Source organism: Klebsiella sp. JN_Kp127 (genome assembly GCF_040062505.1).
In the GTDB taxonomy this organism is placed as follows: Bacteria; Pseudomonadota; Gammaproteobacteria; order Enterobacterales; family Enterobacteriaceae; genus Klebsiella; species Klebsiella quasipneumoniae.
This window is the reverse complement of sequence record NZ_JBEAHS010000042.1, coordinates 1-90,357: the sequence shown is the minus strand read 5'-3', so window position 1 is coordinate 90,357 and position 90,357 is coordinate 1. Positions and strand designations below refer to the sequence as shown.

At 58.0% G+C, this 90,357-nt stretch carries 90 protein-coding genes, 2 tRNA genes, 1 other RNA gene and 1 pseudogene; 47 read left to right on the top strand and 47 right to left on the bottom strand.

The genetic code is table 11. The features are described 5' to 3' along the window. Nucleotides 1-216, top strand: a 216-nt coding sequence (locus ABLV04_RS16365) for a hypothetical protein (protein WP_131033123.1), incomplete at its 5' end; no start/stop codon positions are given. Here ABLV04_RS16365 and ABLV04_RS16360 read toward each other — a convergent pair. Beyond that, a tRNA-Phe gene (locus ABLV04_RS16360) sits at nucleotides 217-292 on the bottom strand. Between the two features lie 105 nt (nucleotides 293-397). Further along, the gene (locus ABLV04_RS16355; RefSeq protein ID WP_023291007.1) at nucleotides 398-1,111 is read right to left on the bottom strand and encodes a DUF554 domain-containing protein; all 714 of its coding nucleotides are present in this window, start codon (nucleotides 1,109-1,111) and stop codon (nucleotides 398-400) included. A 419-nt stretch (nucleotides 1,112-1,530) separates the two neighbouring features. On the opposite strand from ABLV04_RS16355, the gene ABLV04_RS16350 reads away from it, so the two are divergent. Then, a complete protein-coding gene (locus ABLV04_RS16350; RefSeq protein WP_023291006.1) occupies nucleotides 1,531-3,669 on the top strand; it encodes an ornithine decarboxylase in 2,139 nt (712 codons plus the stop codon). Nucleotides 3,670-3,712: 43 nt separating this feature from the next. Here ABLV04_RS16350 and ABLV04_RS16345 read toward each other — a convergent pair whose 3' ends face one another. The 4 genes from ABLV04_RS16345 to mutY all read right to left on the bottom strand — a co-directional run bounded on the left by ABLV04_RS16345 (nucleotide 3,713) and on the right by mutY (nucleotide 7,650). Then, nucleotides 3,713-4,966, bottom strand: a complete 1,254-nt coding sequence (locus tag ABLV04_RS16345) for a nucleoside permease (RefSeq protein WP_023291005.1) — start codon at nucleotides 4,964-4,966, stop codon at nucleotides 3,713-3,715. A gap of 191 nt (nucleotides 4,967-5,157) precedes the next feature. Then, nucleotides 5,158-6,240 (bottom strand): membrane-bound lytic murein transglycosylase MltC, encoded by a 1,083-nt coding sequence (gene mltC / locus ABLV04_RS16340; protein WP_002916629.1) that lies wholly within the window; start codon nucleotides 6,238-6,240, stop codon nucleotides 5,158-5,160. Nucleotides 6,241-6,288: 48 nt separating this feature from the next. After that, entirely contained in the window at nucleotides 6,289-6,564 is a 276-nt protein-coding gene (locus ABLV04_RS16335) for an oxidative damage protection protein (RefSeq protein ID WP_004105744.1), read from the bottom strand. Nucleotides 6,565-6,591: 27 nt separating this feature from the next. Continuing rightward, a complete protein-coding gene (gene mutY, locus ABLV04_RS16330) occupies nucleotides 6,592-7,650 on the bottom strand; it encodes an A/G-specific adenine glycosylase (RefSeq protein ID WP_023291004.1) in 1,059 nt (352 codons plus the stop codon). 136 nt (nucleotides 7,651-7,786) lie between these two features. On the opposite strand from mutY, the gene trmB reads away from it, so the two are divergent. The 4 genes from trmB (at nucleotide 7,787) to ABLV04_RS16310 (ending at nucleotide 10,720) form a co-directional block, all read left to right on the top strand. Further along, nucleotides 7,787-8,506, top strand: coding sequence for a tRNA (guanosine(46)-N7)-methyltransferase TrmB (trmB, locus tag ABLV04_RS16325; RefSeq protein ID WP_004205192.1), 720 nt, complete (start codon nucleotides 7,787-7,789; stop codon nucleotides 8,504-8,506). Then, complete coding sequence (locus ABLV04_RS16320) at nucleotides 8,506-8,832, top strand: YggL family protein (RefSeq protein ID WP_023291003.1); 327 nt, start codon at nucleotides 8,506-8,508, stop codon at nucleotides 8,830-8,832. Before trmB ends, ABLV04_RS16320 begins: the two co-directional genes overlap by 1 nt. Before the next feature lie 50 nt (nucleotides 8,833-8,882). Beyond that, a complete protein-coding gene (locus tag ABLV04_RS16315) occupies nucleotides 8,883-9,602 on the top strand; it encodes a DUF2884 domain-containing protein (protein WP_032428990.1) in 720 nt (239 codons plus the stop codon). A gap of 110 nt (nucleotides 9,603-9,712) precedes the next feature. Further along, on the top strand, nucleotides 9,713-10,720 hold the full coding sequence (locus ABLV04_RS16310) for a DUF1202 family protein (RefSeq protein WP_064158001.1): 1,008 nt from the start codon (nucleotides 9,713-9,715) through the stop codon (nucleotides 10,718-10,720). Nucleotides 10,721-10,908: 188 nt separating this feature from the next. Here ABLV04_RS16310 and ABLV04_RS16305 read toward each other — a convergent pair whose 3' ends face one another. The 8 genes from ABLV04_RS16305 to ABLV04_RS16270 form a co-directional block, all read right to left on the bottom strand. Continuing rightward, nucleotides 10,909-12,210, bottom strand: coding sequence for a TRAP transporter large permease subunit (locus tag ABLV04_RS16305; protein ID WP_050533744.1), 1,302 nt, complete (start codon nucleotides 12,208-12,210; stop codon nucleotides 10,909-10,911). 10 nt (nucleotides 12,211-12,220) lie between these two features. Next, nucleotides 12,221-12,712: a TRAP transporter small permease gene (locus tag ABLV04_RS16300; RefSeq protein WP_044524703.1), complete on the bottom strand. Its 492-nt coding sequence runs from the start codon at nucleotides 12,710-12,712 to the stop codon at nucleotides 12,221-12,223. A 46-nt stretch (nucleotides 12,713-12,758) separates the two neighbouring features. Then, on the bottom strand, nucleotides 12,759-13,745 hold the full coding sequence (locus ABLV04_RS16295; RefSeq protein ID WP_048298270.1) for a TRAP transporter substrate-binding protein: 987 nt from the start codon (nucleotides 13,743-13,745) through the stop codon (nucleotides 12,759-12,761). Between the two features lie 304 nt (nucleotides 13,746-14,049). Beyond that, nucleotides 14,050-15,186 (bottom strand): radical SAM family heme chaperone HemW, encoded by a 1,137-nt coding sequence (gene hemW / locus ABLV04_RS16290; RefSeq protein ID WP_023290996.1) that lies wholly within the window; start codon nucleotides 15,184-15,186, stop codon nucleotides 14,050-14,052. Beyond that, on the bottom strand, nucleotides 15,179-15,772 hold the full coding sequence (locus ABLV04_RS16285) for an XTP/dITP diphosphatase (protein ID WP_023290995.1): 594 nt from the start codon (nucleotides 15,770-15,772) through the stop codon (nucleotides 15,179-15,181). Before ABLV04_RS16285 ends, hemW begins: the two co-directional genes overlap by 8 nt. A 12-nt stretch (nucleotides 15,773-15,784) precedes the next feature. After that, on the bottom strand, nucleotides 15,785-16,075 hold the full coding sequence (gene yggU, locus ABLV04_RS16280; protein WP_004205183.1) for a DUF167 family protein YggU: 291 nt from the start codon (nucleotides 16,073-16,075) through the stop codon (nucleotides 15,785-15,787). Next, nucleotides 16,072-16,638: a YggT family protein gene (locus ABLV04_RS16275; RefSeq protein ID WP_002916613.1), complete on the bottom strand. Its 567-nt coding sequence runs from the start codon at nucleotides 16,636-16,638 to the stop codon at nucleotides 16,072-16,074. Before ABLV04_RS16275 ends, yggU begins: the two co-directional genes overlap by 4 nt. Nucleotides 16,639-16,658: 20 nt before the next feature. Continuing rightward, a complete protein-coding gene (locus ABLV04_RS16270; RefSeq protein ID WP_004205181.1) occupies nucleotides 16,659-17,360 on the bottom strand; it encodes a YggS family pyridoxal phosphate-dependent enzyme in 702 nt (233 codons plus the stop codon). A gap of 16 nt (nucleotides 17,361-17,376) precedes the next feature. Here ABLV04_RS16270 and ABLV04_RS16265 point away from each other — a divergent pair, with 16 nt between their 5' ends. Both ABLV04_RS16265 and ABLV04_RS16260 read left to right on the top strand, forming a co-directional pair. After that, nucleotides 17,377-18,357, top strand: a complete 981-nt coding sequence (locus tag ABLV04_RS16265; RefSeq protein WP_147733517.1) for a type IV pilus twitching motility protein PilT — start codon at nucleotides 17,377-17,379, stop codon at nucleotides 18,355-18,357. A gap of 348 nt (nucleotides 18,358-18,705) precedes the next feature. Then, complete coding sequence (locus ABLV04_RS16260) at nucleotides 18,706-19,359, top strand: LuxR C-terminal-related transcriptional regulator (RefSeq protein ID WP_032454048.1); 654 nt, start codon at nucleotides 18,706-18,708, stop codon at nucleotides 19,357-19,359. 51 nt (nucleotides 19,360-19,410) lie between these two features. Here the strand turns inward: ABLV04_RS16260 and ruvX are convergent, their stop codons facing one another. The 9 genes from ruvX to ABLV04_RS16215 all read right to left on the bottom strand — a co-directional run bounded on the left by ruvX (nucleotide 19,411) and on the right by ABLV04_RS16215 (nucleotide 26,988). Then, nucleotides 19,411-19,827 (bottom strand): Holliday junction resolvase RuvX, encoded by a 417-nt coding sequence (gene ruvX, locus ABLV04_RS16255; RefSeq protein WP_004205178.1) that lies wholly within the window; start codon nucleotides 19,825-19,827, stop codon nucleotides 19,411-19,413. Beyond that, nucleotides 19,827-20,390: a YqgE/AlgH family protein gene (locus tag ABLV04_RS16250; RefSeq protein WP_002916603.1), complete on the bottom strand. Its 564-nt coding sequence runs from the start codon at nucleotides 20,388-20,390 to the stop codon at nucleotides 19,827-19,829. Before ABLV04_RS16250 ends, ruvX begins: the two co-directional genes overlap by 1 nt. A 174-nt stretch (nucleotides 20,391-20,564) precedes the next feature. Further along, nucleotides 20,565-21,515, bottom strand: coding sequence for a glutathione synthase (gshB, locus tag ABLV04_RS16245; RefSeq protein WP_004205176.1), 951 nt, complete (start codon nucleotides 21,513-21,515; stop codon nucleotides 20,565-20,567). Between the two features lie 20 nt (nucleotides 21,516-21,535). Then, the gene (gene rsmE, locus ABLV04_RS16240) at nucleotides 21,536-22,267 is read right to left on the bottom strand and encodes a 16S rRNA (uracil(1498)-N(3))-methyltransferase (protein WP_023290991.1); all 732 of its coding nucleotides are present in this window, start codon (nucleotides 22,265-22,267) and stop codon (nucleotides 21,536-21,538) included. A 91-nt stretch (nucleotides 22,268-22,358) separates the two neighbouring features. Beyond that, nucleotides 22,359-23,066, bottom strand: a complete 708-nt coding sequence (gene endA / locus ABLV04_RS16235) for a deoxyribonuclease I (protein WP_032454045.1) — start codon at nucleotides 23,064-23,066, stop codon at nucleotides 22,359-22,361. A 94-nt stretch (nucleotides 23,067-23,160) separates the two neighbouring features. Then, nucleotides 23,161-23,661: a SprT family zinc-dependent metalloprotease gene (locus ABLV04_RS16230; RefSeq protein WP_072413557.1), complete on the bottom strand. Its 501-nt coding sequence runs from the start codon at nucleotides 23,659-23,661 to the stop codon at nucleotides 23,161-23,163. A 77-nt stretch (nucleotides 23,662-23,738) separates the two neighbouring features. Continuing rightward, nucleotides 23,739-25,133 (bottom strand): sugar porter family MFS transporter, encoded by a 1,395-nt coding sequence (locus ABLV04_RS16225; protein WP_004205171.1) that lies wholly within the window; start codon nucleotides 25,131-25,133, stop codon nucleotides 23,739-23,741. A gap of 382 nt (nucleotides 25,134-25,515) precedes the next feature. Beyond that, nucleotides 25,516-26,670 (bottom strand): methionine adenosyltransferase, encoded by a 1,155-nt coding sequence (gene metK, locus ABLV04_RS16220; RefSeq protein WP_004205170.1) that lies wholly within the window; start codon nucleotides 26,668-26,670, stop codon nucleotides 25,516-25,518. Between the two features lie 159 nt (nucleotides 26,671-26,829). Next, nucleotides 26,830-26,988: a hypothetical protein gene (locus ABLV04_RS16215; RefSeq protein WP_032428987.1), complete on the bottom strand. Its 159-nt coding sequence runs from the start codon at nucleotides 26,986-26,988 to the stop codon at nucleotides 26,830-26,832. A 382-nt stretch (nucleotides 26,989-27,370) separates the two neighbouring features. Here ABLV04_RS16215 and yqgB point away from each other — a divergent pair, with 382 nt between their 5' ends. The 3 genes from yqgB (at nucleotide 27,371) to speB (ending at nucleotide 30,641) form a co-directional block, all read left to right on the top strand. Next, the gene (yqgB, locus tag ABLV04_RS16210; RefSeq protein WP_002916578.1) at nucleotides 27,371-27,502 is read left to right on the top strand and encodes an acid stress response protein YqgB; all 132 of its coding nucleotides are present in this window, start codon (nucleotides 27,371-27,373) and stop codon (nucleotides 27,500-27,502) included. A gap of 8 nt (nucleotides 27,503-27,510) precedes the next feature. Continuing rightward, complete coding sequence (speA, locus tag ABLV04_RS16205; RefSeq protein ID WP_004205167.1) at nucleotides 27,511-29,487, top strand: biosynthetic arginine decarboxylase; 1,977 nt, start codon at nucleotides 27,511-27,513, stop codon at nucleotides 29,485-29,487. Nucleotides 29,488-29,720: 233 nt separating this feature from the next. Continuing rightward, nucleotides 29,721-30,641: an agmatinase gene (gene speB, locus ABLV04_RS16200; RefSeq protein ID WP_004205166.1), complete on the top strand. Its 921-nt coding sequence runs from the start codon at nucleotides 29,721-29,723 to the stop codon at nucleotides 30,639-30,641. A gap of 132 nt (nucleotides 30,642-30,773) precedes the next feature. Here speB and ABLV04_RS16195 read toward each other — a convergent pair whose 3' ends face one another. Together ABLV04_RS16195 and ABLV04_RS16190 are read right to left on the bottom strand one after the other, a co-directional pair. Beyond that, nucleotides 30,774-32,042: an OprD family outer membrane porin gene (locus ABLV04_RS16195; RefSeq protein WP_023290988.1), complete on the bottom strand. Its 1,269-nt coding sequence runs from the start codon at nucleotides 32,040-32,042 to the stop codon at nucleotides 30,774-30,776. A 377-nt stretch (nucleotides 32,043-32,419) separates the two neighbouring features. Continuing rightward, nucleotides 32,420-33,178, bottom strand: a complete 759-nt coding sequence (locus ABLV04_RS16190; protein WP_017899781.1) for a M48 family metallopeptidase — start codon at nucleotides 33,176-33,178, stop codon at nucleotides 32,420-32,422. 279 nt (nucleotides 33,179-33,457) lie between these two features. Between ABLV04_RS16190 and tkt the strand changes: the two genes are divergently transcribed. The 7 genes from tkt to ABLV04_RS16155 all read left to right on the top strand — a co-directional run bounded on the left by tkt (nucleotide 33,458) and on the right by ABLV04_RS16155 (nucleotide 41,926). Continuing rightward, nucleotides 33,458-35,449, top strand: coding sequence for a transketolase (gene tkt / locus ABLV04_RS16185; protein ID WP_044524697.1), 1,992 nt, complete (start codon nucleotides 33,458-33,460; stop codon nucleotides 35,447-35,449). 385 nt (nucleotides 35,450-35,834) lie between these two features. Then, nucleotides 35,835-36,863, top strand: coding sequence for an erythrose-4-phosphate dehydrogenase (epd, locus tag ABLV04_RS16180; protein ID WP_004205289.1), 1,029 nt, complete (start codon nucleotides 35,835-35,837; stop codon nucleotides 36,861-36,863). Between the two features lie 39 nt (nucleotides 36,864-36,902). After that, nucleotides 36,903-38,066 (top strand): phosphoglycerate kinase, encoded by a 1,164-nt coding sequence (gene pgk, locus ABLV04_RS16175; RefSeq protein ID WP_023290986.1) that lies wholly within the window; start codon nucleotides 36,903-36,905, stop codon nucleotides 38,064-38,066. A 97-nt stretch (nucleotides 38,067-38,163) separates the two neighbouring features. Continuing rightward, complete coding sequence (fbaA, locus tag ABLV04_RS16170; protein WP_008806452.1) at nucleotides 38,164-39,243, top strand: class II fructose-bisphosphate aldolase; 1,080 nt, start codon at nucleotides 38,164-38,166, stop codon at nucleotides 39,241-39,243. A 190-nt stretch (nucleotides 39,244-39,433) separates the two neighbouring features. Next, complete coding sequence (locus ABLV04_RS16165) at nucleotides 39,434-40,291, top strand: small-conductance mechanosensitive channel MscS (RefSeq protein ID WP_147733519.1); 858 nt, start codon at nucleotides 39,434-39,436, stop codon at nucleotides 40,289-40,291. A 151-nt stretch (nucleotides 40,292-40,442) separates the two neighbouring features. Beyond that, complete coding sequence (argO, locus tag ABLV04_RS16160; protein ID WP_101991994.1) at nucleotides 40,443-41,078, top strand: arginine exporter ArgO; 636 nt, start codon at nucleotides 40,443-40,445, stop codon at nucleotides 41,076-41,078. A gap of 89 nt (nucleotides 41,079-41,167) precedes the next feature. Further along, nucleotides 41,168-41,926: an oxidative stress defense protein gene (locus ABLV04_RS16155; protein ID WP_023290983.1), complete on the top strand. Its 759-nt coding sequence runs from the start codon at nucleotides 41,168-41,170 to the stop codon at nucleotides 41,924-41,926. A 54-nt stretch (nucleotides 41,927-41,980) separates the two neighbouring features. On the opposite strand, the gene argP is transcribed toward ABLV04_RS16155, so the two are convergent. Then, nucleotides 41,981-42,874 carry a DNA-binding transcriptional regulator ArgP gene (gene argP / locus ABLV04_RS16150; protein ID WP_002916497.1) on the bottom strand — a complete coding sequence of 298 codons (894 nt, stop codon included), beginning with the start codon at nucleotides 42,872-42,874 and terminating at the stop codon, nucleotides 41,981-41,983. A gap of 167 nt (nucleotides 42,875-43,041) precedes the next feature. Between argP and rpiA the strand changes: the two genes are divergently transcribed. Continuing rightward, entirely contained in the window at nucleotides 43,042-43,701 is a 660-nt protein-coding gene (rpiA, locus tag ABLV04_RS16145) for a ribose-5-phosphate isomerase RpiA (RefSeq protein ID WP_002916495.1), read from the top strand. A 269-nt stretch (nucleotides 43,702-43,970) separates the two neighbouring features. Continuing rightward, complete coding sequence (gene serA / locus ABLV04_RS16140; protein WP_008806446.1) at nucleotides 43,971-45,203, top strand: phosphoglycerate dehydrogenase; 1,233 nt, start codon at nucleotides 43,971-43,973, stop codon at nucleotides 45,201-45,203. An 83-nt stretch (nucleotides 45,204-45,286) separates the two neighbouring features. Here serA and ABLV04_RS16135 read toward each other — a convergent pair whose 3' ends face one another. The 3 genes from ABLV04_RS16135 to zapA all read right to left on the bottom strand — a co-directional run bounded on the left by ABLV04_RS16135 (nucleotide 45,287) and on the right by zapA (nucleotide 46,537). Next, nucleotides 45,287-45,883, bottom strand: a complete 597-nt coding sequence (locus ABLV04_RS16135; protein ID WP_072413555.1) for a 5-formyltetrahydrofolate cyclo-ligase — start codon at nucleotides 45,881-45,883, stop codon at nucleotides 45,287-45,289. A gap of 99 nt (nucleotides 45,884-45,982) precedes the next feature. Continuing rightward, a non-coding RNA gene (gene ssrS / locus ABLV04_RS16130) (6S RNA) lies at nucleotides 45,983-46,166 on the bottom strand. Between the two features lie 41 nt (nucleotides 46,167-46,207). Next, nucleotides 46,208-46,537 carry a cell division protein ZapA gene (gene zapA / locus ABLV04_RS16125; RefSeq protein ID WP_004205298.1) on the bottom strand — a complete coding sequence of 110 codons (330 nt, stop codon included), beginning with the start codon at nucleotides 46,535-46,537 and terminating at the stop codon, nucleotides 46,208-46,210. Nucleotides 46,538-46,703: 166 nt separating this feature from the next. Here zapA and ABLV04_RS16120 point away from each other — a divergent pair, with 166 nt between their 5' ends. From ABLV04_RS16120 to ABLV04_RS16085, 8 genes are all read left to right on the top strand, one after another. Next, nucleotides 46,704-47,282 carry a YecA family protein gene (locus ABLV04_RS16120; protein WP_002916486.1) on the top strand — a complete coding sequence of 193 codons (579 nt, stop codon included), beginning with the start codon at nucleotides 46,704-46,706 and terminating at the stop codon, nucleotides 47,280-47,282. A 23-nt stretch (nucleotides 47,283-47,305) separates the two neighbouring features. Further along, nucleotides 47,306-48,622, top strand: coding sequence for a Xaa-Pro aminopeptidase (gene pepP, locus ABLV04_RS16115; protein WP_147733521.1), 1,317 nt, complete (start codon nucleotides 47,306-47,308; stop codon nucleotides 48,620-48,622). Next, nucleotides 48,619-49,797 (top strand): 2-octaprenyl-6-methoxyphenyl hydroxylase, encoded by a 1,179-nt coding sequence (gene ubiH / locus ABLV04_RS16110; RefSeq protein WP_110211603.1) that lies wholly within the window; start codon nucleotides 48,619-48,621, stop codon nucleotides 49,795-49,797. Before pepP ends, ubiH begins: the two co-directional genes overlap by 4 nt. A gap of 10 nt (nucleotides 49,798-49,807) precedes the next feature. Then, entirely contained in the window at nucleotides 49,808-51,010 is a 1,203-nt protein-coding gene (gene ubiI / locus ABLV04_RS16105; RefSeq protein ID WP_032454040.1) for an FAD-dependent 2-octaprenylphenol hydroxylase, read from the top strand. 422 nt (nucleotides 51,011-51,432) lie between these two features. Beyond that, complete coding sequence (gene gcvT, locus ABLV04_RS16100) at nucleotides 51,433-52,527, top strand: glycine cleavage system aminomethyltransferase GcvT (protein WP_180266132.1); 1,095 nt, start codon at nucleotides 51,433-51,435, stop codon at nucleotides 52,525-52,527. Between the two features lie 24 nt (nucleotides 52,528-52,551). Continuing rightward, nucleotides 52,552-52,941, top strand: a complete 390-nt coding sequence (gene gcvH / locus ABLV04_RS16095) for a glycine cleavage system protein GcvH (RefSeq protein ID WP_023290979.1) — start codon at nucleotides 52,552-52,554, stop codon at nucleotides 52,939-52,941. A gap of 145 nt (nucleotides 52,942-53,086) precedes the next feature. Then, complete coding sequence (gene gcvP / locus ABLV04_RS16090; RefSeq protein ID WP_348815909.1) at nucleotides 53,087-55,960, top strand: aminomethyl-transferring glycine dehydrogenase; 2,874 nt, start codon at nucleotides 53,087-53,089, stop codon at nucleotides 55,958-55,960. 61 nt (nucleotides 55,961-56,021) lie between these two features. Beyond that, complete coding sequence (locus ABLV04_RS16085; protein ID WP_023290977.1) at nucleotides 56,022-56,765, top strand: SDR family oxidoreductase; 744 nt, start codon at nucleotides 56,022-56,024, stop codon at nucleotides 56,763-56,765. Nucleotides 56,766-56,881: 116 nt separating this feature from the next. Here the strand turns inward: ABLV04_RS16085 and ABLV04_RS16080 are convergent, their stop codons facing one another. The 6 genes from ABLV04_RS16080 to ABLV04_RS16055 form a co-directional block, all read right to left on the bottom strand. Further along, nucleotides 56,882-57,385 (bottom strand): protein disulfide oxidoreductase, encoded by a 504-nt coding sequence (locus tag ABLV04_RS16080; RefSeq protein ID WP_101995926.1) that lies wholly within the window; start codon nucleotides 57,383-57,385, stop codon nucleotides 56,882-56,884. Further along, a complete protein-coding gene (locus ABLV04_RS16075; protein ID WP_348815907.1) occupies nucleotides 57,375-57,986 on the bottom strand; it encodes a thioredoxin domain-containing protein in 612 nt (203 codons plus the stop codon). Before ABLV04_RS16075 ends, ABLV04_RS16080 begins: the two co-directional genes overlap by 11 nt. Nucleotide 57,987: 1 nt before the next feature. Further along, nucleotides 57,988-59,997, bottom strand: coding sequence for a protein-disulfide reductase DsbD domain-containing protein (locus ABLV04_RS16070; RefSeq protein WP_147733522.1), 2,010 nt, complete (start codon nucleotides 59,995-59,997; stop codon nucleotides 57,988-57,990). Nucleotides 59,998-60,046: 49 nt separating this feature from the next. Next, complete coding sequence (locus ABLV04_RS16065; protein ID WP_147733523.1) at nucleotides 60,047-60,397, bottom strand: copper resistance protein; 351 nt, start codon at nucleotides 60,395-60,397, stop codon at nucleotides 60,047-60,049. 123 nt (nucleotides 60,398-60,520) lie between these two features. Continuing rightward, nucleotides 60,521-61,954 carry a 6-phospho-beta-glucosidase gene (locus ABLV04_RS16060; RefSeq protein ID WP_044524684.1) on the bottom strand — a complete coding sequence of 478 codons (1,434 nt, stop codon included), beginning with the start codon at nucleotides 61,952-61,954 and terminating at the stop codon, nucleotides 60,521-60,523. 118 nt (nucleotides 61,955-62,072) lie between these two features. After that, the gene (locus ABLV04_RS16055) at nucleotides 62,073-62,801 is read right to left on the bottom strand and encodes a MurR/RpiR family transcriptional regulator (protein ID WP_032454033.1); all 729 of its coding nucleotides are present in this window, start codon (nucleotides 62,799-62,801) and stop codon (nucleotides 62,073-62,075) included. Between the two features lie 50 nt (nucleotides 62,802-62,851). Here ABLV04_RS16055 and yqfB point away from each other — a divergent pair, with 50 nt between their 5' ends. Both yqfB and ABLV04_RS16045 read left to right on the top strand, forming a co-directional pair. Next, nucleotides 62,852-63,163: a N(4)-acetylcytidine aminohydrolase gene (gene yqfB, locus ABLV04_RS16050; protein WP_023290970.1), complete on the top strand. Its 312-nt coding sequence runs from the start codon at nucleotides 62,852-62,854 to the stop codon at nucleotides 63,161-63,163. Nucleotides 63,164-63,326: 163 nt separating this feature from the next. Beyond that, entirely contained in the window at nucleotides 63,327-63,986 is a 660-nt protein-coding gene (locus tag ABLV04_RS16045) for a hemolysin III family protein (RefSeq protein ID WP_008806429.1), read from the top strand. Nucleotides 63,987-64,141: 155 nt separating this feature from the next. Here ABLV04_RS16045 and ygfZ read toward each other — a convergent pair whose 3' ends face one another. Then, complete coding sequence (gene ygfZ / locus ABLV04_RS16040) at nucleotides 64,142-65,125, bottom strand: tRNA-modifying protein YgfZ (RefSeq protein WP_147733524.1); 984 nt, start codon at nucleotides 65,123-65,125, stop codon at nucleotides 64,142-64,144. 245 nt (nucleotides 65,126-65,370) lie between these two features. Between ygfZ and sdhE the strand changes: the two genes are divergently transcribed. Together sdhE and ABLV04_RS16030 are read left to right on the top strand one after the other, a co-directional pair. Continuing rightward, nucleotides 65,371-65,637 carry an FAD assembly factor SdhE gene (sdhE, locus tag ABLV04_RS16035; RefSeq protein WP_002916312.1) on the top strand — a complete coding sequence of 89 codons (267 nt, stop codon included), beginning with the start codon at nucleotides 65,371-65,373 and terminating at the stop codon, nucleotides 65,635-65,637. Continuing rightward, complete coding sequence (locus ABLV04_RS16030; RefSeq protein ID WP_023290968.1) at nucleotides 65,618-66,028, top strand: protein YgfX; 411 nt, start codon at nucleotides 65,618-65,620, stop codon at nucleotides 66,026-66,028. Before sdhE ends, ABLV04_RS16030 begins: the two co-directional genes overlap by 20 nt. A 6-nt stretch (nucleotides 66,029-66,034) precedes the next feature. On the opposite strand, the gene fldB is transcribed toward ABLV04_RS16030, so the two are convergent. Then, nucleotides 66,035-66,556, bottom strand: a complete 522-nt coding sequence (fldB, locus tag ABLV04_RS16025; RefSeq protein WP_004205324.1) for a flavodoxin FldB — start codon at nucleotides 66,554-66,556, stop codon at nucleotides 66,035-66,037. A 100-nt stretch (nucleotides 66,557-66,656) separates the two neighbouring features. Between fldB and xerD the strand changes: the two genes are divergently transcribed. The 5 genes from xerD (at nucleotide 66,657) to lysS (ending at nucleotide 72,739) form a co-directional block, all read left to right on the top strand. Continuing rightward, entirely contained in the window at nucleotides 66,657-67,553 is an 897-nt protein-coding gene (gene xerD, locus ABLV04_RS16020) for a site-specific tyrosine recombinase XerD (protein ID WP_004144729.1), read from the top strand. Between the two features lie 22 nt (nucleotides 67,554-67,575). Beyond that, nucleotides 67,576-68,289: a bifunctional protein-disulfide isomerase/oxidoreductase DsbC gene (gene dsbC, locus ABLV04_RS16015; protein WP_002916301.1), complete on the top strand. Its 714-nt coding sequence runs from the start codon at nucleotides 67,576-67,578 to the stop codon at nucleotides 68,287-68,289. Between the two features lie 5 nt (nucleotides 68,290-68,294). Continuing rightward, nucleotides 68,295-70,028, top strand: a complete 1,734-nt coding sequence (recJ, locus tag ABLV04_RS16010) for a single-stranded-DNA-specific exonuclease RecJ (protein ID WP_180266131.1) — start codon at nucleotides 68,295-68,297, stop codon at nucleotides 70,026-70,028. Between the two features lie 85 nt (nucleotides 70,029-70,113). Continuing rightward, nucleotides 70,114-71,212, top strand: a protein-coding gene (gene prfB / locus ABLV04_RS16005; RefSeq protein WP_101862173.1) for a peptide chain release factor 2 whose coding sequence is annotated in 2 segments (ribosomal slippage) — nucleotides 70,114-70,188 and nucleotides 70,190-71,212 — 1,098 coding nt in all. Because the reading frame shifts where the segments join, the coding sequence is not laid out codon by codon here. A gap of 9 nt (nucleotides 71,213-71,221) precedes the next feature. Next, complete coding sequence (gene lysS, locus ABLV04_RS16000; RefSeq protein WP_008806422.1) at nucleotides 71,222-72,739, top strand: lysine--tRNA ligase; 1,518 nt, start codon at nucleotides 71,222-71,224, stop codon at nucleotides 72,737-72,739. A gap of 203 nt (nucleotides 72,740-72,942) precedes the next feature. Here the strand turns inward: lysS and idi are convergent, their stop codons facing one another. Further along, entirely contained in the window at nucleotides 72,943-73,497 is a 555-nt protein-coding gene (gene idi, locus ABLV04_RS15995) for an isopentenyl-diphosphate Delta-isomerase (RefSeq protein ID WP_032454025.1), read from the bottom strand. A gap of 315 nt (nucleotides 73,498-73,812) precedes the next feature. Here idi and actS point away from each other — a divergent pair, with 315 nt between their 5' ends. Together actS and ABLV04_RS15985 are read left to right on the top strand one after the other, a co-directional pair. Then, a complete protein-coding gene (gene actS, locus ABLV04_RS15990; protein WP_023290963.1) occupies nucleotides 73,813-74,526 on the top strand; it encodes an amidase activator ActS in 714 nt (237 codons plus the stop codon). An 80-nt stretch (nucleotides 74,527-74,606) separates the two neighbouring features. Next, nucleotides 74,607-74,680, top strand: a tRNA-Gly gene (locus tag ABLV04_RS15985). 167 nt (nucleotides 74,681-74,847) lie between these two features. Here the strand turns inward: ABLV04_RS15985 and ABLV04_RS15980 are convergent. Further along, nucleotides 74,848-76,236, bottom strand: a complete 1,389-nt coding sequence (locus ABLV04_RS15980; RefSeq protein WP_180266130.1) for an MFS transporter — start codon at nucleotides 76,234-76,236, stop codon at nucleotides 74,848-74,850. A 129-nt stretch (nucleotides 76,237-76,365) separates the two neighbouring features. Here ABLV04_RS15980 and ABLV04_RS15975 point away from each other — a divergent pair, with 129 nt between their 5' ends. Further along, nucleotides 76,366-77,295 carry a LysR family transcriptional regulator gene (locus tag ABLV04_RS15975; RefSeq protein ID WP_065805875.1) on the top strand — a complete coding sequence of 310 codons (930 nt, stop codon included), beginning with the start codon at nucleotides 76,366-76,368 and terminating at the stop codon, nucleotides 77,293-77,295. A gap of 351 nt (nucleotides 77,296-77,646) precedes the next feature. Here ABLV04_RS15975 and ABLV04_RS15970 read toward each other — a convergent pair whose 3' ends face one another. Genes ABLV04_RS15970 through ABLV04_RS15955 form a run of 4 tightly spaced genes read right to left on the bottom strand, consistent with a single transcriptional unit; the run spans nucleotide 77,647 to nucleotide 80,397 of the window. Then, on the bottom strand, nucleotides 77,647-78,450 hold the full coding sequence (locus tag ABLV04_RS15970; protein WP_180266129.1) for a carboxymuconolactone decarboxylase family protein: 804 nt from the start codon (nucleotides 78,448-78,450) through the stop codon (nucleotides 77,647-77,649). A 32-nt stretch (nucleotides 78,451-78,482) separates the two neighbouring features. Next, the gene (locus ABLV04_RS15965) at nucleotides 78,483-79,502 is read right to left on the bottom strand and encodes an aldo/keto reductase (protein WP_180266128.1); all 1,020 of its coding nucleotides are present in this window, start codon (nucleotides 79,500-79,502) and stop codon (nucleotides 78,483-78,485) included. A gap of 20 nt (nucleotides 79,503-79,522) precedes the next feature. Further along, nucleotides 79,523-80,086 carry an NAD(P)H-dependent oxidoreductase gene (locus ABLV04_RS15960; protein ID WP_180266127.1) on the bottom strand — a complete coding sequence of 188 codons (564 nt, stop codon included), beginning with the start codon at nucleotides 80,084-80,086 and terminating at the stop codon, nucleotides 79,523-79,525. A gap of 2 nt (nucleotides 80,087-80,088) precedes the next feature. Next, the gene (locus ABLV04_RS15955; protein WP_180266126.1) at nucleotides 80,089-80,397 is read right to left on the bottom strand and encodes a superoxide dismutase; all 309 of its coding nucleotides are present in this window, start codon (nucleotides 80,395-80,397) and stop codon (nucleotides 80,089-80,091) included. A gap of 138 nt (nucleotides 80,398-80,535) precedes the next feature. Between ABLV04_RS15955 and ABLV04_RS15950 the strand changes: the two genes are divergently transcribed. Then, nucleotides 80,536-81,435: a LysR family transcriptional regulator gene (locus ABLV04_RS15950; protein ID WP_004205338.1), complete on the top strand. Its 900-nt coding sequence runs from the start codon at nucleotides 80,536-80,538 to the stop codon at nucleotides 81,433-81,435. Between the two features lie 160 nt (nucleotides 81,436-81,595). After that, on the top strand, nucleotides 81,596-81,859 hold the full coding sequence (locus ABLV04_RS15945) for a hypothetical protein (RefSeq protein ID WP_044524663.1): 264 nt from the start codon (nucleotides 81,596-81,598) through the stop codon (nucleotides 81,857-81,859). Between the two features lie 3 nt (nucleotides 81,860-81,862). Here the strand turns inward: ABLV04_RS15945 and ABLV04_RS15940 are convergent, their stop codons facing one another. Beyond that, nucleotides 81,863-82,435 (bottom strand): DUF1349 domain-containing protein, encoded by a 573-nt coding sequence (locus ABLV04_RS15940; RefSeq protein WP_180266125.1) that lies wholly within the window; start codon nucleotides 82,433-82,435, stop codon nucleotides 81,863-81,865. Between the two features lie 18 nt (nucleotides 82,436-82,453). Further along, entirely contained in the window at nucleotides 82,454-82,747 is a 294-nt protein-coding gene (locus tag ABLV04_RS15935) for a YciI family protein (protein ID WP_048298243.1), read from the bottom strand. A gap of 216 nt (nucleotides 82,748-82,963) precedes the next feature. Between ABLV04_RS15935 and ABLV04_RS15930 the strand changes: the two genes are divergently transcribed. From ABLV04_RS15930 to ABLV04_RS15910, 5 genes and pseudogenes are all read left to right on the top strand, one after another. Further along, complete coding sequence (locus ABLV04_RS15930) at nucleotides 82,964-83,293, top strand: metalloregulator ArsR/SmtB family transcription factor (protein WP_044524659.1); 330 nt, start codon at nucleotides 82,964-82,966, stop codon at nucleotides 83,291-83,293. A gap of 129 nt (nucleotides 83,294-83,422) precedes the next feature. Further along, nucleotides 83,423-83,776, top strand: a pseudogene (locus tag ABLV04_RS15925) (ArsB/NhaD family transporter); the annotation flags it as partial. 9 nt (nucleotides 83,777-83,785) lie between these two features. Then, on the top strand, nucleotides 83,786-84,208 hold the full coding sequence (gene arsC, locus ABLV04_RS15920) for a glutaredoxin-dependent arsenate reductase (RefSeq protein WP_086074981.1): 423 nt from the start codon (nucleotides 83,786-83,788) through the stop codon (nucleotides 84,206-84,208). A gap of 473 nt (nucleotides 84,209-84,681) precedes the next feature. Further along, nucleotides 84,682-86,235, top strand: a complete 1,554-nt coding sequence (locus ABLV04_RS15915) for a peptide MFS transporter (RefSeq protein ID WP_032454016.1) — start codon at nucleotides 84,682-84,684, stop codon at nucleotides 86,233-86,235. 184 nt (nucleotides 86,236-86,419) lie between these two features. After that, the gene (locus ABLV04_RS15910; RefSeq protein WP_004205347.1) at nucleotides 86,420-86,719 is read left to right on the top strand and encodes a DUF1889 family protein; all 300 of its coding nucleotides are present in this window, start codon (nucleotides 86,420-86,422) and stop codon (nucleotides 86,717-86,719) included. An 814-nt stretch (nucleotides 86,720-87,533) separates the two neighbouring features. Here the strand turns inward: ABLV04_RS15910 and ABLV04_RS15905 are convergent. Beyond that, entirely contained in the window at nucleotides 87,534-88,982 is a 1,449-nt protein-coding gene (locus tag ABLV04_RS15905; RefSeq protein WP_023290948.1) for an MdtP family multidrug efflux transporter outer membrane subunit, read from the bottom strand. After that, a partial coding sequence (locus ABLV04_RS15900; protein ID WP_348815897.1) for an FUSC family protein occupies nucleotides 88,979-90,357 on the bottom strand: 1,379 nt, incomplete at its 5' end. The genes ABLV04_RS15900 and ABLV04_RS15905, both read right to left, overlap by 4 nt.

The following is a 90,357-nucleotide window of genomic DNA, read 5'->3' as shown; positions in this document are numbered from 1 at the left end:
AGTCCGGATGCAGAAAAGCAAAAACCCGCCTTTTGGGCGGGTTCTTTAAATAGTGGTGCCCGGACTCGGACTAACGCCGCAGGCGTTGAACAGCGCGCGTGTCGCGCTGGCCCCGAAGGGGTGAGCCGCTGTGCGGCGAATAATCGAACGGAGTTCGATGAAGAGTCCGGATGCAGAAAAGCAAAAACCCGCCTTTTGGGCGGGTTCTTTAAATAGTGGTGCCCGGACTCGGAATCGAACCAAGGACACGGGGATTTTCAATCCCCTGCTCTACCGACTGAGCTATCCGGGCAACGGGGCGCATTAAACCGTAATCGCCGCGCCTCGTCAACGAAATTTATCTGTTTTGCAGCAGACTGAACAATCTATCACCACATTGCGCTAAAAGCACGCGTCTTCAGGCAAAAAACAGCGTCCAGGCCGCTGAAATCGGCATCGCCAGCACCAGCGCAGGCAGCATATTCACCACGGCAAACATTTTTATTCCGCAGATGCGCAGCCCTGTGGCCACCAGCAGCATACCGCCGACGGCGCTGAAATCCGCCAGCATCATCGGCGTGGTGAGCGGCATAATGATCGCCGCGCAGGCCGCGAGGGTCAGCTGGATAAGCAGCATCGGCACGCTGATGGCGGCGACGGCAATGCCCAGGGTGCAGGCGAAAATGGTGGCGGTGAAAAAATCAAGAAACGCTTTGGCAATCAGAATGCTGGCGTCGCCGGTCATCCCTTCGCGCATGGCGCCGAAGACGCCGGTGCCGCTGGCGCAGAACAGGACGATAATCGCCACATAGCTCTGAATATAGGAGTCATGAGCCGAGGCCTTTTTCTTACCCTTCGATGACAGCAACTGCTGAAGCTGACTGACCAGCGTATTTATGCCTTTTTCCATATTGCATATTTCGCCGAGCAGCGTTCCCACCAGGGTCGACAGCACCATCACCGGCAGATTGGCGCATTTAATCACCAGTAAAATACCGATGCCTAATGACGCCAGGCCAAAAATTGAGGTCATGGATGTGCGGATCCGTTCCGGCAACCGCTGGCTGAGTAAGGCGCCTAACACGCCGCCGACCAGCACCGCGCTGGCATTAATAAAAGGTCCTGTAACCACGCTGACTCCTGTTAAATATCCCTGATAACCGATTGATTATGACGTTAACCCGCCGTGAAAGCTTGTGTATCCGTGATATAAGTGCATACGGTTTTCATCTTGCGCCTGCCAGGGAAAGGTGCCATGATTGCGCGAATTTTCTCCTCCCTGATATGAGGCCGCCGATGACGACACTGCCATTACCTCGCCAGCGACGCCGCGCACAGATGCGTGGGCTGCCTCATCTTGCTACGCTTACCCCTCCGTTCACCATGCGGTGAAGGACACGTATGCTCACTGTAGGGCAACAGTAAGATCGGACGCGTCTGCTTTTACTGATGTCCGGCGGTCGGAGCTGAATCCGTCAGACCCGGACACATCGTTGGGCAAGGTTTTCCTTGTCTGAGATTTTTACACTCCCGATACGGGCATTTGCGCTTATGAAATCCATGCACATTGCCGCCAGCTGCGAGCTGGTCACCCGCTTGTCCACCCACCGCCGCGTTGTGGCGCTGGACAGTACCGATTTTACCGATGTGGCGGCAGTCGTCATCACCGCCGCGGACAGTCGCAGCGGTATCCTTGCCCTCCTCAGGCGTAGCGGATTTAACCTGCCGGTCTACCTGCTGAGCGAGACGGCGGTCGATAAGCCGGAGGGGGTACAGGCGGTGATCGCCGGTAAAGATCAGGAGTGGCTCGAGCTGGAAGCGGCGGCCTGCGATTATGAAGCGCGTCTGCTGCCGCCGTTTTTCAATACGCTGACCCAGTACGTCGAAATGGATAACAGCACCTTTGCCTGTCCGGGACACCAGCACGGGGCCTTTTTCAAAAAGCACCCCGCAGGCCGTCAGTTCTATGACTTTTTTGGCGAAAACGTCTTTCGCGCCGATATGTGTAACGCCGATGTAAAATTAGGCGATCTGCTGATCCACGAAGGGTCGGCCAAGCACGCGCAGAAGTTCGCCGCGAAGGTCTTTAATGCGGATAAAACCTACTTCGTCCTTAATGGCACCTCGGCGGCCAACAAAGTTGTGACCAACGCGCTGTTGACCCGCGGCGATCTGGTGCTGTTCGATCGCAACAACCACAAGTCAAACCATCACGGGGCGCTGATTCAGGCGGGGGCGACGCCTGTCTATCTTGAAGCCGCGCGCAATCCGTTCGGCTTTATCGGCGGCATTGACGAGCGTTGCTTTGATGAGCGCTACCTGCGGGATCTCATCCGCGAAGCGGCGCCAGAGAAAGCCACGGCCGCTCGCCCGTTTCGCCTGGCGGTGATCCAGCTCGGAACCTATGACGGCACGGTCTATAACGCCCGCCAGGTGGTCGATAAAATCGGCCACCTCTGCGATTACATCCTGTTCGACTCGGCGTGGGTGGGCTATGAGCAGTTTATCCCGATGATGGCCGACTGTTCGCCGCTACTGCTGGAGCTGACGCCGGACGATCCGGGCATTTTTGTCACCCAGTCCGTACACAAGCAGCAGGCCGGTTTCTCGCAGACGTCGCAGATCCATAAAAAGGATAACCATCTGCGCGGCCAGGCGCGCTTCTGTCCGCACAAACGGCTGAATAACGCCTTTATGCTGCATGCCTCCACCAGTCCGTTTTATCCGCTGTTCGCCGCGCTGGACGTCAACGCCAAAATTCACGAAGGCGAGAGCGGCCGCCGCCTGTGGGCCGAGTGCGTGGCGCTGGGCATCGAGGCGCGCAAAGCGATCATCGCCAACTGTAAGATGATTCAGCCCTTTATTCCGCCGATGGTGGCGGGGCGCCCGTGGCAGGATCACCCGACCGAAGCGATCGCCCGGGAGCGTCGTTTCTTCAGCTTCGAACCGGGCGCGCGCTGGCATGGTTTCGAGGGCTATGCCGACGACCAGTATTTTGTCGACCCGTGCAAGCTGTTGTTGACCACCCCTGGCATCGACGCGGAGAGCGGGGAGTACAGTGAGTTCGGCATCCCGGCGACCATTCTGGCGCATTACCTGCGGGAAAACGGCATCGTGCCGGAGAAGTGCGATCTCAACTCGATTCTGTTCCTGCTGACGCCGGCGGAAAGCGCCGAAAAAATGGCGCAGCTGGTGGCGATGCTGGGGCAGTTTGAACAGCATATTGAAGCGGATACGCCGCTGGCCGATGTGTTGCCGACCATCTACAACAAATATCCGGTGCGCTATCGCGACTATACCCTGCGCGAGTTGTGCCAGGAGATGCACGATCTGTACGTCAGCTTTGACGTGAAGAGCCTGCAAAAAGAGATGTTCCGTAAAAGGAGCTTCCCGCGGGTGGTGATGAATCCCCAGGATGCCAACCGCGAATTTATCCGCGGCGACGTGGAGCTGGTGCGTCTGAGCGAGGCGGAGGGCCGCGTCGCGGCGGAAGGGGCGCTGCCGTATCCGCCGGGGGTATTATGCGTGGTGCCCGGTGAGGTCTGGGGGGGCGCTGTGCTGCGCTATTTCCTCGCGCTGGAGGAGGGGGTCAATATGCTACCGGGCTTCTCGCCGGAGCTGCAGGGAGTATATAGCGAGACGGATCCGGACGGCATTAAGCGGCTGTATGGCTACGTGTTGAAGGGATAAAAAAACGCCCCGCCAAACAGGCGGGGCGTTTTACTTTTGCCGATCACGCGCTCTGCTGCGCGGCGGTCGGCTGTCTGACGTGTTTGTATTTGAACAGCGCCACGAAGGCAAAAGCCAGCGCCAGCGAATAGCCGGCGAAAATCAGCCACACGCTCTGCCAGTTAGTGATCCCTTCGACGGTAAAGTGCTCCACCACTTTGCCGCTCACCATGCCACCGAGAATACAGCCGAAGCCGTTGGTCATCATCAGGAACATCCCCTGGGCGCTGGCGCGGATTTCCGGGCGCACCTCTTTCTCAACGAACACTGAACCGGAGATGTTGAAGAAGTCGAAGGCGCAACCGTAGACGATCATCGACAGTACCAGCAGCACGGTGCCGAACGGCGTCGGGTCGCCAAAGGCGAACAGGCCGAAGCGCAGCATCCACGCCACGATACTCATCAGCATGACGTTCTTAATGCCGTAGCGGCTGAGGAAGAACGGGATGGTCAGGATAAACAGGGTCTCGGAGATCTGCGAGATCGACATCAGCACCGAGGCGTGTTCGACGATAAAGCTGCCGGCAAACAGCGGATCTTTATCGAAGCTGTGCAGGAAGGTATTACCGAACATGTTGGTGATTTGCAGCTCGGCGCCGAGCATCATCGAAAAGATAAAGAAGATGGCCATGCGCTTGTTTTTAAACAGCGCGAAAGCGTTAAGCCCCAGCATCTCCGTCCAGCTTTGATTACGCTGGGCGTTAGCCACCGGGATCGTCGGCAGCGTCAGGGTGAACAGCGCCAGCAATACCGACAGCGTCGCACCGATGTACAACTGCATATGGCTCAGCTCAAAGCCGGAGAAGCTGACGCCCCACATGGCGAAGATAAAGCCGATAGTGCCCCAGATACGGATCGGCGGAAAATCGGTAACGATATCCAGCCCCGCCGACTGCAGGCGATAGTAAGAGATGGTGTTAATCAGCCCCAGCGTCGGCATATAGGCCAGTGAGTTAAGGAGGATCACGAGGAACATTTCGCCCGGCGTGGTGACCTGCGCCGCCAGATACAGCGTCAGCGCACCCACCAGGTGACAAACGGCATACACCCATTTGGCGCTAATCCACTTGTCGGCGACGATGCCGAGCAGCGTCGGCATCAGCACCGCGGCGATACCGAGCGAGCTATAAACCGCGCCGATTGCTGCGCCGTCAAACTTCAGGGTGACAAACATGTATGAGCCAAGCGTGGTAAGCCAGCTCCCCCAAAGACAGAACTGCAGGAACGACAGTATTTTGAGCTGCAGCTTAAGATTCATGTAGTTATCCTCACGAATATGGGCTTGTTATGTTTTTAAAATAACATTAAACCCGTTATTTTGATGCGATTCTATCATTCGCCAACCGAAGGCTTCTGTTAACTGCCGCAGAAAACCGAAAGATATTGCACCGTATGGCTCAGAAAAAACGCGGCCTCAGCGCGGGGCTGAGGCCGGTGTCAGGAGGGGGGTTATTTACGGCGGTAGCTTTTCTGCGCCGTGTTAACTTTATACAGATAGCGGCGCGATTCCGCCGAAGGATGGCGGGTAGTCAGGGTCTGGTAGACGTCCCCTGGCGCCATGCTGTTGATGATATTGGCCGCCTGGACTTTATCGCTGGAGAAGACCCGCAGCACGCTGCCGGCGCCGCCGTTATAGGCGGTGATCACCGCGTAGCGACGCGAGGTGGGGTTATCGATGCCGGCGAGGTAGACATTGTTCAGCATCGCCAGGTAGGCGGTACCGGTGTCAATGTTATTCGCCGGGTCGAACAGATAGCTGCGGCTTGGCAGGCCCGATTTACCCTGGGAACGGAAGACGTCTCTGCCGGCGCTGTGCTGGACCACCTGCATCAGCCCCATGGCGTCGGCATGGCTGACCGCATAAGGGTTAAAGGAGGATTCGGTCTGCATAATCGCGAGGATCAGCGACTCATCAACCCCATACTTACGCGAGGCCTGACGCACCATGCCGAGGTATTTATGCGCACGTTTGTCGAGGTGGTTCGGCACCAGGTTGATGGTGATGCTGTAGACCACGCGCAGGCCGTTGTTGCGGCTCTTCAGGCGGGTTTGCAGCAGATAGTCGGCAAAGCGCGCGGCGCGCCACTCCCAGCGAATCGATGCCCCGGTGTTATCCACCACCTGGCCATAGAGGAACGGCTCTTTGGAGATCTGAATGTCATCGACATCGGAATAGAGGTCGATGGAGTTGGGGTCATCGCCCATCAGCAGGGTTTTGACGATCGCCTGGCGCAGTCGTCCGCGCGGATCGGTGCCGGCGATGGTCTCTACGGTGATCGTCCCTTCATCGAAGTTGATGTGGCTGCGGGTTTGATACTGGTCGGTGTATTTGACGTAGTCCTTCGGCCCGGCGAGCAGGACTTCGTTGTACCCCCAAATGTTCTCGATGTTGTGGGCAAACTGGCCCATCAGGATATCAAAACCGTTGGTATCCTTGACCCAGGCCTCGTTGTATTCGGCGCCTTTTTTATTGGAGCTGGAACACGAAACGAGCAACGGCGCAATCAGCGCGAGCGCTAAGTATTTTTTCATCATTCCGGGCGTGCGTGTTGTGTTTGTTTTTAAAAGGCCGCAGGGCCCTTACTGTTTTTCCGGCGGCGTATAGCCTTCGATGTGCACGTCTTTCCCTTCAAACAGGAACTGCACCATCTCCTGCTCCAGCAGCTTGCGGTGCTCCGGGTTCATCATGCTGAGCTTTTTCTCGTTGATCAGCATGGTCTGCTTGTGCTGCCACTGCGCCCAGGCTTCTTTGGAGATTTCGTTGTAAATGCGCTTCCCGAGTTCGCCCGGATACAGCTGAAAATCCTGGCCGTCCGCTTCACGCTGCAGGAAGGTACAAAAAATGGTTCTGCTCATAATCAATCCTCTTTGATAGCCGAAAATTTATACCGGCGTTCCGGCTTTTAACTGTTGCAACAAGCGCTCCACGGGGGCCGCCAGACCGACGGACGGCGGCTGCGCTAAGTTATACCAGAGTGCGTTGCCTTCATCCATGCATGCGCCAGATGAGTGCACTGTAAGCCACATCGGCACAATATCCAGATGGAAATGGCTGAAAGTGTGGCGAAAAGCGGTGAGCTGCGTCAGATTATCGGCCTTAATCTGGCGCTGTGCCAGCCACTCGCGCAGGCCCGCTTCGTCGGCAAACTGCGGAAAACAGAACAATCCGCCCCACAGGCCCACCGGCGGACGCTGGGCGAGAAACACCTCGTCGCCGTGCTGCATCAGCAGGAAATAGCCGGTGCGTTCCGGAATGGTCTGCTTCGGTTTTTTGCCCGGATATTCTGCCCATGAATGATTGGCGTAGGCCACGCAGCCGTTGCTCAGCGGGCACAGTTCGCACTTCGGCTTCGATCGGGTGCAGACCATCGCCCCGAGATCCATCATCGCCTGGTTAAAGCGCTCCACGCCCTTCGCCGGCGTGACCGCTTCGCTGATCTCCCACAGCCGTTTTTCCACCTCTTTTTTCCCCGGCCAGCCGCTGACAGCATAGCAGCGGGCGAGCACGCGCTTCACGTTGCCGTCGAGAATCGGATAATGCTGACCGAGCGAAAGGGATAAAATGGCCCCCGCCGTTGAGCGCCCGACGCCGGGAAGCGCCGCCACTTCGTCAAAGGTCTGCGGGAATTCGCCGCCGTGCTGCGCCGCCACCTGCTGCGCCGCTTTGTGTAAGTTGCGCGCCCGCGCGTAGTAACCCAGTCCGGTCCACAGGTGCAGCACCTCATCCAGCGGCGCGTTGGCGAGATCGACCACCGTGGGGAAACGCGCCATAAAGCGTTCAAAATACGGGATAACCGTGGTCACCTGTGTTTGTTGCAACATCACTTCGGAGAGCCATACTTTGTAGGGCGTCTTGGCGATTTGCCAGGGCAGGGTTTTACGCCCGTATTTGTCGTACCAGTCCAGGACCTGGGCTGAAAATTGCGTGGCGAGAAAAGTCAAAGCTACGGCTCCGGGATCGCGATTACAGGGTGGCAGATTGCAGCACAAGGCCGAGTGGCTGTAAACCCTTGCATCCGCCGGGTAACTTTGGATAATGCCCGTTTTCCGAACACTTTCACTAGCAGACCTAACTTTTATGAAAAACGACGTCATCTCTCCGGAATTTGATGAAAACGGCCGTCCGCTGCGCCGTATTCGTAGCTTCGTCCGTCGCCAGGGCCGCCTGACGAAAGGGCAGCAGCATGCGCTGGATAACATTTGGCCGGTGATGGGCGTTGAATTCAACGATGCGCCGCTCGATTTCGCCGCCCTGTTTGGCCGCGAAGCGCCGGTCACCCTCGAAATTGGCTTCGGGATGGGCGCCTCGCTGGTGGCGATGGCAAAAGCCAAACCGGAACAGAATTTCCTCGGCATCGAAGTGCACTCCCCGGGCGTCGGCGCCTGTCTGGCCTCGGCCGAAGAAGAAGGTGTGCAAAACCTGCGCGTGATGTGTCACGATGCGGTGGAAGTGCTGCACACTATGATTCCGGATAACTCGCTGAATATGGTGCAGCTGTTTTTCCCTGACCCGTGGCACAAAGCGCGCCATAATAAACGTCGTATCGTGCAGCCGCCCTTCGCCGAGCTGGTGAAAAGTAAACTGAAGCTCGGCGGCGTCTTCCATATGGCGACCGACTGGGAAGCCTATGCCGTCCATATGCTGGAAGTGATGTCCTCGCTGGAAGGGTACCGTAACCAGTCGGCAAGCAACGATTACGTACCGCGCCCGGAATCGCGCCCGGTAACCAAATTTGAACAGCGTGGCCATCGTCTCGGCCACGGCGTATGGGACTTAATGTTCGAGAGGGTGAAATAATGGCCAAGAATCGTAGCCGTCGTCTGCGGAAAAAAATGCATATCGACGAGTTTCAGGAGTTAGGCTTCTCCGTCGCCTGGCGTTTCCCGGAAGGGACCAGCGAAGAGCAGATCGACCAGACGGTCAACGATCTGATCGAAGAGGTGATTGAGCCGAACAAACTGGCCTTTGACGGCAGCGGCTATCTCTCCTGGGAGGGGCTGATCTGCATGCAGGAGATCGGTAAATGTACCGAAGAGCATCAGGCCATCGTGCGCCAATGGCTGGAAGCGCGTAAGTTAGAGGATGTGCGCACCAGCGAACTTTTTGACGTCTGGTGGGACTAAGTTTGACAAGGGTCGGCAACTGCCGGCCCGTTTTGTCTTAAGGGAGTTTTATGATGCGTAAAACGCTGCTGGCGGTGGCGCTCTCCGTCACCGCTTTGTCTGCCCATGCAGACTACCAGTGTAGCGTCACGCCGCGTGACGATGTGATCCTCACCCCGCAGCAGGTCCAGGTGAAAGGGGAAAATGGCAATCTGGTGATCAAACCGGACGGTAACCTGACCTTTAACGGCAAGGCCTATGCCCTCAGCGCCGCCCAGCGCGAGCAGGCCCAGGATTATCAGGCCGGTCTGCGCAGCAGCCTGCCGTGGATTGACGAAGGCGCGCGTTCGCGAGTCGAAAAAGGCCGCAAGGCGCTGGATAAAATCATTACCGAACAGGTCGGCGCCGACAGCAGTATGCACGGTCGTCTGACTAAGCTGGACGCGCAGCTGAAAGAACAGATGAACCGCATCATTGAGCGCCGCAGCGATGGCCTGACCTTCCACTATAAAGCCATCGACCAGGTGCGCGCCGACGGCCAGCAGCTGGTGAATCAGGCGATGGGCGGCATTCTGCAGGACAGCATTAACGAGATGGGGGCGAAAGCGGTGCTCAAAGGCGGCGGCAACCCGCTGCAGGGCATTCTCGGCAGCCTCGGCGGTCTGCAAACCGCGATTCAGGACGAGTGGAAAAACCAGGAGGCCGATTTCCAGCAGTTTGGTAAAGACGTCTGCAGCCGAGTGGTCTCCCTTGAGGACAGCCGCAAAGCGCTGGTGGGCTCGTTAAAGTAAGCGACATCCCGCTACCTGCGTCCGCAGGTAGCAAAATCAGATTTCATTTATCCTGCCTGCGGTGGCGAACGCCTTATGATGCCTGCTGTATTCATAAAAGGAATTTGCTGATGAAAGAGGCATGGAAAACGCTCACCGTCCTGATGATCGCTTCCCCTTGTTACGTGCTGGCGGATGCCAACACGCCAACAGACGACGTGGTGAAAAAGCAGTTTGCTGAACAGACTGGCGGGATTATGCGCTTGCAAAGTGTGACGCTAAAGCAGCTCGACGCCCGGGGAAATCAGGCGACCTATATGCTGGAAGGCGATATGGCCGCCGCGGAAGATCTCTATATTTGCGTCGGCGTCGCGGGAGATTACTTTTTTTATGAGCGAGTCTGGACCAGGGGGCGGCCGGTAAAATTCTCCGCCATGATGACCTCGGTAGGGACCAAAGACTCCGGCTGGCAGACCGAATTCTTTTCGCTGCAAATGGCGGCGAAGAGGGGCGGGAGAACCTTGAAGGAAATCGGAGGGGATGAAAGTAAAAACCTGATCGTTAATGACCACAAATTTATGGCGCAATTTGCCAAAATTAACGCCAGCTTTGCCGCCAGCAAAGCCACGATGAAGACGTTGCAAGGGCAACAGGATGCGCTGAAAACCGAGATCGCCGCGTTAGAGGAGCAGATTAACCGTTCATGGGGTACGGATGCGAACGGCAAGACGCTCGATCGCAGCGACGTGCAGCAGGCGATGCTGGAAAAAATGTATGAAGTAGATCGGCAAAACGATCCGCTGAAATTCGAGAATCATTACTACAAAACTATCTATGAACCCGCCCTGACCGCCTGTCAGAAAAAAGCGGTTTGCGATGCCGGGCCGCTGCGCGCCGAGCGCGATGCTGTGCTGAATGAGCAGAAGCGTAACTATTATCGCCAGCATAAAGAGATGAGTGAAAATATCAAAGCGGAGATGGCCGCGCGCGATAAAAAGATAGCGCCGCTGCAGAAGCAAAAAGGCGAACTGAGCGCTCAGCTGATGGCGCTGGAGATACGCTATCGGGATTTGGCTCGCGACGAAAAATACTGGCAGGAGGGGCTGGAGAAGATGCGCCGCGACGGGGTCCTTAAGTAGCCGAATCAGGTTCGGAATGGCCCGGCTGCGCCTGGCGGGTATAGGCTTGTCGGATGACACAATGTTCTGATATTGAAGATTTTTGCCTGACGGGCAGGGCGCTAAGCGCCGCCCGGGCAGAAGCGTTAGCACGGGGGCTAACGCTTGTTTTTCCTCAGGGAGGATAGCCCCTTCTCCTGGGCAAAACCCTACATCAGCCCCAGCAGCTGTGGAATAAACAGCGAGATCGGCGGGATATAAACAATCATCATCAGCGCGATCAGCAGGGCGGCGTAGAACGGCAGCAACGGTTTGATGAGCTGCTGAATTTTCACTCCTGAAATGGAGCAGCCGACAAACAGCGCGCTGCCTACCGGTGGGGTCAGCAGGCCGATGCACAGGTTAGCGACCATCATGATGCCGAAATGAACCGGGTTCATGCCCAAATCCTCAGCAATGGGCAGAAATATCGGCGTGAAAATCAGCACCGCAGGGGTCATATCCATAAAAATGCCGACGATTAGCAGCACGATATTTATCAACAGCAGGATCACCACCGGGTTTTCCGACACCCCCATTAGCGCATCGCTTATCATGTAGGGAATGTCGGCGTTGGTCATCGCCCACGACATGCCCACCGAAAAGCCAATCAGCAGCAGCACAATAGAGGTCATGACTACCGATTCCAGAATCAGCTTCGGCAGATCGCGCCACTTCACTTCCCGATAGATCAGTACCGACAGGATAAAGGTGTAGACCACGGCGATGGCAGAGGCTTCCGTCGCGGTAAAAATGCCGCCAAGGATCCCGCCCATCACAATGATGACCAGCAGCAGGCTGGGCAGAGCATCGAAAAAGGCCTTTGCCGCCTGGGCGCAGGTCGGCCGTTCGGAAACCGGATAGCCGCGGCGTTTAGCGATGCAGCCGCAGACCAGCATAATAGCCAGGCCCATCAGGATGCCCGGCAAATAGCCGGCCATAAACAGCGAGGCCACCGAGACGCCGCCTGCGGTCAGGGAAAAGACGATCAGGACGTTTGACGGCGGAATAAGCAGACCCGTGATGCAGGATGAGACGTTTACCGCTGTGGAAAAGGTCGGATCGTAGCCTTTCTGCGTCTGAATGGGGTTGAGCGTGCCACCTACCGCCGCGGCGGCGGCGACGGCTGAACCGGAAATCGAGCCGAACATCATATTGGCCAGCACGTTGACGTGGCCCAGAGAGCCCGGCACGCGTCCGACCATCACCTGCGCCAGATTGATTAAACGTATGGCAATCCCGCCGCTGTTCATCAGGGTTCCGGCAAAGATAAAAAAGGGGATGGCCAGCAGCGCGAAGTTATCAAGCCCGTTCGCCAGGCGTTGAGACACGGTAATCACCGCGATATCCCAGGGAAACATCAGCAGCATCGAACCAACGGTAGCGATACCGATGGCGAAGGAGATGGGAACGCCAATAAAAACCAGAATAAAGAAAGCGCCAAACAGCGTCAGTGCAATATAGCTATCCATGAGTTGCTCCTTATTCTGCATGTTTGATGTTTTTCAGGCCGTTACTGATAAAACACAATGCGTAAAACATCATCATGATGCCGGTGAGCGGCAGGATCAGATACACGTAGCCCATGGGGATCTGCATCGCGGCTGAGACCTGGGCGGTCGACAGCGTTTTTGCAATCAGTTTTACGCCGCCGGTCACAATCACTGCGCCGGCAAACAGCAGGATCAGCAGGTTAATGATGACGCTGAAAAGCGCCTGCCTGCGGGGAGAGAGCGTCATGGTGAGTAAATCAATCGCCAGGTGACGCTGGGCGCCGACGGTATAGGCCGCGCCCAGTAGCCCGACCCAGATCATTAAGAAGCGCGCCAGCTCGTCGGTCAGGGTGCTTGGCTGGTTGAGCACGTAGCGGCTGAATACCTGCCAGACGACGCAGACAACCAGCGCAATCATTACAGCGACAGAGAAGGCGGCGATGGTGCGGTCCACCGCCAGCTTAATGCGGTTAAGTATCATCGTTGATTTCCTGGTGCAAACGGGCCAGCGGCCGGCCCGTTAAAGGTTATTCCGCGGCAGCTTCAAATTTGGCCAGCAGGGCGGCCTGGCTGGGATCTTTTTTAAAGTCATCGTATAGCGGCTGCACGGCGGCGCGGAACGGCGCTTTATCTACTTTGACTATTTCTCCGCCCAGGGCTTTGGCCTGCGCGCGGGTATCGGCATCGATCTTCCGCCACAGCTGTTGCTGATAAATCTCTGAGGCTTTCGCCGCTTTGATCAGAATGTGCTGCTGATCCGGCGTCAGCTTGTCCCAGGTTTTGCTGGAGATAACGAGGAAGTCAGGGATGGAGGCGTGCTCATCTTCAGAGAATACTTTCGCGATTTCGATATGGCGCGTCTGCACCCAGGAGGGAACGTTATTTTCCGCGCCGTCTACCACCCCCTGCTGCATGGCGGTATAAACTTCACCAAAGGAGATGGGGGTCGGGGAACCGCCCATTAATTCGACCATTTTTAACGTTGTCGGGCTGGCCTGGACGCGGATCTTCAGTCCTTTTAAATCTTCTGGTTTAGTAATGGGCTTTTTGGCATAAAAGCTTCGCGTCCCGGCGACAAAAGCGGAAAGGGCAAAGAATCCTTTCTCTTTCGTCGAGTTCATTATTTCCTTGCCCACCTCGCCGAAGACGACTTTATTGAAGTGATTCTGGTCGTTAAACAGGAAGGGTAAATTATAAATGGCGTAAATATTATCGAAAGACTCCAGATCGCTGGCGGAACCTTTGGTCATATCCAGCGCGCCATTTTGTAATAACTCCATGGTCTCGCGCGCGCTGCCCATCTGACTACTGGGGTAAATACGAATCTTCATCTTACCGTCAGAAAGCTGGTTTACCTCTCTGGACATCTCCTCCAGCGCCTGATGCACCACATGGCTACGCTCAAGGTTATGTGCCAGTTTTAACGTGACTTTTTCAGCCGCGACGGCTCCTGCGGAGAGTAGGGCCAGTAAAGCTATACCTACCAGAGAACGAGAAAAAGGGTATTTTTTCATGAGTTGGCTCCATGCACTTGGGATAATTGGTCAATATCTTTAGCATCATGCTTTATTTCTGTATGACATATTATCTTTGTTGTCGTACATCTTTAAGCTACCTGACTCACACTTTCTGGCAATGAGGTAAGGAAATAACCGATCTTATTGCTGGATTGATACTTGGCTTGTATTAATTAATGCAAATTAATTTGAGGGTGGAATATTTAATAAGAATGAATCGGATATAATAAGGTATATATGGCGGAGGAATCGAGTTATTCCCATTCCCGCACTCTGCCTGGCGGGAATGGGATAACGATATTTATTCGCTAAGGAATAGTTCGAGAAGAGAATTTAAAAACAGCTTTCCATGCTCGGTGATCTGCCAGTTCTGCTCGTCTTCCTGCAGATAGCCCTGAGCTATCGCCGCGTCCAGCTGCGGACGGATCGCCGCTTCATCAAGACCGGTATAACGGCGGAATTCCGCGCGCGGCGCGGCCTCCAGCAGGCGAAAACGGTTCATAAAGAACTCAAACGGTTTATCCGCCTCTTCCACATCATGCTGACGTTCGAGGTAGCGGCCTTCCATATAGCCGCGCGGGTGGCGGGTTTTGGCAGTACGCAGAATGCGCCCGTCCGGGAAGGTTATCTTGCCGTGCGCGCCGCAGCCGATGCCAAGGTAGTCGCCAAAGCGCCAGTAATTGAGATTATGCTGACACTGATAGCCCGGTTTGGCGTAAGCGGAAGTCTCGTACTGCTGGTAGCCGGCGGCGTTCAGCAGCTGATGCCCCTGCTCGAAAATATCCCATAGCGCGTCGTCATCCGGCAGCACCGGCGGCCGGGAGCCGAACAAGGTGTTCGGCTCAATGGTCAGCTGGTACCACGAGAGATGCGGCGGGTTGAGAGCAATGGCCTGACGCAGATCGTCCAGCGCCTCCTCCAGAGACTGGTCCGGCAAACCGTGCATCAGGTCGAGATTGAAACTGCGCAGGCCCAGGCCGCTGGCGAGGCGTGCCGCGCGTTTTGCCTCTTCCGGGCCGTGGATCCGCCCCAGCCGCTGCAGCTTCGGTTCGCTAAAGCTTTGTACGCCGATGGAGATGCGATTCACCCCGGCGCGCTGGTAATCAACGAAGCGATCGGCCTCCACGGTGCCCGGGTTGGCTTCCATGGTGATTTCCGCCCCGGCGGCCAGCGGCAGGCAGGCGCGGACGCCATCGAGCAGGGTTTGCATGGCCGGGCCGGACAGCAGGCTCGGCGTACCGCCGCCGATAAAAATGGTGCCTATTTCCCGTCCCTGGGCATACTGCGCATCGGCCCGCAGATCGTTCAGCAGATGCTGGACGTAGTCATCGTGCGGCACTTCGCCTTTCAGCGCATGCGAATTAAAGTCGCAGTACGGGCATTTCTGCACGCACCAGGGAATATGGATATAGAGACTCAGCGGCGGCAAATTAGCCATTACGTAATGCTTCCAGTAACAATTTCAGCGCTTGCCCGCGATGGGAAATAGCGCTCTTTTCTTCACGGCTCAGTTCGGCCGCGGTTTTTCCTTCTGACGGGACGAAGAAGATCGGGTCGTAGCCGAAACCGCCCTGACCCGCGGCTTTCCGGGCGATCACCCCAGGCCAGCTGCCGTGGCACACCAGCGGCGTGGGATCCTCGGCATGGCGCAGATAGACCAGTACGCAGTGGAATTGCGCCTGGCGCTGGTCGTCCGGCACGTCCTGCAGGGCGTCGAGCAGTTTCTCAAGGTTCTGCTGGTCGCTGGCGTCGACGCCGGCATAGCGGGCGGAGTAGATGCCCGGCGCGCCGCCCAGGGCATCGACGGCCAGACCGGAATCGTCGGCGATAGCCGGCAGGCCGGTGATCTGTGCCGCATGACGCGCCTTCAGAATCGCGTTTTCAATGAAGGTCAGACCGGTCTCTTCCGCAGACTCGACGCCCAGCTCGGTCTGAGCGACGATATCGAGACCAAAATCTTCCAGCAGCGAGGCCAGTTCGCGCACTTTACCGGCGTTGCCGGTAGCGAGGACGACTTTTTGCATGATGAATCCTGTTTATTCAGTTAGCGCCGCGACCGCAGTCGGGATCTGTTGTGGGGCGATGATTTTAACTTGCTTATGGCGGCCCAGCTCGCCTTTTTCAATCAGTACCTGGCTTTTGGCGACGCGGAACTGTTTGGCGAGAAATTTCACCAGATGGGCATTGGCCTGGCCATCAACGGGCGGGGCGGTAATGGCGACTTTGAGCTCGTCGCCATGCACGCCCACGATGCTGTCGCGGCTGGCCTTCGGCTGAATATACAGCCTCAGCACCAGCCCGTCAGCGCAGCTTTCAACGGCACTCATAGCGCCATCCACAGCCCCGGCAGCAGTACGTTACCGGTGGCCTGCAGCACCTCGGCGATACCCATATTGATCACGTACAGCAGCAGCACCAGCACCATCGGTGAGAAATCGATACCGCCCATCGACGGCAGCAGGTTGCGGATAGGGCGCAGCAGCGGGTCCGCCAGCTGCATCAGCACATACTCCACCGGGCTGCGTCCCTGGCTGACCCAGCTCATGATCGCCATCAGCAGGAGCACCCAGAAGATCAGCGAGCCGATGGTTTTCAGCAGAATAAGCAGAGCGGAGATCCAGATGATCGGCTGGAAGGTGATCACCATAAACAGTACGATCGCTTTGATGACGCAGAGGATGAATGCCACCAGCAGCGAGGCGCTGTCAATCGGCCCCATTGCCGGGATAATCCGGCGCAGCGGCCCGACAATCGGCTGCGTGGCCTTTACCACAAACTGCGAAAACGGGTTGTAAAAGTCGCAGCGCGCCCACTGCATCCAGACGCGTAACAACACGACCATCGTGTAAAGCTCAATGACCGTTGAAAGCAGGAAAGTCAACGTCTTCATGGCGTTCCTCAGATTCCTTATTATTTGCTGTAGTCGCGCGCACCAAAAATGGCCGTGCCGATGCGCACCATTGTGCTTCCCGCCGCGATAGCGGCTTCCATATCGTCCGACATTCCCAGAGACAACGTATCGACCGTGGGGTACCGCGTTTTTAACCGCGCAAATGCTACCGCCATTTGCTGGGCGACGGCAAACTGCCTTACATATTCTGACTCAGGCGCGGGGATCGCCATCAGGCCGCGCAGCTCCAGATGAGGTAACTCAGCGATCTCCGCCGCCAAGGCATCGAGCGCTTCCAGCGGGATGCCGGATTTACTCTGCTCATCGCTAATGTTGATTTGAATCAGTACCTTCAGCGGCGGTAAATGCGCCGGGCGCTGCTCGTTCAGGCGGGTGGCGATTTTCAACCGATCGACGGTGTGGCACCAGTCAAAATGTTCGGCCACCAGCCGGCTTTTGTTGGACTGCAGGGGGCCAATAAAGTGCCACTGCAGACCGCTGACGCCTGCCTGCTGGAAATGGTTAATCTTCTCCACGCCCTCCTGGACGTAGTTTTCACCAAATGCCCGCTGGCCTGCCGCGATGGCTTCTTCGATCGCGCTCGCAGGTTTCGTTTTACTCACTGCAAGCAATGTCACTTCTTCTGGCGCACGCCCGCAACGGGCGGCGGCACCGGAGATTTTGTCCCGGACCTGTGCCAGGTTATGCGCAATATCGTTCATATTCCGAGGATGAGTTATGAAGCTGGAAGAAATCGTAGCCCTTAGTGTAAAGCATAATGTCTCCGATCTACACCTGTGCAATTCCGCCGCACCGCGCTGGCGGCGGCAGGGCAAGCTGGAGGCCGCTCCCTTTCGCGCGCCGGATATCGCGGATTTACTCAACGACTGGCTCGATGCCGCACAGTTCCAGCACTGGCAGGAGCACGGCCAGATTGACTTTGCGCTGACTCTGGCCTGCGGTTCGCGGCTACGCGCCAGCGCTTTCGCCCATACGCGCGGAATATCGCTGGTGCTGCGTCTGCTGCCCGTCCAGTGCCCGCGTCTGGAGACGCTGGGCGCGCCGCCTGCGCTAAGCGAGCTGCTGGCGGAAGAGAGTGGCTTGCTGCTGGTCACCGGGGCGACGGGCAGCGGCAAGTCGACTACCCTGGCGGCGATGGTCGGGCATCTCAACCAGCATCTTGATGGCCATATTCTGACGCTGGAGGATCCGGTGGAGTTTATTCATCACAGCGAGCGCTGCCTGATCCAGCAGCGGGAGATTGGCCGTCACTGTCCTTCGTTCTCCGCGGCGCTTCGGGTGGCGCTGCGCCAGGATCCGGATGTGATCCTGCTTGGGGAGTTACGCGACAGCGAAACCATCCGCCTGGCGTTGACGGCTGCGGAAACCGGGCATCTGGTGATGGCGACATTACACACCCGCGGCGCGGCGCCGGCGGTGGAGAGATTGATCGATGTCTTTCCGGCAGAGGAGAAAGATCAGGTTCGGAGTCAGCTGGCCGGAAGCCTGTGCGCGGTGCTGGCGCAAAAATTATTACCCGCACGTCAGGGCGGCAGAGTTGCGCTATACGAGCTTCTGGTCAATACGCCGGCGGTGGCGAATTTGATCCGCGAAGGAAAAGTGCACCAGCTGCCCGGTGTAATGCAGACCGGGATGCAGGCCGGAATGCTGACATTTACCCAGAGTTTTCAGCAACGTGTGGCCACAGGCCAGCTGTAAGGGGGGCGTGAAGCGGGTTGGGTGGTTAAAATGATGTGTTAACTGAATGTTTAAATACTGTTTCTGGATATTATTTGATAATACAAATAATCTTTCTGAATAAATTCAAATAAGACATTCAGCTGAGATATTTCGACAGTGAATACGCATTTCCAGGAAAAAAGTTTGATTACCTTTTGACAGCTTTGCGGTATTCGATTTATGCTGTTTACGGGAATAGGATGATTCTCATGGAATAACGTTTCAATTTGTAAATTGCTAAGGCTATTTATAAATTCATGACTGATTGTATATTTTTTTATTCATTTAACCACCATGATGGTGGATAGCAGCTAAGGAGAGTTTTAAGTGATTAATTTAAATGGAAATTCATCATCTTCTCGTCAGGTTACATTTATTACCCACCCGTCAATTCAGAGTAAAGCCTTTGCCAGCTATCTCAGCGAAACCCTGATGGCACCGGTAGTTTTACAAAATATTAATAAACCGCTGGCGCAGCGACTGGCGAAAGACTCTGTAATATTATTTGATATCGCCGTTTCAAATAAGAAATTAAACGGGGTGTGGCGAGATATTATTCGGCTTCAGTCAGATAATCCCCGCTTGCTGATTATCAACAGCGCGCAAAAGTATGAGTTATACGAAATGGCGCAGTGGCCGGCTTTATATGGCGTGTTCCGCCATGACGATGATGAATCGCGCTTAATTGAGGGCGTCAAGGCCGTGCTGAACGGCGAACAGACGGCTGAATTGAGCGTGATGCACCCGGCGATGTACGCTGCGGACCATACATCGGCGCCGGTTGAAAACTCGCCGCTGACCGAACGAGAATGCGAGATCCTCAACGAACTGCGCTGCGGCGCGACCAACCTGGATATTGCCCGCGCGCTGTTTATCAGCGAGAACACGGTGCGGACGCACCTGTATAACGTGTTCCGTAAGCTGAGCGTTAAGAATCGCACCCAGGCGGTGAGCTGGGCTAACGAACATCTGCGCCACTAGGCGGGAGGATGTGCGCCGTTAGCGGTTCGCCGGCGGCGCAGAAGACAGAGCTTAAAAGCTCTGCTCGAAGTAGCTTTCCAGAATGACCACCGCAGAGGCCGAATCGACGCTGCCTTTATTTAGCGCCCGATAGCCGCCGTGTTCGAACAGGCCCGCCCGGGCCTCAACCGTACTCAGACGTTCATCGTGGAGAAGGATCGCGACGCCAAAGCGGCCATGAATTTTATTGGCGAAATTACGTGCGCGCGCCGTCAGCGGTTGCTCGGTGCCGTCCATATTCAGCGGCAGGCCGACGATCACCGCCTCAGGCTGCCACTCCTTAAGCAGTTTTTCGATGATATTCCAGTCCGGTTTACCGTCCTGCGCCTTCAGCGCCGGCAGTGGCCGGGCGGTGGCGGTGATGCGTTGCCCCACCGCCACACCGATGCTTTTCGTCCCGAAATCAAAGCCGAGAAAGGTTCCGCTCATCATGCATGCCCCGCGACGCCTGGCATCGTCACGATGTCGATGCCAATCAGTTTAGCCGCCTCGCGCCAGCGATCGGCGATGGGCGTACGGAAAAGAATATTCTGGTCCGCCGGGGCGGTGAGCCAGGCATTATCTAAAATCTCCTGCTCCAGCTGCCCTTTCTCCCACGAGGAGTAGCCCAGCGCAACCAGCACGTTGCCCGGCTGCCGGTCGGTGCCTAAGGTTTCGAGGACATCCCGCGAGGTGGTGATCACCGTGTTATCCGAGATACGGATGCTTGAGGAAAAGTCAGAGGGCGGGGTATGTAAAATAAAGCCGCGGTCTTCCGCCAGCGGGCCGCCCAGCATCACCGGTTTATCCAGGCGGATCTCCGGATTACGCGGCTCCGGGACAATTTTGAGCTTCTCAAGGATCCCTTCCACCTGCAGATTTTCCAGCGGCTTATTGATAATAATGCCCATGGCACCCTCGTCGTTATACTCGCAGATATAGACCACGGAGCGGCGGAAAATGGGGTCCTGAAGCGCAGGCATGGCAATCAGAAAGTGATGCTGTAAATTCATTGTCAGAGGTTCTGTTCCTGGTTCAAAAAGCAACACCCAGTATGCGGGCAAAGTAGAATGGTGTCGATGCACTTTATCTGGCAGGCGCCTGAGCGGCGCCTGGCTGGAAGGGTTTCACCAGCGCGGCGATCCGCGCTCGCTGTGCCCTGAGCGGACGTTCGTCCGCCGTAGTGCTTATCGGGCGAGACGTCTTTCAATAGCGTCCATCAGCATGCCGGTGATCGAAATATCCGGGAAGGCGGCTTCGATCTCACGTACGCAGGTGGGGCTGGTGACGTTAATCTCCGTCAGACGGTCGCCGATGATATCCAGGCCGACGAAGATAAGACCTTTGGCCTTCAGCGTCGGGCCGACGCGGCGGGCGATGTCCCAGTCGCTTTCGGTTAGCGGGCGAGCTTCGCCGCGTCCGCCGGCGGCCAGATTGCCGCGGGTCTCGCCGCCCTGCGGAATGCGCGCCAGGCAGTAAGGCACCGGCTCGCCATCCACCACCAGCACGCGCTTGTCGCCATCTTTAATGGCTGGCAGATAGTTCTGCGCCATGCAGTAGCGGCTGCCCAGCTCGGTCAGCGTCTCGGCGATCACCCCAAGGTTCGGATCGCCGGCTTTGACGCGAAAAATAGAGGCGCCGCCCATGCCGTCGAGCGGCTTCATGATGATATCGCCGTGCTTTTCCCAGAAGGCTTTCAGCTGGGCTTTATTGCGGGTGACCAGCGTTTCCGGGGTCAGCTCGGAGAACCAGGCGGTGAACAGCTTCTCGTTACAGTCGCGCAGGCTCTGCGGCTTGTTGACGATAAGCGTGCCTTTCTCTTCCGCTCGCTCCAGAATATAGGTCGCATAAATAAATTCGGTATCAAACGGCGGATCCTTACGCATCAGAATGACGTCAAGATCCGCCAGCGGCAGGTCCTGTTCGCCGGTGAAGTCATACCATTTGTCGTAGTTCTGTTCGACGCTCAGCGTGCGCGTCCGGGCGCGGGCTTCGCCGTTGATCAAATAGAGGTCGTTCATCTCCATATAATGGAGTTCATAGCCGCGACGCTGCGCCTCCAGCAACATAGCGAAGCTGGTGTCTTTCTTGATGTTGATGGTTGCGATGGGATCCATCACGATGCCGAGCTTGATCATGGTTCTTCTCCGTTAACGCCTCAACCTAAGTCGCCAAAACGCACCTGCAGGGCGGTGATGGCGGTGAGCGCAGTAGTCTCTGTACGCAGAACGCGCGGTCCCAACAGGATATCAGTAAACTGGTATTTCGCGGTCATCGCTATCTCTTCAGCCGAGAGCCCGCCTTCCGGGCCAATCAGCAGACGGACGCGTTCAACCGGCAGCGGCAGCGTGTTAATGCTGGCGCTGGCGCGCGGGTGCAGGTTGAGCTTCAGCCCGCTGTCCTGCTCGGCGCACCACTCCTCCAGCTGCATCGCCGGACGAATTTCCGGTACCACGTTACGACCGCTCTGTTCGCAGGCGGCAATAGCGATTTTCTGCCACTGCTGGATCTTTTTCTGCAAACGTTCAGCGTCCAGTTTAACGCCGCAGCGCTCGGAAAACAGTGGCGTTATGAGGCTTACCCCGAGTTCAATCGATTTCTGGATGGTGAATTCCATTTTTTCGCCGCGGGACATCACCTGGCCTAAATGGATATGCAGCGGCGATTCCCGATCGTCGGGTTCGCCACTGAGGACTTCAACCGCGACGTTTTTCTTACCGGCCTCGGTGATGACGGCGTCAAACACCTGGTTACTGCCGTCGAAGAGCTGAAGGTGCTGACCAGCGGTCATGCGCAGGACGCGGCCGACGTGGTTGGCCGCGTCATCGCTCAACGCGATCAGGCTGCCGACAATGAGGCGTTCTGGATGATGGATGCGAGGAATGCGCATGCTTGATATTCCGTTCTTTGCGCAGATGCCAGCTTCCCGCCATTGGGCGGGAAGCACAGGGCTGCAAATTAACAATTGCCGCTAGTGTAGGTTAGCTCTTTTGCGCCTGGCAAGCCTGCAGGACATACGGATTATGGTTGCCCTGTACTTTCGCGATGCGTTCATCGCGTTCACACTCCCAGGCGGTGACCGGGTACTGTTTATTCCAGGCGGTAAACAGCTGAGTTTGCTGGCGGGAAAGATTCAGCTGGTAGCGGTCGCGCATATAGAAGTAGGTGCGGGCGATGGCGCCGCGTGCGCGGGCAGGGGGCTCGGCGATTTTATCTTTAAAATCGACCTTCATGGTGCACTGGCCGTACTGGCCTTCACCGCCGTTCCACTGGCTGTACATAAAGTTGCCGCGATCGCCATTCACTTCTCCCACCGCCGGCTGCAGATTGTGCATGTCGCTTTCCATCTTGCGGTACTCCGGATCTTTGGCGCAGTTTTTACGTCCGCCCTCCTGCCAGCACTGGCGCTGATGGCCGAACTGCCACGCCGGCACCACGTGTTCCCACTCAACCCGGCTGGCGCGGTTCTCATTTTTACGCACTTTATAGCCGCAAGATTCCAGATCGATAACGCCTTTTTTACCCTGCCAGTCAATTTTACAGCCGCAGTAAAAGTCGCCGGGAACGTCGGCGTTTACTTTGACGCCAGCGGCCTTGGCCTGGGAAAAGCTGGTAATTTCGGCGGCCGCAAGCGGGCCACTCACTGCCGTGCACAATACTGCAACGGCTAAAACATGCATACGGGACATCGTTCACTCCGTGTCAAAACGAGCCCGCAACGTAGCGAATGAGGGTGCCGGATGCAATCAGTCAGATCAGAAAGTTTCTAATTAATTCCAATGCTTATTTTTCAGCCACCAGCAGATCGCCGCAGTGCACGCAGCGGTAAGTGGCTTTGCCGCGCACCACCCGGTTATGGCGACGAACGGTGAGCTGATGCTGCTGGCAGCGGCAGCGGTAGGGGAAGGTATTCTGGCGGACCGAATCAAGTTCAAAACGGTGGGTGCGACGCGCGGGAACGCCCAGGACGCTCTCCATCATCCATTTCCACTCTTTGCCGTGCGGGGCTACCCGGCCAAAGTGTTGCCACACCAGCAGGTGCGCCAGCTCATGGGGCACCACTTCATCGATAAACTCCTGCTGATTCTCCAGCAGCAGCACCGGGTTTAAACGAATTTCGTTTTTCTCCAGCCAGGCGGTGCCGGCGGAGGTACCGCGCTGCTGGTAGACCAGCGTCGGCTCCGCGTAGCGGCGTTCCAGCTTGAGGTTCGCTTTGGCGAGATGCTCCCGCAGGCTGCGCATCACGGCCTGCTGAATAGCGATGGGAATACGGGGTGTTTTCATAGCGCCAGAGGATAGTGCGGCGGAGGGGGGAGAGCAAGAGGAAGCTTCCTCCCGTGAGGGGAGGAAGCTCAGGCGGGTTAATCGCGGGCGCCGATCTCGCGCAGCGGACGACCCTGCATCAGGTTGCGTTCGATATGTTCCAGCGAGACGTTTTTGGTTTCCGGGATCAGCCACAGCGTCAGCAGGATAAACAGCACGTTCAGACCGCCGTACACCCAGAAGGTGTTGGCGCTGCCCAGCGAATTGAGCATGGTCAGGAAGGTAGCCCCGACAATCATGTTGGCAATCCAGTTGGTCGCTGTGGAGCAGGTGATACCGAAGTCGCGGCCTTTCAGCGGCTGGATTTCGGAACACAGTACCCAAATCAGCGGGCCGGCGCTCATGGCGAAACCGACGATAAACATCAGCAGCATCAGGACGGCGATGTACTGGGCGGTTGAGGAGTGAATGCCGATGTGCATCATGCTGCCCAGCACGCCCATCCCCGCGGCCATGACGATAAAGCCAAGGATCAGCGTCGGTTTACGGCCCCAGCGGTCGACCAGACCGATGGCGATAAAGGTAGCCAGCACGTTAGTCAGGCCGACGATCACCGTCCCCCACATCTGCTCGGTGGTGTTGGCATAGCCCGCCAGCTCAAAGATCTTCGGCGCGTAGTACATGATAACGTTCATCCCGGTGAACTGCTGCATCACCTGCAGCAGAATGCCGAGGAACACCGCGCGGCGGAAGTTGCTGTTGTCTTTAAACAGCGACCAGCCGGACTGTTTTACCTTCAGGCTTTCGCGGATCTCGTCGAGTTCGCGTTTCGCTTCGGCGCTGGTATCGCGCAGGCGCAGCAGCACGCGCTCGGCATCGACAAAGCGACGTTTAGCGGCGAACCAGCGCGGGCTGTCCGGCAGGAAGATAACGCCGATCAGCAGCAATACCGCCGGAATAATGATTACGCCGAGCATCCAGCGCCATGCGCCGCTGTAGCTGAAAGCGGTGTCGGAGAGGTAGGCGCCAAGAATACCGATGGTGATCATCAGCTGGTACATGGAAATCATACTGCCGCGAATTTTCTCCGGAGCGATTTCCGACAGATACAGCGGCGCGGTGTAGGAGGCGACGCCCACCGCCAGGCCCAGCAGCACGCGGGAAACCAGCAGGATCTCGACGTTTGGCGCGGCGGCGGAGAACAGAGAGCCGGCGACGAAGAGGATGGCGCCGATCATCAGGCTCTTTTTACGGCCCAGTTTGAAGGAGAGCCAGCCGCTGCCGACCGCACCGACGGCGGCGCCGAACATCATGGAGCTGACCACCCACTCCTGAGTGTGAGCGGAAATCTGGAACTCATTGGCAATAAAGGGTAAGGCACCCGCAATAACACCGATATCAAGGCCGAACAGCAGGCCAGCCAGCGCGGCGAGGAAACAGACGAAGAACGTCATGGTCTTGTTTGAACGCCCTTGTTTTTTGTTGTCAGGCATAACGCCCTCCAGTTGAGTTATTGATTCTGTCGATGGTTAGCGTAGGACACTCGTCGGTAAAAAAACGTGATTATAGTCACGGCTGTGTAATCGTTTCCACAAAGGTAAAGAAACGTAATTCATTAAATGCTTTTTAAATCAGCAATATAAATAAGGATAGACGACAATTTTAAAAACGGTAATCAGAGTTAACCGAAACAATATGTAACATTGTGAAAAATGCACGCATGAGAAGGCGCTTGCAGGCAGCAATCGACCATTGTCATGATGTAATCGCTTTCATTGCATCGCCGCGGTTCGCTGAAGCAGGGCATGGGAGGGTGGGTAACGGACATAAAAAGGCCAGCGCGAGGCTGGCCTTGAAGAGTGGAAGCGGGGGAGATTATTTCAGACCAGCCGCTTCGCGCAGCAAGGCCGCTTTGTCGGTTTTTTCCCATGGGAAATGTTCGCGACCAAAGTGACCGTAGGCAGCGGTTTCTTTGTAGATCGGGTGCAGCAGATCCAGCATCTGAATCAGGCCGTACGGACGCAGGTCGAAGAACTCGCGCACCAGCAGGGTCAGCTGTTCAGAAGGCACTTTTTCTGTACCAAAGGTTTCCACCATGATGGAAGTCGGCTCTGCAACGCCGATGGCGTAGGAAACCTGAATTTCGCAACGGTCAGCCAGGCCTGCGGCAACGATGTTTTTCGCCACATAGCGCGCCGCATAGGCTGCGGAACGGTCAACTTTAGATGGATCCTTACCGGAGAAGGCGCCGCCGCCGTGACGAGCCATGCCGCCGTAGGTATCGACGATGATCTTACGACCGGTCAGACCGCAGTCGCCCATCGGGCCGCCGATAACGAAACGGCCGGTTGGGTTGATGAAGAATTTAGTGGACGCGCTCAGCCATTCGGTTGGCAGAATCGGTTTGATGATCTCTTCCATCACCGCTTCCTGCAGCGATTTCTGGTCGATATCTTCCGCGTGCTGCGTGGACAGCACCACCGCGTCGATGCCGACGATTTTGCCGTCGTCATACTGGAAGGTCACCTGGCTTTTCGCATCCGGACGCAGCCACGGCAGGGTGCCGTTTTTACGTACTTCAGCCTGGCGCTGCACCAGACGGTGAGCGTAGGTCACCGGCGCCGGCATCAGCACGTCGGTTTCGTTGGTGGCGTAGCCAAACATCAGCCCCTGGTCGCCTGCGCCCTGTTCCAGCGGATCGGCACGGTCAACGCCCTGGTTGATGTCCGGAGACTGTTTACCAATGGCGCTCAGTACGGCACACGAGTTGGCGTCAAAGCCCATATCGGAATGCACGTAGCCAATTTCGCGGACGGTGTTGCGGGTGATCTCTTCAATGTCAACCCATGCGCTGGTGGTGATTTCGCCGCCTACCAGCACCATGCCAGTTTTGACATAGGTTTCACATGCGACACGCGCTTTCGGATCCTGCTCGAGGATCGCATCCAGCACGGCATCGGAGATTTGGTCAGCAATTTTGTCAGGATGCCCTTCTGATACGGACTCAGACGTAAAAAGGTGTTTTGCCATATTTTATTTCACCTGTGGACGATTCGGATAGCTCATACTGTTGTGTAATGTGGCTTTGGTGGATAATCAGCGCAAAGCCGCGCAGGTAGCGACACGAGCAGTCTGAGTGTTAATCAGTATAGACGGATTAACTTCTGGACGGCTATTTTAGGTCAAATCTTAAGCCCATTTCCAGCCTTTTTTGATGGCGGTCGCATTTATCGGAAAACTCGCCTGGCAAATTTTCCTGACAACCGCGCAAACCTGCACATTTTTATTTTGCTTTTTACCCCGCTTCTCGGTATAAAACGCCGCGCGCGGCTCATTAAAAAAGCGCACGGGGATCTCCCCGTGGTGCCACTTCCAGCCGGGTTAAGCAGTCTGTATTTACAGAATCTCGCAACGGCATAGCGCCTGTTGCCCGGTATGTATAGCTTTGGCTTGTCGCCGACCCTGACCCAGGGCGGTGTGGAGGTGATACCAGATAATGAACCAACGTTTTTCGCTTGATTCGTCGCGTCGTTCTGTCGCGCGTCAGCACTCCGCAACCTGCATCTCTCTCATGCAAACCAGCCGATGTTCACCCCATCTCGGCGCTTCTCAGGATTCCAGGGCCGGTCGGTCGTCAGAAAACTGAACAAGGGCGCTCTTGCCTGGCAAGAGTTTTCTCGTGGTTTCTCCGGACTGTCATACTCTGTTCGGCTACGTGTTTTACGATGATATGAATAAGAAACCGGTCGCGCAGTCGCAAAACCAGCAGATAGTGCTGGGCTTTAGGACTGTTCATGGGTTGTTATCGCATCTTTGGACTGCGATAGTAGTTAACTGTCTTACACTTATTATTAAAAATTGAGGTTCGCTATGTCTGACGACATGTCTATGGTTTCGCCTTCGTCAGCAGGCGAACACGGTGTACTACGTTCCATGCAGGAGGTAGCGATGAGCTCCCAGGAAGCCAGCAAGATGCTGCGTACTTATAATATTGCCTGGTGGGGCAATAACTATTATGACGTCAACGAACTGGGCCACATCAGCGTTTGCCCGGATCCGGACGTCCCAGAAGCGCGCGTTGACCTCGCTGAATTAGTCAAAGCGCGCGAAGCGCAAGGGCAACGCTTGCCGGCGCTGTTCTGCTTCCCGCAGATCCTGCAGCACCGCCTGCGCTCAATCAACGCCGCATTCAAGCGCGCGCGCGAATCCTACGGCTATAACGGCGATTACTTCCTGGTCTACCCGATCAAGGTGAACCAGCATCGTCGCGTCATCGAATCGCTGATCCATTCCGGCGAGCCGCTGGGTCTGGAAGCCGGTTCGAAAGCGGAACTGATGGCCGTGCTGGCGCACGCCGGGATGACCCGCAGCGTCATCGTCTGTAACGGCTATAAAGACCGCGAATACATCCGCCTGGCGCTGGTGGGCGAGAAGATGGGCCACAAGGTCTATCTGGTCATCGAGAAGATGTCAGAGATCGCCATCGTGCTGGAAGAGGCCGAGCGCCTGAACGTGGTGCCGCGCCTTGGCGTGCGCGCGCGTCTGGCCTCGCAGGGGTCCGGTAAATGGCAGTCTTCCGGCGGCGAGAAGTCCAAGTTCGGCCTCGCGGCGACCCAGGTTCTGCAGTTGGTGGAGATCCTGCGTGCCGCAGGACACCTCGACAGCCTGCAGCTGCTGCACTTCCACCTCGGCTCGCAAATGGCTAACATTCGCGATATCGCCACCGGCGTGCGTGAATCGGCGCGTTTCTACGTCGAGTTGCATAAGCTGGGCGTCAATATCCAGTGCTTCGACGTCGGCGGCGGCCTGGGCGTGGATTACGAAGGCACCCGCTCGCAGTCTGACTGCTCGGTGAACTACGGCCTGAACGAATACGCTAACAATATCATCTGGGCCATCGGCGATGCCTGTGAAGAGAACGGCCTGCCGCACCCGACGGTGATCACCGAGTCCGGCCGCGCGGTGACCGCGCACCACACCGTGCTGGTTTCCAACATCATCGGCGTGGAGCGCAACGAATACACCGAGGCGACCCCGCCGGCGGAAGACGCCGCGCGCCCGCTGCAGAGCATGTGGGAAACCTGGCTGGAGATGCACGAAACCGGCAATCGCCGCTCGCTGCGCGAATGGCTGCACGACAGCCAGATGGACCTGCACGATATCCATATCGGCTACTCCTCCGGCACTTTCAACCTGCAGGAGCGCGCCTGGGCAGAACAGCTGTATCTGAACATGTGTCATGAAGTGCAGAAGCAACTCGACCCGAGCAACCGCGCCCATCGCCCGATTATTGATGAGCTGCAGGAGCGCATGGCGGATAAAATCTACGTCAACTTCTCGCTGTTCCAGTCGATGCCGGATGCGTGGGGGATCGATCAGCTGTTCCCGGTGATGCCGCTGGAAGGGCTGAACAAGTCGCCTGAGCGCCGCGCGGTGCTGCTGGACATCACCTGCGACTCGGATGGCGCCATCGATCACTACGTGGACGGCGACGGGATCGCCACCACCATGCCGATGCCGGAATATGACCCGGAGAACCCGCCGATGCTGGGCTTCTTTATGGTCGGCGCCTATCAGGAAATCCTTGGCAACATGCACAACCTGTTCGGCGATACCGAGGCGGTAGACGTGTTCGTCTTCCCTGACGGCAGCGTTGAGGTTGAGCTGTCTGACGAGGGCGATACCGTGGCGGATATGCTGCAGTACGTGCAGCTGGATCCCAACACGCTGCTGACCCAGTTCCGCGATCAGGTGAAAAACACCGGCCTGGACGACGCGCTGCAGCAGCAGTTCCTCGAAGAGTTCGAGGCGGGTCTGTACGGGTACACTTATCTGGAAGACGAGTAACCGCTGATGCCCGGTGGCGCTGCGCTTACCGGGCCTGCGTATGTCGGCCGCCTAAGGCGAAGCCGTCATCCGGCAGAAGGCGATACTCACTTGAACCCGTATGCATTACCGGCGATAATTCACGCCAATAAGCGATTTATCTATCAAACCCTTCCTCGTCGGGCCTAACGACGCGGAGGGGTTTTTTTATACTTATTTTTTACGTTCCACGACTGTGAAAAGAGGTCATATCCATGAGCACTTTAGGTCATCAATACGATAACTCCCTGGTATCCAATGCCTTTGGCTTCCTGCGTCTGCCGATGAATTTCATGCCCTACGACAGCGATGCTGACTGGGTGATCACCGGCGTCCCGTTCGATATGGCGACCTCCGGGCGCGCGGGCGGCCGTCATGGCCCGGCGGCGATCCGTCAGGTTTCCACCAATCTCGCCTGGGAGCACAACCGTTTTCCGTGGAACTTCGACATGCGCGAACGCCTGAACGTGGTTGACTGCGGGGATCTGGTGTACGCCTTCGGCGACGCGCGCGAAATGAGCGAGAAGCTGCAGGCCCACGCCGAGAAGCTGCTGGCGGCCGGCAAGCGCATGCTCTCCTTTGGCGGCGACCACTTCGTTACGCTGCCGCTGCTGCGCGCCCACGCCAAGCACTTCGGTAAAATGGCGCTGGTGCACTTCGATGCCCACACCGACACTTACGCCAACGGCTGCGAGTTCGACCACGGCACCATGTTCTACACCGCGCCGAACGAAGGGCTCATCGATCCGAACCACTCCGTACAGATCGGTATTCGCACCGAATTCGATAAAGATAACGGTTTCACCGTGCTTGATGCGGGCCAGGTTAACGACCGCAGCGTCGATGACGTGATTGCCCAGGTGAAGCAGATCGTTGGCGATATGCCGGTGTACCTGACCTTTGATATCGACTGCCTGGATCCGGCGTTTGCGCCAGGAACCGGTACCCCGGTTATCGGTGGGCTCACCTCTGACCGCGCGATCAAGCTGGTGCGCGGTCTGAAGGATCTGAACATCGTCGGGATGGACGTGGTGGAGGTCGCCCCGGCCTACGATCAGTCCGAAATCACCGCCCTGGCGGCGGCGACCCTCGCGCTGGAGATGCTGTACATCCAGGCGGCGAAGAAGGGCGAATAACCCGAGGTCACCCCAACCCTCTCCCTTCCGGGGAGAGGGTACCGCACGGCACAGGGGGTTAATCAAGGCGCCGGACGGTTGCTCCTGCGGGCCGGGAGAGGGCCGACCCGCAGGAGAGGGTTCATCACGTGCTTAAAACACGTTAAATGGATATTCGACGTAGAACCGCACTTCATTACCGCTGACGTTATAGTCGCTGGCGTTGCTGGAAACCCGCAGTACCGAATAGCGAAGCCTGAATTTCAAATCTTTCGCCGCCCCGTTTTGCACCTGGTATTGAACCTGGTTAAACCATTCATGTTCTTTGCCGTTGCTGGTCTCTGACGTTTTAATGTTATCCCCGCGCACGTAGGCGGTGGTCCAGGTCAGCCCCGGTAGCCCCAGCCCGGCAAAATCCAGTCCATACGATGCCTGCCAGGAGCGTTCATCTTCCCCGTTAAAATCAGACCAGTAGGAGTTGGCCAGCCAGATGGTGTTCCCGCCATCGCCGACGCCGCCCTGGTTCTGGTAGCCGCCGTAGTGGTAGCCGGTGCTGCCGCTGCTTTGCTGGTAAGCGACCTTAAAGGTATGGATATCCCAGATGTAGCTGGCGGCCAGGCTCCAGATACTGTTGCTGCGTCCGGTGTCATTGGCATCGGCATATTGCTGATCCAGGCGTGAGTGATAGCCGTTGAAGTCGAGAACCAGCTGTTGGTTGGCGGCGAACGGCTGCTGATAGTTCAGGCCGAGATACTGTTTGTTCAGCACATCTTCGACATGCGACGCGTACAGCGCGCCGCTGAGCTGGTCGTTGAACCGGTAGCTGGCGCCGCCGAAGGACAGGCTTTTCAGACCGCTGTTATGGCTGTCGTCGCTTTTACGCTGCTGATCGGTCAGGTAGCCGGCATTAATTTCCAGACCGTCGATTTCGCGTGAGGTCAGCATGGTGCCGGTATAGCTCTCGTACAGCAGACGTGAATCATCGGCGTAGACGATGGGCAACATCGGGCGCTGACTGCCGTAGCTGAGCACGGTATTCGAAAAGCGCATTTTGCCGGTGGCGCCGAATTTCGCGAGGTCGGATTTTGCCCGGCCGTCGTCATCCTGGGCGAAAAAGTCGATCCCGCCCGCGCCGCTGCGGCCGCGGCCGCCGTCGAGGCGCACGGCGTACTGGGCGATGCCGTCCACGCCGAAGCCGACCGGTCCCTCGGTAAAGCCGGATTCGAAGGTGGCGATAATTCCCTGGCCCCATTCGGCTTTATCCGGCAGCCCATCGCGATAATCGCGTTTGATATACGCGTTACGTAAAAAGAGATCCAGATGGCTGTCTTCAATAAAGCCCTGGCTGGTAGATTGTTGGCTGGCGAAAGCCGGCGCGGCGGCAATAATGCCAAGTGCGATGAATGATAATTCTTTTTTCACTGAGGGCACTTCTCTGTCTGTCGATATATTCAAGGGAATCACTGCAATCGCGATATTCTCCTGAAATAATGTCAAAAGCAATCATTGTGTGAGCAATGGTATCGGCAGGAAACAAGCGGTGTGGCGCATGCTGGCCAGGTTTGGCGAAGAGGGGTGGACTATTTAATATTTGGTCTAACCCGGCTCTGAAAGGCGGATTGTGTACGCCGTTTTTCATTTGCCAAATAATATTTTGCTGAGTGACAGCATATAAAATAATTGGCTGCGACGAGGTGAAATAATAATTAACGGTTTGTGCGCTTAAGTTATCAATTGATGCGGCTAAATATTTTTACTGGCAGATATAAAAGGGAGGCAGTCATGCCTCCCGCTGGCGATTATTTAATCCCGTCGGCCTTCATGCGATCGCGAATATGCTGGGCGCGCGCTTCTGAGGCCGGGTGATCGTCAAACATCGAGCTCTGACGGCCGGCTTCCAGCTTGGCCAGTTTCTCGAAGCTGGTGGCCAGTCCCGACGGATTGATGCCGCGCTTACGCAGCAGGTCGTAAGAGTAGTCGTCCGCTTCCGATTCCTGGCGCTGGGAGAACTGCGAGTTCACCAGTTTTTCACCCAGATCGCCGAGCTGCGACTGGGACAAGCTGCCGACGATGCCGCCGGCGGAGGCCGCCGCCGCGCGCACGGCGTTGGTGCCCAGGGCGACCTGCATGCCTTTCTTCACATGGCCCAGCGCGACGTGGCCCATTTCATGGCCGATCACCGCCTCGACTTCATTATCGTTCATCAGATCCATCAGCCCGCTGTAGACGCGGATGCAGCCGTTAGCCATGGCGAAGGCGTTGACATCCTTGGTCTCATAGACCTTGTAGTTCACGGGCTGACCATTGATGTTATCGCCCAGCGCGGCCGCGATTTTGTTCAGCCGCTGGCTGTATTCACTGCTGGCCGGGGCGATTTTCGCTTTGGCGTCCATCTCTTTACAGGCCTGGTCGCTTAAGGTTTTCACCTGCGCGTCGCTGAGGGAGTATGCCTGGAAGGCTTCGGCCCCTGAGCTGAGCAGACCGTTGGAGTCCATGTTCTGACATCCGGTGAGCGTTGCTGCGATCCCAAGAGCAAGTACGGTTGAGCGAATTTTCATTTTTTATCTTCCACAATCTTATGGTTGTTTATCCGACAATACGGCGACGGCAGGGAACCGTATTCTGCGTAAATTATAAAGAGTATCGCAGGATGCGGGCGAGCGGATTCCGGCGTAGCACAACCTGTTCCAGAGATTTCTTAAAGGGCAAAAGGATGCTCCATGTACATGACTTGTCGCTTGGGTTACATTGTTCACACTTTTTTCCGGCGTAGCCCAAAACGCGCTCTCGTCAAGTCGTTAAGGGCATGGCCTTCAACAGTCCGAACTGGAGTCAAAATGTCCTCACGTAAAGAGCTTGCTAACGCTATTCGTGCGCTGAGCATGGACGCTGTACAGAAAGCCAAATCCGGCCACCCGGGTGCCCCGATGGGTATGGCTGACATTGCCGAAGTGCTGTGGCGTGATTTCCTGAACCATAACCCGAACAATCCGGCCTGGGCTGACCGTGACCGTTTTGTACTGTCCAATGGCCATGGTTCGATGCTGATTTACAGCCTGCTGCACCTCACTGGCTACGATCTGCCGATTGAAGAGCTGAAAAACTTCCGCCAGCTGCACTCCAAAACGCCGGGCCACCCGGAAGTCGGCTACACCGCGGGCGTGGAAACCACCACCGGTCCGCTGGGCCAGGGTATCGCTAACGCGGTCGGGATGGCTATCGCCGAGAAAACTCTGGCGGCGCAGTTCAACCGTCCGGGCCACGACATCGTCGACCACTACACCTACGCCTTCATGGGCGACGGCTGCATGATGGAAGGCATTTCTCACGAAGTGTGCTCCCTGGCCGGTACCCTGAAGCTGGGCAAACTGGTGGCCTTCTATGATGACAACGGCATCTCCATCGACGGCCACGTTGAAGGCTGGTTCACCGACGATACCGCCAAACGCTTTGAAGCCTACGGCTGGCACGTGGTGCGCGGCGTTGACGGTCACGACGCTGACGCCATCAAACGCGCAGTAGAAGAAGCGCGCGCGGTCACCGACAAACCGTCCCTGCTGATGTGTAAAACCATCATCGGCTTCGGTTCGCCGAACAAAGCCGGTACCCATGACTCCCACGGCGCGCCGCTGGGCGACGCCGAAATCGCCCTGACCCGCGAAGCGCTGGGCTGGAAACACGCGCCGTTTGACATCCCGTCTGACATCTATGCGCAGTGGGATGCCAAAGAAGCCGGTCAGGCGAAAGAAGCGGCATGGAATGAGAAGTTCGCTGCCTACGCCAAAGCCTTCCCGCAGGAAGCAGCCGAATTCACCCGTCGTATGAAAGGCGAGATGCCGTCTGACTTCGACGCGAAAGCCAACGAGTTCATCGCGAAGCTGCAGGCCAACCCGGCGAAAATCGCCAGCCGTAAAGCCTCTCAGAACGCCATCGAAGCTTTCGGTCCGCTGCTGCCGGAATTCCTCGGCGGTTCCGCTGACCTGGCGCCGTCCAACCTGACCCTGTGGTCTGGTTCTAAGCCGATCAACGAAGACACCGCGGGTAACTACATTCACTACGGCGTGCGTGAGTTCGGTATGACCGCTATCGCCAACGGTATCGCGCTGCACGGCGGCTTCCTGCCGTACACCTCCACCTTCCTGATGTTCGTGGAATACGCGCGTAACGCGGTACGTATGGCCGCGCTGATGAAACAGCGTCAGGTGATGGTCTACACCCACGACTCCATCGGTCTGGGCGAAGATGGCCCGACTCACCAGCCGGTAGAGCAGGTGGCTTCCCTGCGCGTAACGCCGAACATGTCCACCTGGCGTCCGTGTGACCAGGTTGAATCCGCGATTGCATGGAAATATGGCGTCGAGCGTCAGGACGGCCCGACCGCGCTGATCCTCTCCCGTCAGAACCTGGCGCAGCAGGAGCGTACCGAAGAGCAGCTGGCGAACGTGGCCCGCGGCGGTTACGTGCTGAAAGATTGCGCCGGCCAGCCGGAGCTGATCTTCATCGCCACCGGTTCCGAAGTGGAGCTGGCGGTGGCCGCGTGGGACAAACTGACCGCCGAAGGCGTGAAGGCGCGCGTGGTCTCCATGCCGTCCACCGACGCGTTCGACAAGCAGGATGCGGCCTACCGTGAATCCGTACTGCCGAAAGCCGTGACCGCGCGCGTTGCCGTGGAAGCGGGTATTGCTGATTACTGGTTCAAATACGTTGGCCTGAACGGGGCGATCGTTGGCATGACCACCTTCGGTGAGTCTGCGCCGGCTGAGCAGCTGTTCGAAGAGTTCGGCTTCACCGTCGACAACGTGGTCGCTAAAGCGAAAGCGCTGCTGTAATTGCGGTTACGGTGCGGGCTGATGCCCGCCCCCCAACCCTCTCCCACAGGAGAGGGTGCAAACGCCAAAAACGGTAACCCCTGGGTTACCGTTTTGCTTTTACCTCGCCACCCGGCTTTTTTGTATCTGCTATTCCTGAACCATGTAATACGGTTGTAAATTATTCCAGCGAAAATGTGATGTGAGTCATATAGCTGGTTTATTGCGCTGGACAAACATTCCTTTTATTCCTCGTTTGGCTTATTCTAGCTGAAGCGTTTCAGTCGTTTAAATGTTCGACAATTAATCAATCAGTCGCAGTTTGCAGCTGGTAAGGTTTCCCTCAGAGCGTAGCTGGATTACTCTGTCAGCCACCTCATAACAGGGACAGCCTTGCAGGAGATCTATGACCATTCGCATCGCGATTAATGGCTTCGGTCGTATTGGACGCAACGTGGTTCGTGCGCTATATGAATCCGGGCGCCGTGCGGAAATCACCGTGGTGGCTATCAATGAGCTGGCGGATGCTGCGGGCATCGCGCATTTGTTGAAATATGACACCAGCCATGGCCGTTTCGCCTGGGATGTTCGTCAGGAGCGCGAGCAGCTGTTTGTTGGCGATGATGCCATCCGTCTGCTGCACGAGCCGACCATTGCGGCGCTGCCCTGGCGCGAGCTGGCGGTAGACGTGGTGCTCGACTGCACCGGCGTTTACGGGAGCCGTGAACACGGTGAGGCGCACCTGCAGGCTGGGGCGAAGAAAGTGCTCTTCTCCCATCCCGGCGGCAACGACCTCGACGCGACGGTGGTGTACGGCGTCAATCAGGATGAACTCCGCGCCGAGCATCGCATTGTCTCCAACGCCTCCTGCACCACCAACTGCATTATTCCGATCATTAAACTGTTAGATGATGCCTATGGCATCGAGTCCGGCACCGTCACCACCATTCACTCGGCGATGCATGACCAGCAGGTGATTGACGCCTACCATCCGGATCTCCGGCGTACCCGCGCGGCCAGCCAGTCGATCATTCCGGTGGATACCAAACTGGCGGCAGGGATCACCCGTATTTTCCCGCAGTTTAATGACCGTTTTGAAGCGATTGCCGTGCGGGTGCCGACGATAAACGTGACGGCAATTGACCTGAGCGTGACGGTCAAAAAACCGGTAAAAGCATGTGAAGTCAACCAGTTGCTGCAAAAAGCAGCACAAGGTGCATTTCATGGTATAGTTGACTATACGGAATTACCGTTGGTCTCAACAGATTTTAACCACGATCCGCACAGCGCCATCGTCGATGGCACGCAAACCCGGGTCAGTGGCGCGCATCTGATCAAAACGCTGGTCTGGTGCGATAACGAATGGGGCTTTGCTAACCGAATGCTCGACACGACGTTAGCGATGGCGGCTATTGGTTTCAGGTTCGACGCGTAAACGTCGACAAAACTTTATGAATCAACGAGAGGATTCACCATGTCTGTAATTAAGATGACCGATCTGGATCTGGCTGGTAAACGCGTTTTTATCCGTGCGGATCTGAACGTACCAGTTAAAGACGGGAAAGTAACCAGCGACGCACGTATCCGTGCCTCTCTGCCGACCATTGAACTGGCGCTGAAGCAGGGCGCGAAAGTCATGGTTACTTCTCACCTGGGTCGTCCGACCGAAGGCGAGTACAACGAAGAATTCTCTCTGCTGCCGGTTGTTAATTACCTGAAAGACAAACTGTCCAGCCCGGTACGTCTGGTTAAAGACTACCTGGACGGCGTGGAAGTCGCTGCCGGCGAGCTGGTGGTGCTGGAAAACGTTCGCTTCAACAAAGGCGAGAAAAAAGACGACGAAGCGCTGTCCAAAAAATACGCCGCGCTGTGCGACGTGTTCGTGATGGACGCTTTCGGTACCGCGCACCGCGCGCAGGCTTCCACCCACGGTATCGGCAAATTTGCTGACGTGGCGTGCGCAGGCCCGCTGCTGGCCGCTGAACTGGACGCGCTGGGTAAAGCGCTGAAAGAGCCGGCTCGTCCGATGGTCGCTATCGTCGGTGGTTCTAAAGTATCCACCAAACTGACCGTGCTGGATTCCCTGTCTAAAATCGCTGACCAGCTGATCGTCGGCGGCGGTATCGCCAACACCTTCGTTGCCGCTCAGGGCCACAACGTCGGTAAATCCCTGTACGAAGCGGATCTGGTTGATGAAGCCAAGCGCCTGCTGAGCACCTGCGATATCCCGGTTCCGACTGACGTTCGCGTCGCGACCGAGTTCTCCGAAACCGCAACGGCGACTCTGAAATCTGTTAACGACATTAAAGATGACGAGCAGATTCTGGACCTCGGCGACGTTTCCGCACAGAAACTGGCTGACATCCTGAAAAACGCCAAAACCATCCTGTGGAACGGCCCGGTTGGCGTATTCGAATTCCCGAACTTCCGTAAAGGGACTGAAATCGTGGCTAACGCTATCGCGGACAGCGAAGGTTTCTCCATCGCCGGCGGCGGCGACACCCTGGCAGCGATCGACCTGTTCGGCATCGCTGACAAAATTTCCTACATCTCCACTGGCGGCGGCGCGTTCCTTGAATTCGTCGAAGGCAAAGTCCTGCCGGCAGTAGCGATGCTCGAAGAGCGCGCTAAGCAGTAATTCAGTTCAGGCGGGGAAACCCGCCTGTTTTTCAGCGCGCTTAAGGGCTCGCGAACCTTCTTCAACGGTCGAAGATACAGATACAGGACTAAGTAACATGTCTAAAATTTTTGATTTCGTAAAACCGGGCGTCATCACTGGCGACGACGTTCAGAAAGTGTTCCAGGTAGCGAAAGAAAACAACTTTGCACTGCCGGCGGTAAACTGCGTAGGTACTGACTCCATCAACGCCGTTCTGGAAGCTGCTGCGAAAGTTCGCTCTCCGGTTATCGTTCAGTTCTCTAACGGCGGCGCGGCGTTCATCGCAGGTAAAGGCGTGAAAACTGACGTTCCTCAGGGTGCTGCTATCCTCGGCGCTATCTCTGGCGCGCACCACGTGCACCAGATGGCTGAGCACTACGGCGTGCCGGTTATCCTGCACACTGACCACTGCGCGAAGAAACTGCTGCCGTGGATCGACGGCCTGCTGGACGCGGGTGAAAAACACTTCGCCGCTACCGGCAAACCGCTGTTCTCTTCTCACATGATCGACCTGTCTGAAGAGTCTCTGCACGAAAACATCGAAATCTGCTCTAAATACCTGGCGCGCATGGCCAAAATGGACATGACCCTGGAAATCGAACTGGGTTGCACCGGTGGCGAAGAAGACGGCGTGGACAACAGCCACATGGACGCTTCCGCCCTGTACACCCAGCCGGAAGACGTGGATTACGCGTATACCGAGCTGAGCAAAATCAGCCCGCGCTTCACCATCGCCGCTTCCTTCGGTAACGTACACGGCGTGTACAAACCGGGTAACGTCGTTCTGACCCCGACTATCCTGCGCGACTCTCAGGAATATGTTTCCAAGAAACACAACCTGCCGCACAACAGCCTGAACTTCGTCTTCCACGGCGGTTCCGGTTCTTCCGCTCAGGAAATCAAAGACTCCGTCAGCTACGGCGTAGTGAAAATGAACATCGATACCGACACCCAATGGGCAACCTGGGACGGTATCCTGCAGTACTACAAAACTAACGAAGCTTACCTGCAGGGCCAGCTGGGCAACCCGAAAGGCGAAGACCAGCCGAACAAGAAATACTACGATCCGCGCGTATGGCTGCGTGCTGCACAGACTTCCATGGTGACTCGTCTGGAGCAGGCATTTAAAGAGCTGAACGCGATCGACGTTCTGTAAGAAAAATCTGTTTCTTACCCTGAAGCCCGCAGCAATGCGGGCTTTTTTATTAGCTTAACAACAGGATAGCGCGGCAGAAAACTGTGATCCATTTGGCAAAACGTGCACTTATTGTTTACCCTATAACCTGACTGCCCTGTCGCAGGCTGAGTTATTTACTTCCCCCTGGGGGATTCATAAGGAATGTTAAATGGAAGATTTGAACGTTGTCGATAGCATCAACCACGCCGGGACGTGGCTGGCACGCAACCAGGAGCTGCTGCTGAGCTATGCCGTCAACATCGTCGCGGCTATCGCTATCCTGATCGTCGGGATGATCGTGGCGCGCGTCGTCTCTAACACCGTCAACCGCCTGATGCTGGCGCGTAAAATTGACGCCACCGTTGCCGATTTCCTCTCCGCGCTGGTGCGCTATGCGGTTATCGCCTTTACGCTGATTGCCGCCCTGGGCCGCGTGGGCGTGCAGACCGCCTCGGTCATTGCGGTGCTGGGCGCCGCGGGTTTAGCCGTCGGTCTGGCGCTGCAGGGGTCACTGTCTAACCTCGCGGCTGGCGTACTGCTGGTGATGTTCCGCCCGTTCCGCGCCGGTGAATATGTCGATCTCGGCGGCATTGCGGGTACCGTACAGAATGTGCAGATTTTCTCCACGACCCTGCGCACCGTCGATGGCAAAATCGTGGTGGTGCCGAACGGCAAAATTATCGCCGGCAACATCATTAACTTCTCCCGCGAACCGGTGCGCCGCAATGAGTTTATTATCGGCGTCTCTTACGATGCCGATATCGACAAGGTGAAGCAGCTCCTGACCTCGATTATCGAATCTGACGATCGTATTCTGCGCGATCGGGAAATGACGGTGCGCCTGAACGAACTCGGCGCCTCGTCGGTGAACTACGTGGTGCGCGTGTGGAGCAAAAGTAGCGATCTGCAAAACGTCTACTGGGATATCCTCGAGCGCATCAAGCGTGAATTTGACGCCAATGGCATCAGCTTCCCTTATCCGCAGATGGATGTTCATGTGGTGCGCCTGCCGGAAAAAGCCGAGTAAACCACCACTCAGTGACTCAGGCCGGCCATGCCGGCCTTTTTTAATGGCTCATTATTAGCTTCGCTTATTAATGATTAATACTTTCAATTTCCGCTAATAATTTATTCGCGTTATAGTCAGCGCCACTCTCGAAGACAGCGGAAAAATCCTCATGTTTACCTATTACTTTCAGGGCCTTGCCCTGGGAGCGGCAATGATTTTGCCGCTTGGCCCACAAAATGCTTTCGTGATGAACCAGGGCATCCGTCGTCAGTATCACCTGATGATTGCCTTGCTGTGCGCCGTCAGCGACTTGCTGCTGATCTGCGCCGGCATTTTTGGCGGCAGCGCGCTGCTGATGCAGTCCCCCTGGCTACTGGCGCTCGTGACCTGGGGCGGCGTGGCCTTTTTACTGTGGTACGGCTTTGGCGCGCTGAAGACGGCGTTCAGTCAGAATCTTGAGCTCGCCAGCGCCGAGGCGATGCAGCAGGGGCGCTGGAAAATCATTATCACTATGCTGGCGGTCACCTGGCTGAATCCGCACGTTTATCTGGATACGTTTGTGGTGCTGGGCAGCCTGGGAGGCCAGCTGGCGGTGGAGCCGAAGCGCTGGTTTGCGCTGGGAACCATTAGCGCCTCTTTCCTGTGGTTCTTTGGTCTGGCGCTGTTGGCCGCCTGGCTGGCGCCGCGGCTGCGTACCGCCAGAGCCCAGCGGATCATCAACATTGTGGTCGGCGCCGTCATGTGGTTTATTGCGTTTCAGCTGGCAAAAGAGGGCGTCGTCCATATCCAGGCGTTGCTCAACTAAGCGTTGTCCGATGGACTTTCCTGCTGTACGCGCTAAGCTTGCTGGCATGCGTCCCGTAAGGGCGATTTAAGTAACATGGAGAAACGACAGTGAAGTTAAAAGTCTTAGCCCTGGCGGCAACACTCGGATTTAGCACGATGGCGGCACAGGCAAGCGAATTGCCGGACGGTCCGCACATTGTGACTTCAGGCACAGCAAGCGTTGCTGCGGTTCCGGATATCGCTACCCTGGCGATCGAAGTGAACGTGGCGGCAAAAGATGCCGCATCGGCAAAAAAACAGGCTGACGATCGCGTTGCGCAATACCTCTCTTTCCTCGAAAAGAGCGGCATTGCAAAAAAAGACATCAACTCGGCGAATCTGCGTACCCAACCTGATTACGACTATCAGAACGGGAAAAGCATTCTGAAAGGCTATCGCGCGGTGCGCACCGTCGAAGTGACCTTGCGCCAGCTGGATAAACTCAACGGTCTGCTGGATGGCGCCCTGAAAGCCGGTCTGAACGAAATTCGCTCCGTCTCGCTGGGCGTTGCGCAACCGGACGCTTACAAAGATAAAGCGCGTAAAGCGGCGATCGACGACGCCGTGCACCAGGCGCAGGAGCTGGCCGCAGGTTTCCACAGCAAGCTGGGGCCGGTGTACAGCGTACGCTACCATGTCTCTAATTATCAGCCGAGCCCGATGGTTCGCATGATGAAGGCCGCTGACGCTGCGCCGGTTTCCGCCCAGGAAACCTACGAGCAGGCGACTATCCAGTTTGACGACCAGGTCGACGTCGTGTTTGAACTGCAGCCGGCGCAGGCCGCGGCTCCGGCGAAACCGGCTGAAGCGCCGAAACCGGCCCAGTAAGCGAGAGAAACAAAAAAGCCACTTCAGCGAAGTGGCTTTTTTTATGCCCGCGGTTTAATCCTGACGCAGCACCTTGTGCCCGTAGTCGATGAGCGCATCGGTCACCCGCCGCATCATACGGCTTTCCGGGGCAAAGCGGTGCCAGTAGAGCATACGGCGCTGAAACAGGCCGGGAGTGAGATCGATAAGCTCGCCGCTGTTGAGCTCTTTTTCGATCTGCAGATGCGGGATCATACAGCAGGTAGTGCCCTGGCGCGCCAGCTGGACGAAGGCTTCCGACGAGTTGACGATATGGCAGGGGACGCTGCCCGGCGGCAGGTCGAAGTTTTGCTGCAGAAAGGCCTGATGCATATCGTCCAGATGGTCGAAGGCGACGACCGGGGCTTTCAGCAGCGCCGAACGCGTTACGCCGTTCGGGAAGTAGCGTTGCGCAAACTCTTTTGAGGCGACAAACAGGTAATCAAGCGCGCCGAGCTGATCCACCAGGCAGCTTGGCAGCGCCTGCGGCTGGATACTTACCGCGCCGACCACTTCGCCACGGCGCAGGCGCTCCTGGGTGCGGGTTTCATCTTCCACCTGCAGGTTGAGACGAATAGGGGAGTCCGACAGCACATTAGCCAGCGCCGGCAGCAGCCAGGTCGCCAGACTGTCGGCGTTCACCGCCAGCGACAGCAACAGCGGCGTGGAGCCAGTCTGCTCGTCGCCCAGCCACTCCTCTTCCAGCAGTTCAACCTGGCGCAACAGAGCCAGCAATTTTTGTCCTTGCTCGGTTGGGCGCGGCGGCACGGTACGTACCAGCAGCGGCTGGCCGAACATATTTTCCAGCTGCTTAATTCGCTGTGAGACGGCGGACTGGGTAATACATAGCTTCTGCGCGGCGCGCTCAAATCCTCGTTCTCTAATCACCGCGTCCAGCGCTTGTAGTGTCCTGTAGTCCGGTCGTTTCATTATTCTGGCGTGCCCCCATAACTAATCGTTATCTCGCACTATGACATAAATTTTTATTTGATACAGACGAAATTGGTCTGCTCTGTTGTGTGATCTGCATCGCAGGGACATTTCCACTGTCGATGTTCTATAATGCGCCACAGGCATTCACATCTCGGACCATAATTATGACGCAGGATGAACTGAAAAAAGCGGTAGGTTGGGCAGCGCTGCAATACGTACAGCCAGGGACCATTGTGGGCGTTGGCACCGGCTCGACGGCGGCCCATTTTATTGACGCGCTGGGCACCATGAAAGGGCAGATCGAAGGGGCGGTCTCCAGCTCCGATGCCTCCACCGAGAAGCTGAAAAGCCTCGGGATCACCGTCTTCGATCTCAACAGCGTCGATCGCCTGGGGATCTACGTTGACGGCGCGGATGAGATCAACGGCCACATGCAGATGATCAAAGGCGGCGGCGCGGCGCTGACCCGTGAGAAGATCATCGCTTCGGTGGCCGATAAATTTATCTGCATCGCCGATGCCTCCAAGCAGGTCGATATTCTGGGCAAATTCCCGCTGCCGGTTGAAGTCATTCCGATGGCGCGCAGCGCCGTTGCACGCCAGCTGGTCAAGCTGGGCGGTCGTCCGGAATACCGTCAGGGCGTGGTGACCGATAACGGCAACGTGATCCTTGACGTGCACGGCCTGGAAATTCTCGATGCTATCGCGCTGGAAAACGCGATTAACGGCATTCCTGGCGTCGTGACCGTAGGGCTGTTCGCCAATCGCGGCGCCGACGTGGCGCTGATCGGCACCGCTGACGGTGTGAAAACCATCGTAAAATAGTCTGTCCGCAGGGAGCCAACCGGCTCCCTCGCAAATATTTTTTCACCTGGTGCAATTTAGTGACTTCTGTCACATTTGTGCAACCATTCTGATTAACGCGCTACCGTTCATTATCTTTCTGGTGTTTTGTCCTGCCATTTCCTTCTGAATGACATTTCTTCAGGACGGCGACGCAAACGTTCATATTGCCGCGATAGTTTTTTTTGATATGTTGCTGAGACGAACTTTCGTTCAGCACGACATCAGTTAAGACAAAACAGGACGGGGAAATGGCTAAGGTATCACTGGAAAAAGACAAGATTAAATTTCTGCTGGTTGAAGGTGTGCATCAAAAGGCAATCGATAGCCTTCGCGCGGCAGGTTACACCAACATTGAATTTCATAAAGGCGCGCTGGATTCCGAACAGCTGAAAGCGTCGATCCGTGATGCCCATTTCATCGGCCTGCGTTCCCGTACCCATCTGACTGAAGAGATTTTCGCCGCGGCGGAAAAACTGGTTGCCGTCGGCTGCTTCTGCATCGGTACCAACCAGGTGGATCTGAACGCCGCCGCGAAGCGCGGTATTCCGGTGTTTAACGCGCCATTCTCCAATACCCGTTCGGTGGCCGAGCTGGTGATCGGTGAGCTGCTGCTGCTGCTGCGCGGCGTGCCGGAAGCCAACGCTAAGGCGCATCGCGGCGTATGGAATAAGCTGGCGGTGGGGAGCTTTGAAGCGCGCGGCAAGAAACTGGGGATTATCGGTTACGGCCACATCGGCACCCAGCTCGGCATTCTGGCGGAATCGCTGGGGATGCATGTTTTCTTCTACGATATTGAGAACAAACTGCCGCTCGGCAACGCCACTCAGGTACAGCATCTCTCCGACCTGCTGAACATGAGCGACGTGGTCAGCCTGCACGTGCCGGAAAACGCCTCCACCAAAAATATGATGGGCGCGGAAGAGCTGGCGCTGATGAAGCCGGGCGCGCTGCTGATCAACGCCTCCCGCGGTACCGTGGTGGATATTCCGGCGCTATGCGATGCGCTGGCGAGTAAGCATCTGGCCGGGGCGGCAATCGACGTCTTCCCGACCGAACCCGCGACCAACAGCGACCCCTTCACTTCGCCACTGTGCGAATTTGATAACGTGATCCTGACTCCGCATATCGGTGGCTCCACTCAGGAAGCGCAGGAGAACATCGGTCTGGAAGTGGCCGGCAAGCTGGCCAAGTACTCTGACAACGGGTCAACCCTGTCGGCGGTTAACTTCCCGGAAGTTTCTCTGCCGCTGCACGGCGGACGCCGTCTGCTGCACATCCATGAGAACCGGCCGGGCGTCCTGACCGCCATCAACCAGATCTTCGCCGCGCAGAGCATCAACATTGCCGCCCAGTATCTGCAAACGTCGCCGCAGATGGGCTACGTGGTTATTGATATCGAAGCGGAAGAAGACGTTGCCCAGCAGGCGCTGCAGGCAATGAAAGCGATCCCGGGGACTATCCGCGCCCGTCTGCTGTTCTAACCATTTTTGCCTCTCGGGCAGGTCGCGTACCTGCCCGTTTTTTTGTTAATACTTTCCTGGCTGAATTTCTCGTCCCCGCGTACCTACCAACACCAGGTTTTGCCCGGGGTGATCACCGCCGGCAGCGGGATATCCCACTCTTCGCTCGGCAGGGTGTCCACCTGCTGGCAGTCGTGCGCGTAGCCCACCGGCTGCAAGCGATACTGCTGCCAGTTTTGCAGCGTCCGGTCGTAAAAACCGCCACCCATCCCCAGCCGTTGGCCGCCGGCATCGAAGGCCACCAGCGGGGTGACCAGCACATCAAGTTCAGCGAGCGGCAGCACGTCGCGCACGTCGAGCTTCGGTTCGCGGATCTTCAGGCGATTCACTATCAGTTCGCTCTGGGGATGGTAATGTAAAAACAGCAGGTTACCGGGGCTAAACGGATGCAGCACCGGGAGATAGACTCGCTTACCGGCCCGCCAGAGCTGGTCGATCAGCGGTTGGGTGTCCAGCTCGCCGTCAAAGGAGAGAAACAGCGCCACGGTGTGGGCGAGAACCACCGGCGGCCAGGCCATCATCCGCTCTGCGGCCTGCAGGGCAAACTGCCGCTGTTGCTCAGGGCTGAGCGCGCGTCGACGCTCGCGGATCTGCTGGCGAATGTGCTGGCGGGAGAGCAGGGTATCGGGCTGTAGAGTCATGCAGGTCTCATGGCGAGCAGGCGTAACAATAGAAAACAGTGTAATACAGTGCGGCATCAGCCGAAAACAGGCGTGGGGAAATAATGCGAGGTAAGGAAGGGAATCTCCGAGATGCCGCCGCAGGCTGTAACCCTTGAACCCTTGGTTCAAGGTGAATGTGTCGTCACAGTTTTAAGGCTTCTCGGACGGACCGAGCATGCTCACCAACCGTGGAGCGCCACATTCTTGTGGTATGAAATATCGGCTCAGGGGACTGGCCCGCTTGCAAACATCTCAGAGAAATTTTGTTCCTGGAGTTACTCTAACACAGTTAACTGCAAAGTGTTATTCAAACTTCGACCCTGGTCTTTCGCTTATGCGACCTTGCTCAAGCAATGCTTGCTCGATGGTCTGCTGAAGCATGCGAATGCGCTGCTCCATACTGGAAGCGTAGTCGCGGGTCTTCGCTTTTTCCTGAGTCAACTCATAGCTGATGTTCAACGCGGCGATGAAGACCAGCTGCTCAGTATTTGTGACTCTAGTGCGTTCTTTTAAATCTTGCAACCGCTGATTAAGGTCTTCAGCTGCCTGATTCAGGGCATCCCTTTGTTCAGGCGGGCAATTCACTCGCAGTGAACGGCCGAAAATTTGGAGATCTACGGGTTGTGCAGACATGCCACCTTCCTGCTGATTGACTGCGCTGCCTTCACACCCTGACCCGGGTCTGCGAAGGGGCGACACTATAGCTACCCTGGTGCGAAGATACAAGCCCTATTCTGGTTCACCAGGGTCCAAAGTGGTAGCATACCATGAATATTCCTCCCAACGATGACGAATGCGCATGTCTATACAGAACGAAATGCCTGGTTACAACGATGTAGACCAGTTACTGAACCAACAAGGGGTAGGGCTTACCCCGGCCGAGATGCACGGTTTGATCAGCGGATTACTGTGCGGCGGCAACACGGACAGCAGCTGGCAGCCGCTGGTGCACGACCTGACCAACGAAGGTCTCGCCTTCGGCCATGAGCTGGCCCAGGCGCTGCGTAACATGCATTCCGCCATCAGCGACTCACTGGATGACGATGGCTTCCTCTTTCAACTGTATCTGCCGGAAGGCGATGCGGTGAGCGTCTTTGACCGCGCCGACGCCCTCGCCGGCTGGGTTAACCACTTCCTTCTCGGCCTTGGCGTTAGCCAGCCGAAGCTGGATAAAGTGAAAGACGAAACCGGGGAAGCGATTGACGATCTGCGTAATATTGCCCAACTGGGCTACGATGAAGACGAAGATCAGGAAGAGCTGGAGATGTCTCTGGAGGAGATTATCGAGTATGTCCGCGTTGCCGCACTGCTGTGCCACGACACCTTTGCGCGTCAGCAGCCAACCGCACCGGAAGTCCGCAAACCGACATTACACTAACTAAAATTCGTTCAGGGGGCGTCATGACTCAGCAGGAATTTCTCTCGCGTCGCCAGGCGCTGTTGGCGCAGATGCAGCCAGGCAGCGCGGCGCTGATTTTCGCCGCACCGGAAGCGGTGCGCAGTGCAGATTCGGAATATCCCTACCGGCAGAACAGCGATTTCTGGTACTTCACCGGCTTCAACGAACCGGAAGCGCTGCTGGTGTTGATTAAAAGCGATGAAACCCACAACCATAGCGTGCTGTTCAACCGGGTTCGCGATCTGACCGCTGAGATCTGGTTCGGTCGCCGTCTGGGCCAGGAGGCCGCGCCGGCGAAGCTGGGCGTTGACCGGGCGCTGGCGTTCAGCGAAATCAACCAGCAGCTGTATCAGCTGCTCAACGGTCTGGACGCTATCTATTTTGCCCAGGGCGAATATGCCTATGCCGATGAGATTGTGTTCAACGCCCTCGAAAAACTCCGCAAAGGCTCGCGGCAGAACCTGCAGGCGCCGAACTCGGTGATCGACTGGCGGCCCATTGTGCATGAGATGCGCCTGTTCAAATCCGCGGAAGAGCTGGCCGTGATGCGCCGCGCCGGGGAGATCAGCGCCCTGGCCCATACCCGGGCGATGGAAAAATGCCGCCCTGGCATGTTCGAGTATCAGTTGGAGGGCGAAATTCTCCATGAATTCAATCGCCACGGCGCGCGCTTCCCCTCCTATAACACCATCGTTGGCGGCGGCGAAAACGGCTGCATTCTGCACTACACCGAAAACGAATCTGAACTGCACGACGGCGATTTAGTGCTGATTGACGCCGGCTGCGAGTATCGCGGCTATGCCGGCGACATTACCCGCACCTTCCCGGTGAACGGCAAATTCAGCCAGCCGCAGCGCGAAATCTACGATATCGTGCTGGAATCGCTGGAGACCGCGCTGGAACTCTATCGCCCGGGCACCTCAATCTGCCAGGTGAACCAGGAAGTTGTGCGCATTATGATCACCGGCCTGGTGCGGCTGGGGATCCTCAAAGGCGAGGTTGACGAGCTGATCGCCAACAATGCCCACCGCCCGTACTTTATGCACGGTCTGAGCCACTGGCTGGGGCTGGATGTACACGATGTCGGTCACTACGACACCGACCGTACTCGCGTCCTGGAGCCGGGGATGGTGCTGACCGTCGAACCGGGGCTGTATATCGCCGCCGACGCCGACGTGCCGGCGCAGTACCGCGGCATCGGCATCCGTATTGAAGATGACATCGTCATTACCGAAGACGGCAACGAAAATCTCACCGCCGGCGTGGTGAAGAAGGCGGATGAGATCGAAGCGCTGATGGCGGCGGCGCGCCAGTCATGAGCGTGCTGATCGTCGGCGGCGGGATGACCGGGGCGACGCTCGCCCTGGCCATCTCCCGTTTGACCGGCGGCGCGCTGCCGGTCCATCTGATTGAGGCGCAGGATCCCCAGTCGGCTCGCCATCCCGGCTTCGACGACCGGGCGATCGCCCTGGCCGCCGGCACCTGCCAGCAGCTGGCGCGCATCGGTGTCTGGCAACGTCTCGCCGAGCGGGCGACGGCTATCCAGCGGGTACACGTCAGCGACCGCGGCCATGCCGGTTTTGTGAATCTGGCGGCGGCGGATTATCGCCTGCCGGCGCTGGGTCAGGTGGTTGAACTCCACGATGTCGGCCAGCGACTGTTTAGCCTGCTGCGCGAGGCGCCGGGCGTGACGCTGCATTGCCCGGCGAAGGTGGCAGCGGTCAGCCGCAGCCAGGAGAGCGTCAGCCTTACCCTTGACGGGGGCGAAACGATCAGCGGCAAGCTGCTGGTGGCGGCGGACGGTTCGCGTTCGTCGCTGGGCGCCCGCTGCGGCATCAGCTGGCAACAGCAGTCCTATGAGCAACTGGCGATTATCGCCAACGTAAGCACCGCGCTGCCCCACGAAGGCCGCGCTTTCGAACGTTTTACCGAGCATGGCCCGCTGGCGATGCTGCCGATGTCGCAAGGGCGCTGCTCGCTGGTGTGGTGTCATCCGCAGTCGCGCCGCGACGAGGTGCTGAGCTGGTCTGACGAACGCTTTTGTCAGGAGCTGCAGCAGGCGTTCGGCTGGCGTTTGGGGCGCATTACCCACGCCGGGAAGCGCAGCGTCTATCCGTTGGCCCTCACCACCGCCAGCCGCGCGGTGTCGCACCGCCTGGCGCTGGTCGGTAACGCGGCGCAGACGCTGCACCCGATTGCCGGGCAGGGCTTTAATCTCGGCCTGCGCGATGTGATGAGTCTGGCGGAGCTGCTCGCTGACGCCCATCTCAGCGGCGAAGATGTCGGCCATTATCCGCTGCTGTGTCGCTATCAGGCGCGCAGAACAGGGGATAAAGCCGCCACCATCGGCGTGACCGATGGGCTGGTGCATCTGTTTGCCAACCGTTGGGCGCCGCTGGTGGCGGGGCGCAATGTCGGTCTGATGGCCATGGAATTATTTACCCCGGCGCGCGATGCGCTGGCGCAGCGTACCCTCGGTTGGGTTCCCCGTTAAGGAGTAGAACGTGCAAAGTGTTGATGTTGCCATTGTTGGCGGTGGAATGGTGGGGCTGGCGGTAGCCTGCGGTTTACAGGGCAGCGGCCTGCGCGTCGCGGTGCTGGAGAAAGCGGAGCCGCAGCCGCTGGCTGCCGATGCGCCGCCGGCGCTGCGCGTGTCGGCAATAAACGCCGCCAGCGAAAAGCTGCTGACGAAGCTGGACGTCTGGCGCGAGATCGTTGCCCGACGCGCCAGCTGCTATCACGGAATGGAAGTGTGGGACAAAGACAGCTTCGGCCGCATTAGCTTTGATGACCAGAGCATGGGCTTCAGCCATCTGGGCCATATTATTGAAAACGCCGTGGTGCATTATGCGCTGTGGCAGAAGGCGCAGCGCTGCGCCGACGTCACCCTGCTGGCGCCTGCGCAACTGCAGCAGGTGGCGTGGGGCGAAAATGAGGCCTTTCTCAGCCTGCAGGACGGCAGCATGCTCACCGCGCGTCTGGTGATCGGCGCCGATGGGGCGAATTCGTGGCTGCGCAATAAAGCCGATATTCCGCTGACCTTCTGGGATTACCATCATCACGCGCTGGTGGCGACTATCCGTACCGCTGAGCCGCATCAGGCGGTGGCGCGCCAGGTATTTCATGGCGACGGGATCCTCGCCTTCCTGCCGCTCTGCGATCCGCACCTGTGCTCGATCGTCTGGTCGCTGTCGCCGGCGGAGGCGCAGCGGATGCAGGAGGCTGATGAAGCCACCTTTAACCAGGCGTTAAATATCGCCTTCGATAATGGCCTTGGCCTCTGCCAGCTGGAAAGCGCACGTGAAGTCTTCCCGCTGACCGGCCGCTATGCCCGCCAGTTCGCCGCCCACCGCCTGGCGCTGGTCGGCGATGCCGCGCATACCATCCACCCGCTGGCCGGGCAGGGCGTCAACCTCGGCTTTATGGATGCGGCCGAGCTTATCGACGAACTGAAGCGTCTGCACGCCCAGGGCAAAGATATCGGCCAGCATCTTTATCTGCGCCGCTACGAGCGCAGCCGCAAGCACAGCGCCGCGCTGATGCTGGCGGGTATGCAGGGCTTCCGCGACATGTTTTCCGGTAGCCATCCGGCGAAGAAGTTCCTCCGCGACATGGGGCTGAAACTGGCCGATACGCTGCCGGGCGTGAAACCGCAGCTGATTCGCCAGGCGATGGGCCTCAACGATCTGCCTGCCTGGTTACGTTAACCGCGTCACACTTCTTTCACCCGGCCTGCGCGCCGGGTTTTCCCCCTCATTTGAAATATTCTAATTTCACCTCTTTTTTCGCATTAGTTTTATTAATGCGTCCTTTTTTTTGTTAAAGAAATTAGGGCTATAAAATCGCATAAAACACCATCATTCCCTAATTAGAGTCGCGGTATTGTTAATTTTATGTGGCGTAAATCGCTTTTTTCCAGTCAATAACTCTGTAGGCTTTTCGGCGGATTTTAGTCATAAGCTAATGTGATGCCCTGAATGAGCTTATGGTTTAGCGCCGGGTTCGGTGGTAAGTTCAGGCAAAAGAGAACGTTTGCGTCGGTGTCCGTCAGCGATGCCGACGCCCCATTTCGTGGCGAAAAATCGCCGACAATCTCGTGGCTGGTTCCGTTTTATTCGATGAGGAAAAGATGGCTCAACAGACTCCGTTGTATGAACAACACACGCTGTGCGGCGCGCGCATGGTGGATTTCCATGGCTGGATGATGCCGCTGCATTACGGATCCCAGATTGATGAGCACCATGCGGTGCGCGGCGACGCAGGCATGTTCGATGTGTCGCATATGACCATCGTTGATTTCCACGGCAGCCGGACCAGAGAGTTCTTGCGCTATTTGCTGGCCAACGACGTGGCGAAGCTCACCACTCCGGGCAAAGCGCTCTACACCGGCATGCTGACCGCCTCCGCCGGCGTCATCGACGACCTGATTGTCTATTTCCTCTCTGAAGATTATTTCCGCCTTGTTGTTAACTCCGCCACCCGCGAAAAAGACCTCGCCTGGATTTCCGAACAAGCTGAACCTTACGGCCTTGAAATCATCGTTCGCGACGATCTGTCGCTGATCGCGGTTCAGGGTCCGCAGGCGAAAGCGAAGGTGGCGACGCTGTTCACCGACGCGCAGCGTCAGGCCGTGGAAGGTATGAAGCCGTTCTTCGGCGTGCAGGCCGGCGAGCTGTTTATCGCCACCACCGGCTATACCGGCGAAGCGGGTTATGAAATCGCCATGCCGAACGAGCAGGCGGCGGATTTCTGGCGCGGTCTGCTGGACGCTGGCGTTAAGCCGTGCGGTCTCGGCGCGCGCGATACCCTGCGCCTGGAGGCCGGGATGAACCTGTATGGCCAGGAGATGGACGAAGGCGTCTCTCCGCTGGCGGCGAATATGGGCTGGACTATTGCCTGGGAACCGGCGGATCGTAACTTTATCGGTCGCGAAGCGCTGGAGATGCAGCGTGAAAAGGGCACCGAACAGCTGGTTGGCCTGGTGATGACCGAGAAAGGCGTCCTGCGCGGCGGCCTGCCGGTACGTTTTACCGATAGCGACGGTAATCAAAAAGAAGGCATTATCACCAGCGGCACCTTCTCGCCGACCCTGGGCTACAGTATCGCGCTGGCTCGCGTGCCGGCCGGGATAGGCGACACCGCGGTGGTGCAAATTCGTAACCGTGAAATGCCGGTAAAAGTGACTAAACCTGGTTTTGTACGCAATGGCAAAGCCATTGTGTGATTTCCCTTTTTTGGAGATGAATTGATGAGCAACGTACCAGCAGAACTGAAATACAGCAAAGAACACGAGTGGCTGCGTAAAGAAGCGGACGGCACCTATACCGTCGGGATCACCGAGCATGCGCAGGAGCTGCTGGGCGATATGGTATTCGTTGATCTGCCGGAAGTGGGCGCCACCGTTGAAGCGGGCGCCGATTGCGCGGTTGCCGAATCCGTGAAGGCGGCTTCCGATATTTATGCCCCGATCAGCGGTGAAATCGTTGCCGTTAACGAAGAGCTGAACGACTCGCCGGAACTGGTCAACAGCGACCCGTACACCGACGGCTGGATCTTCAAAATCAAAGCCAGCGATGAAGCGCAGGTTGCCGCGCTGCTGGATGCGACCGCCTATGAAGCTCTGTTAGAAGACGAATAAATACGTTTCATCCTTCACGCTGCAGGGGCGTTGGCTTCCTGCCGCGCGAATGATTTTGCGTATTCCGGCCCGGTAAGCATCAGCGTTTGCCGGGCAAACCAGTCAGACAATCACGATTCACCGCACGTTTCAGGAACCATCGCTCATGACTCAGACTTTAAGTCAGCTTGAAAACCGCGACGCCTTTATCGAACGTCACATTGGCCCGGACGCTCAGCAGCAGCAAGAGATGCTGAAGACCGTCGGCGCGGATTCGCTTAACGCCCTGATCGGCCAGATTGTGCCGCAGGATATCCAGCTGGCGACCCCACCGCAGGTGGGCGACGCGACAACCGAATTCGCCGCGCTGGCAGAGCTGAAGGCGATCGCCGGTCGCAACAAGCGCTTCAAGTCTTACATCGGCATGGGCTACACCGCCGTGCAGCTGCCGCCGGTTATTCAGCGCAACATGCTGGAAAATCCGGGCTGGTATACCGCCTATACCCCTTACCAGCCGGAAGTCTCCCAGGGCCGTCTGGAATCGCTGCTCAACTTCCAGCAGGTTACGCTGGATCTCACCGGGCTGGATATCGCTTCCGCTTCGCTGCTCGATGAAGCGACCGCCGCCGCCGAAGCGATGGCGATGGCCAAACGCGTCAGCAAACTGAAAAACGCCAACCGTTTCTTCGTCGCCGCCGACGTCCATCCGCAAACCCTGGACGTGGTGCGCACTCGTGCGGAAACCTTCGGTTTCGACGTGATCGTCGATGACGCCGACAAAGTGCTCGATCACCAGGATGTCTTCGGCGTGCTGCTGCAGCAGGTGGGCACCACCGGCGAAATCCACGATTACAGCAAACTGATCGCCGAGCTGAAAGCGCGCAAAGTGATTGTCAGCGTCGCTGCCGACTTTATGGCGCTGGTGCTGCTGACGGCGCCGGGCAAGCAGGGCGCGGATATCGTCTTCGGCTCCGCCCAACGCTTCGGCGTGCCGATGGGCTATGGCGGCCCGCACGCGGCCTTCTTCGCGGCGAAAGATGAATTCAAACGCTCCATGCCGGGCCGGATTATCGGCGTATCGAAAGATGCGGCGGGGAATACCGCGCTGCGCATGGCGATGCAGACTCGCGAACAGCATATCCGCCGCGAGAAAGCGAACTCCAACATTTGTACCTCGCAGGTGCTGCTGGCCAACATCGCCAGCCTGTACGCGGTATTCCACGGCCCGGCGGGTCTGAAACGTATCGCAGGCCGCATTCATCGCCTGACCGACATTCTGGCCGATGGCCTGCAGAAGAAAGGGCTGAAGCTGCGTCATGCCCACTACTTTGACACCCTGTGCGTGGAAGTGGCGGATAAAGCCGCGGTGCTGGCGCGTGCCGAAGCCCTGCAGATTAACCTGCGCAGCGATATTCACGGCGCGGTGGGCATTACGCTCGATGAAGCGACCACCCGCGAAGACGTGCTCAACCTGTTCCGCGCCATCGTCGGCGACGATCATGGTCTGGACATCGATACCCTGGATAAAGACGTGGCGCTGGACAGCCGCTCCATCCCGGCGGCGATGCTGCGCGACGATGCGATCCTCACCCATCCGGTGTTCAACCGCTACCATAGCGAGACCGAGATGATGCGCTACATGCACGCCCTGGAGCGTAAAGATCTGGCGCTGAACCAGGCGATGATCCCGCTGGGCTCCTGCACCATGAAGCTGAACGCCGCGGCGGAGATGATCCCCATCACCTGGCCGGAGTTCGCTGAGCTGCACCCGTTCTGCCCGGTAGAGCAGGCGGAAGGGTATCATCAGATGATCGCTCAGCTCTCCGACTGGCTGGTGAAACTGACCGGCTATGACGCCGTCTGCATGCAGCCGAACTCCGGCGCGCAGGGCGAATATGCTGGCCTGCTGGCGATTCGCCACTATCACGAGAGCCGCAACGAAGGCCATCGCGATATCTGCCTGATCCCAAGCTCCGCGCACGGCACCAACCCGGCTTCCGCGCAGATGGCGGGTATGCAGGTGGTGGTGGTCGCGTGCGACAAAAACGGCAACATCGATCTCGCCGACCTGCGTGAAAAAGCAGAGCAGGCGGGGGCGAATCTCTCCTGCATCATGGTCACCTATCCGTCGACCCACGGCGTATATGAAGAGACCATTCGCGAAGTGTGCGAGATCGTGCACCAGTTCGGCGGCCAGGTTTACCTTGACGGCGCCAACATGAACGCCCAGGTCGGGATCACCTCTCCGGGCTTTATCGGCGCTGACGTTTCGCACCTCAACCTGCATAAAACGTTCTGCATTCCGCACGGCGGCGGCGGCCCGGGTATGGGCCCAATCGGCGTGAAAGTGCACCTGGCGCCGTTCGTGCCGGGTCACAGCGTGGTGCAGATTGAAGGGATGCTGACCCGTCAGGGCGCGGTTTCCGCTGCGCCGTTCGGCAGCGCGTCCATCCTGCCGATCAGCTGGATGTATATCCGTATGATGGGCGCGGAAGGGCTGAAGCAGGCGAGCCAGAACGCGATCCTTAACGCCAACTACATCGCTACCCGTCTGAAAGACGCCTACCCGGTGCTCTACACCGGTCGCGATGGTCGCGTGGCGCACGAATGTATTCTCGATATTCGTCCGCTGAAAGAAGAGACCGGCATTAGCGAGCTGGATATCGCCAAGCGCCTGATCGACTTTGGCTTCCATGCGCCGACCATGTCCTTCCCGGTAGCGGGTACGCTGATGGTTGAGCCGACGGAATCGGAAAGCAAGGTGGAGCTGGACCGCTTTATCGACGCGATGCTGGCGATCCGCGCGGAGATCGACCGCGTCAAAGCCGGTGAATGGCCGCTGGAAGACAACCCGCTGGTGAACGCGCCGCATACCCAGGGTGAGATCGTTGGGGAATGGAACCATCCGTACAGCCGCGAGCTGGCGGTATTCCCGGCGGGTCTGCACAACAAATACTGGCCGACGGTGAAACGCCTGGACGACGTGTACGGCGACCGTAATCTGTTCTGCTCCTGCGTGCCGATGAGCGAATATCAGTAACGTGCGGAATTAGCTATACTTTTAAAGGCGCTGCGGCGCCTTTACTTTTTGGGAGAGAAGCATGGGGATAGCACTGATTAGCGGCGCGAGCCGCGGAATAGGCCGGGCGACGGCGCTGCTGCTGGCGCAGGAAGGGTATACTGTCGCGGTCAATTATCATCACAATATTAACGCTGCCACCGAGGTGGTGAATACCATTGTTGCCGCCGGCGGCAAAGCCACGGCGCTGCGGGCGGATATCAGTGATGAAGCGCAGGTGATGGCGATGTTTGAGGCGATTGACCGCATGGGCGAGCCGCTGACGGCGCTGGTCAACAACGCCGGGATCCTCTTTACCCAGTGTACGGTGGAGAGCCTGAGCGCCGAGCGCATTAACCGCGTGCTGGCGACCAACGTGACCGGCTATTTCCTCTGCTGCCGCGAGGCGGTCAAGCGCATGGCGCATCAGCATGGCGGCAAGGGCGGGGCGATAGTTAACGTGTCGTCGGCGGCGTCGCGCCTTGGCTCGCCGGGAGAATATGTAGATTACGCCGCGTCGAAAGGGGCGGTGGATACCCTGACCACCGGGCTGGCGCTGGAGGTGGCGGCGCAGGGGATCCGGGTAAATGGCGTGCGCCCTGGGCTGATTTATACCGAGATGCACGCCTCCGGCGGCGAACCGGGGCGCGTGGATCGGGTGAAGCATTCGCTGCCGATGCGGCGCGGCGGTCAGCCGGAAGAGGTCGCTCAGGCCATTGCCTGGCTGCTGAGCGACAAAGCGTCCTATGTGACGGGCAGTTTCCTCGAACTGGCGGGCGGTAAATAACCCGCTGATGTCAATTGCCCGGCGGCGCTGCGTTTGCCGGGCATGGGGGTAAGGCGAACGGTAGGCCGGGTAAGGCGTAGCCGTCACCCGGCATAAAGTCCGGTAAAGTGGCTGACCTACCAGGAGGCCAGCCACAGCCGTAGACGCATTCCCCAGCCGCTGGTCCAGCCGGTGGTGACCGACTTCACCTCGCCTCGATAAATCACCACCAGCGTTGGCGTCACCCGAATGTCCCACCGCCGCGCCAGCTGGCCGCTCGGGTCATTCACCGTCGGCAGCGCCAGTTTCTTTTTGGCAAGCCACGTCTCCAGCGCGGCGTTATCGCCGGATCGCAGGGCCACGGTCAGCACATTGCCGCCATCGGCGGCAAGCGATGCCACCGACGGCGTGGTGTAGCGACAGACCCCGCACCAGGTGGCCCAGACGTACAGCAGCAGCGGCTTTTGCTGGCTCATGGCGTTCAGATCCACCGTCCTGCCGTCGAGGGTGTGCAGCGATGTGGCGCTGACGTTTTGCGGCAGCGCGGGCTGGCGAAAATAATCCACCGCCAGGCCCACCGCCGCGCCAATCAGCAGCCACACCGCCAGCTCACGCAGCCAGCGCCTGAGCTTACTGGCCACGGGCTTTCGCCAGCTGCTCTTTCACCAGCCCCTCCAGTTCGTCAGCAGGGATCGCCCCGGCCACCATCTGATCGCCGATGATGGTCGCCGGCGTGCCCTGAATATTCAGCACCTGCGACAAAATCAGGTTCATCTTCAGCGAATCCATGGTCTTGTCATCGAGACTGATGCTGTCGGTGGCGGTTTTCTTCTGCGCCGCGGCGATGCTAGCGTCATCGTGATAGCCTTTTTTCGCCATCAGCCGCTGATGCAGCGCCCAGAACTTATCGGGCTGCTGGCGCCAGGTAGAGAGCGCCGCTTTGGCGGCATTGACCGAACTTTGCCCCTTGAACGGCAGCAGCTTCACGATCAGCTGGACGTCCGGGTTATCGTGGACGATTTTTTCCAGCATCGGATCAAACTGTTTACAGTAAGGACAGTTGTAATCGGTAAACGAGACGATCGTCAGCTTCGGCGCTTTGGCGCCGGTGCGCGGGCTGTTCGGATCGTTAAACAGCAGCTGCGCCAGCTGGTCATTACCGTTTGCTGGTGGTTCTTCCGCCGGGGCGGCGAAGCTGAAGGCGGATACGCACAGCAGCAATAAGGCGGTGATAGCTCTCATGTTAGTTTCCTTTGGCGGCGGACAGGGTGGCGAGGAGGTGTTCGCGATCTAACAGCGCAGGCAGGATCTCTCCCTGCGGCAATCCCGGTCCGTAAATCTGGTTAAACGGCACCGCGGCGCTGCCGCGGTCGGTTAAAAACTGACTAATCGTGGCGGAGGGGCGGCTCCAGTCGCCGCGCAGGGCGACCACGTCCGGCGCTAACAGCGCCTGCTGGACGTCATCGCGCAGCAGCACGTTGTATTTATTGGCTTTACAGGTCACGCACCAGTCGGCGGTGACATCAATAAACACCCGCTTATGTTCCGCCAGGGCGCTGGCGATAGCCTGCTCGCTGAGCGGCTGCCAGTTAACCCGGTCGCGGCGCGGGCCCTCGCCGTCAGGCCGGGAGACAAAGGCGACGGCGCCGGCCACCACGATGGCCAGAGCCCCTGCGCACAGCGCTGTCCGCCAGCGGTAGCGCCAGGCGGTGGCCAGCAGCAGGGCTACGGTCAGTATCACCAGCAGGGTAAGCACCGGGGTACGGCCGATGTGGATCGTCAGCAGGCTGACCAGCCATAGCGCCGAGCCCAGCATCATCACCCCCAGCGCCACCCGCAGATGATTCATCCAGCGGCCTGGGCGCGGAAGGCGTTGCGCCAGCCCCGGCCAGGCGACGATCAGCAGCCACGGCAGGCTCATACCGATCCCCATGGCGAAGAAAATCCCCCACAGCAGCGGCAGCGGCGCCACCAGCGCCACCGACACGGCGGTGCCAAGGAACGGCGCGGTGCAGGGCGTCGCCAGCAGGGTGGCGAAGGCGCCCTGCCAGAAATGGCCCATTAAGCCGTTGCCGCCTCGGGTGGCGAGGAAGGTGCTGGCGGTGGAGGAGAGGCGGATTTCGAACAGCCCCAGCAGACTGGCGCTGAACAGGACCATCAACAGCGCCATGGCGCCGATAAACCACGGGTTCTGGAACTGGATCCCCCAGCCGAGCGCCTGATTACCCAGGCGTAGCGCGGTCATCATCAGCGCCAGCGCCAGGAACGAGACGACGATCCCGCACGCCGAGGCGAGGAACTGTCGGCGCACCGCGCCGCGTTCGCGATGTTCGGTTTGCACCAGCGAGCCGAGCTTCATCGCCAGCACCGGCAGGACGCAGGGCATCACATTGAGGATAAGCCCCCCGGCCAGCGCCATCAGTAGCACCCAGCCTAACGCCGCTCCCGGCGCGGCGCTGCCTGCGCTGATAGCGAGCTGGCTTTCCTGTGCCTGGCCGCTATCCGCCAGCACCAGCGACAACGTTTTACCGCGTAGATCCGGCGCCGCTTCGCCCCAGCTGTCGGTGACCGGCACGCTGGCGGTCAGCGTATCGCCGCGGGTGGTAAAGCTCGGCTTGCCGAAATCGACATCCTCCATGCTGTCGATAAACAGCGCTGGCTGCCGCCAGCCGGCATCACGGCGGGCGGTCACCGTAAGTTTGCCGCTGACGTAGCTGGCGCTCAGCTGCGAAGTCAGGCCATCGCGCAGCGGCAGCGTGCCCATCGCACGGGTGTAATCGTAGGCAAAACCCTCCCCTGGCGGGGCCGTCATATCCAGCGAAAAGGGATAGTCAGTGAGAATGCAGACATTGCTGCAGGTGGATAATGTCAGTACGCCGCTGAGCGTCGGCGGTATCTTCCCGCGCAGGGTCATCGGGAAGCTGACGTCGCCGTGATACCCCTGAGTGGAAATGCCCGCAACGTCGAAACGCTGCGGCGTCGGCCAGCGCCAGTCAACCGCCAGCGGCGTGCCCCAGGCGATAGCCGGCGCGATGCCGCCTTCCCCTGGCGAGCGCCAGTAGGTTTTCCAGCCCTTTTCCAGCGCCACGTCTAAAAGCAGGCGGGTATCGCCATTGCTCTCGGTTTGCGCCCGCAGGCGCACGCTGGCGTGTTGATTATCGGCGGCGCGTAGCCAGCCGCTGTCGGCGGCCTGGCTGACGGGCAGCCATAGCCAAAGCAGGCAGACCAGTAGTCGCCTGAATAACATAGACATAAATTTGCTCCATAAATGATGAATTAACCTGAACTGTCAGGAAAATCACTCACTCACGGAAGACGCATAATCGCAGATGCACCCGCAATCGGGGCGGGGAGATAACGCGGGGAGGCCACTGGCGTTCGATACGCGGCGGGATCGCCGCCAGCAGCAGGGTGATAGCCAACAGCGCCCCTTCGAACAGCATCGGCGGGACGGCCATCAGCGACTTGGCGCTGAGCTCGCACGGCGTGACCGGCGCGTCGGCCTTTTCCTGGGTTTGCTGTAGCGACGGGCTGTCGGCAGCGAGGTTCATGACCAGCGCGTGCATCCCGGCCATTCGCTGGGCGGTGCAGACCAGCACCACCAGACAGGCCAGGAGGACAAAAAGAATGGCTTTGCGTTGTCGCTTAATCATGAGCGCCTCAAATATTCACGAGGCCTATCTTATCGGGCGAACGCGTTTTGGCAATGGTAAAGCTGTAAAGAAGTGTCTGGCGGATAAGCGATTTGCCCTCCCCGGCCGGGAGAGGGCAGTCAATTACAGATTCTCACCGTTGCTGGCGATGACCTCTTTGTACCAGTTGAAGCTCTTCTTGCGCGAGCGGGACATATCGCCGGTGCCGTCGTCGTGTTTGTTGACGTAGATGAAGCCGTAGCGTTTGCTGTACTGGCCGGTGGTGAAGGAGACGCAGTCGATGCAGCCCCACGGGGTATAGCCCATCAGATCGACGCCGTCGTAGGTGACGGCTTTCATCATCTCTTCGACGTGGGCGCGCAGGTAGTCAATGCGGTAGTCATCGTTGATGCTGCCGTCGGCTTCGACTTTGTCGTAGGCGCCAAAGCCGTTCTCGACGATAAACAGCGGCTTCTGGTAGCGCTCATACAATTCACACAGGGAATAGCGCAGACCGACCGGGTCAATCTGCCAGCCCCAGTCGGAGGCTTTGACGTGCGGATTCGGCACGCTGCCTTCGAAGCCGGAAATGGCGTCGCCGGTGCCGCCTTCGGCTTTCACCGCGTTGGTCATGTAGTAGCTGAAGCCAAGATAAGCGCAGGTGCCTTCGCGCAGGATCTGCGCGTCGCCATCTTCCATCTGGATGTTGAAGCCGCGGCGCTCCCACTCATTCAGCACATAGCTCGGATAGTAACCGCGCAGCTGAACGTCGGTAAAGACGTAGCGCTCGCGCATCGACTCCTGAGCAAACATCACATCTTCCGGTTTGCAGGAGTAAGGGTAGAGGGCGACCATCGCCAGCATGCAGCCGACCTGCATATCCGGGTTAATACCACGCGCCGCTTTCACCGCCAGCGCGCTGGCGACGAACTGGTGGTGCAGCACCTGGTACATGGTCTCTTCCGGGTTGTCATGCTCGGTATAAACCACCCCGGAGCAGCAGTAGCCGAACAGCGGCGCGCGCCAGTTACGCTGGTTATTGATCTCGTTGAAGGTCATCCAGTATTTCACTTTGTGCTTATAGCGCTCGAAGACCACTTCGGCGAAGCGCACAAAGAAATCGACCACTTTACGGTTGGTCCAGCCGCCGTACTGCTGCACCAGGTGCAGGGGCATCTCGAAGTGGGAGAGAGTAATCACCGGCTCGATGTTGTACTTCAGCAGCTCGTCGAACATGTCGTCGTAGAACTTCAGCCCCTCTTCATTCGGCTGGGTCTCGTCGCCCTGCGGGAAGATGCGGGTCCAGGCGATGGAGGTACGGAAGCATTTGAAGCCCATCTCGGCGAACAGTTTGATGTCTTCTTTGTAGCGGCCATAGAAATCCACCGCTTCGTGGTTGGGGTAATATTTGCCGGCTTCAACCTGGTGGGTGATTTCACGCGGCACGCCGTGCGCCCCGCCGGTCAGCACGTCGCAGATGCTCGGGCCTTTGCCGCCCTGATCCCAGCCGCCTTCAACCTGATGCGCGGCAACCGCGCCGCCCCATAAAAAATCTTTCGGAAGGGTTAATTTTTTCATCCTGGCTAATCTCTCTAATAACTATTGCTCTCGAGTCTAGCAAAGTGAAATTGAATGTCACGATATAACAAATTACGCCAAACGTAATATGTTACATCGAAAAAACAGGCTGTTATTTTTAGCTGATTTTGCGCGCTAATTTACGTCCGAGCGTTTCGAGAATATAGATCACTGGAATTTGCGTCGTAATATCGTAGACACCGCCAATGCGCGTCTGCGGCACGTGCCAGGAGAGATTGAAATCGGCCAGTTTGGCCAGCCGCGAGTGTTCGTGACTGGTAATGGACATCACCTTGCAGCGGTGCAGGCTGAACTGGCTGGCGAAGCGCAGGATCTCTTCCGTCTCGCCGGAGACGGAAAGCACGATCGCCAGCGCGTTACGGGCCATATCGTTAGTCACCGGAAAATAGGGGTCATCAATATGATTACTAAATTTCCCGACGTTGGAGAAGAAGCGGGCGCCATATTTCGCCAGCGCGCCCGAGGTGCCTGCGCCGACGAAAATAATACGTTCGGAGGCGAGAATAATATCGACGGCCTGCTCGAGTAATTCATCGAACTCGTCATTATTAACGCTTTTAAAAAAGCTCATGATTTCGCTGGCGCCGATATTTGCCTGTTGAGGCTCGTTCTGCTCAAGATATAATTTAAAGCGCACGCGAAATTCAGAGTAGCCCTCGCACTGCAGTTTGCGGCAGAAGCGCAACACGGTGGTGGTGGAGACGCCGGCGGCTTCGGCCAGTTCGCGGATGGTCATGTACATCACTTTGTCACGATTCTTAATGACGTAGTGGTAGACCATCATCTCAAGATTATTGAGACTGGCGACAGCGGCGTGGGAGAACATACTCACAGTGGCGAACTCACAATTCATAATGACCAGGACGGAATTATATCATGCAGGCTAATGACATTACCTTTTTTCAGCGCTTTCAGGAGGACATCCTCGCCGGGCGCAAAACGATCACCATTCGCGATGCGGCGGAGTCGCACTTTAAGCCCGGCGATGTGCTGCGCGTCGGGCGCTATGAAGACGACGGCTATTTTTGCACCATCGCCGTGACCGCGACCTCGACGGTGACTCTCGACACGCTGACCGACCAGCATGCTCAACAGGAGAATATGACCCTCGGGCAGCTGCGTCAGGTCATCAGCGACATCTATCCTGGCGAGAACCAGTTTTATGTCATTGAATTCAAAACACTTTAAGATAAAAATGAACAGCTGTGAGTTGAAATAAAATTGTAACTTTATGATTTTAATGTGTTTACAAATATACATCGTTTTATTTTAGCTAACAGGTGTTCACTGGAATCATTCTCAGTTACCCTAAGTGGGCAATGAAAGCGTTCTTGTTTTCACGGAGTCAAATATGGTGCGCAAACCATTAATCACTCAGGGATATTCTCTGGCAGAGGAAGTTGCCAACAGCATCAGTCACGGGATCGGGCTGGTGTTCGGTATCGTCGGCCTCGTGCTCTTGCTGGTGCAGGCGGTGGACACTAACGCCAGCGCGACGGCGATCACCAGCTACAGTCTGTACGGCGGCAGCATGATTATGCTGTTTCTCGCCTCCACGCTCTATCACGCGATCCCGCATCAGCGGGCGAAACAGTGGCTGAAAAAGTTCGACCACTGCGCCATCTACTTGTTAATCGCCGGGACCTATACGCCGTTTTTGCTGGTAGGGTTGAACTCGCCGCTGGCGAAGGGGCTGATGATCGTCATCTGGAGCCTGGCGCTGCTGGGGATCCTGTTTAAGCTGACCATCGCGCACCGCTTTAAAATCCTGTCGCTGGTGACCTATCTGACCATGGGCTGGCTGTCGCTTATCGTGGTCTATCAGCTGGCGGTAAAGCTGGCGGTGGGCGGCGTGACGCTGCTGGCGGTCGGCGGGGTGGTGTACTCGCTGGGGGTTATCTTCTACGTCTGCAAACGTATTCCCTATAACCACGCTATCTGGCACGGCTTCGTGCTCGGCGGCAGCGTGTGTCACTTCCTGGCGATCTATCTGTACGTCGGCCAGTCCTGATAAACATCCCACGGTGGCGCTGCGCTTACCGTGGCTACGGTTATCTGCGGCCTGGAAATCCCACGGTGGCGCTACGCTTACCGTGGCTACGGTATTTGCAGTCAAGTAGCCCGGCTAAGGCGCGAGCGCCGCAAGCCGGGAGTCATAACGCTTTATTACGCGTCTTCCAGTGAATAGGGCAGCGGTTCGATGCGCAGGCTGCCGGCATCGTCGCGCACGCGGAACACGCTGTCCGGCTCCATATCGTTATTCATCACCACCTGCACCAGCAGCTGGCCATCATCCAGCTGTACCGCCGCAAGCACCGTACCGGTGCGGCGCCAGTTTTCGCCCATCTTCAGCTCCAGATCTTCTCCGGCCTCCGGCACCCGGCTGGCGGTACCTGACAGCGTCCACAGCGCGCGCTTATTGGCGCCGCGGAATTTCGCCCTGGCGACCATTTCCTGGCCGGTATAGCAGCCTTTTTTGAAGCTGATACCGCCCAGCGCCTGCAGGTTGGTGGCCTGCGGAATGAACTGCCCGCTGTTGGCGCTGTCGATAACCGGCAGACCGGCTTCAATATTCAGCGCCAGCCACTGCTGGCTGTTGTTGAGCTGCACTTCGCCACGCAGCGCGTCGGTGACGCGATTGGCGGTGTCGACATCGGTCACCAGCAGGAAGCGTTCGCCCGGGTGTTCAAACCACAGCAGGCTGGTGGCGCCTTCGCTAATCACCGGCGTCGCGGCGTCGGGCAGGGCGGCGAACAGCGGCGCCAGCGCGGCGCGCGCCTGGAAGCCGGCCACCCCCAGCAGAACCAGATCGTCGTTGGCGGCGATGGTGACTTTGGAGAAGACGGCATATTTTTTCAGCTCGGTCAGCTGCGCGTCGCGCAGGCTGCGGCGCTCAATCCACGCGAAGCCGCCGTCGCGGCGGAATACGCGCAGGTTGCTCCACATCTTGCCTTTGGCGTCACAGTGGGCGGCAAGCAGATGCTGGGCATCGGTGAGACTGCTCACATCGGCGGTAATCTGCCCCTGCAGATATTTTTCGCTGTCCGGTCCGCTAATTGTCGCCAGCGCCCAGTCATCCAGGGTCATCAGCGTTAACGGCAGACGAGCGGAAGAGGAAGGCTGACGCGGAGGAAAAGGTGTAAAAGCCATAGTCATATCCTGAATCGCTTAACGCAGTGTGTGTGACCAATGGTAAAAGAGCTATAGTGCATTGCAAGCGCTTTCAACAGGCCATTTGTGCGCTGACGTTTGGTGACGGCCTGACGCGGGAAAACAATAAGCCCATCATTATTTTATGGTTTTTATGGAAGGATGCTCGCATTCAGCGATATTCCTGTAAAGTTACGGCAGAAAACGGGTTAAACTAACCTATATTTTGCTGCTGGAAGGTCAACATGGACATTAACAATAAAGCACGTATCCACTGGGCATGCCGCCGCGGGATGCGCGAACTCGACATCTCCATCATGCCGTTCTTTGAGTATGAGTACGATACCCTCAGCGACGCTGACAAACAGCTGTTCATTCGCCTGCTGGAAAATGACGATCCGGATCTGTTCAACTGGCTGATGAACCACGGCAAACCGGCCGATGCGGAGCTGCAGCGGATGGTAACCTTAATTCAGACACGGAATCGGGAACGTGGTCCTGTGGCAATCTGATCTCCGTATCTCCTGGCGCGCGCAGTGGTTTTCCCTGCTGCTCCACGGCGTTGTGGCGGCGCTGGTGCTGCTGGTTCCCTGGCCGTTAAGCTACACCCCGATCTGGCTGCTGCTGCTGTCGCTGGTGGTCTTTGACTGTGTGCGCAGCCAGCGACGGATCCATGCCCGTCGCGGGGAGATAAAACTGCTCACCGATTCCCGGCTGCGCTGGCAAAACGCCGAATGGGAGATCCTCGGGACGCCGTGGGTCATCAACAGCGGTATGCTGCTGCGTTTGCGCCATGTCGATACCCGACGCGGTCAGCATCTGTGGCTGGCGGCGGACAGCATGGATCCCGGAGAGTGGCGGGATCTGCGCCGGCTGGTGCTGCAAAAACCGGCGCAGGAGTAAGCGGCGTCAGGAGAAGTGTTCGGCCATTTCGCCGAGGATCTGCTCGCACCAGCTCTGGATGCGCTCGTCGCTCAGGTCGTACTGGTTGGTTTCATCCAGCGCCAGGCCAACGAACAGTTGGCCATCAGCGATCACCGGTTTCGGGCTGGTGAACTCATAGCCTTCGGTTGGCCAGTAGCCGACAAACTTCACGCCTTTGGTCGCCAGCTTGTCATGCAGCATGCCCAGCGCGTCAAGGAACCATTCGCCATAGCCCAGCTGATCGCCCATGCCGTACAGCGCGACGATTTTGCCCTCCAGGTCCAGGGTGTCCAGCTGGTCCCAAACCGCTTCCCAGTCTTCCTGAATTTCGCCGAAATCCCAGGTCGGGATGCCGAGGATCAGTACATCGTACTGGCTCATCAGGGCGGGGGAGTCATCTTTCAGATTGTGCAACGTCACCAGCTCAGGGCCGATGATATCGCGGATTTTCTCCGCGGCCATTTCGGTGTAGCAGGTACTGGAGCCGTAAAACAGACCTATATTCATCGCGTAAACATCTCGATTCTTGCTGTGAATGGCGGGCAGTGTACCAGAAAGGCGTCCTCTTAAGGCATAATGAGAGCGTTTAACGAACAAAGAGGCCGATGTGAAACAGGATCTGGCACTAATCGAACAGTTTCTCGATGCCCTTTGGCTGGAGCGCAATCTGGCGGAGAATACGCTCAGCGCCTACCGTCGCGATTTGACGATGCTCGTGGAGTGGCTGCACCATCGCGGCCTGTCGCTGGCAAGCGTCGGCAGCGACGACCTGCAGGCGCTGCTGGCCGAGCGGCAGTCCGGCGGCTATAAAGCCACCAGCACCGCGCGCCTGCTGAGCGCCGTGCGTCGTTTCTTCCAGCATCTGTACCGGGAAAAAATTCGCCCGGACGACCCCAGCGCGCTGCTGGCCTCGCCGAAGCTGCCGCAGCGGCTGCCGAAGGATCTCAGTGAGGCGCAGGTTGAGCGTCTGCTGCAGGCCCCGCTGGTGGAGCAGCCGTTGGAGTTGCGCGACAAAGCGATGCTGGAGGTGCTGTATGCCACCGGCCTGCGCGTCTCGGAGCTGGTGGGGCTGACGATGAGCGACATCAGCCTGCGGCAGGGCGTGCTGCGGGTGGTGGGCAAAGGCAACAAAGAGCGGCTGGTGCCGCTGGGGGAAGAGGCGGTACTGTGGGTGGAAAATTACCTCGAGTATGGTCGCCCCTGGCTGCTGAACGGCGTGGCGTCGGATGTCTTATTTCCCAGCCAGCGCGCCCAGCAGATGACGCGTCAGACCTTCTGGCACCGGATTAAACACTATGCCGTGCTGGCGGGGATCGACAGCGAAAAGCTCTCCCCGCACGTGTTGCGCCATGCGTTCGCCACGCATTTGCTCAATCATGGCGCCGACCTGCGCGTGGTGCAGATGCTGTTAGGACACAGCGATCTCTCCACCACGCAGATCTACACCCACGTGGCGACCGAGCGTCTGCGACAACTTCATCAACAGCACCACCCGCGGGCGTGAGTGCTGAACAAAAGGACTGAGTATGAAAAAAGGTTTATTGATGTTCACCCTGCTGGCGGCTTCCCTTTCCGGGGCGGCGCATGCCGATAGCGCGGCAATTAAACAGTCGCTGGCGAAGCTGGGTGTGCAGAGCACCGATATTCAACCGTCGCCGGTTTCCGGGATGAGCACGGTGCTGACCGACAGCGGCGTACTGTATGTCACCGACGACGGCAAGCACATCATCCAGGGGCCGATGTACGACGTGAGCGGCGCGCAGCCGGTCAATGTCACTAACCAGCTGCTGCTGGGTAAACTGAACGCGCTGAGCAACGAAATGATTGTCTACAAAGCGCCGAAGGAGCAGCACGTCATTACCGTCTTCACCGACATCACCTGCGGTTATTGCCACAAGCTGCATGAGCAGATGAGCGACTACAACGCGCTGGGGATCACCGTGCGCTATCTCGCCTTCCCGCGCCAGGGACTGCAGAGCCAGGCGGAGCAGGATATGAAGGCCATCTGGTGCGCGAAAGATCGCAACAAAGCGCTGGATGACGCTATGAACGGCAAGGGCGTGCAGCCGGCGAGCTGCAGCGTGGATATCGCTAAACACTACACCCTTGGCGTGCAGATGGGCGTCAACGGTACCCCGGCGATGGTCCTCAGCAACGGCATGGTGCTGCCGGGCTATCAGGGGCCGAAAGAGCTGAAGGCGTTCCTCGACGAGCATAAAAAACAGACAAGCGGTAACTGATTCGCGTGAAACAACAGATACAACTACGCCGCCGCGAGGCGGTTGACGGCGTCGATTTACCCGCCGATCTGCCGCCGCTGCTGCAGCGGCTGTATGCCAGCCGCGGGGTGCGCAGCGCCCAGGAGCTGGAGCGCAGCGTCAAAGGCATGCTGCCGTGGACGCAGCTCACCGGCGTTGAAAAAGCGGTCGGGATGCTGCACGACGCTTTCCAGAAAGGGTTGCACATTGTCGTAGTCGGCGATTTTGACGCCGACGGCGCCACCAGCACCGCGCTCAGCGTGCTGGCCCTGCGCGCGCTGGGCTACGGCAACGTCTCCTACCTGGTGCCGAACCGTTTTGAAGACGGCTACGGCTTGAGCCCGGAAGTGGTCGATCAGGCCCACGCCCGCGGCGCGCAGATGATCATGACCGTCGACAACGGGATCTCGTCCCATGCCGGCGTCGAGCATGCCCATGCGCTGGGGATCCCGGTGCTGGTAACCGATCACCACCTGCCGGGGGAGACGCTGCCGGCGGCGGAGGCCATCGTTAACCCTAACCTGCGCGATTGCGACTTTCCGTCGAAATCGCTGGCCGGGGTCGGGGTGGCGTTCTATCTGATGCTGGCGCTGCGCACCTTTCTGCGTGATAACGGCTGGTTCGATGCCCGCGGCATCGCCGCGCCGAACCTTGCCGAGCTGCTGGATCTGGTGGCGCTTGGCACCGTTGCCGACGTCGTGCCGCTGGATGCTAACAATCGTATTCTCACCTGGCAGGGGTTAAGCCGCATTCGCGCTGGCAAATGTCGGCCCGGCATTAAGGCGCTGCTGGAGATTGCCAACCGCGATCCGCAAAAGCTGGCGGCCAGCGACCTCGGTTTTGCCCTCGGGCCGCGCCTGAACGCGGCGGGGCGGCTGGACGACATGTCGGTCGGCGTCGCGCTGCTGCTGTGCGATAACATTGGCGAAGCGCGCGTGTTAGCCAATGAGCTTGACGCGCTCAACCAGACGCGCAAAGAGATCGAGCAGGGGATGCAGGCGGAAGCGCTAACGCTCTGTCAGCAGCTGGAACGCAGTAGCGACACCCTGCCCGGCGGGCTGGCGATGTACCATCCGCAGTGGCACCAGGGGGTGGTCGGCATCCTCGCCTCGCGAATTAAGGAACGTTTCCACCGGCCGGTGATCGCCTTTGCGCCCACCGGCGACGGTACGCTGAAAGGCTCCGGCCGCTCCATACAGGGGCTGCATATGCGCGATGCGCTGGAGCGTCTCGATACGCTCTATCCGGGGCTGATCCTGAAGTTCGGCGGCCACGCGATGGCGGCAGGATTATCGCTGGAAGAGGCGCGCTTTGAGGAGTTTCAGCAGCGCTTTGGCGAGCTGGTGACCGAGTGGCTGGATCCCGCGCTGTTACAGGGCGAGGTCGTTTCCGACGGGCCGCTGGCGGCGGCGGAGATGAGCATGGAAGTGGCGCAGATGCTGCGCGACGCCGGGCCGTGGGGACAGATGTTCCCGGAACCGCTGTTTGACGGCCGTTTCCGCCTGCTGCAGCAGCGGCTGGTGGGCGAGCGTCACCTGAAGGTGATGGTCGAGCCGGTTGACGGCGGCCCGCTGCTGGACGGTATCGCCTTCAACGTGGATACTTCCATCTGGCCCGACAACGGCGTGCGTGAAGTCCAGTTAGCCTACAAGCTCGACATCAATGAGTTCCGCGGCAACCGCAGCCTGCAGCTGATCATCGATCACCTCTGGCCAAATTGACAACAGTGTATGAATAAGGGCGCGAATCCGGTAGAATTCCGCTCTTATCACCGCATTTTGACAAATCCATTAAAAGAAACCGACCATGTTTGAAATAAATCCGGTAAAAAACCGCATTCAGGACCTCACGGAGCGCTCCGACGTTCTTAGGGGGTATCTTTGACTACGATGCCAAGAAAGAGCGTCTCGAAGAAGTAAACGCCGAGCTGGAACAGCCGGACGTCTGGAATGAACCTGAACGCGCTCAGGCGCTGGGTAAAGAGCGTTCTTCCCTGGAAGCCATCGTAGATACCCTGGATCAGATGTCCCAGGGGCTGGAAGACGTTGCCGGCCTGCTGGATCTGGCCGTGGAAGCGGACGACGAAGAGACCTTCAACGAAGCCGTCGCCGAGCTGGATACGCTGGAAGAGAAGCTGGCGCAGCTTGAGTTCCGCCGCATGTTCTCCGGCGAATACGACAACGCCGATTGCTACCTCGATATTCAGGCAGGCTCCGGCGGCACCGAAGCCCAGGACTGGGCCAGCATGCTGATGCGCATGTACCTGCGCTGGGCGGAAGCGCGCGGCTTTAAGACCGAGATCATCGAAGAGTCCGAAGGTGAAGTCGCGGGCATTAAATCCGTGACCATCAAGATCATTGGCGATTACGCTTACGGCTGGCTGCGTACCGAAACCGGCGTTCATCGTCTGGTGCGTAAGAGCCCGTTCGATTCCGGCGGCCGCCGTCATACCTCCTTTAGCTCTGCGTTCGTTTACCCGGAAGTTGAAGACGATATCGATATCGAAATTAACCCGGCCGACCTGCGCATCGACGTTTACCGCGCCTCCGGCGCCGGTGGGCAGCACGTTAACCGTACAGAATCCGCGGTGCGTATTACCCACATCCCGACCGGGTTGGTGACGCAGTGCCAGAACGACCGTTCGCAGCACAAGAACAAAGACCAGGCCATGAAGCAGATGAAAGCGAAGCTTTATGAGCTGGAGATGCAGAAGAAAAATGCCGAGAAGCAGGCGATGGAAGACAACAAGTCCGATATCGGCTGGGGCAGCCAGATCCGCTCTTACGTGCTGGATGACTCGCGTATTAAAGATCTGCGTACCGGGGTGGAAACCCGCAACACTCAGGCGGTGCTCGACGGCAGCCTGGACCAATTTATCGAAGCAAGTTTGAAAGCAGGGTTATGAGGAACCAACATGTCTGAACAACAAGCACAGGGCGCTGACGCGGCAATTGACCTTAATAATGAACTGAAAACCCGTCGCGAGAAGCTGGCTGCGCTGCGTGAGCAGGGCGTCGCTTTCCCGAACGATTTCCGTCGTGACCATACCTCTGACCAACTGCACGCTGACTTCGATGCCAAAGAAAACGAAGAGCTGGAAGCGCTGAACGTTGAAGTGGCCGTGGCTGGCCGCATGATGACCCGCCGTATCATGGGTAAAGCGTCCTTCGTCACCCTGCAGGACGTTGGCGGTCGCATCCAGCTGTACGTAGCGCGCGATGACCTGGCGGAAGGCGTTTACAACGACCAGTTCAAAAAATGGGATCTCGGCGACATCATCGCCGCCCGCGGTAAGCTGTTCAAGACCAAAACCGGTGAGCTGTCTATCCACTGCACCGAGCTGCGTCTGCTGACCAAAGCCCTGCGCCCGTTACCGGACAAGTTCCATGGCCTGCAGGATCAGGAAGCGCGCTATCGTCAGCGTTACCTCGACCTGATCTCCAACGATGAATCGCGCAACACCTTTAAAGTGCGTTCGCAGATCCTGGCGGGTATCCGTCAGTTCATGGTTGGCCGCGGCTTTATGGAAGTGGAAACCCCGATGATGCAGGTGATCCCGGGCGGCGCCTCCGCGCGTCCGTTCATCACCCATCATAACGCGCTGGATCTGGACATGTACCTGCGTATCGCGCCGGAACTGTACCTCAAGCGCCTGGTCGTGGGCGGTTTCGAACGCGTCTTCGAGATCAACCGTAACTTCCGTAACGAAGGGATCTCCGTTCGTCATAACCCAGAGTTCACCATGATGGAACTCTACATGGCCTATGCGGACTATAAAGATCTGATCGAGCTGACCGAATCCCTGTTCCGCACCCTGGCGCAGGACATTCTCGGCAACACCGAAGTGCCTTACGGCGACCAGGTGTTCGACTTCGGCAAGCCGTTTGAAAAACTGACCATGCGCGAAGCAATCAAGAAATACCGTCCGGAAACCGAGATGGCGGATCTGGATAACTTCGATTCCGCGAAAGCGATCGCTGAGTCTATCGGCATCAAAGTGGAGAAGAGCTGGGGTCTGGGCCGTATCGTGACCGAGATCTTCGAAGAAGTGGCGGAAGCCCACCTGATCCAGCCGACCTTCATCACCGAATACCCGGCGGAAGTTTCTCCGCTGGCGCGCCGTAACGACGTCAACCCGGAAATCACCGACCGCTTTGAATTCTTCATTGGCGGCCGTGAGATCGGTAACGGCTTTAGCGAGCTGAATGACGCCGAAGATCAGGCGCAGCGCTTCCAGGACCAGGTTGATGCGAAAGCCGCAGGCGACGACGAAGCGATGTTCTATGACGAAGACTATGTCACCGCGCTGGAGCACGGCCTGCCGCCGACCGCCGGTCTGGGTATTGGTATCGACCGCATGGTGATGCTGTTCACCAACAGCCACACCATCCGCGACGTGATCCTGTTCCCGGCAATGCGTCCGCAGAAATAATCGCGTCTTGTGAAATGCAAAAACCCGGCTTGCCGGGTTTTTTTATGTCTGACGTGAGGCCTGAAGGCTGGCGGCGTAAATGTCTTATCCGGGCTACGCAACAGCGCAGAGCCGTCGGCCTGCGCAAGCGTAGCGCCGCCAGGCAACGATGACAGGTACGGAGTCGCTTTTTGCGCCGGGTGGCGGCTGCGAGAATAGTTAGCTTACCCGCGCACACGCGCAACAAAGTCGGTCAGCGCCTGGCGAGCGTCCCGATTTTCCGCTTCCAGCACCATCCACGGGCTAAACGCCCACGGCGTGGCGGCCAGCGCGCTTAACATCGTTGCCAGGTCAACCCACTGATAATCCATGACTTCATCGTCGTTAGGCAGCACTTCGCTCACCACGCGCGCGGCATACACCGGGCATACTTCGTTCTCAACGATGCCGTTCGGGGCGACCGCCCGGTAGCGGAAGGCCGGGTGAACCGGCACGATGTCGGCGATCTCCACGCCGAGTTCGAAGCGACAGCGGCGCGTGACGGCCTGCTCGAAGGTCTCGCCCTGCTGGGGGTGTCCGCAGACGGAGTTGGTCCACACCCCGGGCCAGGCTTTTTTGCCCAGCGAACGGCGGGTGACCAGCAATTGACCCTGCTGATTAAACAACCAGCAGGAAAACGCGAGATGTAAAGGGGTATCAAGCGTGTGGGCGGCATACTTCTCCAGCATACCGGCAGGCTGATCCTGCTCATCCAGTAAAATGACGTGTTCCCCGGCCATGACGACTCCTGAAAATAAAAAATGACCCGGCACAAACCCGCCGGGTCATGTACTCAGGCCTCTAGGGTAGCCCATAAATGGGAGAAAGGCATTACCAAAACAAGCCCTGGAGTCCGCTCTGTGAGCGGCAACGCGTCATGGCGGGCAAGCCCACCACGACGTGCGGCTCCAGCAGCAATCGCTGTCCGTCGCGGGCCGTATTCGATGGCAGGGGGATATTGGTTTCGCCATCAGGGATGACGCCCTGCGCCGCGGACTGGTATGATATTCGCCCTGGTTGCGAGGTAAGTGGTTGTGTTAAGTGCAGGATGCCTGATGATGAAACGCGTTTTTATGACACTGATGCTGGTGGTAAGCCTGGCGCTGGCCGGCTGCTCCAGCAACTCCGATTCCGGTACGACCTACACCGTCAAACGTGGCGATACCCTGTATGGCATCTCCCGCACCACCGGCACCAGCGTTCGCGATCTGGCCCGCCTGAATAATATCTCGCCGCCCTACACCATTGAGGTGGGGCAGAAGCTGAAGCTTAACGGCAGCAGTTCAACGAAGACAACGAAGAAAAAATCTTCCTCCACGCGCACGGCGGCGGTCACGCCTTCGTCCGCGGTACCTCAGTCCTCCTGGCCGCCGGTGGGACAGCGCTGCTGGCGTTGGCCGACCAGCGGCAAAGTGGTCCTGCCTTATTCCACCGCCGATGGCGGCAATAAAGGCATTGATATCGCCGGGACTCGCGGCCAGCCCGTGTACGCCGCCGGGGCGGGCAAGGTGGTCTACGTCGGCAACCAGCTGCGCGGCTACGGCAACCTGATCATGATTAAGCACAGCGAGGATTACATCACCGCCTATGCCCACAACGATAAGCTGATGGTGAATAACGGCCAGAGCGTGAAGGCCGGCCAGCAAATCGCCACCATGGGCAGTACGGATGCCGACTCAGTGCGTCTGCATTTCCAGATCCGCTACCGGGCGACGGCCATCGATCCGCTGCGCTACCTGCCGCCGCAGGGCAGTAAGCCTAAGTGCTAAAAGGTTATTTTATCGCCAGTCAGCATCCGGCGGGCTTGTCACAGGGTGCGTAAGGGCTATAATGCTTCTCGCACCTCTTCGCGGGCGTAGTTCAATGGTAGAACGAGAGCTTCCCAAGCTCTATACGAGGGTTCGATTCCCTTCGCCCGCTCCAAACTCAAGTCTTCTGAAGTCTACCCAACTCAATTTTCCGTTGATAAATAAGAAGTTATAGCATTCTGTTAGTCTATTGAACTCCGACGGAGGACTCCTCTTTGGTTGCGGGATCGGCGTTTTGCGCTGCTGGCGCTGGAGTAGTAGCGTTTAGTGATATTTTCGCACTTATCCTGTTTCCGCAGGATGAGTGATTTTACGCAACCGGCTCGCGCTGACGACGACCGATACCGCAGAGGCCGCGGCGGCGCTCCACAGCGCAACATGAATTGACCTTTCATCTGCTGCCAGCAGAACGCCTACGGCGGCGGCTCCCAGGCACTGCCCGAAAGTGCGCATAATGGATAAAACTCCGGACGCATAACTCGCGTGCTCACGAATAACGTTTGAGAGCATTTCCCGGTTATTGGGACTCTGAAAGCAGCCAAACCCTATTCCGCACACCAGACTTCGCAGGCAGATATCCCACATTGGAGGGCTGGCGGGTAACGTCGCCAGCAGGATCAAACCGACGACAAATATCACCAGCCCCAGGGTGGATATCGCCGGGGCTGATATCGTGTCCGCCCAACGGCCTGCATGCGGCGCAATCAGCACGATCCCTAACGGCCACGGCGTAAACAGCAGGGCAGACACTACCGGACTGTAGCCGTATTCGCTCTGAAACAGGAAGGGTAGCGCAATAAAGGTGATCCCCTGGCTGACAAAAGCAACCATCGATGTGAAAGCCGCGAGGGTAAAACGTTCATTTTTAAACATGCTCGGCGGCAGTAAGGGATGACCCGTACGGCGAATTTGCCAGATAAAAGCCATGCCGCTCAGCGCAGCGAGGGCCATCCAGCAAAGGCTGCCGAATTGAGAAGTAGCGTTCTGGAGGCTGTTCGCCGCCATGATCGTCGAACTCAACAGCAGCGCCGACAATATGGCGCCCACGGTGTCGAAGGGCGCCTGCATACGGATCGCATCCCGCGGCAGCGCTCTGACCGCCAGCAGTAAGGCGAGGGTGCCGGGAAGAACGTTTATCGCAAACAGCCATTGCCAGCTCAGGGTGTGAAGGATCGTACCGCCCAATACCGGGCCGATAGCGGAGCTGGAGGCAATGAGCAGGGCATGGAACCCCAGAATGCGGCCAAGTAAGCGTCCGGGAAATACGGACCTGAGTATTGCGGGGGCAATACTCAGCGTCGCCGCGCCGCCGATCCCCTGAAGCACGCGCATACCGATAAGCACTTCGGGCTTATTCGCCAGCGCGCAACCCAGTGATGTCAGGGTAAAGGTCGTCAGGCCCGCCAGAAATACGGGGCGATAACCCAGACGGGCCGCAAGCGCCGCGAATATCGCCAGCGTCATCGCAGCCGCCAGCAGATACCCGTTGGCGAACCAGACGGCAATACCGGCAGGTACCTGCAAATCCTGAGCCATTGAGGGCAGGGCAATGTTGATCATGGTGCCATCAAACACGCCCATTAAGGTGGTGGTCATTATTGCGGCCATCACCCGTGCGCGCGCCGGGCCAGGCAGTCCTTCGTCGCCGGGTTGGCTGGAAAAGAGCGTCATCATTTGTCCTCTGAGAAGAGTGTATGGATGACAAAACTATAAAGATGGCTTTTACCGGGCGGAAGGCGCACTATTTTCACTTTATTGTTGCATCAAACGCCTTATCTTAATGTGCTGGGAGAAAGGGGAATGTCTGATCCCGATTTTAATTTGCTGGTAGCACTCGACATATTGCTGAGTGAAGCGAGTGTCGCAGGTGCGGCACGTCGTCTGAACCTCAGCACTTCAGCCATGAGCCGGACATTAAGCAGGTTACGCGATGTCACAGGAGACCCGATCCTGGTGCGCGCCGGGCGTAACATGGTACTGACCCCGTGGGCCGAAGCGACCCGGGATCGCGCCAGGCGTGCAGTGCACGATGCCAGGGCGGTATTGCAGCCCTCAACTGAAACGTTCTGCGCGCGAAGTCTGGCGCGTCTTTTTACCATCAGGGCAAACGATGGTTTTGTGGTGGCGTTTGGGCCTGCGCTCATCGCAGCGGTTGCCGACGCCGCGCCGGACGTCTGTATACGCTTCGCGCCTAAGCCGGAAAAAACGTCGCGCTATCTTCGGGAAGGGCTGGTTGATCTGGAGATTGGCGTTCAGAGTAATATGGGGCCAGAAATACGGCTGCAACGACTGTTTGAGGATCGGTTTGTTGGCGTCGTGCGTAAAGGGCACCCGCTGGCTAAGCAGGCAGAAATAGGCGTGGGTGATTATGTCGCCTGGGGCCATGTGGTAGCGTCACCCGAGGGCGCGTTGCACGGATCCGTTGACGATGCGCTGGCCGAACTGGGGACAAAACGTAAAATTGCGAGCGTCGTACCGGGATTTCCGACAGCACTGTCCGTGGCGTTGGAATCGGATCTTATCGCCATGATACCCGCACTCTATTTACTCAATCAGCAGGTAACGGACCAGGTACACGTTTTCGAGCTGCCGTTCAAAAGCCGTCGTATTACGGTATCGCAGATGTGGCACCCAAGAATGGAACGCGACCCCGGTCACCGCTGGCTGAGAGAGCAAATTCTTGCGATATGCGGTGTGGCCAGGTCAGTCATGACTAAGGAGCCTGTATAGCGATTGCTATAACATCAACTTATATTAAATTAACAACACAATACATTGATATTTAAGATAAAATAAATTAAGTGTAGTAGCTGAATTGAGATGGCGATCTCTGACCAAATAGACATGTCCGCGCTACAGTCTCGCCACAGCGATCGCGGCTTTCAAAGGATGAGACTCATGACGGCATACGGAACGGAAATTTTCTCAATGAGCGATGTGAACAGACTCACGATCGAAGTCTCCATACTTCGATAGACCGTTTATGTCCTTTCCGCGAGATTTAATCGAAAGCCCTCGTGCTACCTTTAAGCTAACTATTAACGATAAATAAAGGACAGCTTTCCTGTCCTTTATCCTTTTTTATTCAGCTTTGCTCTCGCGCGATCGCAACACTTCACCGACCACCGGGGCGGCGGTAAACGCATTTGGCCATCCCGCGTAGAACGCTGCCTGGGCGACCACTTCTCCGGCCTCTTCAGCCGAAAGCCCATTATCCATCGCCCTGTTTAGGTGGTAGCCAATCTGCGCGCTCTGTCCGGCGGCGATTAACGCGCTGACCGTCACCAGACTTCTGTCGCGGGGCGTAAGCGCGGGCCGTTGCCAGAGGTCGAGAAACAGCGGGTCGGCGGTAAATTTAACCAGGCCAGGCGAAATGGGACCGACATTTTTCTCCACGGTCTCTGCACGCTGTTTCTCTACCTGTTCATTGAGAGGCAGCAGCGTTGGCGAGGCGGCGGGAAGGGCCTCTGCCGTCACGCCCCTGGCTTCAAAGATGGCTTTCGCGACGCTGACGGCTGATATTGCATTGGGCCAACCTGAGTAGAACGCCAGATGGGTAATGATCTCTGATACTTCGGCTGGCGTCACGCCGCTATCGAGCGCAACTTCAATATAGTGCTTAAGCTCGCCAGGCTGGTTGCGGGCAATCAGCATCGCCACCGTCACGATGCTGCGGTCGCGGGCGGACAGGGCGTCACGTTGCCAGAGGTCGTTGCTGATGGCCTCGCGGCCGAAGCGCGCCAGCGCTGGCGACACCGCTTGAATATCAGCGTCCGCAAGGGTGGAAGGGGTAATTTTCATCATAGCTTCATCTCTTTGTTCGTTGGCATAAGCAAAATCAGACAGCACAAGCGACAAGGCTGCCGCGGCAATCACGTTTTTCATATTTGCTCCTTTCCGATCCACAGGGCGGATCGTTAGCGTGTCCACACCTGAGGATGGTCTTTGGCTTGCGGCGTGTTTTGCGCCATCACGCCTGTGAGGAAGTGCGGCTGATAGGCTTCTTCCAGATAACGGATTTCTTCCGGGCTCAGTTGAAGGGCTACAGCGTTGACCGCACCGTCAACATGATGCTTTTGCGTGGCGCCGACCACCGGGGCGGTGACTTTAGTCAGCAGCCAGGCCAGCGAAATTTCGGTCATGGAGACCTGATGTCGTTCGGCAAGTTCAGCGACGCGGGCAATAATGATCCGATCCTGCTCTGCCGTGCGGTCGTATTTGCCCCGGGCATAATCATCTTCCATCGCTCGCCGCGTGTGGCCTTCTAAGCGGGCGAGACGGCCGCTGGCCAGCGCGCTATAGGGAGTCATAGCGATATTATCTTCAGCGCACAGCCCGAACAGCTCTCGTTCGTCTTCACGCATAATCAGGTTGTAGTGGCTCTGCACAGAAACAAAGGACGTCAGCCCTTCGCGTTCGGCAAGGGCGTTCGCCTTCGCCAACTGCCAGGCATAACAATTGGAAATGCCAATCGCGCGCACCTTGCCGGCGGCGACAGCGGCATGCAGCGCCTCCAGCACGTCGATAACCGGGGTGTTGTAATCCCAGATGTGGTAAATGTAGAGGTCGATGTAGTCCATCCCGAGGTTTCGCAGACTCTGGTCAAGCGAGCGGGTGATCGCCTGTTTTCCGCTGATCCCCTCGGCAATCTGGGCAGCGGTTCGTGGCAGAAACTTGGTGGCCAGCACCACATCCTCGCGTTTTGCCATCTCCCGCAGCGCCCGGCCAACGTACCGTTCGCTGGAGCCGTTCTGATAGGCGATGGCGGTATCGTAAAAATTGATGCCCTGTTCGAGGCCGTAGCGGATGATGTCCCGGCTGGCTGTTTCGTCCAGCGTCCAGCGATGCTGACCCGTTGACGGATCGCCAAACCCCATACATCCCATGCAGATACGGGAGACCATTAAGTCACTCTTCCCGAGCCGGATATACTGCATCTTTATTTTCTCCCTTTGGGCTATTCCACCAGAGTTTTAAGCCGTGCGATCAGTCTGGCCGCGTGTTCCCGGGCACGCGTTTTTTGCTGAGCGATTTGGTCGGCATCCCGGTCGACGTAGCTAATGCCGCAGGTATAAACCGGCACCAGCAGCTCAAGATTGCACAGCCTGGCCGTGGTCTCGAAGGGAAGGAGATACTCTTCAATGGCATGGCCAAAGAAACCGTCAGCGGTATAGAGCGCCTGTGGCGCTCCCGTGGTGAAGGAGAGGATCAGCTTTTTACCACCCAGTTTCGCCGTTGAACCATGCGCGAAGCCGTGAACAAAGACCTCGTCCAGCCATTGTTTCATTAACCCGGGTAGCCCATACCAGGAAAAAGGGAACTGCCAGACAATCACATCCGCCTTCAGCAGGCTTTCCTGCTCTGCGGTGATGTTGAATTTGCCGTCCGGATAGAGCCAGTCCAGACGACGGATTTCCGCATCAGGCAGGGCGGTCGCCAGCTCATCGAGGATGGTGGCGTTGGCGATGGAATGGTTAAGATCCGGATGCCCGGAAACGATAAGGATATGAGGCTTTCCCATCGTTACTCCTGAGGTTTAAATTCGGCAGAGAAGAGGTTTTCCCAGTTAATAAACGAGCCGAGTGGAATACACTCGAAGGTTAATAAACCCGCCTTCGCCAGCGGAAATTCGGCCATGACGTTATTCGCCTCTTCCACGGTGTCGCACTCGAGGAAAATAGCGACGCCGGGTCGGTCCTGACGGAAATAGATGTCGCGGATGGAGCCAGATTTATACAGCCTCCAGGCGTGGAGGGCTTCCGCGGTAAGGTGCGGCGCATAGTGCTCCAGCGTTGCGCCGGGCGCGGGGATATCCAGACATAAAATTCGCATCGTTGTCTCCGGAAAGTCGTTATCAGCGGGAAGAGACAAAAGTATACGAGCCACAGGGAGTGAAGATTAGGCGGTCATTGACTTAAGAATATTTAGCCTGTACTTAATAATCAGGCGAGACTGTCGCAAGGAGATGCTATGAATAACGCCCTTTATAATCAAATACGCATCTTTCAGAGCATTGCGCGCGAAGGCAATATCTCGGCTGCGGCGAGGAAATTAGAAATCACGCCGCCGTCTGTCAGCAATGCCCTCAAGCTGCTGGAGGAGCATATAGGTCATCCGCTTTTTGTGCGTACCACCCGGCGAATCGAGCTGACGGAAACCGGCCAACAGCTGCTGGAGCAGACCGCTGCGGCGGTCGAGGTCCTGGAAACATCGCTGGAGAGCCTCCGCGACCAGAATCGGGAACCCTCCGGGGCGGTGAGAATTACGCTCTCGCGCTTTGCCTACCTGCTTATTCTTAAACCGGCGATGGCGGCTTTCTGTCAGCAATACCCGGGGATCCAACTGGAAATATCGGTCTATGACGGTACCGTCAATATCATTGAAGAACGATTCGACCTTGGGATCCGCTTTGGCGATATTCTCGAAGGCGGGGTGGTCGCCCGCCCGTTAATGAAGCCGTTTCGCGAAGGGTTATATGCCTCCTCAGCCTATCTGGCCGAATATGGCGTGCCTGAGTCGCCCGCCGATCTCAGCCATCACCGGCTGATTGGCTATCGCTTTATTACCAACCACCGCATCCTGCCGCTGATCCTCAATGACCACGGCGAGCAACTCACCGTGGAGATGCCGGGGCAGTTAATTAGCAATGATATTGACGTCATGGCAGACGGTATCCGCCATGGACTGGGGATTGGCCGCTTGTTTGAACCTATCTGGCGGCTACAGCCCGATCGTGAACAGTTTCTACCGGTGATGGAGGACTACTGGAAAACCTATCCGCCGGTTTATCTCTATTACCCGAAAAACGCGGGTAAAACGAAAAGGGTGAAAGCCCTGATTGATTTTCTGATAGCGCATACCGCGGCATAAAGGCTATTTTGCGTGCGAAATGTCTGAAGACACCGGCCCTGTCTTTCCCTCTGTCTTAACCCTATACTCCCTGCGGATAAAGCGGTTTTTTATCGCGGTGTAACGGCTTATCCCATCGTCAACGCGATGGGCGGGGAATTTCAATAAGGGAGAGGCAGCAATGGGCAGACGCTTAATGGTCTGTGTGTTCGCGCTGGTGGCGTTTTCAGCCACTGCAGCGCATGGCCATCACGGCCAGTCGGTAATATCGGGCGCCGACGGCGGCAACGGTTCGGACGGCGGCAGTAGCGATAACTCCTCGGGCAGGGCAGGGTGCCCGGGCGGCACCGATCCCGATAAGCACGGCCATTTTTACCTGCCCGGGACCCGCGAAGCCTGCAATCCTGGCCCCCAGGATGCAGAGAAAGTCGGGTCTTCCCGCTAGCGTTCAGCTCAGATCGTGCAGCGCTTTGTCCAGCGGCGGGGAAAGCTGAATATCCAGAAAGGCAACCGCCAGTCCGCCGCGCTCCGGTGAGCAGCACATGACGCCGGCTTTTACCGGGCCTGGCGGAAAGTAGCCGAGACGCAGCAGCGGCCAGCGCTCGCCGTCGGTCGAATACTGCAGCCTTAACGCATCGCCCTTGCGGGTCAGCCGCAGCCAGAAGGTGCGCGGGTCGCCGGGGAAAAGCCCGGTGGCCCAGTCGGAGTGGGTTAGCGTCAGCACGCTGCCGATGGCCGGGGCATCGTCATTAAACTCAATTCCCGCCTTCAGCCAGGTCTGCTCGTCCGCCATCATCATCAGCCCGGCCTGGTCGTAAAGCGTGGTGAAATCCGCACAGATTTTTGCCTGCAGGGTAAAATCGCCCTCCAACTCAGCGGCGTAAAGATGGCCGGAGAAGCGCTCGAAGCCATACCAGGTATGACGCCAGAAATCGGTATGCTTATCGGTGACCACCGTCAGGCCGTCGGCATCGCGGCGCCACTCGGCTGGTTCATTAATCCAGTGAAAGGATGGCTGCATATTTCCTCCGGAACAGGCTTATAACAGCGACTGCAGCGCGGGGGACGCCATGCTGGCCTCAAAGGGGATAATCTCCGTATGGGCGAGACCCAGCTGCTGGAAGGGATCCTGGCTCAGACGCGATTCCAGAATTTCCCGGCTGTCGCATTTCGCCAGAATCACCCCGCCGGTGCGGGGAATACGGCGGCCGGAGGTGAGAAAGAGGCCGTCAGCATAGCCTTTTTTGAGCCATTCGACGTGGGCGGGGATCGCGCTGTCAATCTCTTCGAGCGGTTTTATATACGTTAAAACAACCACATAAATCGTACTCATCCTGAAAACCCTGTCAATCCGATGGGATCTTCAGCCTGACACATTTCGATGATGGTTAAAAGAAAACGTGGCATTTTTGCGTGCTATTGAGCAGGAGGTACATGTTGCAACGGTATGGAGATTTATCGCGGCTGTGAATACACATATGTTTTTTCGAATGCATATTGATCTTTATTCGTGGTCCCGTATGCTGTCCGTCACGCTTGAGGAGAAACCATGTCTTTATTGCCCCTGCAACTGTTCAAAAACCTCGCCGATGAAACCCGGCTGGGGATCGTGCTGTTGCTCAAGGCGCGGGGAGAGCTGTGCGTGTGCGATCTCTGTATGGCGCTCGCCCAGTCCCAGCCCAAGATCTCCCGCCATCTGGCAATGCTGCGGGAGAGCGGGCTGCTGCTGGATCGAAAACAGGGTAAGTGGGTCCATTATCGCCTCTCTCCGCAGATGCCGGCCTGGGCGGCGCAGGTGATTGAGCAGGCCTGGCTAAGTCAGCAGGACGAGGTGCGGCTGATGGTCAGCAGACTGACTGACGGGCCGGGTTGTCGGTAAAAAATTTATCTTAACATATATGATTTTTCGAATGTGATTGGTGGGGGAACGATGTTGCTTGCAGGTGCGATTTTTGTCCCTGACCCTGGTGCTGGTGATCTGGCAGCCGCGGGGGTTAGGGATCGGCTGGAGCGCGGCCTTTGGGCCGCGACGCTGGGCACCGGTATCCTGTCGGCCTTCCTCTCTTCGATCATGAATAATATGCCCAGCGTGCTGGTCGGCGCCTTGTCGATTGATGGCAGCGCGGCAACAGGGACGATCAAAGAGGCCATGATATATGCCAACGTTATCGGCTGCGATCTGGGGCCCAAAATCACGCCGATTGGTAGCCTGGCCACGCTGCTCTGGCTGCATGTGCTGGCGCAAAAGCACATCACCATCGGTTGGGGGTATTATTTTCGCTGCGGCATCACCATGACCCTGCCGGTGCTGCTGGTAACGCTGGCCGCGCTGGCGCTGCGTCTCTCCTTCAATCAGCCATGAGAACGTGCTATGAGCATCACCATTTACCATAACCCTGAATGCGGCACCTCACGTAATACCCTGGCGCTGATCCGCAACAGCGGCGCTGAGCCCACCATTATCTATTATCTGGAGACGCCGCCGTCGCGTGATGAACTACGCCAGCTGATCGCCGCGATGGCGATCCCGGTGCGGGCGCTGCTGCGGCAAAACGTCGAACCCTACGATGCGCTGGGCCTGGCGGAAGAGCGGTTTACAGATGACCAGTTAATCGACTTTATGCTCCAGCATCCGATCCTGATCAACCGTCCGATCGTGGTGACGCCGCGGGGCACCCGGCTCTGCCGCCCGTCAGAGGTGGTGCTGGAGATCCTGACGGCGCCGCAAAAAGGCGCCTTCGTGAAGGAAGACGGTGAGCGCGTCATTGATCGGACGGGGCAGCGTGTGAAATAGCGCGCAAAATGGCGCCGGCTGTAGCAGCCGGCAAGCCATGTGCATCCTGCCTCGCGGGAGGCTCTCCGGGTGTGAAACACCTGGATGGCTGAACAATATTCTCCCTTAGCGCTATTTCTGCCTCCTCAGCCCCGTTTCCCTTACTTTTCCTGTCGTTATATGCCCTGCCTGCACCGACGGTTTTTGTCCTTTGTTACTCAATCAACTTACTGTTTTTAATAAATAAAATTATGTATTCTTTACAATGGCATAATGTCAACGCCGTTTGCGCTTTTGCGAACATTAAATCTATAAAACTAGATGTTTGTCGACTTTTCATCTAAAAAGGGAAGGTAAGGGGCTGGACAAAACCATTGCGTGGTTATCAAATGGTTAAAAATTCTTGTAGTTGATGTTAAGACAAACAAATTATAAATCGTCAGCCCGCTTTGTACGGTTAACTTGCGCTGCGGTGCACCTTATCTGGAGAATTTATGCATTCCTCTGTTAATAAAAACGAAAGCCGTACCTTTTTCGGCCATCCTTATCCGCTGGGCTCCCTGTTCTTCACCGAAATGTGGGAGCGCTTCTCGTTTTACGGCATCCGCCCCTTACTGATCCTGTTTATGGCGGCGACGGTTTACGACGGCGGAATGGGGCTGGCGCGGGAGAACGCCTCGGCGATCGTCGGGATTTTTGCCGGCAGTATGTATCTGGCCGCGCTGCCGGGCGGCTGGCTGGCGGATAACTGGCTTGGCCAGCAGCGCGCCGTCTGGTACGGCTCGATTCTGATCGCCCTCGGGCACCTGTCGATCGCCCTGTCGGCATGGCTGGGCAACGACCTGTTCTTTATCGGTCTGATGTTTATCGTTCTCGGTTCCGGGTTGTTTAAAACCTGTATCTCGGTGATGGTCGGCACTCTGTATAAAAAAGGCGACGCGCGCCGCGACGGCGGTTTCTCGTTGTTCTACATGGGGATCAACATCGGCTCGTTTATCGCGCCATTGATCTCCGGCTGGCTGATTAAATCCCATGGCTGGCACTGGGGCTTCGGCATCGGGGGGATCGGGATGCTGGTGGCGCTGATCATTTTCCGTGTCTTTGCCGTGCCGTCGATGAAGCGCTATGACGCAGAGGTCGGCCTAGACTCCACCTGGAACAGCCCGGTGGCGAAAAAGAATGGCGTTGGGGCGTGGCTGCTGGCGCTGGCGCTGGGAGTGGCTGTGCTGGTCACGCTCATTAGCCTGGGCACGATCGTGATTAACCCGGTGGCGGTGGCCAGCGTGCTGGTCTATGTGATTGCCGCTTCCGTAGCGCTCTATTTCATCTGGCTGTTCGTCTTCGCCGGCCTGAGCCGTAAAGAGCGGGCGCGCCTGCTGGTGTGCTTTATTTTGCTGGTTTCGGCGGCCTTTTTCTGGTCGGCATTTGAACAGAAACCGACCTCATTCAATCTGTTTGCTAACGACTATACCAACCGGATGATCGGCGATTTTGAGATCCCCGCGGTCTGGTTCCAGTCGATTAACGCCTTATTTATCATTCTCCTCGCACCGGTATTCAGCTGGGCGTGGCCAGCGCTGGCGCGTAAAAACGTTCGTCCGGGCAGCATGACCAAATTCGTCATTGGCATCCTGTGCGCGGCGGCGGGCTTTGGCCTGATGATGCTGGCGGCGCAGAACGTCCTGAACAACGGCGGGGCCGGTGTGTCGCCGCTGTGGCTGGTGGGCAGCATCCTGATGCTGACGCTCGGCGAACTGTGCCTGAGCCCGATTGGTCTGGCGACCATGACCCTGCTGGCGCCGGAGAGAATGCGCGGCCAGATGATGGGGCTGTGGTTCTGCGCCAGCGCGCTGGGTAACCTGGCGGCGGGCCTGATTGGCGGTCACGTGAAGGCCGATCAGCTGTCGCTGCTGCCGGACCTCTTCGCCCGCTGCTCCATCGCGCTGCTGATCTGCGCCGCCGTGCTGGCCGTGCTGATTGTCCCGGTCCGCCGGATGCTGGAGAACAGTCAGTCCAGCGGCGCGCAAAAATCCGTCAGCAACGCCTGACGCGATCCTCAGGCCGGTCCCGCGGGACCGGCTTGTTTTTTGTCCAACCCCCGCCCCGGCAGTGCAAAATCCCCTTTTCTGAATGCGCGATGTCCCATAACGTGAGCGTGTTCTTTGAAATCACGTCGCTTTCCGGTCCATAGTGTAGTCAGGTTTACTATGTGGTTAATATAAGGACACACCTATGCCAGCAGTCATTGATAAAGCATTGGATTTCATTGGTGGTATGAATACGTCTGAGCCAGTACCACAGTCTATGGATGAAAGTACCGCGAAGGGAATTCTCAAATATTTGAAAGAGCTGGGCGTGCCAGCCAGCCCGGCCGACGTCGCTGAGCGCGGTCAGCAGCAAGGCTGGAGCGCCGGGTTTACCGACAAAGTGGCGGAGTGGGCTGAACGGGTCGCCGCCGGCGAACGGCTGGTGATTAAACATCCGGAATTCTTTTCCACCTACATGCGGGAAGAGCTGCGCGCCCTGGTGTAATCGCCGCGCATTAACCCCGCATCTTCTGTTTAATGCCTTCCCCACCGGGGAAGGCATTCTGGCTGATGACAAACCTGTTTCATTATTGTGCCCGCATTTCTGCCGGGTGGCGGCTTTCGCCTTACCCGGCCTACGAAAGACCGCAATATCAAACTGTTATGCGGTTGGCTGTAGGCCCGCGCAAGCGCAGCGCCGCCGGGCAATCCCTGAAGACGGTTTAATGGCTTCCCCACCGGGGAAGGCATTCTGGCTGATGACAAACCTGTTTCATTATTGTGCCCATATTTCTGCCGGGTGGCGGCTTTCGCCTTACCCGGCCTACGAAAGACCGCAATATCAAACCGCTATGCGGTTGGCTGTAGGCCCGCGCAAGCGCAGCGCCGCCGGGCAATCCCTGAAGACGGTTTAATGCCTTCCCCACCGGGGAAGGCATTCTGGCTGATGACAAACCTGTTTCATTATTCTGCCCGCATTTCTGCCGGGTGGCGGCTTTCTCCTTACCCGGCCTACGAAAGACGACAATATCAACCCGTTATGCGGTTGGCCGTAGGCCCGCGCAAGCGCAGCGCCGCCGGGCAATCCCTGAAGACGGTTTAATGGCTTCCCCACCGGGGAAGGCATTCTGGCTGATGACAAACCTGTTTCATTATTCTGCCCGCATTTCTGCCGGGTGGCGGCTTTCGCCTTACCCGGCCTACGAAAGACGGCAATATCAAACCGCTATGCGGTTGGCCGTAGGCCCGCGCAAGCGCAGCGCCGCCGGGCAATTCCTGAAGACGGTTTAATGGCTTCCCCACCGGGGAAGGCATTTTTGTTACTGGCCGCGGTAGCCGCCGCCCAGGGCTTTGATCAGGGTAATGTCGGTGCTCAACCGCTGGGCCTCAATATCCAGCAGCAACAGCTGCTGGGCAAGGACCGCCCGCCGGGCCTCTTCGGCGGCGTAGCGGCTGAGCAGGCCGCGCTGATAATGGGCGCGAGCGCTGTCGGTGGTGGTCTGCGCCGCGGTGACCTTCAGCTGCTGCAGCGCGCGCTGCTGATTCAGGTCGTTAAGCTGGCTGGAGCTGATGGCGACATCGCGAACCGCGTCCAGCACCGCCTGGTTGTACTGTTTGATCAGAATATTGCTGGCGGTGCGCACCGACTGCAGATTGGCGTTCAGACGACCGCCGTCGAAGATCGGCAGATAAAGCCCAGGCAGCAGGTTGATCTGCTGGAAAGAGGACTTAAACAGATCCCCGACGCTCAGGGCGTTATAGCCCCAGAACGCTTTGATATCAAAATGGGGATAAAACGCCGCTTTCGCCGCATCGACCTGGCTCAGGGAGGCGGTCACATACCCGCGCAGCGCCTGCAGGTCCGGGCGGCGGGCCAGCAGCTCGAAAGAGAGCGACGGCGGCAGCGTCTCCTGGAGCGCAGGCAGCGCCACCGGATGGATCGCCGGCATGCTTTGCGCATCGGCGCCGATCAGCGCCCGCAGGGTTTCACGATACTGGGTCAGCGTCCCCTCGGCGCTGATGATCTGCTGGCGGGCGGCGAGCTGCTCGGCCTGGGCGTTGGCCACATCCACGCTGTCTTCCACGCCGCGTTGGGTCCGGTGCTCGTGGGCCGCCACCGAGAACTGGGCAATGCCTTCCAGGTCCTGCAGCAGCGCGATTTTCTGGAACGTCGCCTGCATGGCGAAATAGAGCTGCGCCACGCTGCTGGCGATGTCGAGCTCAATGCCGGCGGTCTCCGCCAGCCGGGCGTTTTTCTCGCCAATGGCGGCTGCAACCCGGGCGCGATCGGCTCCCCAGAGATCGATATTCAGCTGCGCCCCGACGCCAACGGTGTTCAGCGTATACCAGGGACCGTTCTTATCCACCGGCAGGGAGTAGGAGTAGGGCCAGCTAAAGGATTTGTCGGTGATCCGCAGGCGGTTTTGCGCCGCGACGGCGGTGGCCTGCAGGCCCATCGCCGACTGGGCGAGTTCCACCGTGGACTGCGACTGAGAGATGCGCAGCCGGGCGGCCTGCATGGTCGGCGAGTTCTGCAGCGCCCGGTTGATCAGCATATTGAGCTGAGGATCCTCATAGGCCTCCCACCAGCGGGCTGCCGGCCAGTCGCTATTCGCCAGGTGGATCACCTGCGCCAGCTGGACCTGCTGCGGATTGACGATGGCGACCTGGGCTGGCTCGTCCTGGATCAGCGCGCAGCCGCTGAGCAGCGTCAGCGTCAGGGTAAGGAGAGTGCCGCGCAGCCGCGCGGAGAAAGGAAGGATCATCATGACGTTTTAGCCTGTTGCTCAGTCGCTATCGGTGTCGGGCCCCAGTCGGGCAGGGCGGCCAGCGCGGCGGCCAGCGCCGGGCCAAAGGGGTTAGTCAGGTCGGCGGCCAGCTGCTCGGCAGGCGCTGTCGCCTCCTGTTCGATACGTTCGGCGTAGCGCCGCAGCTGTTCGGCGCAGCGGGTCAGGGTCGGGTCTCCCGGCGCGGCGTTGAGCCGGTACCCTTCGCTAAGGCGGGCGATCTCCTCGGCCCGGGCGAGGGTGGCGCGCATCGGCCAGTCTTTCGCCTGGGGCCAGGGGTGGGCATACGTACCCAGCGGTTCGGCGCGAACCCGATGGATCAGCGCTTCGCTGTCGGTGAAGGCGACAAACAGAGGGGCCAGCGGCACCGCATCGTGCGGGGCGGCGAGGCAGTCCGCCAGCCGGCGATAGAGTCCGGCGAGGCGCGATTTCAGCTGCGGCGCTTCGCTGTCCGGCCAGAGATACAAATGGACAATGGAGGAGACCAGCACCCCGAGCAGAATGCCCAGCACCCGGTCCCGCAGCTCGGTGAGGTTTGTCAGCGGACCAAACCAGCTGAGGAAGGCCAGCGCAAAAGTGAAACCAATCTGGATCCCGGCGTAGGCGATACGCTCCGAGCCGGCGGCAATCCAGGCCGCCAGCGCCATCACCGGCAGGGACATCGCCAGCAGCCCCGACAGCGAGTCGGTCCAGGGCTGGACAAAGACGATTAACAGCAGCGCCAGCAGAGTGGCGAGCAGCGCGCCGCCGATGCGCAGCCACGTCTTCTGCATCGTGGCGCCCAGCCCGGGCTGGGCGACGATCACGCAGCTCAGCATAATGGTGTGCAGCCCCTGCCAGTCGGCAGCGGTATAGAAGACATAGCAGATTAGCGTCGCCAGCAGGGTCTTGAGCGCAAAATGGAGATACGCCGGGTTGCGCCAGGCGTCCGGCGCCAGCAGAGGCGGTTTTTCCACCTCTCCCTGCGGCAGGGCCACCGGCTCACCCTGGGCCAGCTGCTGCAGAAGGGCAGCCATCTCCTGCAGAACGGCGCGATTGGCGCCGCGGCCGCTGAGCGCCAGGGGGGGAATGGCGCCGTCAAACGGCCCCTCGCTAAGGGCGCTCTTCAGCTGGAGTACCGCCTGCGACAGCAGCAGGCGATCGTCGCTATCGGCCTCGTCCGCTTGCAGCAGCGCCGCCAGCTGGTAGCAGCGCAGGGTGGCGGCCAGCCGCGAGCGCCAGGCCTGCGGATCGGCGGCGATCTCCGGCGTCGCCCGACAGGCCTGGGCGAACAGCGACTGCAGCTGGTTGAACTGCGCGGCGGTCTCGCCGAAGGTCGGTGGCGTTTCTCCGCCCGGGGTGGGCCGCCGGCGCACGC

Excerpts from the sequence above, each read along its gene's own strand:
- ABLV04_RS16350 (WP_023291006.1), top strand. The coding sequence starts at position 1,531 with ATGAAATCCATGCACATTGCCGCCAGCTGCGAGCTGGTCACCCGCTTG.
- ABLV04_RS16345 (WP_023291005.1), bottom strand. The coding sequence starts at position 4,966 with ATGAATCTTAAGCTGCAGCTCAAAATACTGTCGTTCCTGCAGTTCTGT.
- mltC (WP_002916629.1), bottom strand. The coding sequence starts at position 6,240 with ATGAAAAAATACTTAGCGCTCGCGCTGATTGCGCCGTTGCTCGTTTCG.
- ABLV04_RS16335 (WP_004105744.1), bottom strand. The coding sequence starts at position 6,564 with ATGAGCAGAACCATTTTTTGTACCTTCCTGCAGCGTGAAGCGGACGGC.
- trmB (WP_004205192.1), top strand. The coding sequence starts at position 7,787 with ATGAAAAACGACGTCATCTCTCCGGAATTTGATGAAAACGGCCGTCCG.
- ABLV04_RS16320 (WP_023291003.1), top strand. The coding sequence starts at position 8,506 with ATGGCCAAGAATCGTAGCCGTCGTCTGCGGAAAAAAATGCATATCGAC.
- ABLV04_RS16315 (WP_032428990.1), top strand. The coding sequence starts at position 8,883 with ATGATGCGTAAAACGCTGCTGGCGGTGGCGCTCTCCGTCACCGCTTTG.
- ABLV04_RS16310 (WP_064158001.1), top strand. The coding sequence starts at position 9,713 with ATGAAAGAGGCATGGAAAACGCTCACCGTCCTGATGATCGCTTCCCCT.
- ABLV04_RS16305 (WP_050533744.1), bottom strand. The coding sequence starts at position 12,210 with ATGGATAGCTATATTGCACTGACGCTGTTTGGCGCTTTCTTTATTCTG.
- ABLV04_RS16300 (WP_044524703.1), bottom strand. The coding sequence starts at position 12,712 with ATGATACTTAACCGCATTAAGCTGGCGGTGGACCGCACCATCGCCGCC.
- ABLV04_RS16295 (WP_048298270.1), bottom strand. The coding sequence starts at position 13,745 with ATGAAAAAATACCCTTTTTCTCGTTCTCTGGTAGGTATAGCTTTACTG.
- hemW (WP_023290996.1), bottom strand. The coding sequence starts at position 15,186 with ATGGCTAATTTGCCGCCGCTGAGTCTCTATATCCATATTCCCTGGTGC.
- ABLV04_RS16285 (WP_023290995.1), bottom strand. The coding sequence starts at position 15,772 with ATGCAAAAAGTCGTCCTCGCTACCGGCAACGCCGGTAAAGTGCGCGAA.
- yggU (WP_004205183.1), bottom strand. The coding sequence starts at position 16,075 with ATGAGTGCCGTTGAAAGCTGCGCTGACGGGCTGGTGCTGAGGCTGTAT.
- ABLV04_RS16275 (WP_002916613.1), bottom strand. The coding sequence starts at position 16,638 with ATGAAGACGTTGACTTTCCTGCTTTCAACGGTCATTGAGCTTTACACG.
- ABLV04_RS16270 (WP_004205181.1), bottom strand. The coding sequence starts at position 17,360 with ATGAACGATATTGCGCATAACCTGGCACAGGTCCGGGACAAAATCTCC.
- ABLV04_RS16265 (WP_147733517.1), top strand. The coding sequence starts at position 17,377 with ATGAAGCTGGAAGAAATCGTAGCCCTTAGTGTAAAGCATAATGTCTCC.
- ruvX (WP_004205178.1), bottom strand. The coding sequence starts at position 19,827 with ATGAGCGGAACCTTTCTCGGCTTTGATTTCGGGACGAAAAGCATCGGT.
- ABLV04_RS16250 (WP_002916603.1), bottom strand. The coding sequence starts at position 20,390 with ATGAATTTACAGCATCACTTTCTGATTGCCATGCCTGCGCTTCAGGAC.
- gshB (WP_004205176.1), bottom strand. The coding sequence starts at position 21,515 with ATGATCAAGCTCGGCATCGTGATGGATCCCATCGCAACCATCAACATC.
- rsmE (WP_023290991.1), bottom strand. The coding sequence starts at position 22,267 with ATGCGCATTCCTCGCATCCATCATCCAGAACGCCTCATTGTCGGCAGC.
- endA (WP_032454045.1), bottom strand. The coding sequence starts at position 23,066 with ATGTCCCGTATGCATGTTTTAGCCGTTGCAGTATTGTGCACGGCAGTG.
- ABLV04_RS16230 (WP_072413557.1), bottom strand. The coding sequence starts at position 23,661 with ATGAAAACACCCCGTATTCCCATCGCTATTCAGCAGGCCGTGATGCGC.
- ABLV04_RS16225 (WP_004205171.1), bottom strand. The coding sequence starts at position 25,133 with ATGCCTGACAACAAAAAACAAGGGCGTTCAAACAAGACCATGACGTTC.
- metK (WP_004205170.1), bottom strand. The coding sequence starts at position 26,670 with ATGGCAAAACACCTTTTTACGTCTGAGTCCGTATCAGAAGGGCATCCT.
- yqgB (WP_002916578.1), top strand. The coding sequence starts at position 27,371 with ATGAATAAGAAACCGGTCGCGCAGTCGCAAAACCAGCAGATAGTGCTG.
- speA (WP_004205167.1), top strand. The coding sequence starts at position 27,511 with ATGTCTGACGACATGTCTATGGTTTCGCCTTCGTCAGCAGGCGAACAC.
- speB (WP_004205166.1), top strand. The coding sequence starts at position 29,721 with ATGAGCACTTTAGGTCATCAATACGATAACTCCCTGGTATCCAATGCC.
- ABLV04_RS16190 (WP_017899781.1), bottom strand. The coding sequence starts at position 33,178 with ATGAAAATTCGCTCAACCGTACTTGCTCTTGGGATCGCAGCAACGCTC.
- tkt (WP_044524697.1), top strand. The coding sequence starts at position 33,458 with ATGTCCTCACGTAAAGAGCTTGCTAACGCTATTCGTGCGCTGAGCATG.
- epd (WP_004205289.1), top strand. The coding sequence starts at position 35,835 with ATGACCATTCGCATCGCGATTAATGGCTTCGGTCGTATTGGACGCAAC.
- pgk (WP_023290986.1), top strand. The coding sequence starts at position 36,903 with ATGTCTGTAATTAAGATGACCGATCTGGATCTGGCTGGTAAACGCGTT.
- fbaA (WP_008806452.1), top strand. The coding sequence starts at position 38,164 with ATGTCTAAAATTTTTGATTTCGTAAAACCGGGCGTCATCACTGGCGAC.
- ABLV04_RS16165 (WP_147733519.1), top strand. The coding sequence starts at position 39,434 with ATGGAAGATTTGAACGTTGTCGATAGCATCAACCACGCCGGGACGTGG.
- argO (WP_101991994.1), top strand. The coding sequence starts at position 40,443 with ATGTTTACCTATTACTTTCAGGGCCTTGCCCTGGGAGCGGCAATGATT.
- argP (WP_002916497.1), bottom strand. The coding sequence starts at position 42,874 with ATGAAACGACCGGACTACAGGACACTACAAGCGCTGGACGCGGTGATT.
- rpiA (WP_002916495.1), top strand. The coding sequence starts at position 43,042 with ATGACGCAGGATGAACTGAAAAAAGCGGTAGGTTGGGCAGCGCTGCAA.
- serA (WP_008806446.1), top strand. The coding sequence starts at position 43,971 with ATGGCTAAGGTATCACTGGAAAAAGACAAGATTAAATTTCTGCTGGTT.
- ABLV04_RS16135 (WP_072413555.1), bottom strand. The coding sequence starts at position 45,883 with ATGACTCTACAGCCCGATACCCTGCTCTCCCGCCAGCACATTCGCCAG.
- zapA (WP_004205298.1), bottom strand. The coding sequence starts at position 46,537 with ATGTCTGCACAACCCGTAGATCTCCAAATTTTCGGCCGTTCACTGCGA.
- ABLV04_RS16120 (WP_002916486.1), top strand. The coding sequence starts at position 46,704 with ATGTCTATACAGAACGAAATGCCTGGTTACAACGATGTAGACCAGTTA.
- pepP (WP_147733521.1), top strand. The coding sequence starts at position 47,306 with ATGACTCAGCAGGAATTTCTCTCGCGTCGCCAGGCGCTGTTGGCGCAG.
- ubiH (WP_110211603.1), top strand. The coding sequence starts at position 48,619 with ATGAGCGTGCTGATCGTCGGCGGCGGGATGACCGGGGCGACGCTCGCC.
- gcvT (WP_180266132.1), top strand. The coding sequence starts at position 51,433 with ATGGCTCAACAGACTCCGTTGTATGAACAACACACGCTGTGCGGCGCG.
- gcvH (WP_023290979.1), top strand. The coding sequence starts at position 52,552 with ATGAGCAACGTACCAGCAGAACTGAAATACAGCAAAGAACACGAGTGG.
- gcvP (WP_348815909.1), top strand. The coding sequence starts at position 53,087 with ATGACTCAGACTTTAAGTCAGCTTGAAAACCGCGACGCCTTTATCGAA.
- ABLV04_RS16085 (WP_023290977.1), top strand. The coding sequence starts at position 56,022 with ATGGGGATAGCACTGATTAGCGGCGCGAGCCGCGGAATAGGCCGGGCG.
- ABLV04_RS16075 (WP_348815907.1), bottom strand. The coding sequence starts at position 57,986 with ATGAGAGCTATCACCGCCTTATTGCTGCTGTGCGTATCCGCCTTCAGC.
- ABLV04_RS16070 (WP_147733522.1), bottom strand. The coding sequence starts at position 59,997 with ATGTCTATGTTATTCAGGCGACTACTGGTCTGCCTGCTTTGGCTATGG.
- ABLV04_RS16065 (WP_147733523.1), bottom strand. The coding sequence starts at position 60,397 with ATGATTAAGCGACAACGCAAAGCCATTCTTTTTGTCCTCCTGGCCTGT.
- ABLV04_RS16060 (WP_044524684.1), bottom strand. The coding sequence starts at position 61,954 with ATGAAAAAATTAACCCTTCCGAAAGATTTTTTATGGGGCGGCGCGGTT.
- ABLV04_RS16055 (WP_032454033.1), bottom strand. The coding sequence starts at position 62,801 with ATGTTCTCCCACGCCGCTGTCGCCAGTCTCAATAATCTTGAGATGATG.
- yqfB (WP_023290970.1), top strand. The coding sequence starts at position 62,852 with ATGCAGGCTAATGACATTACCTTTTTTCAGCGCTTTCAGGAGGACATC.
- ABLV04_RS16045 (WP_008806429.1), top strand. The coding sequence starts at position 63,327 with ATGGTGCGCAAACCATTAATCACTCAGGGATATTCTCTGGCAGAGGAA.
- ygfZ (WP_147733524.1), bottom strand. The coding sequence starts at position 65,125 with ATGGCTTTTACACCTTTTCCTCCGCGTCAGCCTTCCTCTTCCGCTCGT.
- sdhE (WP_002916312.1), top strand. The coding sequence starts at position 65,371 with ATGGACATTAACAATAAAGCACGTATCCACTGGGCATGCCGCCGCGGG.
- fldB (WP_004205324.1), bottom strand. The coding sequence starts at position 66,556 with ATGAATATAGGTCTGTTTTACGGCTCCAGTACCTGCTACACCGAAATG.
- dsbC (WP_002916301.1), top strand. The coding sequence starts at position 67,576 with ATGAAAAAAGGTTTATTGATGTTCACCCTGCTGGCGGCTTCCCTTTCC.
- lysS (WP_008806422.1), top strand. The coding sequence starts at position 71,222 with ATGTCTGAACAACAAGCACAGGGCGCTGACGCGGCAATTGACCTTAAT.
- idi (WP_032454025.1), bottom strand. The coding sequence starts at position 73,497 with ATGGCCGGGGAACACGTCATTTTACTGGATGAGCAGGATCAGCCTGCC.
- actS (WP_023290963.1), top strand. The coding sequence starts at position 73,813 with ATGATGAAACGCGTTTTTATGACACTGATGCTGGTGGTAAGCCTGGCG.
- ABLV04_RS15980 (WP_180266130.1), bottom strand. The coding sequence starts at position 76,236 with ATGACGCTCTTTTCCAGCCAACCCGGCGACGAAGGACTGCCTGGCCCG.
- ABLV04_RS15975 (WP_065805875.1), top strand. The coding sequence starts at position 76,366 with ATGTCTGATCCCGATTTTAATTTGCTGGTAGCACTCGACATATTGCTG.
- ABLV04_RS15970 (WP_180266129.1), bottom strand. The coding sequence starts at position 78,450 with ATGAAAAACGTGATTGCCGCGGCAGCCTTGTCGCTTGTGCTGTCTGAT.
- ABLV04_RS15965 (WP_180266128.1), bottom strand. The coding sequence starts at position 79,502 with ATGCAGTATATCCGGCTCGGGAAGAGTGACTTAATGGTCTCCCGTATC.
- ABLV04_RS15960 (WP_180266127.1), bottom strand. The coding sequence starts at position 80,086 with ATGGGAAAGCCTCATATCCTTATCGTTTCCGGGCATCCGGATCTTAAC.
- ABLV04_RS15955 (WP_180266126.1), bottom strand. The coding sequence starts at position 80,397 with ATGCGAATTTTATGTCTGGATATCCCCGCGCCCGGCGCAACGCTGGAG.
- ABLV04_RS15950 (WP_004205338.1), top strand. The coding sequence starts at position 80,536 with ATGAATAACGCCCTTTATAATCAAATACGCATCTTTCAGAGCATTGCG.
- ABLV04_RS15945 (WP_044524663.1), top strand. The coding sequence starts at position 81,596 with ATGGGCAGACGCTTAATGGTCTGTGTGTTCGCGCTGGTGGCGTTTTCA.
- ABLV04_RS15940 (WP_180266125.1), bottom strand. The coding sequence starts at position 82,435 with ATGCAGCCATCCTTTCACTGGATTAATGAACCAGCCGAGTGGCGCCGC.
- ABLV04_RS15935 (WP_048298243.1), bottom strand. The coding sequence starts at position 82,747 with ATGAGTACGATTTATGTGGTTGTTTTAACGTATATAAAACCGCTCGAA.
- ABLV04_RS15930 (WP_044524659.1), top strand. The coding sequence starts at position 82,964 with ATGTCTTTATTGCCCCTGCAACTGTTCAAAAACCTCGCCGATGAAACC.
- arsC (WP_086074981.1), top strand. The coding sequence starts at position 83,786 with ATGAGCATCACCATTTACCATAACCCTGAATGCGGCACCTCACGTAAT.
- ABLV04_RS15915 (WP_032454016.1), top strand. The coding sequence starts at position 84,682 with ATGCATTCCTCTGTTAATAAAAACGAAAGCCGTACCTTTTTCGGCCAT.
- ABLV04_RS15910 (WP_004205347.1), top strand. The coding sequence starts at position 86,420 with ATGCCAGCAGTCATTGATAAAGCATTGGATTTCATTGGTGGTATGAAT.
- ABLV04_RS15905 (WP_023290948.1), bottom strand. The coding sequence starts at position 88,982 with ATGATGATCCTTCCTTTCTCCGCGCGGCTGCGCGGCACTCTCCTTACC.